Source organism: Micromonospora violae (assembly GCF_004217135.1).
Classification (GTDB): Bacteria; Actinomycetota; Actinomycetes; order Mycobacteriales; family Micromonosporaceae; genus Micromonospora; species Micromonospora violae.
In genome coordinates this window covers 2456119-2570943 of record NZ_SHKK01000001.1, presented here as the reverse complement: position 1 = coordinate 2570943, position 114825 = coordinate 2456119, and the positions used below count along the sequence as shown (strand labels likewise).

Below are 114825 nucleotides of genomic sequence, written 5' to 3'. Positions count from 1 at the left end.
GTGTCCTACCTGGTCTTCTACGGCATCGAGGCGAGCAGCGAGCTGGTCCTCTGGCTCTACGTCGCGGGGCTGGCGGTCGCCGCGTCGGCCATGATGATCGCGGTGGCCACGCTCACTCCGGAGGTACGCCGACGGATCGTCGTCATGCTCCTGCCCGTCGCGGCCCTCGCCCTGGTGATCGACAGCGCCCTCGCCGGTTGGGTCACCTCGACCATGCACATGGGGCACGCCATCCCCCTGGTGCCGGCGCAGTGGGCGATGCTGGTGCTCGTCGCGCCGGTGACCTTCCTGGCCGGGGCACTGCTCGTGCGACGTCGAGAGGAGACGCTGCGCATGGTCGCCCTCGGCCGAAACGCCGACCGCGAGCAGCCTCAGTAAGCGACCCTCACCTCACCCGCTCCCCGGTGGTCAGTCGTCGGCGACGGCGACCGGCTCCGAGCCGATGCAGCGCACCTTCAACTCGTACTCCCGGGACGCCCCCTGGAAGGTGACCTCGACGTCCTCGTCCGGGCCGCGGTCCACGTCGCGGACCCGGTAACCCTGCGCCGGCGCCCAGGAGACGAGGCGTACGCCGCCGGCACCGCACTCGGCCACGGCCGTACCCCCGTCGGTGGCGAACCCCCGACGGATCCCGGAGCTGGCGCTCGGAGCGACCGAGGCGGTGCTGGTCGGGCCCGGCGCGGCCGATGTGGTGCTGCCCGGCGCGGCCGTGTTGGTGCTGGGCGGTGCTGGTTCGGGTGCGGCCAGCGCCCGCTCGATCTCGGTCGCACTGCGCACCCCGCCCGGTGTGCCGGTGATGCTCTCGCCCACCAACCGGATGGCACCCAACCCGATCACTGTGGCCACCGCGGCGGTGGCCACCCACCCGGCGGCGATGAGGATCGAACGACGGCCCATCTCCTGACTATCCCCGATCCGTCCTTGTCGTTGGCACATCCGAACGCTAAGGCATGGTTAACGTGCGCCGCACCGCCAGCGGGAGCGGTTAGCCTGCCAGCTGTGGCCCGCCTGCTGCTCATCGAGGACGACCTCACCATCCGTACCCCGCTGATCCGCGCCCTGCGGGAACGCGGCCACGCGGTGGCCGCGGCCTCGACCGCGATGGCCGGGCTCCGCGACGCCCTGGACGACCGACCCGACCTCGTCGTGCTCGACCTCGGTCTGCCCGACCTGGACGGTCGCGAGCTGCTGCGGATGCTGCGCGCGGTCAGCTCCGTGCCGGTCATCGTGGCCACCGCCCGCGACGACGAGGCCGAGATCGTCCGGGTGCTCGACGCGGGCGCCGACGACTACGTGGTCAAGCCGTTCACCGCCGCGCAGCTCGACGCCCGCGCCCGGGCGGTGCTGCGCCGGGGCCCCTCCGGCACCGACGGGCAGGACCCGACGCTCGTCGTCGGCGGGCTCCGCGTCGACCCCCGGGCCCGGCAGGTCACCCTCGACGGGGTCGCGGTCGAGCTGACACCCCGCGAGTTCGACCTGCTGCACCACCTCGCCGGTCGACCCGGCCAGGTGGTCACCAAACGTGAGCTGCTCACCGAGGTGTGGCAGATCCCGTACGGCGGTGCCGACAAGACCGTCGACGTGCACCTGTCCTGGTTGCGTCGCAAGTTGGGGGAGAACGCGCAGCAGCCCCGCTACCTGCACACCGTGCGGGGTGTCGGGGTGCGTCTGGAAGCCCCGGCGGCGCAACCGTGAGGGCCCGCCTCGCGCTGCTGGTCGGCGCGGTCAGCGTCCTCACCCTCATCGCTTTCCTGGTGCCGCTGGCGCTGCTGGTGCGTACCGTAGCCGAGGACCGGGCCACGGTTCGCGCCACCGCCGACGCGCAGAGCCTGGTGCCGGTGGTCGGCACCGCCGACGCGGCGACCATCCGGCTCACCGTCGAGCAGCTCGCCGCCGAGTCCGGGCGACCGGTGAGCGTCTTCCTGCCCGACGGCACGGTGCTGGGCGCCCAGATACCGCGTACGCCCGCGGTGGCCCTCGCCGCCCGCGGACAGAGCCTCACCGGGGAGTCGGCGGCCGGCCGGGAGGTGGTCATCGCCGTGCAGGGCCGGGCGGACGGCACCGGCGTGATCCGGATCGCGGTGCCGCAGCACGAGCTGACCGCCGGAGTCACCCGGGCCTGGCTGGTGCTGGCGCTGCTCGGCGTGATCCTGGTGCTGATCGGGCTGTTGATCGCCGACCGGTTGGCCCGCACCCTGGTCCGGCCGATCAGCGACCTCTCGGCCGTCTCCCACCGGCTGGCCAACGCCGAGCTGGACGCCCGGGTCACACCGGCCGGCCCAGCCGAGCTGCGCGAGGTGGCCGGCGCGCTCAACCACCTCGCCGGCCGAATCCAGGTCCTCCTCATGCAGGAGCGCGAACAGGTCGCCGACCTGTCGCACCAGCTGCGTACGCCACTGACGGCGTTGCGGCTGGAGGCGGAGTCGTTGCGTGACCCGGACGACGCCGCCCGGATCACCGCCGCCGCCGACGGGCTGGAACGCGCGGTCACCGGGCTGATCCGGCAGGCCCGGTGGCGGCACGCACCCGCGCAGCCAGCGTCCTCGGACGCGGCGGCGATCGTCGCCGACCGGGTCGCGTTCTGGTCGGTGCTGGCCGAGGACACCGGCCGGGCCGTCACCCTCGACCTGACGCCCGGCCCGCTCCCCGTCGGGGTGGCCGCCGACCCCCTGACGGCGGCCGTGGACGCCCTGCTCGGCAACGTCTTCGCACACACCCCCGACGGCACGCCGTTCAGCGTCCGGCTCGCCCGCGAGGAGGGCAAGGTGGGCGAGGTTGTTCTCACGGTCGCCGACGACGGCCCCGGCATGCCCGCCGGGGCGATCCGGCGGGGTGCCAGCGCGGCCGGGTCCACCGGCCTCGGCCTGGACATCGCCCGGCGTGCCGCCCAGGCCGCCGGCGGCCGACTGGAGCTGCGGGCCGGCCCGGGAGGCGGCGCGCAGGTGCTGCTCCGGTTGGGGCCGGTCCGGCCGGGGTCGGCGGCACCGCTGCGCGACGCATAGGCGCTGCGACGCCGCTGCGCGACGCATAGGCGCTGCGGTGCCGGGTAGCTGCCAGTCATGGCGCGGTATACGAAACCCGAGCTCAGAGAGCAGATCAAGGAAGAGATCAAGGCTTCCGACAAGGGCGGCCGGCCGGGGCAGTGGTCGGCACGCAAGTCGCAGCTGGTCACTCAGGAGTACAAGAAACGCGGCGGTGGATTCCTGGGCGAAAAGGACGAGCGGCAGAAGTCTCTCCAACGCTGGGGCAACGAGAAATGGCAGACCAAGGAGGGCGACACCCGGGCGCGTAAGGGCGACACGACGAGTCGCTACCTGCCCAAGAAGGCCTGGGAGGAGATGTCGGAGAGCCAGAAACGCGCGACCGACACGAAGAAGCGCGAGGCGTCCCGATCCGGTAAGCAGTACGTCGCCAACACCGGCCCGGCCAAGCGGGCGCGTCGCAATGCCACCACCGCCGGACGGATGTCCGAGATGTCGGTCGCGGAGGCGGCCAAGCTGGTCCGTGGCCTCGACACCCGGCAGCTCAAGACCGCGCTGCGTAACGAACGTGCCACCAAGGACCGCAAGACGCTCGTCCAACGGCTGGAAGCCGAACTCACCCGGCGCGGCTGACCCGCCTCCACCGCCTTAACCCCGCCTTAGCGTCCGGACAGCGCGGTGCTATCCCGATCTGGCCGATCCTCGGAGTCGACAACCGAGGAAAGGTGGACACCACGATGAAGCGCACCAATCTGCTCCTGGCATCGGTCGGCGGGTCGGCGGTGCTGGCGGTGGCCGGGGTCGCGCTCGGCGTCAACGCCGCGGACGGCTCGCGGACCGGCGACCCGGCACTCGCCGCGGCGACCGTCGCGCCGACGGCCACCGACGCGCCGGACACCACAGGTTCGCCGTCGGCCGGCACCCCATCGGGTATGCCGTCGGCCGGGACGCCGTCCGGTACGCCGTCCGCCGGCGGCGCGCCGGCCGGCAGCGCGGTCGACGAGACGCGTGCCGGTGAGATTGCGCTCGCCAAGGCTGGTGGCGGGCAGATCGTCGAGGTCGAAGCCGAGCAGGAGAACGGCCGGCCGGTGTGGAGCGTCGAGATCGTCGCCGGCGACACCGAGCACGAGGTGGACGTCGACCGGGACAACGGTTCGGTGGTCAAAGCCGAGCAGGAGCCGGTCGACGACGATGACGCCGACGACAAGGACGACGACGACAACGACAACGACGATGACGATGACGACGACGACGGTTCCGACGACGACGGTTCCGACGACGACTGACCGTCCGATGCGGCCGCCGCCCGCCCTGGCGTGTGTTCCAGGGCGGGCGGCGCTGCCGTTTCCAACGCAGGCGCCCCGTCGAGCGACCCAGTGGGCGACGCAGCGTCAGATCGCGACGCGCTGCTCCTGAACCGGCTGCTGCTCCCGACCGGTCGGCTGCTCCTGACCGGTCGGCTGCTCCTGGTCGAACTGGGTGCGGTACAACTCCTGGTAGCGGCCGCCGACGGCGAGCAGGTCACTGTGCCGCCCGCGTTCGACGATCCGCCCGTCTTCGACGACGAGGATCTGGTCAGCGGCCCGGATGGTGGAGAGTCGGTGGGCGATGACCACGCTCGTCCGGCCGGTCAGGGCCTCGGCGAGGGCGTCCTGAACCGCCGCCTCCGAGGTGGAGTCGAGGTGTGCGGTGGCCTCGTCGAGGATGACCACGCGCGGCCGGGCCAACAGCAACCGTGCGATGGTGAGTCGTTGCCGTTCTCCGCCGGACAGCCGGTAACCGCGTTCGCCGACGATGGTGTCCAGCCCGTCGGGGAGTGAGCGGATCAGGGCGTCGAGCCTGGCCCGCCGCAGCACGTCCCACATCTCGTCCTCGGTCGCGTCCGGCCGGGCGAACGCCAAGTTGGCGCGGATGCTCTCGTGGAAGAGGTGCCCGTCCTGGGTCACCACACCCAACGCGCTACGGATCGACTCGGCCGACAGTTCGCGTACGTCGACGTCGGCGAGCTTCACCGCGCCGTCCTCGACGTCGTACAGGCGCGGCACGAGCTGCGCGATCGTCGACTTGCCCGCCCCGGAGGAGCCGACGAGAGCGACCATCTGCCCCGCTTCGGCGCGGAACGACACACCGTGCAGCACCTCCTCGCCGCCGCGACTGTCGAGCTTCGCCACGTCCTCCAGCGACGCCAGCGACACCTTGTCCGCTGAGGGGTAGCCGAACCGGACCCCGTCGAACTCGACAGCGACCGGTCCGTCCGGCAGGGGCCGGGCGTCGGACCTGTCGAGAATCAGCGGCTTGAGGTCGAGGATCTCGAAGACCCGCTCGAAGCTCACCAACGCGCTCATCACCTCGACCCGGGCACTGGCCAACGACGTCAACGGTGCGTAGAGCCGCGACAGAAGCAGCGCGAGCGCCACCACAGTTCCGGCGTCGAGGCTGCCCCGCAGGGCGTAGAAACCACCCAACCCGTACACCAGGGCCAGCGCCAACGAGCCGACGACGGTGAGCGCGGTGATGAAGACCCACTGAAGCATCGCCGCGCGGACGCCGATGTCGCGTACCCGTCGTGCGCGCGCCGCGAACTCGGCGGACTCCTCGGCCGGCCGCCCGTACAGCTTGACCAGGGTCGCGCCGGGGGCGGAGAAGCGTTCGGTCATCCGGGTGCTCATGGCCGCGTTGTGCTCGGCCGCCTCGCGCTGCAACTGGGCGAGCCGCGAACCCATCCGCCGGGCCGGGATGACGAAGACGGGCAGCAGGACGAGCGCCAGCAGGGTGATCTGCCAACTGAAGGTCAGCATCACCGCCAACGTCAGGGTCAGCGTGACGGCGTTGCCGACCACACTCGACAGCGTGCCGCTGAAGGCCCGCTGCGCACCGATCACGTCGTTGTTCAGGCGGCTGACCAGAGCACCGGTGCGGGTACGGGTGAAGAACGCCACCGGCATGCGCTGAACGTGGTCGAAGACCGCGGTTCGGAGTTGGAGGATCAACCCCTCACCGATGCTCGCGGAGAGGAACCGGGTCACCAGACCCAGACCGGCCTCGGCGAGTGCGATCAGGGCGATCAGTACCGCCAGCCGGATCACCACATTGCTGTCGGTGCCGTCGACGATCGCGTCGACCACCCGGCCGGCGAGAACAGGCGCCGCCACCGTGAGGGCCGCCGTCACCACGCTCAGCAACAGGAACCTGATGATCAACGTGCGGTGCGGCCGCGCGAACTGCGCGATCCGCTGCAAGGTGGCGCGGGACAGCGGTCGCTCGTCCCGCGCGTTCATCGCGTGGTGCAGGGACGTCCACGCGGTAACTTCCATGCTCATGCCTTACCTCCGATCCCGGAGGCTAGGACCTCACCCGAGCTTGAGGTCAAGTCGCCGCGCGGGGTGCGGGCGTTCAAGCACCAACGGAGCCGCCGGTGCGGTTCCGCCAGCGGTGCGGTTCAGCCAGCCGGCGGTGCCGTTCAGCCAGGTCGCCCCATCCGAGTCGCCATACTGTCGACCATGGTGCTGGGCGTGCGCGGCGACGACGGTTGCCGCCTGTGGGCCGAACAGGCCGGCGTCGGGCCGCCTCTGGTGCTCTGTCACGGCGGGCCGGGTCTGTGGGACTACCTCGCCCCGGTGACCCGACTACTCGAAGATCATGCCCGTACCATCCGCTGGGATCAGCGTGGCTGTGGGCGCTCGCAGCGGCGCGGCCCGTACCGCGTCGCCCGCTTCGTGGCCGATCTCGACGCGGTACGTGACCAGCTGGCCGGACCACGAACGGCCCTGCTGGGCCACTCGTGGGGCGCACACCTGGCGTTGCGGTACGCCATCGAACATCCCGAACGGGTCAGCCATCTGATCTACGTGTCCGGGACCGGCATCGATCCCGACCGCGGCTGGCACCCGCACTACAAGCGGAATCTGCGGCTGCGGCTCGGGCCCCACCTGGACCGGTGGGAGGTCCTCAGCGCGCGTGCCCGTACGCCCGCTGAGGACCGTGAATGGGCGGTGTTGCAATGGTCGGCCGACTTCGCCGACCCCGGCACGGCGCTGCGCCACGCCGATCGCATGGCCACGCCGTGGCGGGGCATCAACCACGACTGCGGTCAGGCCATCAACGCCGAGGTCAAAGAGGAGCTCCGCAGCTCCGACCTGGCCGGACAGTGCCGTGCGCTCGACCTGCCCGTGCTGATCATTGACGGCACCGAGGACATCCGGCCCCGCTGGGCCGTCGACTCGCTGTACCGCGCGTTGCCCAACAGCCAGCGGGTGAGCCTCGCCGGGGCCGCCCACCTTCCGTGGGTCGAGAGTCCGGACGACTTCCGTCGTGCGGTGACTACCTTCCTGAGGCAGTAGGGTCGCCAGATCTCCAGCCGGTTTTACCGCGATTTCCCGGATTCGCCATTGCGCCGCTGCGCGGCGTGGTGTCTCCGATGGACTGGCTTGTCGACCCGAAAGGGTTGGAGTTTCTCTGCTTGCTGCTCCTATGTTCGTCGGTGGTAGTGGTTGCGGCGGGGGATTTGTTCGGGGTCGAGCCAGGCGGGTGGGGTGAATTCGGGGGGACCGTCATCGCCGAGTTGGACGCTCCAGTCGCTGTGGTGGAGGTGTCGGTGGTGGTGGCCGCAGAGCAGGACGGTGTTGGTGAGGTTGGTGGTGCCGCCGTCGGCCCAGTGCCGGATGTGGTGGGCGTCGCACCAGCGGGGTGGTCGGTCGCAGCCGGGGAAGGCGCAGCCGCGGTCGCGCAGGACGAGGGCGCGTCGCAGTGGGCCGGTGATGAGTCGGCGTTGTCGGCCGACGTCGAGGATCTGGCCGGTGCTGCCGAGGACGGCGGGCAGGATGGTGGCGTCGCAGGCGAGCCGGCGCACCGTGTCGGGGGTGAGCTGTAGGCCGATGTCGAGCGTGCCGGTGAACAGTTGCCGGGTCAGCCCGTCGTAGTTGGTGGTGACGATGATCTGCGCCGGGTCGCCGCCGCTGTCGGGCAGTTCGCCGGCGCGGAGGGTGAGTCGGCACACCTCGGCGAGGGCGTCGTGGCGTCGTTGACCCGGGGAGCGGGAGTCGTCCGGTCCGGACGGGGCGGTCAGTGGGTCGATGGTGGCGCGGAGAAGGCCGGCGGTTTCGGCGTCGAGGGTGCCGGTGAGTCGGAGGCGGCCGTCGGTCTGCTCGGAGAGGGTGAGGTGCCGGTCGCGGGTGGCGCGTCGTGCTTCGGCTTCGAGGGCGGCGCGGGCGGCGGCGTCGGCGAGGTCGGGGGCGACGTGGTCGAGGATGCGGGTGCCAAGTTTGCGCAGGTGGTTGGGGTCGAACTGCCCGGCCCAATTGGTGAGCAGACTGACGGCCTTGTCGGCGGCCTCGGAACCGGCCGACCTGTTCACGGTGTCGACGGTGTCGGCGATGACCCGGGCCTGGTCCAGGCTGATGGCGCCGTCAGCAAGCGCTTGTCGGACGCCGGGGTTGCCGGTGTCGAGGGTGCTGGCGAGGTCGATCAGGCGGCGGGCGGCGGGGATGGTGAGTCGCAGGCGTTCGCGCAGCCAGACCGCGGTGCAGGAGGCGCCTTGCGCGCGGGGCGTGCCGCGGCCGTCGACCTCGCGGATCAGGGTGAGGGTGACGGCGGCGAGGCGTTGCTGAAGGCGATGCGCGGCGTCGAGCGCGGCGATCAGCTCGTGCTCTCGTAGGGCCCAGGCGGGGGCGTCGAGGCAGGCAGCGATCGCGTCGTCTGCCTGCGTCAACTCCTCGACCATGACCCGAGACTAGAACACGTGTACGACATCTTCAGTCGCCATGATCGATTCGATCGGCAGATCACGCAGGGCTCGTCGGCGTCGCTAAGGATTAGCCGACGGACGTTGAAGAGCCTTGGCCCAAGCCATGACGTGATCGATGGAGTTGCGGGTGAGGCCGATCGTCGGGTCGGCGGTGATCAACAAGGTGGGGCTGGTGCGTTCAGCGGCCCAGAGGTGGGCTTGTGGCGTGTGCAGGTCGTCGATCCATGCCGCAGGCCGTTGCCCGGTGTAACCGGCGGGTGGTTGAGGAGTCCCGTAGGGGCTGAGGACGCCATCGATGTCGAGCAGGAGCAGGGGCCGGTTCACCCGGAGGATTCTGCCGTGAACGAGCCGCCGGTGGTGACTGCGAGGCAGCTCGGCGGCCAAGGCCCGCCCGTCAAGACCGGCCGGGCGGGCACGGGCAGGCGTCAAGTGGCGGGGCAGGGGCAGTGCGGCGGAGTCGTCGGCGATCGGAGAATCCGTGCCGGCGACCCCGCCACCATCCAGCGAGCTAGCCGATCCGGAACTGGTCGCCGTAGACGGCGAACACCAGAGGGGTGTTGAGGTTGAAGTTGCCGTTGTTGAGGAACACCCGCTGGGCGGTGTCGACGCGGGAGGTGTCCGAGTGGGCTTCCTCCTTCTTCATCTCGATGACCCGCTCGTCGAGGAAGGTGTTGAGCCAGGTGCGCTCGTCGCCGCCCTGGGCTGGCGGCTTGGCCCGGTTCAGGGCGCGGTTGCGGATCTGGCGCATGCCCTCGTACCCGTGCATGACTGCCGCGTCGTAGTAGGCGAACTGACCGAGCGCCCGAACCTGGTCGTTCTTGCCGTCGCGTACCGATGGGTTGAAGTAGACCCGGTCCCGTTCGGCCTCCTGGGCGGCCTGGAACACTCCGTCGGTGGCCGCGGTCCGCCAGTCGCGGGGGAAGTTGGGGTCGAGGCCGGCGTGCGACGGGGTGCCGTTGACGGTGCGCAGCGCCGGGAGGTAGCCGGCGAGCACGTTGCCCGGCTTGGCGCGGGTGTACGCCTCGACGAGTTCGAGCATGTCGCCGGTGCCGGAGCAGAAGCCGATGATGCCGGCGGTGTAGCCGCGCCCGTCGCCGATGTCCTCGATGTAGGAGAACTGCGCGCGCCAGTCGAGCGAGGAGTTCTCCGCAGCTGAGACGAGCTGCATGGCGACGTCCTTCTTCGCCGGGTCGTCGAGGTTGGTGCCGGTCGGGGTGGTCGGCGGGGGAGTGGTGGGGGTGCCGCCGCCTGGCAGCGTCCACCGCTGGTTGGTGGTGCCGCCGCAGGTCCAGATCTGCAACCGGGCGCCGTTCGCGGTGCTCCAGTCGGTGACGTCGAGGCACTTGCCGGAGCCGGAGTTGATGAGCGCGCCGTTGCTGGCGGTCCATTTCTGCGCGCCGGTGTTGTTGCAGTCGTACAGCTGCACCTTGGCGCCGTTGGCGGTCGACGCGGCGGTGACGTCGAGGCACTTGCCGAGGGCCTGGATCGAGGTGTCGGTGTTGCCGACGGTCCACCGTTGGGCCGTGCTGCCGTTGCAGTCGTAGAGCTGGACGGGCGTGCCGTTGGCCGGGTTGGCGCCGGCGACGTCGATGCACTTACCGCCGAGGCCGGTGATCGGGCCGGCGGTCGCGGCGCTCGCCGACGGCAGGCCGTAGCCGACGGCGGCGACGCCGATCAGCAGGGCGCCCACGATGTAGGCGGCTGTTCTGTGCTGAACCATGGGGGTCCTCGGGGACGGGGCGGCGTGCCGCCAGCCGGTCGGTGGCCCGGCGTGGCGGTGGCCCCGGCGGGCACCGCGAGCATCAGAAAACTGTATTAACAGATACCAGTGCGTCGATGCCTCGTCAATCGACGTCGACGAGGCGTGACGACACCTGTTCACCCCGTCGTTGGCGGCGCGTACCGGCGAGTGGCTATCGTCGGGCCGTAACTGATCAACGGGCCGGTCCATCGGAACCAGCACCGTCCGACGGACAGAAGATGGTCATGGAGTCGAGTCTGCGTGCTCGGGTACGAGCCGGTGACCCCGGCGCGTTCGCCGAACTGTTCGACCAGTACGCGCGCTCGGTGTACAACCACGCGTTCCGGCTCACCGCCGACTGGGCCACGGCAGAGGACGTCATGGCCGCCACATACCTGCAAGCCTGGCGTTCCCGGGAGCGGGTCACCGAGGAGGGCGGGTCCCTGCGTCCCTGGCTGCTCGGCATCGCCACCAACGAGGCCCGTAACCACACCCGCAGCAACCGCCGCTACCGCCGGGTGGCCGCCGCGTTGGTCGCCTCCGACTTCACCCTGCCCGATCACGCCGACGAGGTCGCCGGCCGACTCGACGACAGCCGACGCGTCGCCGCCGCGATCGATGCGCTGGCCCGGCTGCGCCGGCCCGAGCGGGAGGTGCTGACCCTGTGCCTGTGGGAGGGTCTCGACTACGAGTCCGCGGCGGAGGCGCTGGGCGTGCCGGTCGGCACGGTGCGGTCCCGGCTGTCTCGGGCCCGCGCCCGGCTCCGTACCCTCGTCGACACCCCGCCGCGTGCCGCACGGCCGGCGGTCGTCGACACCTCGCTCGTCCGGGAGGGTAGCCAGTGAGCGCGCCGAACCCGGCCGAGTGGGCGGAGATCGCCCCCCACCCCGGTGATCACGACCTGCCGGCGGGCCGGCACGAACTGCACCGCACCCGCCTGCTGACGGCGATCGCGCAGCAACCACGTACCCGAAAAAGGGCTTTCGTGTCGTTGCGGCCCACGCTCGCGGCGGCCGCGTTGGTCCTGGTCGCCGCAGGAATCGGCGGCGGGCTGGCGGCCCGGTCCGGCGAGGAACCACCGGCGGCGCTGCCGTCGCCGGAGACGAGCAGCCCGGCCGCTCGGCAGGCGCCGCCGGGCACGGCCGCGAAGGACCGTGGGTACGGCACGGTACGTCAGCTCACCGACACGGCCGACCTGGTGGTCCGCGGCGAGGTGGCGTCGGTGGCGGACGGGTGGGCGGTCTACCGGGTCGAGGAGGTGCTCTACCGCGCCCCGGGCGCTCCGGTGCCCACCGAGATCACCGTGGCGGCGGACGTGCCCGGCCGACCGACCGTCCTGTACCTGGGCCTCGCCGACCCGGGTACACGCGCCTACCGCCCGCTCGGCGGCGACTTCGGGATCTTCGACCTCGCCGGGGAGACGGCCACCAGCCGGTCACCGGCGGCGTCGGTGACCGGTCTGCGCACCGACGACGCCACCGGGGCGGGGCACTCGTTCGTCACCACCCTGACCGAGCTTCGTCAGCTCGCGCGGGAGCGCCGCTGAGCCCGGAAAAAAATGGAACTCGGTGCCCGGGACGCACAGATAGAGGGTGTGAGTAGTGCCGCGTTCCGAGCGAAACGACCCGGGACGGCACCGAGACGAGGAGCGTTCCATGGCAGTCGACCTTCGCCGTACCCGGCCTCTGTGGGCCACGGCCGCCGCCGTGCTCGCCGCGGCGGCGTTGTCCGCCTGCGGCAGCGAGGCCACCCCGGCCGCCGCACCCGCCCCGACCAGCGCGGCCCCGAGCACCGCCGCCCCGACCAGCGCCACCCCGCAGATCTTGGGCAAGATGCGCGGGTACAGCACCGTGCGAGAGCTCAGCGAAACCGCGGATCTGGTCGTCCGCGGTGAGGTCGAGGCGACCGGATTCCGGGTCGACGAGGTACTGCGCGCGACGGCCGGATCGACCGTGCGGGCCGGGGCGCAGATCACGCTCGCCAGCCTGGACGGCGGTGTGGCGGACATGGCGCACATGTCGAAGCTTGAGGCGGGTCAGGTCGTGGTGCTCTACCTCGCCCAGGACCCGGCGGCCCCGACGTTCCGGACCCTCAGCGGCGACTTCGGTGTGTTCGACCTGAGCGGAACCGGCGCGGAGGCCGCCGCCACGACCCGGTCGCAGACCATGGCCGTCAGCGGCATGCTCGCCGAGGACCCGACGGCGTCCGGCCATGGCTTCCGCACCACTCTCGGCCAGCTGCGCAGCGTCGCCGCCCAGGTCAAGTAGGACGGGCGGGAACGCGGACGGCACCCGCCGAGTGCCGTCCGCGTGGTCACCGCTCTCGGTAGGTGGCCAGGTCGAAGTCGGCGTACGCGCCGCCAGCGCCCAGGTCCTGCACCCACAGGCCGAGGAAGGCCCCGGTGAAGCCCCACGCCGCCGGCTCACCGTCGACGATCAGCGCGGCGTGCTCGTCGGACAGGATGGTCGCATCCAACTCCACCGGTAGCCGCTGCCAACCGGCCCCAAGCTCGTAGTCGAAACGCACCGCCGGCCCGTCGAAGACGGCCCGCAGGCCGACCCGGGCCACGCCGCCCACATCGACGGTCAGATCGGGGTACGCGGTGCGCCGCCCGTTGTCGGAGCTGAGCAGCTCCAGCACCGTCCGCCCGTCGTCCGCCCGGGTCAGGTAGAGATGGTGCCAGTTGAGGGTGTTGTAGTAGGCGGTGATGCCGGCGAGCTGACGGTGGTCGGCCGGTGCGAACTCCACAACGGTCTCCAGCGAGCACTCCATGGCGCCGACGCGCCGCCCGACCAGGCTGGGCGCCTGCCGACCGACCGGCGACTGCCCGCCGTGGATCCGCAGGTACGACGGGCGGGTGCACAGGTCGACCCAGTCCGCGGTCGCCGGCCGACGCAGTGTCGACCAGCACCGGCCCAGCTCGGGGGCGTCGAAGTGGTCCGTCTCCGGCTCCGCCGGCCACGGGTGCGCGGGCAGGTCGGGTGCGACCACCTCATCCGCGGGCACCCCTCCGGCGACGCGCGGCCAGCCGCCCGCCGGCCACTCGACCCGCTGGATCGCGGTCTCCCGACCCAGGACGCAGTTGCCCAGCGGCGAGTACGGGCGGCCGACCAGGTGCGCCAGGTACCACTCGCCGTTCTGCGTGCGGACCAGGCTGCCGTGACCCGCCTTCTGCAACCGCAGGTCGGGCCGCCCGAATGAGGTGAGCAGCGGCCCGTCCGGGTCCACCTCGTACGGTCCGAACAACTCCCGGGACCGCGCCATGGTGACCTGGTGCTCCCAGCTGGTGCCGCCTTCGGCGGTGATCAGCCAGTACCAGCCCTCGTGGCGGTACAGGTGCGGACCCTCGGTGAGCCCGGCCGAGGAGCCGGTGAACAGGATGCGGGGGCTGCCGATCAGGCGGCGCGCGGCCCGGTCGTACTGCTGGATCTCGATGCCGCCGAAGCGGTCGCGACCCGGCCGCCAGTCCGCGCTCATGCCCAGCAGCCAGGTGGTGCCGTCGTCGTCGTGGAACAGCGCCGCGTCGAACCCGCGCCCGTGCAGTTTCACCGGGTCCGACCAGGGGCCGGTGATCTCCTCGGCGGTGACCAGGAAGTTCTGCGGGTCCCAGTAGCCGCTGGCGAAGCTGGCCACGTCGCTGTAGACGAGGTGGAACTGACCGTCGTGGTACGTCAGGTCGGGTGCCCACACCCCGTTCGAGTCGCCGCATCCGCGCAGGTCGAGCAGGCGCTGGTCGGTGATGACCCCACCCAGGCTGCGCCAGTTCACCAGGTCACGCGAGTGGTGCACGACGACGCCCGGATACCACTCGAAGGTCGAGGTGGCCAGGTAGTAGTCATCGCCGACGCGCAGGATCGACGGGTCCGGGTGGAACCCGGCGAGGACGGGATTGCGGATCAACCGGGTAGCGGTCGCCACGTCAGCGATGTCGGTCGACACGAGGGCTCCTCTGGACGGGCCGTTTGGAACTTCCGGAAAATCGGGTCCGGATCGGTGGAAGTCATGCCTACGCTAGCCGGTCTTTTCGCAATAGGACAGAGGTATTGACCGATGCGACAACAGCTCGTAGCGTGCCGGCCATCGATCGGTATTACCGGCGGAGCATTGAAAGTTTCGGAGATCCGTAGATCCCCACCCGTCGGCTCGGCCGGCGTCCGAGCACCCCCGTGAGTCCCCGAAGGGATGGCCCATGACTACCCACCTTTCCCGCCGAACGTTGCTCGGCCTCGCTGGTGCCGGCGCGGGCGCCTATCTGCTGAGCGCGTGCGGCGACGACAAGTCCAGCGACCCGAACGCCCCACAGACCATCAACTGGTGGCACATCCAGAACACCGAGCCGATGCTTCCGGTCTGGGCGGCGTTGGCCGACGAGTACAAGGCCGCACACTCGAACGTCACCCTCGACATCCAGCCCCTGGAGAACGAGGCCTTCAAGGCCAAACTCACCACCGCCACCCAGGCCGGTGACCCGCCCGACCTCTTCCAGTCCTGGGGTGGTGGCGTGCTCAAGCAGCAGGTGGACGCGGGCCTGGTCAAGGACATCACCGACGACGTGAAACCGTGGATCGGCGGTCTGCTGCCCGCCGCCATGGAGCCGTACACGATCGACGGCAAGATCTACGGCGTCCCGTTCGACATCGGCATGGTCGGTTTCTGGTACAACAAGGACCTCTTCACCCGCGCCGGCATCACCCCCACGCCCACCACCTGGGCGGGCGTGCTCGACGCGGTCCGCAAGCTCAAGACCGCCGGCATCACCCCGATCGCCCTGGCCGGCAAGGACAAGTGGCCCGCCCACTTCTACTGGTCGTACCTCGCGATGCGCATCGGCGGGGTGGGCGCGCTGCAGAAGGCCGTCGACGACAAGAACTTCGACTCCCCGGACCTCGTCGCCGCCGGCGAGCGGCTCAAGGAACTCGTCGACCTGCAACCCTTCCAGAAGGGTTTCCTCGGCGCGGCGTACGGCACACCCGACGGGCAGGCCGCCACCATGGGCAACGGCGGGGCGGCCATGGAGCTGATGGGGCAGTGGGCGCCGGCGGTGCAGGCTTCCAGCTCCACCAGCAAGAAGGGCCTCGGCGACAAGGTCGGCTTCTTCCCCTTCCCCACCGTCGACGGCGGAAAGGGCACCACCACGGAGGTGTTCGGCGGCGGCAACGGCTTCGCCATCGGCAAGGACGCCCCCGCGGCCACCGTCGACTTCCTGAAGTTCCTGCTCAGCGCGGACAACCAGCGTAAGTCCGCCCAGACCGGCGCGGTGCTCCCGACCGTCAAGGAGGCCGCGACGGCCATTCCCGACGCCAACGGCAAGCTCGTCGCCGAGACCCTGGCCAGCTACACCGGCTTTCAGCTCTACCTCGACCAGGCGTACGCGCCAGCGCTCGGTTCGCAGATCAACGACAGCGTCGCCGAGCTGGTCGCCGGCAACAAGTCACCCGCGCAGATCGTCAAGGACATCACGCAGGTGGCGAAGACCGTCTGACCGTGACCACCCACCCATCCGTAGCCGGCACACCCCCTGTGGAGTAGGCATGACCAGGCCATCGACCGTGTCGAAGACCAGACACGGCGACCCGGCGACGGACCCACCGGCACCGGGGCCGGGCACCGCGCGCCAGCGCGGCCGCCAGCCCCGGCCAGGCCGCGGCGGCGTCCTCGCCCTCTTCCTCACCCCAGCCCTGGTGCTGTTCCTGCTGCTGGTCATTGCCCCCATCCTGGTGGCCAGCTACGCCAGCCTCTACAAGTGGAACGGCTTCGGGCTGCCGGAGAACTTCATCGGGCTGGACAACTACACCCGGGCCTTCCAGGACCCGACCTTCCGCGGGGACCTGTGGCGCGGCTTCGTGCTGGTGCTGCTGTCCCTGGTCGTCCAGCTGCCGGCGGCGCTGGCCCTGGCCATGCTGCTCAACCAGCCCCTGCGGGGCCGCGCCGCGTACCGGCTGATCTTCTTCGCACCGTACGTGCTCTCCGAGGTCACCACGGCCGTCCTGTTCGACCTGGTGTTCTCACCCAACCGGGGCCTGGGCGACGCGATCGCGGCGTGGTTGAGCGCCGACGCCGGTACGGTCTTCGCCGACCCGGACACCGTCCTGTACGCCGTCTTCCTCGTGGTGTCCTGGAAGTACTTCGGCCTGTACATGATGCTGTTCCTGGCCGCCCGGCAGGGCATCCCCAAGGAGCTGTCCGAGGCTGCGGTCACCGATGGCGCCAGCGCCTGGCAGGCGTTCCGGCACGTCACCCTGCCCCTGCTCGGGCCGACGATCCGGATCAGCATCTTCCTGTCGGTGATCGGCACCATCCAGCTGTTCGACATGGTCTGGGTGCTCACCCGTGGCGGCCCGATCCACTCGTCGGAAACCATGGCCGTGACGATGTACGAGTTCGGCTTCCGCCGCTTCGAGGTCGGCTACGCCAGTGCGATCAGCATCATCATGTTCCTGCTGAGCCTTGTCTTCGCCCTCTTCTACCAGCGCATCGTCCTGCGTCGTGACACCGCGGGCGCGATCACCAACCAGGGAGGCGAGCGATGACCGCTACGGTTGATCGCGCCCGGCGAACCCGCAGCCTGGTGCTGCACCTCGTCTGCGTCGCCGTCGGGGCGCTCATCGTCGTACCGGTCTGGTTCGGCGTGCTCGGCGGCTTCAAGGACAACGGTCAGCTCTCCACCAACCCGCTGGGGTGGCCCGACCCCTGGCGGCCGTCGAACTACACCGACATCCTGACCTCCGGGGTGTTCTGGCGGCAGCTCGGCAACAGCCTTCTCATCGCCGTGAGCAGCACGGCGATCGTCGTCGCGGCGGCGGCGATGGCCGCGTTCGTCTTCGCGCGTTACGCGTTCCGTGGCCGCGAGTTCCTGGTGACCCTGTTCGCGATCGGCCTGATGTTCCCGTTCGCGGTGGCCATCCTGCCGCTGTTCGTCCTGCTGCGCGGCATGGGCCTGCTGGACAATCCGCTCGGCGTCATCCTGCCCCAGGCGGCCTTCGGGTTGCCGATCACCATCATCATCCTGCGCCAGTTCTTCCGTACGATCCCGGCCGAGGTCGAGGAGGCCGCCGTCCTCGACGGCTGCGGCTCCTTCGGGTTCTTCTGGCGGGTGCTGCTGCCGATGGCCCGTCCCGCCCTGGCCACAGTGTCGGTGCTGGCCGTCGTGACCAGCTGGAACAACTTCATGCTCCCGCTGGTCGTCTTCACCGACCAGAGCTGGTGGACCCTCCCCGTCGGGGTCCAGGCGTTCCAGGGTCAGTACACCGCCGAAACCGCACGGGTGCTCGCCTACGTCGTGCTGTCCATGGTGCCGGCGCTGGGCTTCTACGCCGTGGCGGAACGCCAACTCATCGGCGGACTGACCGGCAGCGTCAAGGGATGACATCGCAGCACCGCGAGCAGACCTGAAGTTTTCCAGCCGGACGCAGGGGGGACCGTGGGCACGGAGAACGGCCGAAACGTCACCATCGCCATGATCGCGCGGTTGGCCGGAGTCTCCGTGCCCACCGTCTCCCGGGTCATCAACGGCCGCTCCGACGTGGCCCCGGACACCCGGGAGCGGGTCGAGGCGCTCCTCAACCGGCACGGCTACCGCCGTCGATCACCGGCCCGACGCACCGACGCCGCGCTCATCGACCTGGTCTTCAACGACCTGGACAGCCCCTGGGCCGTGGAGATCATCCGAGGGGTGGAGGACGTCGGCCAGACCAGCGGCGTCGGGACCGTGGTGTCGGCCATCCACTGGCGCATCTCCTCGGCCAAGCAGTGGCTCGACAACATGCGTACGCGCTCCACCGAGGGCATCATCTTCGTGACCTCGATGGTGAACCCACCGTTGCAGGCCGAGCTGCGCCGCCTCCACCTGCCGGTCGTCATCATCGACCCGGCCGGGGTCGACCCGCAGGAGTCACCCACCATCGGCGCCACCAACTGGGCGGGCAGCCTCAGCGCCAACCAGTACCTGATCAGCCTCGGCCACCGCCGTATCGGTTTCATCGCCGGCCCGCCACATCTGATGTGCAGCAGGGCCCGGATGGACGGTTACCGGGCCGCTCTCGGCGCCGCCGGGATCCCCATCGACGACGCCCTGATCCGCCCCGGAAACTTCTACCACGAGGCCGGCTTCACCGCGGGTATGCAGCTGTTGGCCCTGGCCAACCCACCCACCGCCATCTTCGCCTCCAGCGACCAGATGGCGCTCGGCGTCTACGAGGCGGTCCGCAAACGGGGCCTGCGGGTGCCCGACGACGTCAGCGTGGTCGGCTTCGACGACCTGCCGGAGGTGCGGTGGTGCTCCCCGCCCCTGACCACCGTCCGGCAGCCCCTGGCCGAGATGGGCATGCTGGCCGCGCGTACCGTGCTGCGCCTCGCCAGCGGTGAGAAGACCGAGAGCCCCCGGGTCGAGCTGGCCACCGAGCTCATCGTTCGTGACAGCGCCGCACCACCACGGTCGTGACCGTCCTCAGCCGACGCGCAACGCGTCGTCGACGCCCGTCTCCCGGCGGCCGAGGTGCGCCGGGTCCCGCCGGGAGAGCAGATCCAGCGCAGCCTTCACGCAGGCACCGTTCTCCCGGGATGAACTGAACCACCACGTCTGGGCGTACCGCTTCGCGCTGTCGTCGCCCACACCGTTGGCGTCGATGCCGAGACGCCGGCACAACGCCACGGCGCGCGGAAGATGGAAGGACTGGGTCACCACCGTGGCTCGCCGCACCCCGAAGATCCGCTCAGCCCGCGCGCAGGAGTCGTACGTGTCGAAGCCGGCGTAGTCCGGCACCACCTTGTGTGCTGGTACACCCCGCTCCACCAGCCAGCTCCGCATCGCGGCAGGCTCGTTGTAATCATGGTTCATGTTGTCGCCCGACACGAGGATCGCCTGAACCTTGCCGGCGTCGAACAGTCGCCGCGCGATCTCCAGCCGGGCCGTGAGGACGGGTGAGGGTGTGCCGTCCGCGTCCACCTTGGTGCCCAGGACCAGGGCGACCGGCGCGTCCGGCACCTCGGCCTCGCTGTAGAGGTGGCCCTCCGCGGTGTCGCGGATCCACGTCACGCTGGCCACCGTGCCGCCGGTCAGCGCCACCGCCCCCACCGCGAACGCCAGGATCGTACGGCGGACCAACCGCCGGTGCTCCCCGTACCACCGCCTGGCCGTGCTAAATCGTCCCCGCATGCGGCAAAGGCTATTCCGTCCGGCGCTCACGACCGTGGTCGGCGTCCACGGGTGCCACCCGGACTGACAGACGAAGATCGTTGTCTATGGACAATTGCTTACTGTTAACGCTAACGTGACCGACAGTCGTTGATATTCGAACGACTTCTGGTCACTGCGACGGAGCTGTCGCCATTGGTCGACCCCAGCCCTGGCCGCCGGGTCGCGTCCCGTTGTTCGGAGTCCGGGCCCGAGCAACGGGACGCCACCCGACGCCAGGACTGCGGGTGTGCCGTTGGTGGTTTCGGCGGCGTTGGGCCCAGTTCCTGTACGCAGGGCCGGCGCTTCCGGCTCAGGCCCCGCCGCCAGTACGCGCACCGTCCGCTTCACCACCAGCAACGACTGGGGCAACAGCTACATCGGCGGTGTCGAGACCCTACTGGTCCCAGCGCACACCCCAGTAGGCCGTCACTTTGCGTAGGTCACCGCCATACCGGGTTGCGCCCTCACGCTGCCAGGCACAGTTGCTCAGCCGAATCACCGCTGCGCGCTGCCCCGGGTAGCCGAACACGAACGCGTGCTCGGTCGGTTGGCCGAGCAGGCAGACCGTGTCCTCCGGCGACGAAATCGGCAAACCGTTGAGATGGGCCGTCAGCTCGTCGACCCCGCTGGTGATGCGTCGGCTGGTGGCAAGATTCAGCGGCGGGGTCGCCTCATGCCGGTAGCTGCACAACAGCGCCTCCGTCGCCCCGACGGGGACCAGGGTGTCCGTGCCGGGCTGAGTCGGCACGGAGTCGGTCCACTTCTCGGGGCACCGGGCCGGACCCGGCTCCGTATTGCTGGCCGACGCGGCCGAGGGAGCCTGCACCGGCGCCTTCCTACCCAGCCTCAACGTGCCGACGGTCAGTGCGAGAGCGACAACGACCGAGGCGGCGATCAGCGGACCGACATACCGGCGCCGTCGGCTGCGGGACGTAGCGCCTGATGGCTTCTGACCGGTCATTGTCGCTCCTACCCGATGACGTAGCCGCGGTCGCGCAACGGCACCGTCTGCGCGACCGGCTGAACGAGCTGATGCCTGTGAGTCATCGTGATGACTCACAGGCATCATGCGCGTCGGGACGCCTCCGTGCCCGTCGGGATGTGGTGTCAGGCGACCACCGACCGCAGCGGCACTCCGGCGCTGCGCAGCGCGCGTACCAGATCGCGCACGAACGGGTGTTCGTCCGCCTGGAGTCCCTGCGGGTTGGGGATCACGACGTACGCCGAGCCGTTCTTCGCGGACGCCTGCGCGTCGGTGGTGAAGCGTTCGACGATCGCCTGGGTGCGCGGGAGGTCGCCGGCCGCCACCTGGATGGTGATCGGCCGCCACCCACCGCCCAGGTCCGCCGTCACCGGCGCGGCGGCGGCGCTGGCGCGCGCCGCGTCGACGCCGGCCGGACGCCGGGCGTCCGACGCGGCGGTCGTCGGGTAGAGCAGCGCGTTGGCGACCAGGTGCAGACCACTTTCGTTGTACGCGCGGAAGAGCGGATTGAACGCGAACAGCACCGCCCGACCAGCACCGGTCGGCTCGTCGACGACGGCCGCCGTGCCCTTCAGCGCCTCCGCCCCGACGGTGTAACCGTTGGCCCAGAAGGTGTCACCCGTCGGGTACGTGAGCACGTTCGTCCCGGTGGTGCTCGGGGTGAGGATCGGGTCGCTGTTGTTGAACTCGAAGTCCTCCGCCGGGCGACCCAGCGCCACCGGGCTGTTGTGGTCGACGTCGACGCGCAGGTGCGAGCCGATCACCAGGTAGTCCGCCGGCTTCGTCTTCTCGGTGGTCGAGGTGAGCCCGGCGGCGCGGGCCACCCGGGTGCCCTCGTTGCGCAGCCCGAGGTACGTGTGGCCCTGGCCGATCCAGTCGCGCAGGTTGGCCTGCCCGGCGGCGGTCAGGCCGCCGGTGGCGCTGCTGCCGTCCGGCACCAGCAGCACCGTACGCCCGGTGAACGCCTCGGTGTTGTCGTTGATGTCGGCCGTGGTGACCGGCGTGAGGTCGAGCCCCCACCGTTTGCCGAGCACGTAGCGGGCCTCGCCGTGCGAGCCGGAGGTGGTGGAGATGCCGGTGCCCTGGAACAGGCCCATGTCGGGCAGGTCGAGGCGGGTGCCGGCGGGCCGACCGCCCGGGGTGAGGGTGACCCCGAGTTTCCTGGCCAACTCGTCGTGAGAGCGGCTCAGCTTGGCCGCCGGGATGGCGACCCTGCTGGTCGCAAGGTCGCGGACCAGGGGGACACCACGGCCGAGCAGGGTGAAGGTGAACTCTGCGGCGGCGGCCGAGTCGAGCGGGTAGGTGTACGAGCCCCAGGGCCACGCCGCGCCGGCGCGACCGCCGGAGACCTTGCGGACCAGGTCGGCCCTCGGCCGGACGGCGTCCGCCGTGTAGAGGGTGTTGACGCCCATCAGCAGCGGGTTGCTCCACGAGGACACGTCGTAGAAGTACGGGAACGGCACGTACGGGTCCTCGCCCATGATGGCCTGGATCCAGTGCTTCTGCGGTTGGTCCATCGGGATCCAGTACGCGCCCTTCGGCACCGTCACGTTGGTGGCGCTGCGCCCGCCGAAGACCCGGGCGGTGGGCACCCGGGTCGGCTTCTGCACCTCGTACACCTCGACGTCCATCCGGCGTAGCCGCTCGACGAGTTGGCGGACGTCGGCGAGCTGCCGATCGGGCAGCAGGAAGTACGAGCGGATGGTGAGGGCCGGCACCGGAAACTGCACCTCGTTGGTGGGCTGCACCACCTCGTTCGGCTCCAGCGCGCCCGCCCGGCCCTGGGCGAGCGCGTCGGTCCAGATGTCGAAGTAGCCGTCCAGCACCTCGCGCTTGTTCGTGGCGGCCCAGCCGAGCGTCGACCACTGGGTGTGGAACTGCTGCTGGACGCGGTCGGCCACGGCCGACGCGCTGCCCTTCTCGTACGTCATGCCGGCCGCGCCGAAGCCGGTCGTCGGCACCGTGTCGCCGTAGCCCATGAAGAACATGTCGTACGTGTCGTAGTTGAAGTAGCACTCAGTGGTGACGGTCTCGTCGCAGGCGCCGTTGAACCCGAAGCCGGCCTTGTTGGCCTCGCCGATCCGGTTGATCCAGTCCACCGCCTCGCCGGCGATCTCGTGGTGGATCGGGTCGGCGTTGGGCGGGAAGAAGTACTGCCGGCCACCCATCTCGTGCGCATCGATGAAAACCTGCGGCGGGTAGCGGCGCAGCAGTTCGAGCTTGCCGTCGGTCTCCTGCTGGGTGCGGGCGAACCAGTCCCGGTTCAGGTCGAAGCCGAACTCGTTCTGCCGGCGGGTCGCGTCGCGGCCGTCCGGGTTCTGGGTGGGCACGATGATGGTGACCAGATTGTCGTTGCGCTTGGCGACCTCGCAGGACAGGCCCGCCGCCAACTCGTACAGCGTCTTGAGTGCCGCGTCGGCGCCGCTCTTCTCGCCGCCGTGCACGTTCGCGGTGACCCAGACGATGGCCGGGCTGTCCTTCGCCGTCCGGGCGGCCGTTCGCGCGCTGGTCCGGCGCGGGTCGCGCAGGTCTCGGACGTCATCGGCGATCTCGCGTAGCGCGGCGGGGCGCACGTGGCGCTCGTTGGACACCACCGCGTACGGCAACGGCTGGCCGAGCACACTGGTGGTCATCACGCCGGTGACGACCCGGTTGGAGGCGCGATCGACGGCACCCAGGTAGGTCCGGACCTCGTCGTTGGTGACGACCCGCTCCTGCCCCGCGCCGAGCGGGAAGCCGAGCACGTTCTCCGGAGTGGGCACCGTGCCCAACCGGGCGGCCGGGTCGTCGCTGCACCGGGAGGGCGGGGCGGCGCTCGCGGCCGGTGTGCCGCCGGGCAGGGGAAGCATGCCGAGCAGGAGTGTGATCGCGGCGGCACCAGCCAGCCGTCTGGCGGGGACCATTCGGAACGGACGCATCGATGGGGCCATGAATCGTGTTTCCCCTCTTGGGAACAACCTCGCAGTGGCCGGAGCCTATGAATCGTCGATACGGCGGTCAAGGGTGATCGATATCGTCGACCACGTGGCGTGCCGGTACCGACGCTGACTGGCAGGATGGTGGCCGGGGCCTGTCGTCGTCTGGGAGGAGGAGACATGCCGGAGATGATCACGCTTTCGGTTCATCCGGATCTTCCGTCCGCCGATGCGCGGCGCTCGCTGGCGTCCTGGCTGCGCGCTGAGGATCGGCTGCGCGAGGGAGTGACCACGACGTCCCCCGAGGGGATGTCGGTGGACCGCACTGACGTACTGCGGGTGGTGGTCAGCGACGCGGGCACCGCCATGGTGTTGGTGCAGGCGATCGCCGGCTGGCTGACCCACCGCCGCGAGGACGTGACGGTGCAGCTCACCCGTCCGGACGGCTGGTCGGCCGAGCTGGACGTGCACCGTGCTCGGGACATGGATCAGGTCACCGCGCTCATCGAGGCGGCGGTGCGGGCGGTGACACCCCAGCCGAGCTAGCCTGCCCGCCGCCGACCGAGGGATCGGCCGGCGGCGGACCGGGTGCGAACGTTGGGCTACCAGGTCGTCAGGCCGAGCCCGATCGTCTTGGTCAGCGTCGCGTTGTCGTCGTCGCCGTCGAGCGACCAGATCATCGCGCCGGCCAGGCCGGCCCGGCGGATGTAGAGCGTCTTCTGCAACACGACCGCCGGGTCGTCGTACGTCCACAACGTCGTACCGTCGAACAGCCAGGCGTGCCCGGCGCGCAGGTCGCGGTGTACGCGGAAGCCGTTACCCGCGAGCGTCTTGAGCTTCTTGTAGTCCTCGTACCCGGCTTCGAAGGTGGCCGGCGCGGGCCCGGTGGCCGGCTGGAACAGGCCGTTGCCGCCGCCGGTGATGCCGGTCCAGCCGCGACCGTAGTACGGGATGCCGAGCACGAGCTTGTTGCGCGGCGCCCCACGGGCGATCCACCCGTCGATGGCCACCTCGACGGAGAAGTCCGGGTTGTCCGGGGCACCCGACGGGACCCGAAGTGCCGACTGCTGGTTGGCCCGTGCGTCCCAACTGCCGTGGAAGTCGTACCCCTGCACGGTGGCGAAGTCCAGGTACTTGAAGATCTTGCGACCCTCGTAGCCGGCGTCCATGGTGGCCGGGCTGGCCGGCAGGAACGCGGTCAGCGGGTGGTGCGCGCGGGTCGTGCGCCCGTAGGCGTCGAGCTGCCGGCGGAACTCGGCGAGCAGTTTGGTGAAGTTCTCCCGGTCCTCCGGGCGGATGACGTTGCCGGGCTCACCGTCCCAGTTGGGCCACTCCCAGTCGAGGTCGATGCCGTCGAAGACACCGGCGGCGGCACCCGGGGTGCTGCCCGGGAGATTGCCCTTGAGGTAGAGGTCGATGCAGGAGGAGACGAACGCCTTGCGCGAGGCGTCGGTGCGGGCCGCGTTCGAGAAGTACGTCGACCAGCTCCAGCCGCCCAGCGAGATCAGCACCTTCAGCTTGGGGTGCTTGGCCTTGAGCTTGGCGAGCTGGCCGAAGTTGCCGTTGAGCGCTTGCCCCGGTACGTCCGCGACGCCGTCGACGCTCTCCTCGGCCGGGACGGGGCGCTGGTAGTCGGCCCAGGCGTCGCCCTCACCCGGCCCGCCGTCCACATAGCAGCGGCCGTCCTCGCTGACGTTGCCGAAGGCGTAGTTGAGGTGGGTGAGGCGGCTCGCCGCCCCGGAGGTGTCGAGCTTCTTGACCGGGAAGGCCCGGCCGTAGATGCCCCACTGGGTGAAGTAGCCGACCCGGTGGTAACCGGTGCGGTCGGGTTTGGCACCCGCGTTCGCGGCGGTCGGTGGGGCGGCGGTGACCAGCAGGGTCGCCAGGGCGACGACGGCGGTGAGACGGCGGTGGCGGAATGGTCGCATCGGCACACTCCCACGTGACATCAGACAGAATTAGTAAAGAGACTTATCTGATTGATGAAGTTAAGCCGATCACCGTCCGGGGTCAAGAGCGCCCAGCCGCATGGGGGATTGTGACGGCGTTACCGGGTGGTAACGATGTTGTGCCATGGACTCCGCCGTGACTCTGATCGGACTACCCGTCGCCCTCGGAATCATCATGCTCGGCCTGGGTCTCGGGCTGACCATGGCGGACTTCCGCCGGGTGGCCCACCATCCCCGAGCCGCCGTCATCGCCCTGGTGTGCCAGGTGCTGGTGCTGCCGGCGCTCTGCTTCTGCCTCGTCCTCGCCTTCGACCTCGCACCCGAACTGGCCGTCGGCATGATGCTGCTGGCCGCGTCACCGGGCGGCACCACCGCCAACCTCTACAGCCACCTGTTCGGCGGGCACGTGGCCCTGAACATCACCCTGACCGCCGTCAACTCGGTGCTCGCCGTGTTCACCCTGCCGATCCTGGTCAACCTGTCGGCGGCGTACTTCCTCCCCGACGGCAGGAGCATCGGCCTCCAGTTCGACAAGGTGCTCCAGGTCTTCGCCATCGTGCTCGTCCCGGTCGCGATCGGCATGCTCATCCGGGCGAGGGCACCGCACCTGGCCGAGCGGCTCAACCGCCCGGTGCGGATCCTCTCCGTCGTCGTGCTCGTCGCGGTGATCGCCGGCGCGGTGCTCGGCGAGCGGGAGAACATCGCCGACTACTTCGTCTCGGTCGGCCTCGCCGTGCTCGCGTTCAACCTGCTCAGCCTCGCCGTCGGCTACGGGGTGCCGCGCCTCACGGGGGTCGACCGCAGCGCCGCGACGGCCGCCGGGTTCGAGATCGGCATCCACAACAGCACGTTGGCCATCACCATCGCGCTCAGCCCGGCGCTGCTCGACAACGCCCAGATGGCGATCCCGGCCGCCGTCTACGGCATCGTCATGTTCTTCACCGCGGCGGCCTTCGGCGTGCTGGTGACCCGCGTCGGCGCCCGGTCCGCGGCCACCCTGACGTCCTGAGGCGACGCAGGGCTGGCCCGGTCGTCCGGACCAGCCCTGCGTCAGCTCACTCCTCGATGCTCCGGGCGAGCAGCTCGGTCAGGACCCTCTTGTCGACCAACGAGCCGTCCCAGGCGGTGGTCAGTCGGGTGATCCGGCCGGCGGCGTCCAGCTCCAGGGCCGTGCCGCCGTGCGTGGCCGGGTTGTGTCGGTTGACCCACTCGTAGCCACCACCGACGGCGCTGCCCACCACGTGTCGCACGAGGCTGCCCGGGCCGTACGGGAGCAGGTTGAGCGCGCGACCCAGGTACGCCTGGATGTGCTGGCGACCCACGACGGTCGCGTGTAGGGTCCGGTCCTCGAAGACCGCGTCGTACGCGAAGACACGCGCGGCGGCTTGGGCGTTCTTGGCCGCGAACGCGGTCTGCAACGCCTCGGCGGTCCGCCGCATGGCCGGTGCCGCCTGCTCGCCGACCGTCGGCTCCTTGAAGTCGTGCGGGAACTTGTCGGCCGGGGTGCGCTGCGCGACGATGTCGGCCATCGTGAAGTCGCGACCGTCCCAGTAGTCGATCCAGCGCACGATCTTGCCGCGCTCGAAGTTCACGAAACCGAGCGGACGGATCTCGTGGCCGAAGAGCTCGGGCGTGTCGGTGAAGATCACGACGGCGCTCCGGGCGTCTCCCAGGATCCGGGTGGGGTACGACTTGGCGGTGGCCGGCCAGGTCGGCATGTACTGGGCGAACAGCGCCTTGAGTTCGTCCCAGGTGTACCACGGCCAGCCCAGCGTGGCGTCGATGTAGGTGATCTTGGGGCGGGAGAAGTAGGACATCGTCGCGTCGACGTCGGCCCGGGTCTTGTCCTGGAAGTATCGAACGAACAGCTTCGCCACCTCCGGGGTGGCGTGGCTGGTGTCGAGGTCGGCGTTGGTCGCTGGCGCCGGGGCGCCGTGGTGGCCCCGGGCGCTGGCGGCGGCGGTACCCGCCGGAATGAGGGCCGACGCGGTGGCGGCCGCGCCGGCCAGTGCGACGTTGCGCAGCAGGCTCCGTCGGGCGGTCCCCGCGGTCGGCGCGGATCCGTCGCTCAGGGTCGCATCATCGTGGCTCACGTTGGTCCTACCTCACTTCTGACTCGCCAAAGCGGAACTTCTTCCTCCGTTTGAACGTAACACGCGTGGCGAGGGAAGTGGAGTAGTGTGTTCCGCTTAACTCGAGGTGGTGGGTCGGCCAGCGTTGGCCCGGCGACGCGTCCGGACCGCAGGTCGCTGCATCGCCCGGAGCAGGCGCTCCGACGAGGGCGGGGCCGGTAGCGGGCTCGGCCGGTCGGTTCGCAGGGCGTCGAGGGTGAGGGCGAGGAAGCGGCTCGAACTCTCCGGGATCTCGTCACCGACGGCGCGGACGATGGCGGAGTTGGCGACGAGGAGCAGGACCACGTCCTCCGGGACGAAGTCAGCGCGCAGACCGCCGTGTCGCTTCGCCGCGCGGATCAACCGGTTCTGCGTCGCGTACAGCCGCTCGCGCAGCTGCTGCAGCGTCGGTGAGGTCGGCAGGGTGAGGGTCAGTACGTCCGTCACCAGTCGATCCTCGCTCTGCATCGCACAGAGCCGTTCCAGGTAGCTCCGGAAGCCCTGCCACGCGTCCTCGTGCCGGAGAGACTCGTTCGCGGCATCGAGGTAGCGCTGCGCGCGTTCGAGGAACACGGCCTCAACCAACTCGGTGCGATCAGGGAAGCGCCGGTACAGCGTCCCCATGCCCACGCCCGCCCGCTTCGCGATCTCCTCCACCGGTGCGTGGGCACCCTGCTCCCCGAAGACCTCTCGGGCCGCGTCGATGATCCGCTGCCGGTTTCGTTCAGCGTCCTTGCGAAGGGGAGTGCCGGAGGAGCCCGAGGCGGGCGGGGCGGGAGGGGACGTGGCCATTGCCGGAGCCTACCGAAACGGAACCAGAAGCTCCGGTGCTTGGTTCGCCTCAGCCGACCTGGTTGTTGTCCTTGAGCGAGCCCCAGCCGTGCCAGCGGTCGATCTCGATCAGAGCGCTGACCCGGGCACGTTCCCGGCGGGGGTACGCGTTGCCCGTGTAGTGCTCCGACAACCGGTCGATGTCCGCGAGACCCTCGTCGGCGCGCAGCTCGACGACGTGCCCGATGATGCTGACGTGGGTGTACCAGCCGGCCTCGTCGAGCACGGTCAGGGACACCCGTGGGTCGTTGCGGACGTGCTCCAGCCGGCGGCGGCTCGCGTCCATGTTGACCAGGATCCGACCGTCCTGCCACAGGTACCAGGTGGCGGCCGAGACCGGCTGACCACCGTTGCGGAGGGTGGTCATGACGGCGGGGTTCGGCTTCTGGAGCATGGCGACCGCGGCCTCGGGAAGCGGTGGCTTGGACATGAGGTCTCCTCGTCGCGACATCGTTTACCCCTGCACGTTACGCACCCGCAGGCCCCGATCATGGTGGTACGCGCGGGTACGTCGCGCGCTCAGCCGAGCCAGCGGCCGTCCCGCATGAGGACGCGTCCCTTCAGCTCGTTCGCCTCCCGCCAGGCCTGGATGCGCTGCGGTCGGATCAGAAAGTACTGGTAGGGCTCATTGAGAGCCCTCGGGTCGAAGCCCGTCTTGGTCGCGAACGCGTCACCCGTCTCCGGGCCGAGCTCGGCGATGTCCACCGGCTCAGCGGTGCCCTCGACGATGACGACGTCGCGCGTCGGCCCGAGGCTGAGCCGTACCCGGCGATCCGCCACCAGGTTGCGGGCGGTGACCGAGTCGCGCGCCGTCGAGACGAGGAAGGCGGTCCCGTCCCAGAGGAACGAGAGGGGGATGAGATGGACGCCCTCGGAGGAGCCCGCCGTCGCGACCCAGAGGTCGACGTCGCTCTCCAGTCTGGTGCGAGTGTCCCGAAGTCTCTGCTCAAGCCCACGCGGCGCAACGTCAGTCATGCTTCCTCCCGTCACTTCGCGGTCGCCAGCGACGCGGCTTCCCAGGCGAACCCGTCCGGGTCGGTGAACTGCCCGGCGTCGCCGCCGATCGTGAGTCGGTGCGACCCGGTGCCGTCGGGGGTGACGCCGAGGTCCCTGGCGAGGGCACGACGTCGGTACAGCGCCAGCTTCACCGGGCTGGACCCAGCTGCGAACTCGACGTACATGCGGCTGAAGCTCTTCGCCACGGCAAGGCCGCGCTCCACGTAGAACCGCTTGCTCGCCGCCACGTCCGCGACTCCGAGCAGGAGCACGATCTCGTCGATCTGCCGGGTAGCCGGGCCGCTGTCCTTCTTCGCCGAGGTCGCGATCTTCCAGATCGTCCCGTCCGGGGCCTGCACGACACCACCGTAGCCCCAGAGTGACTTCGCAGCAGGTTTCAGCGACGTGGCACCGGCGTCCAGGGCGGTGCCGATGAGGCTGTCGACGGTGGCCGGCTGGGCGACCGTGAGCGCCAGCGTGAACCCACGGAAGCCGCTCGTCGGTGCGTCCGAGGCCCGCAGGCGAATCTGCTCGTCCAGACCGAAGGCGGCGGTGTAGAAGCGCTGGGCGGCCGCGAGGTCGGCCACGTCGAGGGTGACGGATGCGATGGATGTCATGACGATCACGCTATTCGCGGCCCGATGACCGGCGCTTCTTGATTCCTGACCGGTCTCGTCAGCTGTCCCGGACGGCGTGGAGGACCGGACGGCTCAGCGGAGCTCCTGGATGCGGACCAGGTTGCCGGCGGGATCGCGGAAGGCGCAGTCGCGGATGCCGTACGGCTGCTCGGTCGGCTCCTGGATGACCTCGGCGTCGCCGGCCTGCACCTTCTCGAAAGTGGTGTCGAGGTCCCGTGTGGCCAGCAGGATCCAGCCGTAGGTGCCCTTGGCCATCATCTCGGTGATGGCGCGGCGCTCGTCCTCGGTGGTCCCGGGGTCCGCGCCCGGCGGCGCCAGGAGGATGGACGTGCCGGGCTGATCGGCCGGACCGACCGTGATCCAACGCATCGTGCCCTGACCGACGTCGCTGCGGACCTCGAAGCCGAGGGCGTCGCGGTAGAACGCCAGGGAGGCGTCCGGGTCGGTGTGTGGCAGGGCGCAGGTGTGAATCGTGATGTCCATGTCGATCATGCTAGGGGCAACGGCGTACCCGCGTGTGGGGTCTCCGTCCGCACCCGGCAAAGATGTGGTCATGACCAACTCCGCACTGCCCAGACGTGTCGTCGTCACCGGTGCGACCGGCAAGCTCGGCCGCGCCGTCGTCGCCCATCTGCGCGCCGTGGGCGTCGACGTGCTGGCCGTCGACCGCGCCGGTGGCCGCGACCCGCGCGACGTGCACGGTGAGTTCCTCCTGGTCGACCTCACCGACTACGGGCAGGTGGTCGAGGCGTTCACCGGCGGCGCTGACGAGCACGCCGGCGGCATCGACGCGGTCGTGCACCTGGCGGCGGTCCCGGCCCCCGGGCTGATGTCGAACGCGACGACCTTCGCGAACAACTCCGCCGCCACGTACAACGTCTTCTCCGCCGCCCGGGCGGCCGGGATCAAACGGGTCGTCTGGGCCTCCAGCGAGACGGTGCTCGGGCTGCCGTTCGACACCCCGCCGCCGTATGCGCCGGTCGACGAGGAGTACGCGCCCCGTCCCGAGTCGACGTACTCCCTGAACAAGGCACTTGAGGAGGAGATGGCGCGGCACTTCTGCCGCTGGGACCCGGAGCTGGTCATGGTGGGCTTGCGCTTCTCCAACGTGATGGACGTCGAGGACTACGCCCCGTTCCCGTCGTTCGACGCGGACCCGCGGCTGCGCCGGTGGAACCTGTGGGGCTACATCGACGCCCGCGACGGCGCGCAGGCGGTCGAGCGTTCGCTCGCCCACGACCGGCCCGGTGCCGACGTCTTCATCATCGCCAACGCCGACACCGTGATGACGAGGTCCAGCGCCAGCCTGATGGCCGAGGTCTACCCGGGTGTCGAGGTCCGTAAGGAACTCGGCGAGCACGAGACCCTGCTCAGCATCGACAAGGCCCGCCGGGTGCTGGGCTACGAGCCGCAGCACTCCTGGCGGAACCACGTCGACCAGACGTAGGTCAGCGCGCCGCCTGGTAGGCGCGGCCCACGGCGGTGGGCGTGCTGCCGGTACGGAACAGCCCGGTCTGGTCCTTGTCCGTGGCGGGCAGGCCGAACCACGCGTACCGCTGGAGCCAGGACAGGCCGCCCAGCATCCGGGTCGCCGCGGTGAGGAACGCGGCCTGCTGCGCCTGGGTGGGGAAGCGCACGCCGTTGGAGAAGTCGATCAGGGCGAACTCGGTGAGCCAGATCGGCAGCCGGTACCTGTCGTGCACGGCCCGCAGGTACGACGTGAGCTGGTTGACCGCGTTGGCGGTGGTGAAGTCGCCGCCGTACCAGTGCAGGGCGATGAAGTCGACGCGGTAGCCGCGCTGCTTGGCCCCGGACATGAACCGGTCTAGCCATTCGCCCGGCCGGTCGCCGCCCCAGGCCACCGCCGGGCTGCCCAGCGGAAGGCCGGTGGCCTGCAACTGCGGCCACAGGTCCAACGCCTGCTCGACGGTCATCTCCGCCTGGCCCTGCAGGTCCGGCTCGTTGAACCCGAGCAGGTAGCGGCCGTTCTGCTTGGCCTGTTGCAGGTTGGTGGCGGTGACGCTCTTCGCCCCCCAGATCATCGGGACGAACTCGGTGCCCTGCGGGCTGGTGACGCCCTGGTGCTTCACGTCCCAGGTGTAGTACCAACTCGCCCCGGAGTTGGCCAGCGCCTGGCTGACGCCGTCGAAGGTCCACACCCCGACACCCTTGCGCTTCGAGGTCGCCACCGGGTTCGCCGGGGCGACCGGACGCCCGGTTGTCGGCCGCACCGCCGGCGTCGGGGTCGGGGTCGGGGTCGCCCCCGCCGGGCTCGCCGTGGCGGTGGGTGCGGTCGCGCTGGGTGCGCCGGGCTGCGAACTCGGGGGCGTGGGCGCGTCGAGGGCCTGGGTCGCCGCCGGGGCGGGCGTCGGCCCGGTCGGCTGCACCACGACGATCACCCCGGTCACCAGTACGGCGACCACGGCGGCCACCAGGAGCGGCCACAACAGCCGCCGCGCGCCGACCGGGAGACTGCCGAGCGCCCCGCATCGGGGTTCCGCGTGGAGGCCTCGTCTTCCCCTCGCGGCGTCCGCTTCACCCGGGCCGGTTGCGCGCATCGTCTCGACTCCCTCACCTGGTCGTACCGCTACCTGACGGGGGCGCTGACGGACGAACCGCCAGCTGCCTCCCCTCAGGAGACTGGCCGGCCGGACCGGGATAACGATTTCCGCGGCTGATGGTGGCCGGGAGGGCTGTCCCCGGGCGCGCTGCCGGCCGCTACCACCCGGCCTGTGCGGTCAGGGTCTGTCGCAGGTACGTCTTCGGCCGGGACCCCACGGTCGAGCCGACCACCTCGCCCTGACGGAACACCAGCAGCGTGGGCAGGGACATCACCCGGTAGCTACGGGTCGCTACCGGGTTCTCGTCGGAGTTGATCTTCGCCACGACCATCCGGTCACCGAACTCCTGGGCCAGTTCGACGAGGCTCTTCTCGATGGCCTTGCAGGGCGGGCACCAGTTCGCCCAGAAGTCGACGACCACGGGCCGGTCACTGGCCAGCACCAGTTCCGCGAACGTGTCGTCGGTCACGGTGACCAGCGAACCTACTTCCAACTTCTGAGACATGTCTTCTCCCGATGGGCGATCGCGTGGGTGAGTTGACCGTGCAGTTGGTGGCGCACCGCGCCGAGCCGGTCGATGACGGCGTCGACCTCGGCGATCTTGCGCCGCAGCACCACGACCGAGTCCGGGCAGACGTCGCCGGAGCTGTTGCCGGCCCGCAGGCAGGCGACGAACGGACGGACATCGTCGAGGCCGAAGCCGACATCGAGCAGCGCCCGGATCTCCCGTACGACCCGCAGCTCCGCCTCGTCGTAGATGCGGTAGCCGTTGGCGGAGCGCTGCGCCCGTACCAACCCGTGCGCCTCGTAGTAGCGCAGCGTGCGAGGGCTCGTGCCGGCCCGCTCAGCCAACTCGCCAATGAGCATCTGACCTCCTCCATCGGCCCGTCGCGACTACGCTAAACCTTGTCGTCGGCGTCAAGGCAAGCGCCGGGCGAGGCGCGGGTGGCGGCCAGAGATGCCCCTTTTGGGGTCGTGATTCCGGGACGAGGCGAGGCTCGTCACCGCCGCAGGGTCGTCGACGGCGTCTCGCCGAACCGGCTCCGATACTCGGTCGCGAACCGTCCGAGGTGCACGAAACCGTGTTGCAGCGCGACCGCCGTGACGGACACCCCCGGCGCGGCCGCGCGGAGCGTGCGGTGCGCCGCGTCGAGCCGGCACGCCCGCAGGTACGCCGTCGGGGTGGTCTGCATGTCACGACGGAAACAGTCCTGCAGCGTTCGTACGCTCACCCGCAACGCCTCGGCGACGTCACCGACGGTCAGCGCCTCGCCGTGGTGCTCGGAGATCAGGGCGCAGGCCCGACGGACGAGACGACCGGGGTGGACGTGCCGACCCGGTTCGGCCAGAAGGTGGGAGTGGCTGTGCCGGTGGGCCAGCAACAGCTTGCCGATGAGTGCCTGCTCAAAACGGGCGGCGACCTGCGGGTGGTCGAACAGGGACGCGTCCGCCGGCTGCGACAGCTCGTCGGCGAGGAACGCCACCCCGCGCGCCCACGCCTGCGCCGTCGGCGTGGTCATGAGCATGCCGACGTCGAGACGGACCGGGTCGTCCACCGGGCGGCCCAGCAGGCGGGCGAGTTCCCGGTCGACGGCGCGCCGGTCGGCGTAGAAGATCCGGTGCGGCGACCCCTCGGACCACCGCATGTCCGAGCTGTCGTACGGGGACAGAACCGAGGCGACCTCGGGTGTCGAGGTCACGGTCTGACCGGCGTGCCGGACCTGGGTGCTGCCCGCGTGCGGAATCTGGACGAGGTAGAAGGTCTCCAGCGCGGGCGGTTGAATGCGGACGGTCTGCCCGTAGTCGAGGTCGACGACGCCCACCCCACCGGCCCGGCGAGCCGACATCCGCAGTCGCACGCTGTGCACACCCGCCTGCGGGGTGAGCCGGTGCGGACAGAAGACCCGGCCCACCTCGGCGCGCGCCTGGTCGACGTCGTCCGTCCGGACCGTGACCGCATCCATCCGACACCTCCCGGGCGTCCCGTCGCGCTGACCGTAGACGGTGCGCGGGCCCGAGCAGACCCGAAAGCCGTCGACCCGACAGGAAAAGGGTCTGTCCGCGTACTGCGGATACCGCCCGCGCCGCGCGGATAGCGACCCCTTCGGTCTGGTGGCTAGCGTGCGAGCACCGCGCGCGGTCAGGGCCGGCGCGGTGCTCGGCAGGGGTTCGCGTCCTACGGAGGAGACCATGAGGATTGCCGTCGTTGGTGCCGGATTTGCCGGTGTGAGCGCAGCGAAGGTGCTGCGGCAGAGCGGATTCGACGTCACCGTGTTCGAACGGGCACCGGACGTCGGTGGGGTGTGGAGTCGGACCCGGCGTTACCCGGGCCTGCACACCCAGAACGACAAGGGCACCTACCACCTCTCCGACCTGCCGATGCCCGCCCACTACCCGCAGTGGCCGTCCGGCGAGCAGGTCCAGCAGTACCTGGAGAGCTATGTGGAGAAGTTCGGGCTGGCCAGCACGCTGCGCCTGGGCACGGAGGTCGCCTCCGCCGAACTCGTCAACGACGAGACCGGGTGGTTGGTCGCGTCCCGGCCGGCGGGCGCCCAGGACCCACTGACGGTGGAGCGGTACGACCACCTGGTCGTCGCCAACGGCATCTTCTCCGACCCCCTCGTCCCGTCCTTCGAGGGGCACGCGAGCTTCGCCGCCGCCGGCGGGCGGGTACTGGCGACGGGGGAGTTCCACGACATCGAGACGGCCCGAGGCAAGAACGTCCTCGTGGTCGGGTACGGCAAATCGTCCTGCGATGTGGCCGTCCCGGTGAGTGAGGTCGCCACCCAGACCCACGTGGTGGCGCGCGAACTGCTCTGGAAGATGCCCCGCAAGCTCGGTGGTGCGCTCAACTACAAGTACCTGCTGCTCACCCGGATGGGGGAGGCGCTCTTCCGCTACCTGCACCTGAAGGGCTTCGAGCGGTTCCTGCACGGCCCGGGCAACGGTCTGCGCCAACGCATGGTCGACAGCGTCGGCTCGGTCGCGACCCGCCAGTTCAAGTTGCGCGAACTGGGTCTCGTGCCCGCCGGCAGCTTCCAGGACATCGCCCGCAGCACGGTCAGCCTCGCCACCGAGGGGTTCTTCGAGCGGGCCACCGACGGCCGCATCACCGTGCACCGGGACCAGGTGATCACCGAGCTGCTGGTCGACGGTGGCCGGCCCGCCGCGCGCCTGGCCGACGGCACGGTGCTCGCCGCCGACCTGGTGATCTGTGGCACCGGCTTCCGCCAGCACGTGCCGTTCTTCGACGACGCGCTGCACGCCCGGCTCCAGGACGAGGCCGGCAACTTCATGCTCTACCGGCAGATCCTGCCGGTCGGCGTACCGCGGCTGACGTTCGCCGGCTACAACTCGTCGTTCTTCAGCCCGCTCAGCGCGGAGATGGCGGCGGTCTGGACGGCCGCGTACCTGCGCGGTGGGATCACCCTGCCGACCGAGGGTCGGATGCGTGACGAGGTACGCGCCCGGCTGGCCTGGATGACCGCGCGGACCAACGGGCGGCACGCGCGCGGCACGAACATCATCCCGTTCTCGATGCACAACATCGACGAGGTGCTCGACGAGCTCCGGCTCAACGTCGGCCCGCTGACCCGGGCTCGGCAGTGGCTGCTCCCCGTCGCCCCGGGCTCGTACCGCAGGGTGACGGCACAGATGATCAGGCGTACCGCCGACCCGGTATCCGCCATCAACGACGACGACCCGATGAAACTGGATAAAGTGCGCAGATAGGGGACTGGTCGGTGAGGGGGCTCGGGGGCGATGGCAGCGGAACAGGATCACCACGTCGCAGTGCCCGTGCCGGCGGCCCTGGCCGGCTGAGCAGTCTCGCCGTCCGTGCTGAGGCGCACCGAGTTCTTCCGTGGGCTCGGGGACAGCAAGAGCCCACCCTCGGCGACCGTCCTGGAACTGCTCTTCGACATCGTCTACGTCTTCGCGCTCGCCCGCCTCGCCGGGCGGGTCGCGGACGACCTGACCATCGTTCGGGAGACGCTGCTCTCCGAGGCGGGCCAGACCGTCCTGTTCTTCACCGCAATGTGGATGATCTGGTCGCTCAGCGCTCTGCTGGCCAGCACCTACGACCCTCGACGCCCCGATCTGCAGGCCATCCTGCTGGCGACGATGTTCGGCACGCTGGTGCTGGCTGTCAGCCTGCCGCAGGCCTTCGGTCAACGTGGCGTGATCTTCGCCTGCACCTACGTCGTCATCCAGGTTGGCCGACCGCTCTTCCTGTCGTTCGCCCTGCGCGGCCACCCGGTGCACGTGTTCGCACTCCGGGTGCTGACCTGGCACCTGGCGTCCGGCGTGCTCTGGATCAGTGGCGGCATCAGTGGTGGTCTCGGTCGAGGCATCTTCTGGACCATCGCTCTCGGCATCGAGATGATCGGCGCCGCCACCACCTACCCCCTGCCCCGACTGGGCCCGAGACAGATCGACAGACTGGGGGTCACCGTCTCGCAGGAGCACCTCGCCGAGCGGTTCAACCAGTTCTTCATGATCGCTCTCGCCGAGGTGGTGCTCGAGGCCGGTGCGGCGGTCAGCTTCCCGGGCTTCTCGACCGCGGGAACCATCACCCTCGTCGCCTCGTTCGTGGCGGTCGTCTCGTTCTGGCGGATCTACTTCTACCACGTCAGAACCGGCCGCGCCTCGTCCCCGAGTGGGGAGGGGATCATGTTGTCGCGGTGGGCGAGCTACAGCCTGCTGCTGATCGTCGGTGGCATCATCTGCACCGCCGTCGGCTTCGGGCAGGTCATCGAGGATCCGCACCCGCCGGTCGACTGGGCTCTGGTGGCCATCCTCTTCGGCGGGCCGGTGCTGTTCCTCATCGGGCGCAGCTCCCTGGAGAAGGCGAGCCGGACCGCGCCACGCTGCCGGGTGCTGTACCTCGGCGCGGTGGCGTTGATCGTGGCGGCCCCGGTGATGGTGCTACTCCCGCCGGTCGCCGTGGCGGCCGCCGTGGCCGTGATCCTGGCCGGCATCACGATGTTCGACCAGCGAGCCCACCGGCAAGCCCACCAGCGTGGATTGGAGGCCAACCCCACGCTGTGACCCATCATTGCCAGCCGGCGACCACCGCGCGTATGGTCGTCGGGCACGCCGTCGAGCTGGAGGGAGGTCAGAACAATGTCCGATGTTCTGCGCCCCCTCCGCGCTCCGGCGTCCGCGCGGATCTGACCCGGGGCGCTCGCTTCCCGGAGGACCAACCCATGACTGATCTGGTCATTCGTCCGCTCGTCGCGGGCGAGGAAAACCTGTTCGACTGCATGCCCGATCCGCTGCCCCAACTGCGTCAGGTCGCGTACGCCGACGGGGTCGCCGGCGGCGGCTACCGGCCCGAGAACACCTGGGTCGCGTTGCGCGCCGGCCGGTTGGTGGCCCGGGCCGCCTGGCTCCTCCCGCCGGGCGCTGTCGGTGCCCCCTGGCTGGACCGGTTCGATCTCGACGCCGAGCCGGAGGTGGGCGCCGAGTTGCTGCACGCCGCCCACGAGGCGCTGGGCGGTCCCGGTCTGTACTACGCCGCTCTGCCGGCGCACTGGCGTCGCCGGCCCGAGGTGTTGGCCGTGGTGCGGGCACCCATGGCGGCCGCCCGGCTGGCCGGGCTGGTCGAGCGGGGAGAGCGGCTCCGCTGCTCCTGGGCGGGCACCCCGCTGCCGGCGTCCGCCGGGCGGTACGACTTCCGTCCACCCGTCGACGCGGCGGAGATCAACGCCCTGGTCGCCCGGATCGCCGCCCCGGACGTGCTGACCGGCGTCGAGATCGCCCGGGTGGTCGGCGGCGTCGACCTCGCCACCGACCCGCTGGCCTGGTTGGGCGACGCCACCGAGGAGTGGCGCATCGCCCTGGCGGCCGGCGACCCGGTCGGGCTGGTCGGCACGGCCGGCGACGCCTGCTACCCGCTGCTCGCCTATCTCGGCCTGCTCGACGAGGCGGCCCGGCCCGAGCTGCTGGCCGAGGCGGTCCGGGTGCTGGCCGCCGGCGGAGCCCGCGAGGTCATCGCCGACGTGGAGTCCCACCGGGTGGCGGTGCTGGCGGAGTTGGAACGGACCGGCTTTCGACAGTTGCGTTCCAGGGTCACCTTCGCGCCACCGAACAGCCAGGAATAGCTGACCGGGTGCGCCCGGTCACCCGGGCGCACCCCGTACGCCAGCGCCGACCCCGGCCCCTGCCAGCATCTGACCATGCCGGAGATCATCGAGCTTGTCGTCGGCGGGTTGGCGCTGGTCGCGGCGGCGGTCGCCGGGCTCTATCTCTGGCCGGTGGGCCGCCGAGGGCTACCGGTCGCGGCGGCCCGACCGCTCGACTTCGACACCGCCACCCGCGCCGCCGAGGCCGTCATCGCCGCCGAGGCGGCCGACCCGCAGGTCCGGCCGGAGTCGCGCAGCCGCCTCCTGAGCCACGGCTCCCGGACCGGCAGGGCCGTGCTGCTGCTACACGGGTACACCCTCGCGCCCGAGCAGTACGCCGGGTTGGCCGAGGAGTTCTTCGACCGCGGGTACAACGTCTGGATTCCCCGGGCCCCCCAGCACGGGACCGCCGACCGGCGGGCCCACCACCGGGTCCAGGCCGGTGAGCTGACGACGTACGCCGCGCAGGGGTGGGCCGTCGCGGCGGCCCTGGGAGACGAGGTCGGCATCGTGGGCATCTCCGGCGGCGCCGTGCTGGCCGCCTGGCTGGCCCAGGTGCCCGGCACCGTCGTACGGCATCTGCTGTTGCTGTCGCCCTTCTTCGGCCCGAACCCGCGACAGGCGCCGGCCTACGCGATCAGGCCGCTCATCCTGCTGTACGGGCGGCGCATCCTCCGCGACCGTGTCACGTCGCGGGGGTACTCCCTCGCCGCCGTCGCCCAGTACCTGACGATCGCCCGTACCCTGCCGAGTCGGCCCCGGCGCAGCGGTCTGCGGACCGCGGCGGTCGCGGTCAGTCCGCTCGACGGTGTGGTGGACCTCAGGGCGGCGGTCCAGGTGCCACGCCGGATCGCCGACGCGAACGCGATACCGCTGCGGGTGTGCACCCTGCCGGAGGAGTTGGGCATCGAACACAACACCCTCAACCTCGCGGCCCTCGGCACCGATGGCGACCAGTGGCGCCGGCGGTACGTCGCCCTCTACGAGGGGGAGACGGTGTCGGCGAGCGACGCGCCGACACCGTCGTAGCCGCTACCTGCCGGGCTCGATGACGGCGTTGAACACCGGAGGCGCATAGCCCGCCGGCTTGTCGCCGATGCCGAGTCCGGGGCTCACCACCCAGGACTGGTACTGCGGGGTGAACATCGGATAGGGCAGCCCGAGCCGCGGTGCGCTGGCCTCGTCGAGCCGGCGTCGAGCGTCGGCCGGGATCTCGAAGTCGAGCGCGCTGATGTTGCTGGCGAGCTGTTCGGGGCTGCTCGCCCCGATGATCACCGAGGCGACGGCGGGCTGGGTGGCCACCCAGTTGATCGCGACCTGCGCCATGCTGTGCCCCAACTCGGTGGCGACGCTCTCCAGCGCCTCGATGACCGTCCAGTCGGTGGGGCTGATCTCCCGGCCCGCGGCCTCCGGGTTCGTCAACCGGCCGGTCCCGCTCATGCCGCCACCGGTCCGCCGGTACTTGCCGCTGAGCAGGCCGCCACCGATCGGGCTCCACGCGGTGAGTCCCATCCCCAGGGTCTGGGCCATCGTCACGTACTCCGCCTCGATGTCCCGGCTGACCAGGGAGTACGGCAGCTGTACGTTGATCATCGGGGCCAGCCCGTGCGTTTCGGCGTAGCTCTGCGCCCGGGCGGCGTACCAGGCCGGTACGTCGGAGAGCCCGGCGTACCGGATCTTGCCGGCGCGCACCAGGTCGTCGAAGGTGTGCACGACCTCTTCGACCGGGGTGATCCGGTCCCAGGTGTGCAGCAGGTACAGATCGATGTAGTCGGTGTCGAGCCGGCGCAGCGACGCCTCCACGGCCCGCATGATGTGCTTACGACCGTTGCCGCTGGCGTTCGGGTCGGACGGGTCGACGGTGTTGGTGGCCTTGCTGGTGAGCACGAGCCGCTCGCGTACGCCGGCCCGCTTGATCAGCCGGCCGAGGATCTTCTCGCTCTCGCCGGCGGTGTAGAAGTCCGCCGTGTCGATGAAGTTCCCACCCGCTTCCAGGTACTGCCGGAAGATCGGCTCGGCTTCCTCCTCAATCTTGCCGTACGCGGCGTGGAACCCGTCCACGCCGAAGTTCATGGTGCCCAGCGCCAGCCGGCTCACCCGCAGGCCGGAGCGCCCGAGCAGGTAGTAGTGGTTCATCGTGGTGTCCTCCCGATCGCGCGTCGGCCCGGGCGGACCGCGCGTTCCCGACCTTTGCTCGCCAAAAATGGACCCACAAGTCCAAAACCGTGGGTAGTGTTGGACCCGCAGGTCCAGCACAGGAGGTGCGATGACACGGGCGTTGACCCGCAAGGGCGCGGCGACCCGGGCGCGGATCGTCGCCGGCGCGGCCGCCGAGATCCGCGAACGCGGCGTCGACGAGGTACGCCTCGAGGACGTGATGGCCCACACCGGCACCAGCAAGGGGCAGCTCTTCCACTACTTCCCGGACGGGAAGGAGGGGCTGCTGCTCGCGGTCGCCCAACACGAGGCCGACCAGGTGCTCATCGACCAGGAACCGATGCTCAGCAACCTGACGTCCTGGCCGGTCTGGCTCGCCTGGCGCGACCGACTGATCGAGCGCTACCTCGCCCAGGGGGTTAAGTGCCCGCTCAACGGTCTGCTCGGCCAGACCGGCCGGCGGGCGCCCGGCGCGCAGGCGATCGTGACCGGGCTCATGTGGCGCTGGCAGAAGGCGATCACCGAGGGCATCCGGAGCATGCAGTCCACCGGCGACATCGCCCCGGACGTCGACGCCGACCGCGCCGCCGCGGCGCTACTCGCCGGCATCCAGGGCGGCGTGCTGCTGCTGCTCTCCACCGGAAAGATCGACCATCTGGAAGCCGTCCTCGACCTCACCATCGACTCGCTGCGGGCAGGTGCCCAAACCGCCTGATCGCGTCAGGACCCGCCCGCCCGGTCGGCCGACACGCCCGAGCCCTCCCGCCAGCGGTGATCAAGAGGTTTGCGTCATCCCGCTCGGCGGGTCGTGACGCAAACCTCTTGATCACGCGGGTGGGGGGTGGGGGGGTGGGGGCAGCTTGTTGAGGCGGGCGAGGTTGGCGGTGGCGTTGCGGGCCACGGCGGCAGCGAGCGCGACGGTCGCCGGCTGGACTCCGTTCTGCTGCTCCGAGGCGGCGATTCGGACCGACTGCGTCAGGTGCGCCCGCAGGTGCCCGGCGAGCAGACGGTGAAGCGGCGCACCGCTGGCCCCCCGCAGCGCCGCCAACTGCTCGGCGGTGACCATGCCCGGCATGTCGTGTCCCTCGTGCGGATTGGTTGTTGGCGCGCCAGCCTCGGCCAGTAGCCGGTGGGCCCGGTCCAGGTCCGCGCGCTGGGTGGCCGCGACCCGGGCGGCCGTTGCCCGCCAGGCCGGGTCGGTGGTGCGTGCCGGCACCAGATCGAGTACGGGCAGCAGACGTTCGGCCATGGCGGCCGTCAGTTGCAGCCAGGCGATGTCGGTCGGGTTGAACGACCCCGCCGTACCCGGCGGTGTCGGCGCGGCCGTCGCCGGTGGCGCGGTCGCCGGTGGTGTGGCGGTGCGGGCCGCGTCCCGTGATCCGGCGCCGCAGCCGGCGACCAGCAGCACGACGACGAGCAGGGTGCGGGCTGTGGCCTGACGCATCCGACTCCCTTCCGCCCGGGGCGGCGGGCCCGTGACCGGACCCGCCGCCTGTGCGTCTGTCGCTCAGATCGGCCGACCGTCGTGACCGCACTTGATGACGGGACGGATGCAGTCCTGGACCCGACGGGCCAGCTCGGCCACCGGCCAGGCGTTGAAGAAGTCGCCGTGCATTGTGTAGCCCGGCCCGGAGGCCAGCCGGAACCGTGACGGATCGCCGGTGACCGGGTACCGCAGCACCTGGCGCAACTTCGGCACGGGCACCGGGTGAGTGCTGGGGCAGGCCTGGTTCACCGGGTACGCCAGGTGACTCTTGTGATCCGGCGAGTCGAGGTCCCGACCGTTCCAACACTGCGGGAAGTCCAGGTACGACTCCAACATCGTGCCGGACGGGCAGTTGACGAAGTCCTTCGACGGTGGCACGTGCCCGGCGTGCAGGCACGACCAGCGGGCGATGCTGTCGTTCGGCCCGGTGGCCTTCGCGTTGCCGGCGACGAGTCGCAGCCCCTGCGGAAACGGTTGGGTGTTCGCGACGACGTCGGCGCGTACGCCCTCACCCAGGTAGTAGAACGTGGCGATCGCCGGTTCCACCGCGACGTTGTCCCGGTACAGGGTCGGCACCCAGTACGACGAGACGTCCACCTGGGGATTGCAGGTGGTGGGGGAGCTGACCAGGTCGGGGAGGGTGGTGTTGGCGTTCGTCACCGTGCTGCCGAAGAAGCTGTGCATGTGCGAGGCCCCGGGCAGCCCGGGGAAGATGATCGGGTCGTCCGGCAGCCGGTGGCTGTAGGTGCAGTCGGCGGGGAACTCGGCGACCCGGATGACGTTGACGCCGAAGTCGGCGGCGGCTTCTCCGGGGGTGGCGGTGGCTCCTCCGGGGGCGGCGTCGGCCCGGTCGGTGGCGGAGACCAGGTACGTGCCGAGTAGCACCAGCAGACCGCCGATCGCCGTGGCGAGGCGCAGTCGGCGGGGGATGCGGGAGAGGGGTGCGGCCCTGTCCATCGTGACTCCTGTCGGGGGACGGGTCAGGGACAGCTCCGGCGCCGCCGCCGAAGACAGCGGAGTCTGTCCTGGCCAGACTGGTGGTGGCCGGTTGGGGCCATCGCGAGAGAGCGCTCTCAGTAGGTCAAGCGTCACCCCGATGTCGAAACTTGTCAATACGTGCCGCAATTGGTGGACATGACGCCGACGAAGGGACCGGCCCTGTGGTGGGTGACGACGAAGGGGCCGGGCCCCGGTGGGTGGCGACGAGGGAACCGGGCCCCGGTGGTGGGTTGAGCCCCTTGGCCGGCCGGCGGGGGACGCTTCGCGGCCAGCGCCGCCGCGCCGGCAGATCGGTTACGTGCCCGCCTCGCGACCACCCCTTGCGACCACCCCTCGCGACCACCCCGCAGAACGCGGGCTCGACCCCCGGCACCTTTGTTCGGCCCTTTGGAGCTGATGTCGTGAACGAATCACCCGCGCGGCTCGTCGCTCGTCGGCCATGGCTGATTCGCCTACGACATCAGCTCCAAAGGGCCCGTGACTCGGTCCGTGGGGGTGGGTCCGTGGCTCGGTCAGCGCGGTGGTCCCGGGCGGCGGGGCGGCGGCCTGGCGGAGCGGCCTGGCGGGGCGGTTTGGTGTGGCGGCTGGCGGCTGGCGGTGGGCTGGTCAGCTCGACTTGGTTCGTGTGGGCCGCGTGGGCAGTGACCCGGTCATGCCGAAGGGCCGGGCCCCGGTGGTGGGGTCCGGCCCTTTCGGTTGGTGTGTGGTGGTGCGGTTGTCAGCTGGTGGCGTAGCCGCGGGTGGCGATCCAGTCGGCGAGGTGTTCGACGCTGATCTGGTAGGCGGCCTGGTTGGGGTCGGCGGAGTCGGCGATGGTGACGGTGTTGCCGTTGTCGTGGTAGCCGACGACGCTGATGTAGTGCCCGCCTTCGTAGGAGTGGTTGACGCCGTTGGTGTCGGTGCTGGTGCCGGCGATGTTCGCGACCACGGCCCGCCCGTCGTCCACGGTGCGGACGATGTCGGTGCGCAGTTGGTCGGTCTGCTTCGCGTCGGCGTCCGGGGAGCTGATCTCGACGGAGTGGTAGGCGTCCGCCTTGCCGGTTTCCTTGTTCAGTACGGGGGTGATGTCGTTGATGGAGTTGGTGCCGGCCTCGGTGGTGCCCATCTCCTTGGCCATGTCGTCAACGTTGATGTCCTTGCCCTGCACGGACAGGGCGTTACGGGTCGCGGCGGGGCCGCAGTAGTAGAAGTTCGGTTGGGCTTCGTAGCGCACGCCCAGCTGACGCTCACCGTGACCCTTGCGGTCGGTCTGGGTCTGGGTGGTCGGCTTGGCGTCCGACATGGCGTAGGCGGCGGTGACGGGGCCGGCGATGGCGCCGCCGGTGAACGCGAGACCAGCAGCGGTCAGGGCGGTCTTACGGATCAGATCGGTACGCATGATGGCGTGCTCCTCTGCATCGGGGGATGCCCACACGAGGTCGGGGGTGTTGTCGTGCGGGGGGAAGTTCACGGCAACGCCGGCGATCCGCAGGGACCTGCTCGGGCGTCGCAGGGGATGTAACCGGGGCGGCCGGCCGGGTGTTCCCGGCGGCTGCCGCACCGGGCCGGGGGCCACGGTGATCTGCCAGGTATAACGACCCCGCCCGGCCGGCGATTCCACGCTGAGGGTGGCCCCGACCACCGGACAGCACCGCCGAAACCGGACAGCAGGCCCAGCTGACCCCGTGGCGAACCGAACATTCGGCCATCGCTGGGCCTTCGGCCTGATCCGGGGTGCAACCGGCGATCGGGGACGGGTGTCAGCCTTCGCGGCCGGGGAGCATCGCCAGGGCCTTCGAGCGCTGCGCGACGAGATCGTCGTATGTGCCGTCACGCTCGGCCCAACGGTGCATGAGAACACCCTTCACCAGGATCTCGTGCGGGGTGGGATTCGCCGAGAGCAGGTGCATGACCTCGGTGGCGAAGTCGTCGAGTGGCAGCGCGTGCGGGTTCACCTTCTCCTGGCCCGCGGTGGCGACGGCCGGGGGAACGAGCTCGACGACGCCGACCCCGGTGCCGTCGAGCTGCGCGCGCAGCGCCTCGGTGTAGGCGTGCACCGCGGCCTTGGAGGCGGCGTAGCTCGGCATGGGCGGAAACGGCAGGAAGGCGATGCCGGAGGTGACGGTGATGAAGGTGCCGGCGCCCCGACGAACCAGGTGCGGGGTGAAGGCGTCGATGACCCGGATGGTGCCGAGCAGGTTGGTGTCGATCGTCGCCTGCGCCGCCCCGAAGTGCTCCGGGTCGCGCAGGTCCTCCAGGAGCATGACACCCGACATCGTCACCACCGTGTCCAGCTCGGGGTAACGGGCCAGCACGGCATCCCGAACAGAGGCGACAGAGGCACCATCGGTGACGTCGATGCTGAACGTGCCGAAACCTTCCCCGGCGAGCTCCGAGAGTGCCTCGGGGCTGCGGCCGCCAACGGCCACGGTGCTGCCCGCCGCGGCGAACCGCCGGGCCAGCTCCCGCCCGATACCCGAGGTTCCGCCGACGATGAGAACGGTGCGGTTGGAGAGATCCACGAGATCTTCCCTTCAATTCAGAGGGCGCCGACGGTTGAATTCGCGGCGCAAACAGTGCTGCTCGCTGTCCTTCGAACAGGGCAACCACAGTCTTGACGCAGCTGGCTGGATGTGGCAGGGCCCCCGTTTGACCAGGTCCTACCAGGGCCCCTCTGCGGCACGCGCACCGCATTACGGTGGTGAACATGAGGGATGAGGAACCGGGCGACGGCCACCGGCTGGGTAGCTACCTTCGTGCCCGGCGCGAGTTGGTCTCACCGGCGCAGGTGGGCCTCCCGACCGGCGGTAAGCGCCGCGTGCCCGGCCTGCGACGTGAGGAAGTCGCCCTGCTCGCCGGCATCAGCCCCGACTACTACCTGCGCCTGGAGCGGGGCCGGGACAAGAACCCCTCACCACAGGTCCTCGAATCACTCGCGCGCGTCCTGCAACTCGATGACATCGAGCGGACGTATCTGCTCGACCTCGCCGCGGCGCGCCCCAGGGCGCCGCGCCGCAAACGGTCCGAGCACGTACCGGCGCGGGTCTACGAACTGCTCGCCCACCTGCAGATCCCCGCGTTCGTCGAAGGACGCGCGTTCGACGTGCTGGCTTCCAACCCGATGGCCGTCGCGCTGTCCCCGCGCCTGCGGCCGGGTCAGAACCGGCTTCGTTCGCTCCTGCTTGATCCCGAGGAACAAGCCTTCCACCAGGACTGGACGAAGGCCACCGCCGACTTCATCGCCACCCTCCGCACCACCATCGGCGACGACATCGACAACCCTCGGTTCGTCGAGCTGGTCGGAGAACTCGCCCTGTCCAGTCAACGGTTTCGCACCCTGTGGGCGCGGCACGATGTCCGCAGTCTCGACGGCGGCACGACCACGGTCCACCATCCCGTCGTCGGTGAACTGCGCCTGCACCGGGACAAACTCCCCATCGGCGACGTCATCCTCGTCGTCTACTACCCGGACAAGGACAGCGACAGCGACGAGAAGCTGCGGCTCCTGGCGGCACTCGCACAAACCGAGACCGCCGCCGGCCACGCACCGGTGGGGCAGCCCGACGCGTCGTCGGACCGCCCCACCCGTTCGCAGCGCTGATCAGAAGCCGAGTACGGCCCGCCCGCCGACCACCGGCAGTCGCAGCTCGCTGTCGTTCGGCGCGACCCGCAGTTCGGTGCCGCCCAACGGCAGCAGGGTGTACTCCTGGTCGCTGGAGAAGACGACCACGCCGATCCGGTGCCCAGCCGGGAAGACGTAGTCCTTCGGCTCCATGGTCCACCGGTAGTCGTACAGCTTGCCCTGCTTGACCGGTTCGGTGCGCGCGGCGCTCTTACGGTTCTGCGGGTCCATCCAGCCTCGCGTCACCACGGTCGGGGCGGCGGTCGAGCCGGCCGGGCCGTAGTCGACGAGGTACGCGGTGAGGTTCGCGTCCGGCTTGTTGTCGATCGCCATCCGCAGCCGCATCTCGGGCCGCCCGGAGATGCGCACGCTCCGCGTCAGCTCGGGGGAACGGTAGGCGAGCCGGTTGGCGCTGGCGGTGTCCGGGTTGGACACCAGGGTGTCCGGGTGGATGGTCCGGCCCTCGTCGACGAAGCTCTGCTCCACCTTGCCCTTGGGGGGCTTGCCGGTGGTGAGCGCGCCCGGCGTGGTGGCGTCGGTGGCCGCGAAGCGCAGGCCGACCTCCCGGGCGGCCGGGTCGGGCCAGTTGGCGTACGTGGTGTAGGCGCGGTCCTCGCGCTGGAGCACCGCCGTCGGCTCGTCCATGATGCCGTTGCGCACGTTCCACAGCCAGAAGTCGAACCAGCGGTTCTCGGTCTGCTTGTACGTCCACGTCCGGCCGTCCGGCAGGGTCACCGATGCGGTGTTGCCGGGGCCGCCGTGCCCGCCCTGGTGCAGCCAGATCTTGCGCGGTACGTCGCGCTTGGCGAGCTGGTCCCACCAGCCGGCGAAGTGCTCGGTCTTCACGTTCCAGTCGTTGAGGCCGTGGACGACGAAGACGCTGGCCTTGACGTCGCGGGCGTCGAGGTAGTCACGGTCCTGCCAGAACGTCGAGTAGTCGCCGGTGACCCGGTCCTGCTTCGCGGTGATGTCCGCGAGCTCGTCGGCGCAGGGCCCCTCGGCGCGTGCCTGCCCGGCGGTGTACTGGGCCAGGATGTCGAGGTCCTCGCCCTGGAACGTCCCGGGCGCGACGACCAGGCCGTTGGCCCGGTAGTAGTCGTACCAGCTGCTGATCGCGGAGACCGGGACGATGGTCTTGAGCCCCTTGACGCCGGTGGTGGCCACCTGGTTGGGCAGCGTCCCGTTGTAGGAGACACCGGTCATGCCGACCGCGCCGGTGCTCCAGCCGGCGGCGACCGGGGCGCCGTTCGCGTCGTACCCCTTCGCCCGGCCGTTGAGCCAGTCGATGACCGCCTTGGTGCCGAGCGTTTCGGCCTGGTCGCCGCTGGTCGGGCAGCCGTCCGAGTCGCCGGTGCCGACGCTCTGGCCGAGCACCACCGCGTACCCACGGGGCACGTAGTAGTCGTCCAGCGAGCCGGGCAGGTTGGCCTTCGCCTGGGCCCGCTGTGCGCCGGCGTCGAGTGCGCGACGGCCGGAGCGGTCGGTCAGGCCGTTCTGCGGCAGGTCGTCGACGAGCACGCTCGGGTACGGCACGTCACCCCAGGTGCCCTTGCGGTACGGGCTGTGCTCGAAGATGACCGGCACCTTGAAGCCCTGCGTGGCGGTCTCCCGGGGGCGGGAGATGTCGATCGCCACCCGGTCGGGTCGACCGTCGTGGTCGGTGTCCACCGGGGTCTGGACGAACACCCGCTCCTCGATCGCGTCGGCGAGCGAGAACACCGGTTGGGTCATGCCGTCGCTGACCACGATGCCGGTGGGCGTGGTGGGCGAGGGCGGAGCCGCAGCCGCTGGTGGGGCTGCGCTGAGGACCAGGGCGCCGGCTACGCCGACGCTCAGGAGTGCCGGATGACGGGGTCGACGCATGCGCGTCTCCCTTCGGTTGGGCTGGTTGCCGGGGGTCGGCAGGGGTCGATCTCGAAGATCCATTCGTCGACATGCTAGGTCGACGGCGGCGTCCCGTCGATCCCTTCGGATGTCCATGGTGGCCGGTCAGGGAGTCGGTGGCGTCACCGCGATGATCAGGTGGGCGGGCTGGTCGCTGGCGTTGCGGTAAAGGTGTGCCAGGCGGGAGTCGAAGGTGACCGACTCGCCGGCGGTGAGGGTGTACGACTCGCCGCCGATTTCGGCGACGACCGCGCCGGTGATGACGATCGCGCATTCGGTCGACGGGTGCGCCCACGGCTCCGCCGAGCTGGCGTCGCCGGGCGCGAGGTGGGCTTGGAGCACCTCCAGGTCGCCACGGCCGGGGGTGAGTCGTTCGTAGGTGATCTGGCCGGGTGGTGCGGCCAGCCTGGTCCGCGCGCCGACGCGGCTGACGTGCACGGGTGGCGCCTCGGGCTCGGAGAACAGCTCCGCGATCGAGGTGTCGAAGACCTGGGCGAGTTTCCGCAGGGTGGACAGGCTGGGGTCGGTCGCGCCGTTCTCGATCTGGCTGAGCAGGGCGGGGGACACGTCGGCGGCTGTGGCGAGCTGACGCAGCGTGAGGGAGTGCTGCTGACGCAGGTCGCGGAGTCGGTCACCGAGCATGGGTCCTCGTTCCAGAACAGTGTGGCTGAATCTTGATTGACCAAACTATACGGCCCTGTTTAGGATCACTAAACATCAGGCGGCAATGTTCGAAGTAAGTGAACATGCCGTGGAAGGCGTAGGCCGGACGCCTCACCGTCCGGCCTACATCCAACCCCGATACGACTCCCCCGAGAAGCCCGCGACACCGTCATCGCATCGGCCCGGCCGCTGCGTGGCGTCGCCCGCCGGGCGTCGACACCCCGCGGATCCCGCCCGGCGGGCCGCGCGATACGAAGGTAGGAACAGCATGTCGGTGTCCCGCCGCCGGCTCCTCGCCGGAGCGTCCGCTCTGGCGACGCTGGCCGTCCTCTCCGTCAGCGCCTGTAGCGCGGGCGGCAGTGGTGGAAACGCGAACGGTGCGGCCAAGACCCTCACCGTGAACACCTCGTTCGTGCTCAAGACCCTCGACCCCGGCCGGGTCTACGAGGCAACCGGCCTGACCGCCGTGCACGCCCTCTACGACACCCTGCTCACCTTCAAGGGTTCGGACGTGAGCAAGCCGGTCCCCGCGCTGGCCGAGTCGTACCAGGCGTCGGCGGACGCCACCACGTTCACCTTCAAGCTCCGCCAGGGCGTCACGTTCGCCGACGGCAGCCCGCTCACGGCCGACGACGTCGTCTTCTCGCTCAACCGCCTGAAGAACATCAAGGCCAGCCCCGCGGTCACCGTCAGCGGCCTGACCGTGACCAAGACCGACGACAGCACCGTGGTGGTCACCTCGGCCGCCCCCGATCCGAACATCCCGGTGGTGCTGTCGATGCCGTCGACCGCGGTGCTCAACTCCAAGGTCGCCAAGGAGCACGGCGCCCGCGACGGCGCCGACGCCGCCCAGGGCGACACCGCCCAGCAGTACCTGGACACGAACTCCGTCGGCAGTGGGCCGTACGTGCTGAAGTCCTACGACCCCTCGTCGCAGGTGGTGCTGGAGGCGAACCCGACGTACTGGGGCCCGAAACCGCAGTTCTCCCGGGTGGTGCTGCGCAACATGGATGTGCAGACCCAGAAGCTGACCATGCAGCGGGCCGAGGCCGCCGAGATCTCCCTCGACATCTCCGGCAAGCTCCTCGACGGACTGTCCGGCAGCCTGCAAACCTCCGGCGTGCAGGACACCGTCTACTTCCTCTTCCTCAACGCCGACCCGGGCGTCTCGGCGGTCACCGCGAACCCGAAGTTCAACCAGGCCCTGCGTGCCGCCATCGACTACCAGGGGATCGCCGCCCTGTACGGCAAGGGCGCCGCCCCCGGCGCCGGGCTGGTCGCGCCCGCCTTCCCGGGCGCGCTGCCGGCCGGCGAGGAGTCCAAGCGGGACGTGGCCAGGGCCAAGGCGCTGCTCGCCGAGGGCGGCCTGACCAACCCGACGGTGAAGTTCACCTACCCGGCCATCACCTACAAGGGTGTCGACCTCGGCACGGTGGCCACCAAGGTGCAGGGCGACGCCGCCGAGGCCGGCATCAAGCTGGAGCTGAACCCGCAGCCGCTGACCACCTTCCTCGACGAGATGCGCGGCGGGAAGTCACCCCTCGGATTCACCCCGCAGAGCCTGAACTACCCGGTCGCCGACTCGCTGATCAACAACATGGCGCCGGGGCAGGCGACCGCGCTGCGCTCCGGTTGGACGGTCGAGCGGGCCGACCCGGCCGTCGTGGCCGCCGGCAAGAAGGTCACCGCGACGCTCGACCTGGCCGGGCGGGCCACCGCCATGCAGGAGTGGCAGCGCCTGATGAACGCGTCCTCGCCGTACCTCGTGCTGGCCAGCAACTCCTCCATCGTCGTGGCGACCGCCGACCTGACCGGGGCGGACTACACCGCCGCCGGTTGGCAGGTGGACGTCGCCGCGGTCGGCCGCAAGTAGTCGGCGACCACATGACGACAGTCCACGACGGTGAGCCGGGCGCGGTCGCCACGACCGCGTCCCGGCCCCGGGGTGCCCACCCGCTGCTGACCTTCCTGGCCAAGCGGGTGGCCGTCACCGCCGGCCTGCTGCTGGGCGTCACGGTGGTGACGTTCGGTCTGGTCAACGTGGTCCCCGGTGACCCGGTGACCGCCAACCTCTCCGACCAGGCGCTCAACGACCCCGCCGCGGTGGCCGCGTTCCGCGAGAAGTGGGGCCTGGACCAGCCGCTCTGGGCCCAGTACCTGCACTACCTGGGCAACCTGCTGCATGGCGACCTGGGCCACTCCCAGCAGACCAGCCGAGCCGTCCTGGACGACCTGCTGCACTACGTGCCGGCGACCCTGGAGCTGGCCCTTCCGAGCATGGTGCTGGCGTTGCTCATCGGCACCGGGATCGGCATGCTCGCGGCGGTCCGTAACGGCCGGCTCACCGACCAGCTCGTCCGGGTCGGTGCCCTGCTCGGGCTCTCCACCCCGCCGTTCTGGCTGTCCCTGGTGGTGCTCTACGTCTTCTTCTACCAGTTGGGGCTGGCGCCCAGCGGCGGGCGGCTCTCCACCGACTTCAGCCCGCCACCCACCGTCACCGGCATGTACACGGTCGACGGTGCGTTGGCCGGGCAGTGGGATCTCGCCTGGGACGCCGCCCAGCACCTGTCCCTTCCGGTGCTCGTGCTGACCTCGCTGACCGTGGCGATGCTGGTCCGGTTCGTCCGCTCGGCGATGCTCGAGGTGCTCCAGCAGGACTACATCCGGGCCGCGTACGCCAAGGGTCTGCCGACCCGGGTGGTGCTGCGCCGGCACCTGCTGCGCGCCGGCCTCGTCCCGGTGGTCACCGTCTCCGGCCTGGCGTTCGCCTCGCTGCTGTCCGGGACGGTGCTGGTCGAGAGCATCTTCGGCTGGCCCGGCGTCGGCCAGTACGCGTACCGCAGCGCCACGGCGCTGGACCTGCCCGCGATCCTCGGCGTCAGCCTGTTCGTGGCGCTGGTCTACACGCTGGTCAACCTGACCGTCGACCTGCTGTACGGGCTCATCGATCCGAGGATCCGGTTGTCATGACGGCACTTGCAGACCCGAAGGCGCAGCGGGCCCTGGGCCGACGCCGTTGGCTCGGCCGACTGCGCGGCGGCTCGGCCGGCAGACCGGTCTGGCGTCAACCGATCACCGTGGCGGCGTTGACCATCCTCGGTGGATGGTTGCTGCTGGCGTTGCTCGCCGACGTTCTCGCACCGTACGACCCGTTGGCGCAGAGCCCCGACGCGTACGCGTCGCCCTCCGGGGCGCACTGGTTCGGCACCGACTCCCTCGGTCGGGACATCCTCAGCCGGGTCGTGCACGGTGCCCGCCTGTCCATCCCGCTGGCCCTGGCCATCGTCGCGCTGGCCCTGCTGGTCGGCGGGCTGCTCGGGCTGGTCGCCGGATACGTCGGCCGGTTCGTCGACGAGGCGCTGATGCGCCTGACCGACCTGGTGTTCGCGTTCCCGCAGATCATCCTGGCCATGGCGGTGACGGCGGCGTTCGGCCCGAACACCCGCAACGCGGTGCTGGCCCTGGTCATCGTCTCCTGGCCGGTCTACGCCCGGGTGATCCGCAGCGCCGTGCTGAGCATGCGCGGCGACGACTACCTCAACGCCGCCCGCCTGCTCGGCGTCGGGCCGATCCGCGCGTTGCGCCGCGACGTGCTGCCCAACAGCATCGGCCCGGCGATCGTGCTGGCCACCCTGGAGTTGGGCAACGCGGTGCTGCTGCTCGCCGCGCTGTCGTTCCTCGGTCTGGGCCCCCGCCCGCCGGCCGCCGAGTGGGGCTCGATGGTGGCCCTCGGCGCGCAGGACCTGTCGATGTGGTGGGTCAGCGTGTTTCCCGGCCTGGCCATTCTGACCGTGGTGATGGCGTTCAACGTGCTCGGCGACGCGCTGCGTGACCGGCTCGACCCCCGCTACTCGAAGGGACGCTGAGGTGGCACCGCTGCTCGACGTCGACTCCCTGGCCGTCACCCTGCCCTCACCGCGTGGCCCGCTGCCGATCCTGCACGACGTGTCGTTGACCGTCGACGAGGGCGAACTGGTCGGTATCGCGGGGGAGAGCGGCTGCGGCAAGAGCCTCACCGCGCAGACCCTGCTCGGGCTGCTGCCCCCGGGTGCGACGGTCACCGGTTCGGCCCGGTACGCCGGCACCGAGCTGCTGAGCCTGGACTCCCGGGGCTGGCAGCGGGTGCGCGGCGCCGGCATCGCGATGGTGTTCCAGGACCCGAGCGCCGCGCTGCACCCGATGCTCACCGTCGGCCGGCAGCTCACCGAACACATGCGGGTGCACCTGCGGATGGACCGCCGAGCCGCCGACCGGCGCGCGGTGGAGCTGCTCGATCAGGTCCGCATTCCGGACCCGGAGCGGGCGCTGCGCGCGTACCCGCACCAGTTCTCCGGCGGGATGCGGCAACGGGTGGCCATCGCCATCGCCCTGGCCGCCCGGCCCCGACTGCTGATCGCCGACGAACCGACGACCGCCCTCGACGTCACCGTGCAGGCCGGCATCCTCGCCCTGCTGGAACGACTGCGCGCCGAGACCGGGTTGGCCGTCGCGTTCATCACCCACGACCTCGGCGTGCTCAGCGCCCTCACCACCCGTGGGTACATCTTCTACGCCGGGCGGGTCGTCGAGACCGGGCCGACGGGAGCGCTGCTCACCGCACCCACACACCCGTACACGGCCGCGTTGCTCGGCGCCCGACCGCACGGCACCCAGACCGGTGGCACGTTGCGGCCCATCCCGGGCGCTCCGCCGGCACCCGGCGAGGCACCGCCGGGCTGCCCGTTCCAACCCCGGTGCGGGTACGCCGAACCGTCCTGCGGCACCGCCCCACCCCCGCTCACCCCCGCCGGTACGGACCGGTCGGTGGCCTGTGTGGTCCGTCCGCACCTGGAGGTGGCCGCATGACCGCGAGCGCGCCGGCACGGCTCTCCTTCACCGACGTCGAGGTCGAGTACCGCTCCCGCGGACGCGGTCGGGTACGGGCGGTCGCCGGGGTCAGCCTGGAGGTGTCGCCCGGTCAGATCGTCGGGTTGGTCGGCGAGTCCGGGTGCGGCAAGTCCTCGTTGGCCCGCGTCGCGGTCGGTCTCAGCGCACCGAGCGCCGGCACCGTCCGGTACGCCGACCGGCCGGTCACCCCGCTGGGTTGGCGGCCCCGCTCCGGCGCCGAGGTCGCCCTCCAGATGGTCTTCCAGAATCCGTACGCCTCGCTGAACCCCCGGCGCACCATCGGCTCCCAACTCCTCGACGGCGTGCCGGCGGCGGTCACCGGGGCGGCCCGCCGGGCCCGGGTGCACGAGCTGCTCGACCGGGTGGCCATGCCGGCCAGCGCCGCCCAGCGGTACCCGCACCAGTTCTCCGGCGGTCAGCGTCAGCGCCTGGCGATCGCCCGCGCGCTCGCCCCGGAACCCCGGATGATCATCGCGGACGAACCGGTCACCGCGTTGGACGCCTCGTCCCAGGCCCAGGTGGTCAACCTGCTCGTCGGGCTGGTGCGCGACCTCGACATGGGCATGCTCTTCATCTCCCACGACCTGGCGCTGGTGCACGAGATCGCCGACGTGACCGCCGTGATGTACCTGGGTCGGATCGTCGAGGCGGCACCCACCCGTGAGCTGTGGCGCGAGCCCCGGCACCCGTACACCCGGGCGCTGATCGACGCGGTGCCGCAGATCGGGCCCACCCCACGCCTGCCCGCCATCCTCGCCGGGGAGGTGCCCGACCCGGCCAACGCGCCCACCGGGTGCCGTTTCCGGCCGCGCTGCCCGCACGCGTTCGCGCGCTGCGGGGACCAGCCGCCCACCGTCGACCTGGGCGGCCGCAGCGTCGCCTGCTGGCTCACCGACTCCGCCACGGCCCCGACCGTGGCGCGCTCACGCTGAGGACGCCCCAATGCGCATGCCCACCGAACAGGTCCTGGTCAACCTCGCCCTCTACGACGGTGTCCAGGACACCCTCCAACCGGATCGCGGCATCTGGATCGACGCCGACGGGATGATCCGTGCCGTCGGCCAGGTCGACGACGTCCTCGCCGAGGCCGGCGACGCCCGGGTGGTCGACCTGGGCGGCGAGCACGTCATGCCGGGTCTGACCAACATGCACGTCCACCTCTCGCTGGGGCTGCCCGGCCACCTCGCCGACACGGTCCACGGCGCGAACCTGGCCGAGCTGGTGCTGTTGATGGCCGACTCGGCGCGGCGCACCCTGCACTCCGGTGTCACCACCGCCCGACTCGTCGGGGAGAGCCGGTACGCGGACTTCGCCCTGCGCAAGGGAATCGAGGCCGGCGCGGTCGACGGCCCGCGCATCTTCACGGCGGGGCACGCGCTCTGCTGCACCGGCGGGCACGGTTGGGAGGCCGACGCGCTGGAGGCCGACGGGGCGGACGGGTTCCGCCGGGTCACCCGCGAACAGCTGCGCGCCGGCGCCGACCTGATCAAGGTCTGCATCTCCGGGGGGATCGCCGGCCAGCACGAGGCGATCGACACCCCGCAACTGCTCGACGACGAGATGGCCGCCGTCATCCGGGTCGCCCACGACTGGGGACGCAAGGTCACCGCCCACGCCGGCCCGGCCGACTCGGTCCGTCGTGCCGTGGAGCTGGGTCTCGACTGCGTCGAGCACGGGTACGAGCTGACCGACGACGTGACGCGGCTGATGGCCGAGCGGGGCGTCTGGTACGTGCCGACGATCGTGGTGAGCCGGTGCGAGCAGTTCTTCCGTGACTCGGGGGTGCCCGGTTGGCTGATGGATCGGGCCCTCGCGGCCGGGCCCCGGCACTGGGAGAGCCTTCAGCACGCCATCCGTAACGGGGTGCCGATCGCCCTGGGCAGCGACATGCCCCCGCACGCCGGCTACGACGAGACCACCGCGACCATCCGCGAACTGGAGTTCATGGTGGACGCGGGCATGCCCGTCGCGGACGCGCTCAAGGCCGCCACCACCCGCCCCGCCCAGTGGCTGGGTCGTGCCGACACCCTCGGCACCGTCGAGGCCGGCAAGCACGCCGACCTGCTGGTGCTCCGCGACGACCCGACCCGCTCGGTGTCCGCCTTGCGCACCCTGCACGCCGTACTCAAGGGCGGGGTGGCGTACCGCGACGACCGCGGCCGGTTCGGCGTACCGCGATGACCAGCATCACCGAGGTCGCCGACGGGTACCTCGACGCGTTGGCGGAGCTGGACCCGCAGGCGGCCGAAGCGGTGGGGCGTACACCTGGATCGCACGTCCCGGACCTCTCACCCGACGGGTTCGACGCCCGGGCGGAGCTGGCCCGACGCACCGCGACGGCCGCCGCCGTGGCGACCACAAACGACCCCGGCGAGCGGTCCCTCGCCGGCGCTCTGCGCGACCGGCTGGCCAGCGAGGTCGACCTGTACGACGCGGGGTTCACCACCCGACTGCTCGCCCCGCTGGCCACGCCGGTGCACCTGCTCCGGCAGATCTTCGACAACCTGCCCCGCAACACCGAGGGGGACTGGGCGGTGGTCGCCGACCACCTGCGCCAGGTGCCCGACGCCCTCGACCGGTACGCCGCGACGCTGCGCCGCTCGGCGCAGCGGGGACAGCTGGTGGCCCGCCGCCAGGTGCTGGTGGTCGCCGACCAGTGCACGGCCTGGACCACCGCCGACTTCTACGGGCGGTTGGTGGACGCCTATCCCGGTGGCCCGCTCGCCGCGCGGCTGCACCGGGGCGCGCAGCTGGCGACCGCCGCCACCGCCGGTTTCGCCGCGTTCCTCCGGGCCGACCTGGCACCCGTCGCGTCCGACGTCGACGGTGTCGGCGCGGACCTGTACCGGGTCACCGCCCGCAGCTTCCTCGGTGCCACCGTCGACCTCGACGAGGTGTACGCGTACGGCTGGGCGGAGTTGGACCGCACCGCCACCGAGCTGCGGACCGTCGCGGCCGAGCTGGGCCACCCGCGGGTGGAGTCCGCGCGGGCGGCCCTGGACGCCGACCCGACCGGCCGGGTGTCCGCCGGCCCGGCCCTGGAGGAGTGGCTGCGCCAGCGCACCGAGCAGCTGACCGACGCGCTCGACGGCACCCACTTCGACATCCCGGCCGTCCTGCGGCGGGTGGTGTGCCGGATCAGCCCCGCCACCTCCGGAGTCATGTACTACACGCCGCCCGACCCGGCGTTGACGCGCCCCGGCGCGATCTGGTGGTCGGTGCCCTCGGGTGAGTCGACGGTGCCGGTGTGGCGGCACGTGGGCACGCTGTGCCACGAAGGGCTGCCCGGCCACCACCTCCAGCACGCCGTCACCCTCACCACCGGCGCCCTGCACCCGTGGCAGCGCAACCTCTGCCAGGTGCACGGGTACGCCGAGGGGTGGGCGCACTACGCCGAGCGTCTCGCCGACGAGGTCGGCCTGTACACCGACCCCGCCGAGCGGCTCGGCATGCTCGACGGTCAGATGTGGCGGGCCGCCCGGGTGGTCATCGACCTGGGTCTGCACCTCGGGTTGCCGATCCCGGCCGGCAACGGTTTCACCGCGGCACGGCGGTGGACGCCCGCCCTCGCGGTGGACGTCCTCACCCGCGTCGCCGGTCTGGACGCCGAGACCGCGCACTTCGAGGTCGACCGCTATCTGGGCTGGCCGGCGCAGGCCCTGGCCTTCAAGGTCGGCGCGCGGCTGTGGCAGCAGGCCCGTCGGGACGCCGAGCGACGCGAGGGCGCGGCGTTCGACCGGAAACGTTTCCACCACACCGCGTTGGCGCTCGGACCCATGGGACTGGATCCGCTGCGCGCCCGCCTGGCAGATCTGCCCTGACCGCCCGTACCGCCGCACCCCGATCGGAAGTGACCGCCGATGAGCGATGAGCTCGCCACCACCATCACCGACCTGTACCGGTCCCTCGGCGACCGGCCCGCCTTCGACGCGCACCTGCACCCCGACCTGACTTTCTGGGAGTCCGACGCCGATGGCCTGCTGTCCGGCCTGGGGGCGTTGGACGACCTGCGGGACCGGCGGGCGACCCGGGCGACGGGGTCGGCGCCGATCTCGGTGGCGCCGGAACACCTGCACACCGACGCCTGGGGCGACACCGGTCTGGTCCGCTACGTGCTGCGGGCCCGCTTCGCCGACGCCCGGCCGGACGAGTGTTTCCGGGTGACCGACGTGCTGCGCCGCGAGGATGGCTCCTGGCGGATCGTGCACCACCACGCCGAGGCGGTGCGATGAGCGCCGAGGAACCCACCACCGACCTCTACGACCTGCGTGTCGTGGTGGAGCGGATCGAGGGCCGTTCGGTGTGCGGCCTGGAGCCGGGCGACCACTTCGACGTGACCGGTTCCAACCGGCTCAGCATCCCCGCCGGCAAGCACTTCTGCCTGTACGCCCTGGCGGCGTGCCTGCCGCTGCTTCCGGCCAAACAGCGGGCGTTGGCCGAGGGCGACTGGATGGCCCAGGACAGCCATGTGGCCTGCCCGGACCCGGAGGAGCGGCTCATCATGCGCATCGAACGGGCCGGCCTCCAGCGCATTCCCACCGAGGAGTTGACATGAGCGCTGGGCTGGTCGGCATCGGCCTGCAGTCCGACAAGTCCGCCGACGAGTACGCGGAGCTGGCCGAGCTGACCGAGCGGCACGGCTTCGACGTGCTGTCGGTCTTCGGGGACCTGATGTACCAACCGCCGGTCTTCCCGCTGCTGGTGGCGGCCCGGCACACCCGGCGGATCCGGCTGGGCGCGGCGTGTCTCAACCCGTTCACCATGCACCCGGTGGAGGTCGCCGGTCAGGTGGCCGCGCTGGATCTGGCCTCGGGGGGTCGGGCCTACCTGGGTCTGGCCCGGGGCACCTGGCTCGACGAGATCGGTGTGCCGCAGGTCCGTCCCATCCGGCGCATCGTCGAGACGGTCGCCGTCGTTCGGTTGCTGCTGGCCGGCGACGACAGCGGTTTCCAGGGCGGGGAGTTCACCGTGGCGCCGGGCACGTCGCTGCGGTACACCCCGGCGCGCGCCGACGTGCCGGTCCTGGTCGGCACCTGGGGACGGCAGACCGCGCGGGCGGCGGCGGGGTTCGCCGGCGAGGTCAAGGTCGGCGGGTCGGCCAACCCGGCGATGGCCCGGATGATGCTCGCCTGGCTGGACGACGCGGCGGTGGCGCACCCCGACCGCACGGGTGTCGTGCTCGGCGCGGTCACCGTCGTCGACGAGGACGGTGTGCTGGCCCGCCGGGTGGCGCGCCGGGAGGTGGCCATGTATCTGGCGGTGGTCGCCGCCCTCGATCCGACGATCGAGGTGGACCCGGAGCTGCTGGCCCGGATCCAGCAGCACGTCGCCCGCCGGGAGGACGACCTCGCCGGCGCGCTCATCGGCGATGACCTGCTCGACCTGTTCGCCTTCTCCGGTACGCCCGAGCAGGTCGCGGGGCAGGCCGCGGCCGTGTTCGACGCGGGGGCGAGTCGGGTGGAGTTCGGCACCCCGCACGGGTTGACGCCGTACGGCGGGATCGATCTGCTCGGCCGGCGGGTGCTCCCGTTGTTACGGGCGTGAACCCCGGGTGCCGGTCACTGGCCCTCCCAGACCGCCTTCGCCCCGGAGTCGCCGGTGCGGAATACGTAGTAGACGGCGACGCCGGCGGCCACCACCGACAACACCTGCAACGCCAGGGTCAGCGGACGACCGGGCCGCCGAGCCGTGCTGGTCCCGGCGGACCCCGGTGCCACGAACCAGACCAGTGCCAGCGCGACGACCGCCAACCCGATCGTCGCGTAGAGCGTGATGTCGCCGAAGTCCTGATGCGCCTGGAGCTTCGGGAGGAACTCGGGGGTGACCCGGTTGGCCGCCTGCATGCGTTCGAGGAAGGCGTCGCCGGAGAGCTTCGTCAGCAGGGCGGCGACCGGCGCGCCCACCGCGAGCAAACCCAGCACCCAGCGGGTGTGCGGGCGGATCGGCGCGACGAGCGCGTAACCGACCGTCAGCAGGGCCAGCAGCGGCACGAACACGACCGCGGCGTGCAGCAGCAGAGGGTGGGCGGGGATGCCCATGAACTCCTCGAACATCCGCGTCTCCTCCGGTGAGATCAGCTGGACGTTGATCGTCCACAGAGGGACGTTATCGGTACCGGGCGAGCGTGTCATCCCCGCCGATGTGTCTGAACGCGCCGCCCTGGCGTGGGCGGCGCGCCGGCCGAATCAGGCTCAGGTCGTCGCCGCCCGGACACCGAGGCCGACCAGGATCACGCCGGTCAGCCGATCGAGCATTCGCCGCACCGCCGCGGTGCGCAGCAGCCGGGCGGCGGCACCGGAGACCGCGGTCCAGCCAGCGAGCCAGCAGGTGTGCAGCGCGGCGTGCGCCGTGGCGAGGAGCAGCATCGGCACCAGCACCGGTCGACCCGGTTCGAGGAACTGCGGCGCCAGGGTGAGGTAGATGGCCGCGGCCTTGGGGTTCAGGACGTTGCCGAGCAGCCCCTGCAGGTACGGGTGGTCCACCCGCCAGGGCAGCCTCCGGGGGCGGACCGTCGGTCGCTGCCCGGCCCCCGTCCGACGGCGGGACGCGGACCAGAGCAGCCAGAGCCCCAGCCCGACCAGGTAGGCGGCACCGACGAGCTTGACCACCCAGAACGCCTGCGACGAGCGGAGCACCAGTGCGGCCAGCCCGACAGCGGCCAGGGTGGCGTGCACGTAGAGCCCGGTCACCGTACCCAGGATCACCCACCAGCCCTGCCGTCGTCCGCCGGTGGCGACCCGCGAGACGACCAGGGTCAGGCTCGCGCCCGGCGTGGCGGTGATCGGCGCGACGGCGATCAGGAAGCCGAGCACCGCGACTCCGTGCATGCTCAGACCACCACCCGGTAGTGGGTGGTGAGCAGTCCGGCGTCGTCGTACACGTGGAACGCGACGCCGGGCGGCTGGGTCTGGGTGGTCAACGCGCCCTCACCCTCCCAGGGCATCCGCAGGGTGGAGACCACCCCCGGCGCGATCCGCAGTGGACGGCCCGCGAAGGTGCTCGCGGCGGCGGTGTGGAAATGCCCGGTCAGCACGGCGACGACCGGTGGGTGGGCGGCGACGAGCGCGGCCAGCGGGTCGGCCGGCAGAAGGCGCATCGGGTCGATGACCGGGTGGTGCAAAATCACCGGCGGGTGATGCAGGGCGATGAACGTCGGCGTCCCGGCCGGCACCGAAGCCAACTCGTCCGCGAGCCAGGCCATGGTCTCCTCGTCCAGGTGGCCCTCGTCCGCACCGGGCACGGAGGAGTCGGCGAGGAGGAAGACCGCCCCCGCCACGTCGTGGCGGGTGTTGATCGGGCCGGTGCCGCCGTGGTCGGCACCGAGCAGACCCTTGCGGTACGCGTCGCGCACATCGTGGTTGCCGGGGCAGACCATGACCGGCAGCGGGGAGTCGAAGAGCTTCGCGGCGATCTCGTACTCGGCCACCTCGCCGTGGTCGGCGATGTCCCCGGTGATCAGGATCGCGTCGACCGGTCGGGGCAGGCTGTGCAGGTAGTCCATGACCCGGGCGGTCCGCTCGGCCGATCGGGGGTGGCTGTCGAGGTGGGTGTCACTGAGATGCGCGATGACCAACATGGGCGCCCACTAATGGTTGTAAAGGAACGAGGCATTAGGGAAGCTACTCTTGGCAGCATCGGCCGCACAACTCGGCGCAGGAGGGGACCGATGTCAACGCAGCTCGCGCTCGCCCTGGTCAGCACCGTTCGGCACGACGGCAACGGCGGCGTCGCCGACGACCTCGACGACCTGGCCGGCCTGACCACCTGGCTCCACGAGCAGGCGGAGCCACTGCGGGAGTACGTCGGCGACCTCGACCTGGTCGCCAGCGCCGCCGACGAGCGGACCCGGCTCGACGTGGTGGCGGTGCGCCGCGCCGCGCGGAGCCTCTTCGCCGTGGCGGTCCGCCCAGGCCCGCCGAGCCGGGCCGACTCGGCCTCGCTGCTCTCCTGCCAGGAGGCGGTCGCCCAGCTCAACCAGGCCGCCGGGGCGTTGCCGGTCCGGCCGGTGCTGAACTGGGCGCAGGGGACCACGCCCTCGCTCGCCTGGCGTGGCGAGGCGGCGGCCGACGCGCGGCTCGCGATCACCGCCGGGTTGGCGCGGGCGGTCATCGAACTCCTCGCCAGCCCGACCCGCGACCTGTTGCGCGCCTGCCCCGCACCCCGCTGTGTGCGCTACTTCGTCAAGGACCACCCGCGGCAGGAATGGTGCAAGCCATCCTGCGGCAACCGGGCCCGGGTCGCCCGCCACTACCAACGCCACACCACAGCGCGGTAGCCGCCACCCTCAGCCGCGGGAACGCGGCAGGCAGTCCTTCTTGTACTTCAGGCCCGACCCACACCAGCAGGGGTCGTTGCGCTCCGGAGGCCAGGCGATCCGTGCGCTGGGCCGCGCCGACACCTCGGCCGCGTAGCCCGCCCGGACCGCTGTGTCGGCCGGATCGCCGCCCCGTCGACCGGCGAACGCGGTCAACCCGGCGACTGTCGCGCCGAACACACCCAACCCGGCCTGACCGGCGCTGCGCAGCCGAACCAGCTCGGTCTCCAGCCGGCCCCGGTGCGCGTCCCAGTCCGGCCCGTACACCTCGGTGAGAGCGGGATGCTCGGCGAGCAGGCGATCGAACTCGGCCCGCGGCCAGAAGAGCAGATCCGACTCGGCGTCTCTGCGCTCCCCGGCCCGACGCACGAGCTGGGTCTCCAGCCGGTCCGCCAGGTCGTCCTGCCGGTCGTGCGGCAGGTTGAGGTTGCGGCGTACCCGATGCCGTTGCTGCAGCAGGAAGAAGGCGACGCCGGGCGCGTCCGGCGGGCCGAGATCGACGACCGGGTCGATGGTGGTGCTGGCCGCCCCGGACGCTCCGGTCGCACGCTCGCTGAGCAGGGTGTCGACCGCCTCGCTCAGCCACGTCTCGGCGAGCGCCGAACGCCCACCGACGTCCAGCGCGGCACTGACGTAGGCGGGGGCGTCGGGCTGGACGGACAGCAGGGGCCGTAGCGCGGTCAGCTCCGCCATCGCCTCGTCGTCGCGACCGCCGGCCCGGAACAGGGCCCGGGCCCGCAGCGCGCGGGCGAACCCGGCGCGCGGATCATCTGCGGACGGGTACGCCGCCAGCGCCTGCTCCGCGTACCGCAGCGCGGCCTCGGGCCGGGCCCGGATCTCGGCGATCTCGGCGGCGAGGGTCAACGCGTCGCCGGCGTCGTCCGGATCCTCCAGTCGGCCCTGCTCGGCCGCCTCGGCAAGATCGGCGGCGACGCCGAGCGGATTGGCGGTCCCGAGCGCCGAGCGGCGAAGTTCGGCGAGGTCAGACTTGGTGAGTACGTCTTTCGTCGGCACGATCTCACGGTACGTCGCGGGGCTCCCGGCCTGCCGGCAGATCGCCTTTACGCAGCTCTCCTGCCCCCGTGCGCAACCCTCCCGGCCCGCCGGAGCCGCGACAGCGCCGTCGCCGCGCATTTATCCGCAGTGACTGACGTCTATTCTAAATAGTCTGACGACATGTGCCTATTCGGGGTTCTGGGCAGGCAGTGGCGGTGGGCTTTGGCGCTTCCGGGCAATCGGGGGCTGTTACGTCAGGTGATGGCGTGTATTGCTCGCGTCGGCGCTGCGCCCAGGGCGGGCCGTTGCATCGACGCATTGAACTGCTAATACATAGATGGTTGCCTACAGCAACGAGCAGGGGTGGGTCGCACTGGTCACTGTCAGTGATCACTCGAATGCCGGTCGCCTCGTGGTGGGAATCGACATCCGGTCGCCCGAACGACTGGATAAACGGTCGTTCAGGAAACAAGCCTGTTACACAACTGACCCACGAAGAAATCAATTTTCCGACTAGCGTTCCTGCCCTGGAGCCGCCATCCGGACACCCGTCCGGGTGGCGGTGTCATGTGTCAGCACGATGAGGAGGTCGTCGCGCGTGGAGCCGATGGTCACGGAGCCCCAGGCACTCCGCGCCGGAGAGCCGGACGACGGACGGGTGCAGAGCGTGGCGTCGCCCGCCGCCCCGGTCCGGACGGTCAGCAAGTCGCCGACCCGGATCGCCCTGGCCCGGCTACGCCGCGACCGGATCGCGATGATCTGCGCCGCGATCTGCGTCGCCTACATCCTGATCGCGATCTTCGCGCCGCTGCTCGCCGGGTTGGAGGGGCAGAACGCCACCGACCTGCACCAGGACCTGATCGACGAGTTCGGCTTCCCGATGATCGGCCCGACCGGCGAGCACTGGTTCGGGGTGGAGCCCCGCCTGGGCCGCGACCTCTTCGCCCGCTGGGTGTACGGCGCCCGCCCGTCGCTGATCGTCGCGGTCGCGGTCACCACCATCACCACGATCATCGGTGTGGTGGTGGGCCTCGTCGCCGGTTTCACCGGAGGCTGGGTCGACCGGGTGCTCTCCTGGCTGATCGACCTGGTGCTCAGCCTGCCGTACCTGCTGTTCGCGATCGCGAGCTCCGCCGTCCTGGTCGCGATCTTCGGTGGTGCCGACGGTGCCGGGGCCGAGGACGTCGCCCAGATCCGCTTCATCTCGCTGATCTGCGTGCTGTCGTTCTTCGGCTGGGCGAGCCTCGCCCGGCTGGTGCGGGGGCAGGTGCTCTCGCTGCGCGAGCGTGAGTTCGTCGCCGCCGCCAAGGTGCTCGGCATCCCCACCCGGCAGGTGCTCTTCAAGGAGCTGCTGCCCAACCTGGTCGCGCCGATCGTCGTCTCCGTGTCACTGGCCCTGCCCGGCTACGTGGTGGCCGAGGCCGGTCTCACCGTGCTCGGCGCCGGGTTGATCGAGCCCACGCCGTCCTGGGGTCTGACGATCTCCGCGGCGACCACGTACTACCGGGCCGATCCGCTCTACCTGTGGCTGCCCGTACTCGGCATCACGATCCTGGTGCTCGCCCTGAGCCTGCTCGGCGACGCCGTGCGCGACGCCTTCGACCCCCGGACCCGTCGATGAGGACGCCCCGGGCCGGAGGAGAACCGCGGACCCCGCACCTCGGGGGTCCGCTGACTGAAAGAAAAGACAGGAGTACGTCTGTGAGGCAACTGAAGGTTGGTCTCGCCGCCGCACTGGCCGCCACCATGGCGGTCGCCGGCTGCGGCAGCCCGTCGTCGAACAACGGCAGCAACGGCGGGGGTGACGCCAAGGGCATCGAGACCCAGCAGAGCGCGCTCGACCCGACCGCCAAGGGCCCGGCGGCCGAGGTGCCCGGCGCCAAGAAGGGCGGCGTGATCACGGTCTACTCCCAGCTGACCCCGAACACGTTCGACCCGACCGACACCTACTACGCCGACGCGCTGGCGATCGAGAAGCTGATCTTCCGCAGCCCGACCCAGTTCGCGATCCGCAACGGCAAGCCGGTGCTCGTGCCGGACCTGACCGACCTCGGCACCGTCTCGGCGGACAAGCTGACCTGGACGTTCAAGATGCAGTCGGGCATCAAGTACGCCGACGGCAGCGAGGTCAAGGTCGAGGACCTGGCGTACGCGATCAAGCGTTCGTTCGCCCACGACGTGTACGCCAACGGCCCGACGTACCAGCTGGCCAACTTCAAGGACGGCGACAAGTACAAGGGCCCCTACACCAGCGGCGACGACTTCGCTGGCGTGGAGACCCCGGACGCGACCACCCTGGTCATCCACCTGGCCCGGCCCTTCGCGGACCTGCCGCTCTACATGACCTTCCCGGTGTTCACGCCGATCCCCAAGGCCAAGGACACCAAGGAGAACTACAAGAACAACCCCCTGGCGACCGGGCCGTACCAGTTCGACACCTACACCCCGGGCACCGAGCTGAAGCTGAAGAAGAACCCGAACTGGGACCCGAACACCGACGCGGTGCGCCACCAGTACCCGGACGGCTTCACCTTCAAGTGGGGCGGTGAGGACCCGAAGACCCAGCAGCAGGTGCTCAACAGCGCCGGCGAGGACGCCAACGCCCTCAACTACGGCCCCGTCGACGCCTCGCTGATCCCGCAGCTGACCGGCGACAAGAAGGCCCAGCTGGTCCAGGGTGAGCAGCCCTGCACCTACTCCGTGCAGATGGACACCCGCAAGATCCCGCTGGAGATCCGCAAGGCGATCGCCAAGGCGTACCCGTACGACCAGGTCAACAAGGCCGCCGGTCTGAACAGCTTCAACTCCCAGCCGGCCAGCACCATCCTGCCGCCGAGCGTGCCGGGTTACACCAAGTACGACGTGCTGCCGGGCCTGAGCGGTGTCGGCCAGGGCGACCCGGCCGCGGCCAAGGCCGACCTGGAGGCCGCCGGCAAGGTGGGCTTCGAGCTCAGCTGGTACTACGACAACACCAAGCCGATCCCGCAGCAGACCAACCAGATCCGGGTCGACGCGTTCAAGGCGGCCGGCTTCACCGTCAAGCCGATCGGTGTCACCACCGCCGAGCTGCGCTCCAAGATCGCCGACTACGACGCTCCGGTCAACATGGGCCAGGCGCCGCAGGGTTGGTGCTCGGACTGGCCGAGCGGTGGCAGCTGGTTCCCGGTGCTCTTCCAGTCGCACAGCATCACCGACGGCACCAGCTGGGGCCAGCTCACCGACAAGGCGCTGGACGCCAAGATCGACGAGATCGGCAACCTCCCGGCCGACCAGGCCGTCGCCAAGTGGGGCGAGCTGGACAAGGAGATCCTGGGCCAGTACGTGGCGCTGCCGCGCTACTACGGCAAGCTCGCCTTCGCCATCGGCACGAACATCGGTGGCGCCGAGGGCGACGCCTCTGCGGGTGAGCCGTTCTACCTGAACATGTTCCTGAAGAACTGACCCTCGCACCCATTCGTGGACGCCGGCCGGCCTCCGGCACCGTGCCGGCCGGCGTCCGCCCCCTTCCCCGTTCCGGCTTGGGCTTCCCAGCCCTGGCCCGCTGCCACCAGGAGCCTCGGCGGTGCTCATCTACATCCTGCGACGGATCGCCAGCGCGGTCTCCGTCGTCATCGTGACGCTGGTCGCCAGCTTCGGCCTGTTCTTCGTCGCCCCCACCGACCCGGCCGGGACGATCTGCGGCCAGCGCTGCACCCCGGAGCGCTACGCCGACATCAGCGCCAGCCTCAACCTCGACCAGCCCGTGGCGCAGCAGGTCGGCGAGTATCTCAAGGGGCTCGCGGTCGGGCGGACGTACCACTCCGGCGGGCTCACCATCGAGTGTGCCGCGCCCTGCCTCGGCTACTCGTACACCCTCGGTCAGCCGGTGACCAAGCTGATCGGGCAGGCGTTGCCGGTCACCGTCTCGATCGTCCTCGGCGGCGCGGTGGTCTACCTGATCGCCGGCATCCTCGGTGGCATCATCGCGGCCCGAAGACGAGGCACCTACCTGGACCGGCTCATGGTCGGCACCTCGCTCGGCATCAACGCCGTGCCGTACTTCGTGGTGGCGCTGCTCGTCTCGCTGTACGCGACGTTCCTGCCGCACGCCGGCTACCACCCGCTGCTGGAGAACCCGTTCACCTGGGCGGCCGGGCTCCTGGCCGCGTGGCTGACGCTGGGCCTGGCCAACGCCGCCTCGTACACCCGCTACGCCCGCGCGTCCATGATCGAAACGCTGGGCGAGGACTACATCCGTACCGCCCGCGCGAAGGGCATCAGCGAGCGCCGGGTCGTCTACCGCCACGGCCTGCGCGCCGCGATCACCCCGATCGCCACCATCTTCGGCCTCGACCTGGCGTTCCAGCTGACCGGTGCGATCTTCACCGAGGCGATGTTCGGGTTGCCCGGCCTCGGCGTGCTCACCCTGCGCGCGTTCAACCAGTACGACCTGCCGGTGCTGATGGGCGGGGTGCTGATCGGCTCGGTGGTGCTGGTCGCGATGAACCTGCTCGTCGACATCCTCTACACGATTCTCGACCCGCGAGTGAGGCTGGGATGACCGAACCGCAGCTGCTGCCGACGCCGGACCGCCGGCCCGAGACGGTTTCCCGCGCTCGCCGGGTGGCCGCCGACCGGACCGCCGGGGAGTCCTACCTGGAGGTCACCGACCTCACCGTCACCTTCCCCACCGCCGACGGGCTCGTGCGGGCGGTCCAGGGGCTCAGCTACTCCCTGCCGCTGGGCCGCACCCTCGCGGTGGTCGGCGAATCCGGCTCCGGCAAGAGCGTGTCCAGCATGGCCATCATGGGCCTGCACGACCCGCGCAGCACCCGGATGACCGGCTCGATCACGGTCGGCGGCGAGGAGATCGTCGGTATGTCACCCGCCGAACTGCGCAAGCGGCGGGGCGCCAACGCCGCGATGATCTTCCAGGACCCGCAGTCGTCGCTGCACCCGTACTTCACCGTCGGCGACCAGATCATCGAGGCGTACCGCGCGCACCACCGGGTGTCCAAGCGGGTGGCCCGGGACCGGGCGGTCGACATGCTCGGCCGGGTCGGCATCCCCAACCCGCGCCGCCGCCTGGACGACTACCCGCACCAGTTCTCCGGCGGCATGCGGCAACGCGCCATGATCGCGATGGCGCTGGTCAACGACCCCAAGCTGCTGATCGCCGACGAACCCACCACCGCGCTGGACGTCACCGTGCAGGCGCAGATCCTCGATCTGATCATGGACTTGCAGCAGGACTTCGGCTCCGCGGTCCTCTTCATCACCCACGACCTCGGTGTCGTCGCCGAAATCGCCGACGACGTGCTGGTCATGTACGGCGGACGCGGCGTCGAGTACGGCCGGGCCGATTCGATCCTCGGCCAGCCACTGCACCCGTACACCTGGGGTCTGCTGGAGAGCATCCCGGCGGTCTCCGGCGAACCGGCCCGCCTGCACCCCATCCCCGGCACCCCGCCCAGCCTGCTCGCGCTGCCCACCGGGTGCTCGTTCCACCCCCGCTGCGAGTTCGCCGGCCGGGTGCCCGGCGCCGCGTGCTCGGTCGACCTGCCCGACCTGGCCTCCCGCACCGAGGACACCACCCGGACCTCCCGCTGCCACCTGACTGACCCGGCCGGGATCTTCGCCACCGACATCCTGCCCCGGCTGCCCTGAAGGAGCACGAGATGAGCACCACCACCGACAGCGCGACCCGCCCCGCCCCGGCCGACCAGCCGGGCGGGGACGGTACGCCGCTGCTGGAGCTGCGCGACCTGCAGATGCACTTCACCGCTCGGGGCGAGGGATGGCTCGGCCGCAACGCCCACCAGATTCGGGCCGTCGACGGGGTGTCACTGCAACTGCGCGCGGGCGAGACACTCGGACTGGTCGGCGAATCCGGCTGCGGCAAGACCACCACCGGGCGTCTCATCACCCGGTTGCTGGAACCGACCGGTGGGCAGGTCCTCTACCAGGGCACGGACATCACCCACCTGAAGGAGAAGGACCTGCGGCCGTACCGGCGGGAGCTGCAGCTGATCTTCCAGGACCCGTACTCGTCGCTCAACCCGCGGCACACGGTGGGCACCATCATCGGCGCGCCCCTGCGGGTGCACAACATCGTGCGCAAGGGCAAGGAACTGGACCGGGTCCGGGAGTTGCTGGAGGTGGTGGGGCTCAACCCCGAGCACTACAACCGCTACCCGCACGAGTTCTCCGGCGGCCAACGGCAGCGCATCGGCATCGCCCGTGCGCTGGCCGTACAGCCCAAGGTGATCGTCGCCGACGAACCGGTCAGCGCCCTCGACGTGTCGATCCAGGCGCAGGTGATGAACCTCCTCGAAGACCTGCGCAAGGAGTTCACCATCGCGTTCGTCTTCATCGCCCACGACCTGGGCGTGGTGCGGCACTTCTGCGACCGGGTGGCGGTGATGTACCTCGGTCGGGTCGTCGAGATCGGCGACCGCGACTCGCTCTACGGCACGCCCGCGCACCCGTACACCCAGGCGCTGCTCTCCGCCGTACCTGACCTGGGAGTGGTGCGCGGCGCGACACCGAAGCCGCGGATCCGGCTGGCCGGCGACGTGCCCGGTCCGATGGACCCGCCGACCGGCTGCCGGTTCCGCAGCCGCTGCTGGAAGGCCGAGGAGATCTGCGCGACGACCACCCCGCCGTTGCTCCAGGTGGGTGACAGCCACGCGGCCGGCTGCCACTTCGCCGGGTCGTCGCAGGAGCCGGCGGCCGCCGGACAGGCCGCCTGAGGCCCGCCCGGCGACGCGGCCGGCGGACTACTCGGCCAGGAGCTCCCGAACCCGGGGGATCACCTTCGTGGCGTACAGCTCGATGCTGCTCATCAGGTGCTCGTGCGCGAGGGTGCCGGTGGCGTACTTGAGGTCGATACGGTGCAGACCGAGCGTCCGCACCGTATCGGCGACCTTGCGGGCCACCGTCTCCGGTGAACCGACGTGCCAGGCCCTCTCGGCGATGTCGGCTTCGAACCGGGCCCGGGTGGCCGGCGGCCACCCGCGCTCCCGGCCGATCCGGTTCAACATGTTCCGGGCGTGCGGCCAGAGCCGATCGGCCGCCTCCTTGTCGGTGTCGGCCACGAAGCCGGGCACGTGCGCGCTGACCGGAAGGCGTTCCTGACCGAACTGGTCCAGGGCACGGTGGTACAGCTCGACGTAGGGCGCGAACCGGGCCGGGTCACCCCCGATCACGATGCGTCCGTCGCACCCGTTTTTCCGCTGCTTCCGGCAGTTCAACGGCGATGTCGTCGGCTCGAATTCCCAGTCCTGGGGGTGGTAAGCGACACCCGATGGGCTCCGACGACGGGCCGGGCGCCTACAGGTACGCGAGCATCGCCGTGCGGCTCTGCGGCAGGCCGTACTCCCCGAGCAGCATGCAGACGTTGCCGAACTCCTGCCCGTCGATCAGCCACGGCTCGGTCGACCGTCCCAGCACCTCGGCGAGCCGCCGCTGCCGGGGCGCCAACGCCGCGAGCGGCGTCCCCCTCGGTGCGGGACCGTCCGGGAAGGCGACGCGCAGCGCCGTGCCCAACACCGTCAACGACCGGTCGCCGCTGACGGTGGGCAGCCGGTCGAGCAGCGCGTCGAACGCGCGCTCGGTGTGCTGCGGGCCGAGCTGCCGCAGGGCCAGGCCCGCGTAACCGCCGAGGTCGCCGTCGAGGAACGGCACCCACCCGTCGGGGGCGGGTGCCATCACCGCGTCCCCGCCCGGCTCGGCGACGCCGCCGGCGGGCGGGAACACCGCGTCATCGGACGGGTTCGCCGCCCAGCTCAGCAGCTCCTCCACGGTCGCCTCGTCGGCCCCCGAACCGAGGACGCGGGCCCGACCGATCGCGGCGGCCCACCGAACAACCGGGCGCGGATCAGCCAGCCACCGTTCGTCCGGCGCGGCACCGAGCAGCCCGGACGCCACCAGCATCGTCGCCACCTCACCGGACGCCGCCCCGACGCCGGCCTCCCGAGCGGCGTCGATCGCACCGGCCAACGCCGGCACACTGCCGTCAGCCTCCTCCGGAAACCAGGCCAGGGTGTACGCCGCCCCCGTCCGCACACCCGGATCGGAGTGTGTCAGCAAGGTGCGGAACACCGGCACGCCGGCGCGCACCGCGTCGTAGACCGACAGCTCGGTGTACGCCCACAGCCGCCCCTGATCCGCCGCCGACAGCGACTCGACGTAGGCGTACTCGACGTACTCCTTCTCCGACTCGTCGTCGCCGCTCCACGGTGCCGGCTTCGCGGCGAGCAGCTCCCGCCCGCCCTCGGCGGACCGGCGGTGTTCGGCCACCGGGAAGCCCTCCGGCAGGACACCCTCGTCATACCCGATGGCCAGGGCGCTCAGCAGCCCGAGCACCGCAGCCGGGTCCGGGGTGGCCGGGTCGCCGAGCAGCTCCAGCAGGAACGGCACCGCGTACGCGCTCGCCTCGAACCGGCTGCCCTGGTGGAACACGTTGGTGTACAGGTCGCCCAGGGCCTCGTCCCGGGTGGCCGGGTCGGGGGAGCGCAGCGCGCGGAGCTGGCCGGGCACGTCGTCGGCTGCCCCGTAGGCGTGGCCCAGCCGCGCCCAGTCGATGTCGTTGAGTCCGTCGAGCATGGCCCATGCTCTCCTGACCCCCTGACAGTCCGGGGAAGGGGTCGCTCAGAACTCCTCGTACACCGCCGGGTCCTGATCCGAGAGACGCCCGTCCGGGCGGCCCAGCGCGGTGATGGCCTCCACCTCGGCGTCGGTGAGCGTGATGTCGAAGACGTCCAGGTTCTCGACCTGCCGCTGCGGGGAAGCGGCCTTGGGCAGCGGAATCGCCTGACGTGCCACATGCCAGGCGAGGATCGTCTGCGCCGGGCTGACACCGTGCGCCGCCGCGATCTCGGTGATGACCGAGTGCCGTTGCAGGTCGTTGCCGTGCCCGAGCGGGCTCCACCCCTGCACCAGGATCCCGTGCTCACGGTGGTAGTCGAGCGCCTCCTGCTGCGGGAAGTACGGATGCACCTCGATCTGGTTGACCACCGGGGCGACCCCGGTCTCGGCCACCAGCCGCTCGATGTGCTCCGGCAGGAAGTTGGAGAGCCCGATGTGCCGGACCAGGCCCCGCTCGCGGGCCTCGATCAGCGCCCGCCACGCCTGCACGTACAGGTCTTCCTTCGGGTTCGGCCAGTGGATCAGATACAGGTCGACGCGGTCGAGGCCGGTGCGGAACACGCTCTCCTCGATGGTGGTCAGCGCCTCGTCGTAGCGGTGGTGCCGCCCCGGCAGCTTCGACGTGACGATCAGCTCGTCCCGTACGTCGCCGGCCGCCCGGGCCGCCCGGCCCACCGCGCCCTCGTTCTCGTAGTTCACCGCCGAGTCGAGCAACCGATAGCCCGCCCGGATCGCCTGACCGATCGCGTCGACACCCGCCGAACCGTTGAGTTGGTACGTGCCGAGCCCGATCGCCGGCAGGGCAGTGCCGTCGGCAGCCGTCAGGTGCGGAATCGTCATGATGGGGACCCTACCCGGGCGTGGGGGCGTCTCGGATGGCGAGCGCGGCTTGGATGAGCGCGGCATGGGTCAGCGTCTGCGGGTAGTTGCCGAGGTGGGCACCCGTCGCGGGATTCAACTCCTCGGCGTACAGGCCGAGCGGGCTGGCAAGGTCGACCATGGATTGGAACAGCTCGACGGCCTCGCCGCGACGCCCGGTACGGGCGAGGGCCTGAACGAGCCAGAACGAGCACGGCAGGAACGCACCCTCGGTGCCGGGCAGGCCGTCCTGCCCGGGCGGGTAGCGGTAGAGCAGGGGACCACCGGCGGAGAGCCTGTCCCGGATGGCGTCGACGGTGCCCCGTACCCGTGGTGAATCGGCCCGGTCCATGTCGAGCAGCGGCAGGACGAGCAGGGCCGCGTCGAGATCCTGCGAGCCGTAGCCGCGCATGTAACTCGCCGCCGCCTCGTCGAAGCCGCGCGTCCGAACCTCCGCGGCGAGGGCATCCCGCGATTCCTGCCAGCGTCGACGTTGACGCTCCGACAGGGGGTGGGTGTCGGCGATGGCCAGGGCACGGTCCAGCGCGAGCCAGCCCATGAGCTTGGAATGGACGTGTTGGCCGGGCTTCCGCACCTCCCAGATACCGGCGTCGGGCTCCTGCCAACAACGGGCGACCACGTCGGCGAACCCGCGCACCGCCCGCCACGTCTCGGCGGGAAGGCGGTGCCCGGCCTGAGCGAACGCCCAGGCGGCGTCGACCACCCAGCCGTAGCCGTCGAGCTGATGTTGACCGGCGGCGTCGTTGCCCACCCGTACCGGGCGGCTGTCCAGGTAGCCGGGCCAGCCGGGCAGCTCCCGTTCCGCTGGTACCCGCCGACCGTGCAGGGTGAGCAGCGCCGGCAGGCGTGGCCGTTGCAACCGGCTGGCGTGCAACAACCACGCGAGGAAACCCCGGGCCTCGGCGGCCTTGCCGACGCTGAGGAACGCGCTGACGCCGATGCTGGCGTCGCGGGGCCAGACGTAGCGGTAGTCCCAGTTCCGTTCCCCGCCAGGATCCTCAGGCAGTGACGTGGTGGGCGCGGCCACCGGCGCACCCGAGGGGGAGTAGGTCAGCAACCGCAATGTGAGCAGGCTTCGGGCGACGTGTTCCCGAAACGGCAGCCGCTCGTCGATCTCCGCGGTCCAGGCCCGCCACCGGGCCTCGTCCTGCATGAGCACGTCCCAGGCGGCCGTCGGCTCAACGTGGATCACCGGTTCGTGGTGCGCCACGGCCAGCACGACGGTGACCGGACGGCCCGGCTGAACCCTGATCGACGTGGGTCGACCCGGTTCAATTCTGAACGCGGGAGTGCTGTCCAACGCGACCGCGACCGCACCCCACTCACACACGAGGGCCTGCCGCCGGTGGTGGACCCGGGGCCGGCGGTGCCGTACGCCAAGGCGCGGATCGAACTCCACCACCGCGTCGACCGCCGCCTGCTCCGCCGACAGCCGCCGCACGATCAGCGTCGTCGGCAGCAGGCGACCACTCACCTCGGCCACCATCGCCTCCGTGAGGCGCAGCCGACCGCCGCCCACCGCCCACGTGGTCTCCAAGGTGGCGGTGTGCCGCCGGTAACGGCGCTCGACCACCGTGGCCGGCCGGGCCGGACCGACCCGGAACGTGCCAGCGTCCCGGCCCCCGACCAGCCGGCCGAACAGAGGATCGCCGTCGAAGCGTGGCACGCAGAGCCAGTCCATCGCGCCGTCACTCCCGACCAAGGCTGCGGTGCGGGTGTCGCCCAGCAGACCGTAGTCGCTGATGGGCCGCCCATCAGTCATTCAGATCGCTCCTCGGCCGCAGGCGGGGGCGGGTCACCGAGGTTGGAGGAGCAGCCCGAGAAGCGCCCCGTAGACGACGTGGACGACAACCGTGACCACGGGAGTCTGGATGCCGTAGTTCACGGCGAACAACCCGGGCGGCTCCAACACCGCCGTGCTGGCCGGCCCCGCCCGCTGCGACGCCATCCGCGGGTGCACACCCGGAAGCAACGGCAGAATCACCGTCAGCGCGAGCCCGACGTGCACGATCCCGAGCACCGCCCCGATCCACCAGGTGGCCCGGTGCAACAACGCGAACGTGGCCGCGTAACCGAGCGCGAACCCCTGACCGATGCAGAGGTGCAGCAAGAACCCGAAGACCCGGGCCCGGTCGGGATCCTCGGCGACGAACGCCCCGAGCACCAGCGGAAAATCGAGCCGAGTGAGACCGGCCAGTTGAGCGGTGATCATCGCCGCGGTGAGCGCCGCGGTGGCGACCAACCCGAACAACGCCCATCCGGCCCAGTCCATCTCAGCAGTCGGCGACGTCGCGGGCGTACTCGGTCATCGATCCACCCTCCGGCTGAACAGCGTGAATCCCACGGCCCGGACCGGACACCCGCTCACCGGGCGCCCGGTTTATCACCATAAGCCACCGGACCTGTCGCGCTGACCCGCTCGCCCAGACGTCCCTTGACGAGTTGACACCGGGACCGCTGACTCAGCCCTCGACGATCGCCGCCCCGCCCTCCCGGGGTCAGTTTGCTATGGCTTCCCTTGTCGGGGACTCGCCGCTCAGCAGCGGGTCGGTACGCCGCTCGCTTTCGGGCAGGTCCATCGCTGCGGCCAGGAGATTGCCGAGCCGGTAGGCGTCGTCCAGCCCTTTCCCCTTGCCTGCCCAGTCATCGAAGGTGAGCCTGATGTTCTCGTCCGTGGTGATGACGTCCAGGACCGGGCCGCGCTTGTCGCGCTCACGGAACCGTACGTAGCGAATCTCCGATAGCGGGAACTCGCGCTCGATCGTGCCCTGCTTGCGCACCGCGTTCTGCGTCGAGATGAAGAAGCGTTCGGGTGTCACTCCGAGGTAGGCGTCGTCGCCGACGAGGCGGTCGAGGTTGACATCGGCGATGGCCAGCAAGGGTTCCTCGCCGGGCACGACCCAACGGAGGATCCGCAGCAGCTCGTCCGGCACGGCGTCACTGAACACCGTGATCGGCGGATCCAGCGGTGCGGGTTGCGTGTGAGCGCGGTTGCGCAGCGCCGCCACCCGCTCGGCCAACGCCTCGGCCATGCGGACACTGTCTCGGATGCTCTGACGCTTGGCGGTGAACGGCAGACTGAGTTCGGCCGGCAGTTCGCCGATCAGGCGGCACTGACGTTCGAGGTCGGCGAGAAGATTCGCCACTTCGTCCATGGCCATTGTGTGCTCGCGCTGAGTCTCGGCGACCAACTCGGCCAGCAGTCGTTCGTTTTCGACAGCGTTCGCCTCGTCGCGGCTGATGTGACCGGCGCGCAGCACCTGCGAGCGATACCAGGACCACTCCGCCATGAGCATGCCGTGCGTGTCGGCGAGAATCTGCTCGATGTTCTTCTGGATGTGGGTGCGACGGCTCTGTGCGTCAGTATCGAGTGCCTTGATGTGGCCACGGACGAAGGACCGGAAGAGAAGTCGCTGTTTGCGTAGGTCCGCGTCCCTGGTGGCGATGGAGGCGAAGATGTGATCGTTGACCGTGCCCGCCGCCCGGGACTCACGTACCGCGCGCATCGTCGTCTCGTGCAGGCCGACCAGCGTCGCCCACTGATCCTCGTGTAGCGCCTGAAGAACGTCACGGGTGAGTTGGACGTTCTCGTCGATACGACGCGAGATCGACGCCAACTGCACCTGCAGGGCTAGGAGCGCGGCGGCCGGCCCGAGAGCGGACAGTATGGACGCGGTCTGCGCACCCGTCACGGGTGCCCAGCGCACCGAGGCGGCGATCTTCCCGTTGCCCGTGACCAGCGACCCCAGGTTCCAGCCGCCCGACGTCATCGGTTGCGCGGTCTTGAGCGCCTGCAGAGTCTGGGGCGCCAGACGCACCAGCCCTTGCACGTTGGTCGCAGCTTGGGCGCCCTGTGCCGCCAGATTGGCGATGCCGGAGGCCACCGCGAGCTTGTCGGTCAAGCCTTGGCTGACCTGCGTGCTCAACATCTCGAACGGAATCAGATCCAAGCCGACGGGCAGCTCGTCCGCGAAGAGTACGGCCACTCCCGGCTCGACCTCGACCAGGCTGACCGCCGGGTCAGCGTCCGACGGCGCAGCGGTGCCGGGGGCGTCAGCGGGTACGGGAAGTTCGTTCTCAAATCCGTCAGCCTTGGGCGCCATCCCACATCCTTCATGATCGGCAACGGGAGCAAACAATACGTGTCAATGCGGGCGCTCCGACTCAACCGGAGCGGCACCTCCTCGCGCGTAATGTCCAGCCGCGCGTGGCTGAACAGGTCTAGCGCGTTCAGAGTCGACGGCCGCGGTCGGGTCCAGGCCGATAGGAGAAGAGCGATCCCTCGGACCAGTCGCCGGTGCTGGCGCTCGGCTGGAGGTGCGCGAGCAGGGTGCTCACTTCGGTGTGCAGGCGTCGCAGCTCCGCCGCCGTGGGGGCCAGCTCGTAGCAGTGGTGGTGCGTGGCGGTGGAGAGCGTCGCCCAGGCGAACGCCACCCGGCGGGCGGTTTCGGTGCCGGGGCCGAGCCGGCCACGCAGCATCAGCTGCTTCGCGCGGCCCTGCCGGCACGCCGCCACGGTCGGCTTTACCCGCCGCCAGTAGGCGTCGATGCCTCCTTCGAGGGCGAGTCGGATCAGGCAGGCGCAGGCCCGCGGCCACCAGCCCGCAGTGACCGCCGCGGCACCGAGCAGGCCAGCCCCGCGCAGCAGTTGATCGGCCGCCGCCAGGCAGCACTGTGGCGTCGGCGCGGTCACGACAGCGCCGCCGCGAGGAGGCGGGCGTCCGCGACCAGTCCGGGCAGGTCCGCCAGGTACGCGCCGTGCACACCTTCCCGGCACGCCTGGTACGCGTTGACAGCCCGTCGTCCGTGCCGGCGGCCCAGCCAGCCGAGCACGTCGCCACCCTTCTCGGCGTCGTCGAACACCGCGAGGGCGACGATGGTGGCGACCCGACGCGACGCGTCCTCGATGGCCGCCTCGATGTCGCTGTGCGGGACGCCCCGTGCCACCCGGGCCCGCCACACCGCACGGTGGCAGGACGCCTCGATCGCCGAGCGGCACAGCTCTGTGACCACCGGCCCGCGTACCTCGGCGGGGATCTCGTCGTTGCGTGCCAACGCGTGCGCGTCGTCGAGGTAGCGGGTCACCGGGTCGGAGCCGGGCCGCAGCGTCACCACCGACTTCTCCGCCCGGGTCACCTCGACGATGCGGGCGTCACCGAGGCCAAGCCGGGTGACCGCATCGGGCAGCCGGGTGTCGTGGGTGAAGACGACCACCTGCCGCTGCTCGGCAGGTTCGGCGAGGACCCGGGCGAGCCCGTCCACCTTCGACGGGTCCATGCTCTGCACCGGGTCGTCGACCACGATGAACCGGAACGGGCTCTCCGCAGCGCAGCTGCGGGGCAGGAACGTCGCCAGCCCGAGCGCCTGCATCTCACCCTGACTCATCACGCCCAGCGCCGTGCCGTTGTCGGCGCCGTCCACGCTGACCGGGAAGACCACCCGCCGCCGGGTGTTCGTGCCCTCCAACGTCATCGACCCCAGCTCGACGTTGCTCTCCTGCCGTAGCTGCGCCCAGATCCGCTGCGAGTGCTCAGCGAACGGCGCGACCCGCTCGTTGCGGATCTGCGCACCGGCGTCCTTCAACCAGGCTCGCGCGGCCTTCAACCGGGCCAGGGTCGCCTCCCGCGCCGGCAGCCCGCCGGCGGTGGCCACCCACGCGCGCACGTCGGCCGCCGCCGCCCGCCAACCGGTGTCGCGCTGCCGCAGGAACCCCTCGGCGTACGCGCGGGCCGCGTCCGCCGCGGCCACCACCGCCGGGTACCGCGCCGCCAGGTGGTCGGCCAGCTCGGCCGGTTCTCCGGGTACGCGCCGCAGCGCCGCAACGGCGTCACTCAGCGCCTCGACCGTCGGCTCCGACCCGGGGCCCTCGGGCACGCTGAGGTCGTCGATCAGGTGGTGCGTCTGCCGCAGCAGAGCGGTGAGCCGGTTCGTCGCAGCCTGGGCGGCGACGCTGCGCTGCCGCAGGTCAGTGAGCGACTGTGCGGCGGCGGCGCGCCAGCCACCGTCGAGGGTGCCGGTGGCGCAGACCGGGCACGACCCGTCGCCCTCGTCCTCGTGGTGTTCGAGGGCGAGACGGAGCAGCTCGGCGCTGCGCAGCGCGGCGCGGGACCGACCACCGTCGTAGCGCACCGCCTCAATCGCCGCGTCCCGCAGCTGACCGGCCAGCCGGGTCACCTCGTCGACCGGCGGCGGGGCGAGGGCGACGAGTTCCCGGCAGAGCAGCACCTCCCGGTCGGTCGTCGCGTCGTCCGGCTCGTCGAGGATCGCCGTCACCGCGCCGAGGTCGACCGCGCCCCGGCCGCGCAGCAGCGCGGCGGTCCGCCGGGCCCGGTCGTCGGCGATTCCGCCCAGCGTGGCGACCAGGGTGGTGCGCTGTGCGCGTACCTCCTTGATGGTGGTGTCGTGCGGCCGGGCGGCGCGCAGCAGACGCTGGTCGGCGTCGCTGAGCGCGTCCAGGCCGAGGATCGCAAAGAGTGCGTCGAAGAGCTGACTCTGCGTCCCGGCGGCGAGCTTGCCCAGCTCGGCGGCGGTGAGGAACGGCCGGTACAGCTCCAACGGGCGGGCCAGACCCAGGTCGGACAGGCCGCTGTGCCGACCCCCGGCGCTGGTGACGGTCACCTCGGCGTCAGCCAGTTCAGCCCCGGCCGGCCAGGCGCGGTGCACCCGGGTCGGCGCGGCCACCCCGTCGACGCGCAGCTCCACGTCGACCCAGCACGGGTCCGGGTTGTGCAGGTTGCGCCACCCCGTACGCCAGACGCTGGTCTTGTCCGCCCACCGGGCGCTGTCCCCGGTGAGGGCGAGTTCGGCGGCCTCGGCGAAGCTGGACTTGCCGGAGCCGTTGCGGCCGATGACCAGTGTGAAACCCGGCCCGGGGCCGATCTGGATGGTCCGCTCCGGGCCGACGCCGCGGAACCCGGCCACGGTCACCGACTTCAACCAGATCTGCTCCGCCGGACCGTCGTCGGTGGGGGAGCTGGGGTCGAGCCGGGTCGGAGCGCCGGCGAGCGCGGCAGTCAGGTCCTCCTCGCTGGTCAGTGCGGCGAGGACCAACTCGGCAGTTGCGGTCGGGACGTCGTCAGTTGCCAGCCGATCGAAGATCAGCTCGATCAGCGGAGCGGTGGTCTGCGCGGGCTGGGTCATGATGGTCGTCTCCAGGCGTGTGGTGTCCGCGGGCCGACGGCTCGTCGGCCCGCCCGGGGTGAGCGGTGGATGTCGGTGCTTCGGTTCAGCGCGCGGGGCGCCACTCGCCGCAGTTCTGAGAGCTGAAGGCGTAGTCGGAGGAGCGGATGGTCACCTGCACCCGGCGGGCGCTGTTGGTGAAGTAGTTGTCGATGGTGTCGCCGGAGCTGTTCTGCCGCTCCCAATAGCAGCCGTCCACGTCCGTGGTGACGTACGTGCCGGGCTTGATTTCCTTACCAACACGGAACGTGCCCTCGCCGAAGATTCGACCCTGGGCGGCCAGGTCCACGTCGACCTGCCCGCGCTTTACCGTCTCGCGCCACTTCTTCGCGTACGGGTAGCTGGGGCAGAGGAGGAGAGCTGCGTTGATTTCCGGGATCTGCTCGCTGCTGGCGGCGAAGTCGGCCTCCAGGTAGGTGTCTTCGGGGTCGACGGCGGCGCACATCTCGTACAGGGTTGTGATGTCGCCGTCCTCATACTTCGACGTTTTCAGCGCGGCCTTCTCGGTGTCGCTCACGGGATAGATTTCCGCCTGGGCGTCGCAGGCCGTCGGTTTCGCCGCCCACACCTCACTGAAGTCCGGCCGGCCGTCCTTGCCCGGCCGCACCGTGAGCAGTGCATCCCAGTCGTTGCCCGTGTCGCACTCAAGGCTGACCGGCGGCTGTTGCGGGGTGTTTTTGGGGTCGTCGGGGTAGGTGTCGCTGGAGTCGGGGAGGCCGTCGCCGTCCCGGTCCGGCGTCGGGGTCGCAGACGGCGACGCGCTGGCAGACGCGGACATGCTTGGAGATGCCGTCGTCGGCGCGGCGGTGGGGCTCTGCTCGTCACCGCAGCCGGTGAGCGTCATCGTCAGTAGGGCGGTGGTGAGCAGGGCGCCGGTGGTGCGGACGGCTCGACGCGGGTGGACGCTCCCAGCCGAGCAACGGAGGGTGGCGTGCGGGTGGGGGAGGGCCATGGTCGTCTCCAGGGCGTGGGAGGGACAGCGGTGCGGCCGAGTGCGAACCGCGACAAGGAGCAACGAGTTAGTCCGAGAGGGTGATGATCATTTGGAGGCCGTCATCCGGGTGGTAGATCCACGAGGCGCCCATGTCCTCCCACTCACCGGACTGTCGTCCGTCCAGCGCGCGCGTGCCTTCGATCTCCGCAATGACCGCGTCGGGCACTTTCAGTTCGGTCAAGTAGCACTGCAACTGCTCCAGCTTCAGGCCGGTTCGCTCCTTACCGACGCTGCGCAGGGTGAGGGAGTTGCCGTCGTCGCCCAACATCGCCCAGTCGTCCCTGCCGGCACCGCAGGTTTGCCGGGCCTCCTCCAACGGCGAATCGCGCTGCGTCAGGAAGACGACGCTCGTGGCCGCGGCTAGCAGAATCGCCACTGCCGACGCCACGATCAGGTAGCGACGTCTGCCGGTCGGCGCTGTGCTCGCCCTGGGGGCGTCGCCCTCAGGGCTGCCGGCCGAGGCGCCAGCGGTCGACTTGGGATCCTCGGGGCTCTCGTTCGGATCTGGATCGGTCAGGTCAGTCATCGCCGGGCTCCTTCTGTGAACGGATGGGCTGTGAACGGCCGGGGCGGATCGTCCAGACCCGCCCCGGTCAGTGGGGGAGAGGTCAGCCGAGGGCGACGTCGACGCCGCCGGAGAACATCGAGTCGTGCAGCTCGAGCTTGGTGAGCTTCACGTTCTTCGGGATGTCGAAGACGACGACGCCGTTGACCTGGTTGCCGGGGTTGATGTCGTTGAGGAACGTCTCGGCGTTCTTGTTTGCGTAGATCGCGGCGCCGGAGTCGGCGGAGTACTCGGTGCCGTCGGCCGCATACGCCTTCTGGCTGCTGCCGTCGAACATCTGCGCTTCCTTGCCGATGTTCTTCACGTTGAGCGTGACCAGGCAGAACTGGCCCTGCGCCTTCTGGCCGAGCAGGTCGCTGCCGATCTTGGCCACGCCGCACTTGGACGACTTGACGGTGAACTCGAACTTCCCGTCCCGGGCCGGCTGCCCGATCTTGGCGGTCTTCGCCGGCTTCTCCTCGGCCTTGGCGTCGCCCTTGTCGTTGGCAGAGCTGCTCGCCTTGTTGTCGCTGCCGGAGTCGCTCGCCTTGTCGGCAGCACCGGAGCCGCAGCCCAGGGCGATGAGGCCGGTGGCGAGCAGAGCGAGAGTCGTGGTCTTGCGCATCGTTGTCCTCCTGAGTTGACCGTTGCGGGGTCAATAAGAGCATCGTCTGACAACACTGTCAACAGACAATCTCGTGCTTGACAGACGTGCGAGACTTTCGGCGTGCAGGAGAACCCGACCATCACGGCAGCGGAGATCGCCCGGCTCGCCGGTGTCGGTCGCGCTGCGGTCAGCAACTGGCGTAAACGGCATCCCGACTTCCCCGCCCCGGTGGGCGGGACGACGGCGAGCCCCGAGTTCGACCTGGTCCAGGTCGAGCAGTGGCTCCGCACCCAGGGCAAGCTCCCCGAGCTCGCCACCGCCGACCGGCTCTGGCGACACCTCGCCGCGGCCAGCGACTCCCCGGCCGCCGGCCTCGCCGCCGTCGGCGCACTGCTACTGGCCCGTCAACGCGGCTCCCGCAGCGGCAGCACCGACGCCCAACTCACGCCGCTGCTGCCCGACGTCGACGCCCTCACCGACGAGCTGGGCCCGCAGGGCGCGTTCGACGAGCTGTGGCAGCGGTTCTCCGCACCAGGCCCCGGCCGGCCCTTCGCCACCCCCGACGACCTCGCCGACCTGATGATCGGGCTCGCCAACGTAGGCGGCGGTTCCGTGCTCGACCCCGCCGCCGGCTCCGGCGCCATCCTGCGCGCCGCCGCGCGCGCAGGCAGCACCTCGATGTACGGGCAGGAACTTGACGACGAGTTGGCCCGGCTCGCCGGCCTGTGGCTGGCCCTGCACGACGTAACCGGCGAAGTCAGCGGCGGTGACTCGCTACGCGCCGACGCCTTCGCCGGCCGCGCCGTCGACGCCGTCGTCTGCCACCCACCCTTCGGTGCCACCAACTGGGGCGACGACGAACTCGGGCACGACCCCCGCTGGATCGTCGGCACCACACCCCGCACCGAACCGGAGCTGGCCTGGGTGCAGCACGCCCTGGCCCACCTGCGGGTCGGCGGGCACGCCGTCCTGCTGATGCCACCCACCGTCGCCAGCCGCCGCGCCGGCAAACGCATCCGCGGCGAACTGCTGCGCCGCGGTCACCTGCGCGCCGTCATCGCACTTCCGCCGGGGGTGGCGGCGCCGCACGGCGTACCCCTGCACATGTGGGTGCTGCGACGTGCCGCGACCGACGCGCCGCCACCGGCGCGGACGCTGCTGATCGACGCCGCGAACGGCGACCTGGCCGACACCGCACCGCGCGTGCTGGCTGCGTGGCGGGCCTTCGCCGCCGCCCCGGACGGCGACGTCGAGGAGGCCGGGTTCGCCCGCGCGGTCCCGGTCATCGAGCTGCTCGACGAGGACGTCGACCTCACCCCCGCGCGCCGGCAACCCGCCGTCGTGGGCGAGGCTTCCGGAGAGCATCTGGTACGCACCAGAGAGCGGCTGGCCGCCATCGTCGGCGAGTTGCCGGCGTTGCTGCCCCAGGTCACTCCCGCGCCCGACGGGCCGGACGGCCTCTTCCTCACCGTCGGGGAGCTGGCGAAGACCGGAGCGCTGCAACTGATCGGGCCGGTCCGTGCCGGCACGTCCACACCCGCACCCGACGGGCCGCCGGTGCTCACCGTCCAGGACGTGCTCACCGGGGTGGAGGCGTCCGGGCGGATCGACGATCGATTCGGGCAGGAGATCCCCCTCGCAGTGGGTGACGTGGTGGTGCCGGTGATCGCGCGGCAGCTCATCCCACGAGTGGTCACCACCGCTGGTGCGGTGTTGGGGCGCAACCTCTATCTGCTGCGGCCCAACCCGGCGGCACTCGATCCGTGGCACCTGGCCGGTCAGCTGCGAACGTCAGCGAACGAGAAGCAGGCGTCGAGCCTGTCGAGCACGATGCGATTCGACATCCGACGGGCGCAGGTGCGGCGACTGTCGATCGACGCGCAGCGAGTGCATGGCGACGCGTTCCGGCGTCTCGTCGCCTTCGAGTCGGCGATCCGGCAGGCCGCCTCGCTGGGCGCCGAGCTGGCGCAACTGACCGCGGACGGGTTGGCGCGGGGGGTTCTGCGGCCAGACGCCGACATCCGATGAAAGGCGCGGCGGGGATGTTCCGCGAATTCGGGCCGGTCCGCTTTGCCGATCCGCAGGAGAGCATCTTCGACAGCGTCGCCGATTAGGAACTGCCCGACCTCACCCAGGTTCTCAGCTATTTGGTCAGGTCAGACCTCGATGATGGGCCAGTCGTCGCCGAGCACCTTTCGCAGCTGGTCGGCCCGAGAGGTGATCACACCGGCAGCGTTGCTGATCGCGAGGAAGGCCGCGCTGCCGGCACCGAGACGGCCGGTCTGCCGGGCCATGCCCCCGATCATTGGACAGTCGTCGGCCCGATCGACGTGCAGGGCCGGTGTGATGATCCGTACGGCCGGGTTGCGGCGCAGCATGGACAGGTATTCGTGCTCGGTGTGGTCGAGCAGGCTGTATGCCTCGAGCAGGCAGACGAGCGGGACGGCGACAGTCGCATCGGCGTCGGCCGCATCCACCATCGCTTCACCGATGGCGTCGACACCCTGGGCGTAGGCCATCAGGGCACCGGTGTCGAGCACGTAGACCGGTGCGCTCACGCCGCACTCGGCCGGTCGAAGCCGGCGTGGACGTCGTCGACCGGACGCTCCAGCAGCTCTGCCACTCGGGCAATAGCCGCCTCGCGCATCTCCGGTGTCACCTGCCGGGAGGCGAGGCGCCGCACCGCACCCTCAGGGTCGTACGGATACTCGCCATGCCCAGCGGCCCGCAGGGCCGCGCGCATGTCGTCGGATTTCCGACGGCGGCGCAGCGTTTCGGTGACATACGCGGAAACCTGACGAGCCGGGAGCGCATCCAGCTGCTCGGCTACGTCATCGGGAACGGAGATCGTCACACGCCGACTCATACAGCAGACCCTAACAAAGTATGAATTCAAGGCCCAGGAGGAACCGCCGTTCGGACGCTTCCTGGTTGAACGTGCAAAGTTGTACGGTCATGCGTCCGCCGAGGCGTCCAGCCGACAGCGCGGACGAGCAGTTCAGGTGGGTGTCATCGTGAGGGGGACGAATGACGCTGGGCAGAATCGGCGGCTATGACCTGGTCCGGCCGCTGGGCTCAGGTGGCATGGGCGACGTGTTCTTCGCGGTGTCGCCGACCGCCGAGCGGGTCGCCGTCAAGGTGATCAAACAGCACCTGATTGAGGCGCCGACCGTGCGTGAGCGCTTCGCCGCCGAGGTCGACAGCCTCAAGCTGGTCTTCGGCTCCCGGGTGGCCCGTCTGGAGGGCGCCGACCCGTACGCGAACCCGGCCTGGCTGGCGGTGGAGTACGTTCCCGGGGCCACGTTGCGCCAGCACGTCGACGCCCGGGGGCCGCTTCCGCTGCCATTGGCGGCGATGGCCGGCGCGATGCTCGCCGAAGGCCTCGCCAAGGTGCACGAGGTCAAGCTGCTGCACCGTGACCTCAAGCCGCAGAACATCATCCTCGGCCCGGATGGGCCCAAGCTGATCGATTTCGGGCTGGCGGTGTTGATTGAGCGGGATGACTACCTGACCGAGCCGGGCGCACTGGTCGGCACGCCCGCCTACATGTCACCCGAGCAGGTCAAGGGTGAGCGGGACCTGACGCCGGCGGTCGACGTCTATGCGCTCGCGGCGACCCTGGTCTTCGCGCTGACGGGGCGTGGGCTCTATCCGTCGACGAACTCATGGAATCTGCTGCTGCGCATCAGCGAGCCGAGCGACCTGCCCGATCTGTCTGAGGTGCCGGCCGAGCTGGTGCAGTTGCTCGGCGCGATGCTCGCCTTCGACCCCACCGCCCGACCGGGCCTCACCGACATTCGCGCCCGGCTGCTCGCGGTCGCCACCGCCACCAGCGGCAAGAGCGTCCACGCCCTGCGCCAGGAAGTCGCCGAACTCACCTACGACGGTGGCACGGAGCTGCTGGTCCCGCCGGACCTGGACGATCCACGACAGGACCCGGAAGACAGCGCGGTCGTCGAGGACGAGACCCCTCCGAAGCCGACACCAAACCCCGACAAGCGCGACCCCGAGCGGCCCACCAGAGAGCCAGCCGATGTGACGTGGCTCGTCGACAAGATGCGCCGCCAGTACGCCCGCCGCTCCACCCTGTAGGAAGGCACCACCGATGACCACCACCCAGGCCGCTACCTTCGCCCCGGGCTCCCGCATCGTCGTCCGCGACGAGGAGTGGCTGATTCGCAGCGTCAAGACCGGCACCGCGGACGGCACGATGGTGAAGGCGGTCGGCGTCTCCGAGTTCGTGCAGGACGTCGAGGCGACCTTCTTCACCGAGCTGGAGGCCATCACGCCGCTGGTGCCCGAGGAGACGGAGCTCGTCCAGGACACCTCGTCGCGGTTCCGGCAGAGTCGCCTCTTCCTGGAGGCGGTGCTGCGGCGTACTCCGCTGCCCCGCACCGAGCGCGGGTTGGCCCTCGCTGACCGGTTCCTGCTCGACCCGTTGACCTACCAGCAGCGGCCGGTGGAGCTGGCCCTGTCCGGTCTGCGGCCGCGGATCCTGCTCGCGGATGTGGTCGGTCTGGGCAAGACCCTGGAGATCGGGTTGATCCTCGCCGAGCTGATCCGCCGGGGTCGCGGTGAGCGCATCCTGGTGGTCTCGCCGCAGCAGGTGCTTGAGCAGTTCCAGCGTGAGCTGTGGACGCGGTTCGCCATCCCGCTCGTGCGGCTCGACTCGACCGGCATCCAGCGCATCCAGCAGGAGATCCCCGCCGGCCGCAACCCGTTCACGTACTTCAAACGGGCCATCATCTCGGTCGACACCCTCAAGGACGCCGGCCAGTTCGGCCACCACCTCGACGCCACGACCTGGGACGCGGTCGTCATCGACGAGTCGCACAACCTCATCAACAAGGGCACCCAGCGCAACGAGCTGGCCCGCCGCCTGGCTGCGAAGACCGACGCGCTGCTGTTGGCCAGCGCCACCCCGCACAACGGTGACAAGGAGTCGTTCGCCCAGTTGATCTCGCTGCTCGACCCGGCGGCGATCGCCAACGAGAAGGACTACCAGGCCAGCGACATCGCGCACCTCTACCTGCGCCGCACGAAGATCAGCCCAGAGGTACGCGACCAGATCGGCGACCGCTGGGCCGACCGCGGCCCGTCGCAGGCGCTGCACTGTGCGGCGACACCGATCGAGGAGCAGATCTTCGACGAGCTGACCGACGTGTGGCTGGCCGGCAAGTGGACCGACGAGGCGATCACCGGTCAGCACCGGCTCTTCCCGTACACCTTGTTGAAGTCGTTTCTCTCCTCGCACCGGGCGTTGCACGAGACGGTGACCAACCGGCGTAAGAAGGCCGCCGGCACCGAGCGGGCGGCGCTGGACCGGCTCGCGGAGCTGACGTCCGCGATGACCGACCAGGATTCCAGCAAGCTCACGGGGCTGGTCGACGAGCTGCGGAAGATCGGCGTCGGTAAGGGCAGCGACACCCGGGCGGTGGTCTTCTCCGAGCGGGTGCCGACCATCAAGTGGCTCGCCGAGGTGGTCCCCGGGCTGCTCGGCCTCAAGCCCAACGCGATCCGGGTGCTGCACGGCGGCGTGGCCGACAAGGACGAGCAGACGATCCTGCAGGAGTTCGAGCTGGCGGGCAGCGACGTCCGGTTGCTCTTCACCGGCGACGTCGCCTCCGAGGGTGTGAACCTGCACCAGCAGTGCCACCACCTGATCCACTACGACATTCCGTGGAGCCTGATCCGGATCGAGCAGCGCAACGGCCGCATCGACCGGTACGGGCAGAAGCATCAACCGCAGTTCCGCGCGTTGATCCTCACCTCTGACCGTGACGACGCGAAGGACGACCGGACGGTCGCCGAGAAGCTGCTCAACCGTGAGGAGACCGCGCACCGCAGCCTCGGCAGCGTCGAGGCCCTGACCGGTCAGTTCGACGCCAAGGCCGAGGAGGACCGGCTGGTCCGCGACCTGCTCGCCGGCAAGTCGGTGGACGAGTCCTACGAGGCCGCCCACGCTGAGGTCGACGTGATGGCCGACCTCTTCGGTGAGGTCGGCACCGCGCCCGTGACGGCGGACGTGTTGCAGGCCCGGGTCCCCAAGCTCTTCGACTCCACCCGGGATTTCGTCGACACGGCCCTCTACGAGGTCTACGAGGACCGCCCCGAGGACCACATCGACCTGCGCCGCGAGGACGAGTTGCTGACTTTCCTCGCGCCCGACGACCTGGTGCACCGGCTCACCGACCTGCCCCGCTCCTACCTGCGGGCGCACCGGGAGGGCGAGGACCTGCGGCTCAAGGTCACCTTCGACCGTCCGCTCGCCCAGCGCAAACTCGACCAGGCCCGGCAGAGCAAGACCCCGATGTGGCCGGACATCGCCTTCCTCAGCGACGTGCACCCGATGGTCGACTGGTTGGTCGACAAGGTGCTGATCCGGCTCGGCCGCCAGCAAGCTCCGGTGCTCACCGCCGACGTGGCCGCGCCCACGTTCCTGATCCAGGGCGTCTACGCCAACCGCCTCGGCCAACCCACCGTCGTGCAGTGGATGGCCGTCTCCGACCTCCCAGCCGCGCCAACCATCCGAGCCATGGACGAGGTGCTGCGGGAGGCGAACGTCGGCCCCACGATGGTCAACCGCGCGGAGACCATCGCCATCGCCCCGCTGAAGGCGCTGCTGCCGGAGGCCGTCCAGGTGGCCCGGCAGCATCTGGAGGGCAAGCGCGACGAGTGGGCCGAGGCGAACGCCGAGCCGTTGCGTAAGCACCGCGAGCAGTTGAGGACCTTCCAGCAGGCCAGCATCCGCGATGAGCTGCCCGGTGCGCATCGGGAGAAGCGACGCCAGCGCGTCGACACCACCGTCCAGGAGCAGCACGACCTGCTCGACCGCTTGGAAACCACCGGCGACCCGCTGCTGCGGGTGCTCGCCGTCCTCGTACCGTCGCAGGAGAACGCCGCATGAGCTTCGAGTCGCTGACCAACCGTGGCGAGTACCTCTCCGCGCACTACCTGGCCGAGATCCTGCCCACCACCCTCAAGGGTGGCCTGCTCAAGCAGTGGGCCGAGGACGAGAAGTCCGGCCGGGTCACGCCGCGCGCCGGGCTGCGCGGCATGCGCCGGACCTACTTCGACGCGAAGACCGAGCTGACCGACGTCGACTTCTTCGACCCGGAGCGGCTGCGCAAGCAGCACCAGGACGTGCTGCGGGCGCTCGGCTTCGACCCGCAGCCGCAAACCATCACCGTCGAGCGCAACGCCCAGGAGTACGAGGTCCACGTCGCCCACGCCGAGCTGACCAGCGCGCACGGCATCGTGGCACTGGACTGCGGCTGGGCGGTCGACACCGAGGCCGCCCAGGACCCGGACGACGCCGGCCGGCTGCTCGACCCGCTCACCCTGTCGAGCACCGAGACCATCGAGACGGGCGCCAAACTCGCCTCCCTGCTCTTCGCCGCCGACAGCCCGAAGCCCCGCTACGTGCTGATCCTCAGCGGTGGCGTGGTCACCCTCGCCGACCGCACGGTCTGGGGTGAGGGCCGCTACCTGGCCGTCAGCCTCGACACCGCGTACGCCCGCAACGACGACAAGGAACTAGACGTCGTCGCGGCGCTCTTCGGCGCCGACTCGCTGCGCCCGCCCGCCGAGGGTGGCAGCGAACCCCTCGCCGACCTGGTCGCCAGCTCCCGCCAGCACGCCGTCGGTGTCTCCAGCGAACTCCGCGAGGGCCTGAAGGTCTCCGTCGAACTCATCGCCAACGAGGTCCTCGACCAGATCCGGCGGGCCGGCTACCAACCGCAGCAGGTGATGGCCCTCGACGAGCTGGCCAAGGAGCTGGGCCGGGAGTCGCTGCGCTACCTGTACCGGATCCTGTTCCTGCTCTACGCCGAGGCCCGCCCCGAGCTGGGCGTGCTGCCCGTCAACGACCCCCAGTACGTCGAGGGCTACAGCCTCGCCCGCCTCGGTGACCTCGTCTCCCGCCGGATGGCACCGTCCGCCGAGGACGGCACCCACCTGTACGAGTCGCTCGACCTGCTCTTCCGCATGGTCAACGACGGGCACCGGGAGCGCGGCGGCGCGGAGATCGCCGACAAGGCCAGCGAGGGCGAAGGGCTGCGCTTCGAGCCCATGAAGTCGGACCTGTTCCTGCCGGAGAAGACCAAGCTCATCGGCCGGCTGATCCCCGTGCCCGGCAGCGACCCCGACGACGACGACGCCCCGAAGATCGACACCCGGCTGCGCAACAAGGTCCTCTACGAGGTGCTGCGCCGGCTGATGCTCACCAAGGGCGGCAAGAAGCGCCGCGGCGGTTTCATCTCCTACGCCCAGCTCGGCATCAACCAACTCGGCGCGGTCTACGAGGGCCTGATGTCGTACACCGGTTTCGTCGCCACCGAGCAGCTCTACGAGGTCGCCAAGAACGGCGACCCGAAGGACGGCTCGTGGATGATCCCAGCCTCCAAGACCGACGAGTACGACGACAACGTCTTCGTCTACAAGGAGAACGCGTACACCGGCGTCCGTAGCCGGGTCTGCTACGAGGCGGGACAGTTCGTCTACCGGCTCGCCGGCCGGGACCGGCAGACCAGTGCCTCCTACTACACACCGCAGTCGCTGACCGAGGTCACCGTCCAGCTCGCCCTGAAGTACCGCCTCGACCAGGACAACACCATCACGCCGGCCCGCGAACTGCTGGACTGGACGATCTGCGAGCCGGCCCTCGGCTCCGGCGCGTTCCTCAACGAGGCGATCAACCAGGTCGCCGCCGAATACCTGCGCCGCCGGCAGAAGGAACTGGACGTCACCCTCGACCCGGAGGACTACCACCTCGAACTCCAGCGGGTGAAGGCGTACATCGCCCTGCACAACAGCTACGGCGTCGACCTCAACCGCACCGCCGTCGAGCTGGCCGAGGTGTCGCTCTGGCTCAACGTCATGCACGCCGGCCTCCAGGCCCCCTGGTTCGGCCTGCACCTGCAACGCGGCAACTCCCTCATTGGCGGTGGGCGCAAGACCTACACGCCGAAGCAGCTCGCCGACAAGTCGTGGCTCACCACCGCGCCGAAGGAACAGCCGTTCCGGGACGGGCCGATCGACGAGGGCACCATCCACCACTTCCTGCTCCCGGCTGATGGCTGGGGTGCGGTCGCGGGGGAGAAGGAAGCCCGCGAGCTGGCGCCGGCCGAGACCGCGAGATTAAAGGCATGGCGTACGGCGATGAAGCGCACGCCGTCCGCCAAGGGGAAGAACTCTCAGGTGCAGCGCTTGCAGGCGCTGGCTCGGCGGGTCGAGTTCCTGTGGGGGCTGGTGCAGCAGCGGCTCGACATCTCCGAACGGGAGATCCGCCGCGACATTGCCGTCTGGGGTGCCGAGGACCTGCCTCCCGTTACCGAGGCGGTGCCACGGGAGGAGATCCTCGCCGACCTGACCGCGCCGGGCACGCCGTACTGGCGGCTCAAGACGCTGATGGACGTCTGGTGCGCGCTGTGGTTCTGGCCGCTGGACAAGGTCGGGCTGCTCGACGGCTCCGACCCGGTGTACCCGGCCGCGCCCGTCCAGGTCTCCCACATCAAGGACGAGCCGGCGTACGACGAACCGGCCGTCTACGAGACTGCGGACATCTTCGGCAACGTGCAGCCGCAGCAGATGAAGATGCTGACGAAGGCCACGGGAACCCGGCGGATGACGGTGGCGGAACAGCTCCGCCAGCAGGTGCCGCTGTCTAGCCTGGACGACTGGCTGACGTTCGCAGAGGCGCTCGTCGGGCGGCGTGACCTGGACGAGGACACCGCGCGGTTCTACGACCAAAGGTTCACGAGCCTGAGCGAGATGAGTGATTTCGAGCGGAAGCTCGAAGGCGTCATCGGCGTCGACTCACCGTGGATGCTGTCAGATCGGTTCCCCTGGCTGCTCGCCGCCGACCAAGTTGCCGAACAGCAGGGCTTCTTCCACTGGGAACTAACCTTTGTCCAGGCGTTCGCCAAGGGCGGTTTCGACCTCCAAGTTGGCAATCCGCCGTGGGTGCGTCCAGAGTGGAAGGAAAAGTTGGTTCTCGCCGAGCACGATCCCTGGTTCGAGCTGGTCGTTAGCGAATCGCCTCGGCTTCGGCAGGAGCGCCGCAGGGTGCTGCTGGAGGATGGGCGAGTGCGCGCCTCCGTGCTCAGTGAGTTGCTTTCCAATGAAGGTCTGGTGGCTACTCTCGGCAGCGCTACGGAATACACCGTCTTGAGTGGCACGCAGCCAGACCTGTATCGAGCGTTTATGTGCCGTGTTTGGCGGCACCTCGGAAAACGCGGGATCGCGGGTGTCATTCATCCGGATGGTCATTTTAGTGGAGCGCGTGAAGGATTTTTGCGGGCGGCTACTTACAGTCACCTGCGATTGCATGCCCATTTCCAGAATCGGCGTCTGCTGTTCCCGGAGATTGGCTGGACGCGCCAGTACTCGGTGAACGTATACGGGCGACGGCAGGAGGTGTCGTTCGCCCATTTGAGCTGGATGTTTGATCCGATGGTTATTGTTGAATCGCTCGCTCACGACGGTTCTGGCGACGCGCCATCGATCAAGCATAATGGTGCCTGGGATCTGCGCCCTCATGCTACGCGGGTGGTGCATGTCGACCGTGAGCGTCTTGCTGCCTGGCGGCAGCTTCGGCCAGAGGCTGAAGGAACTGTGGAGCAGACCCAACTGCTATTCCCAGTCACAACACTCGAGGGACGGGCAATTGCGGCCCTTACTGCCTACCGGGACCGGCTTGGCGGTCTGGAACCGCGGATTAGCTCTGGCTACCACGAGGCCAATGCCCCTAGGGAGGGGCTAATTCGTAGGGCGCTTGATCGGCCCGCTGTCTGGGAGGAAGTAATTCTTCGCGGCCCTCAGTTGACTATCGCAACGCCCTTCGCTAAGCAGCCGCCGCAGACTGGAACGTACGATCCGCTCACTGACTTGTCGGCGTTGAATGCGGATGCAGTTCCCTCTACTGACTACGTTCGAAGCTGCGAGTTAGAGCGGTTTCGAGCGGCTCAAGAGAGCTGGAACGGACGCCGGTGTACGGAGTTTTACCGCCTTGCGTGGCGTCGGAGGATACCGTACGACACCGAGCGATCGCTTTTCGCTGCTCTCCTTCCTCCAGGTGTTTCACACGTTGACGCTATCCATTCTCTTGCGGCATCGAATGATCTCGAAACCGTTCTCGCTGCTGCGTTCTGGACCGCACTACCGCTTGACTATTTCTTGCGCATCACAGGGCGTGCTGACCTCCGGCAGGCGGAAGCTCGTGCGATGCCAGCGGGAACACGCTGTCATCCTTTGGCGCTGCCGGCGGTGCTCCGAACGCTACGGTTGAACTGCATAACGAGTGCTTACGCCGAGCTATGGTCATCTCTCTACAGCGACGCGTGGTTGGGTGAGTCGTGGGCTGTCGATTGGCCGGACATGGAACCCCTCGGGCAGGGCGGGGGCGCACCATTGACAGCCCACTGGAATGCGGATACCCCAATTCGAAACGAGCGCGCTCGCCGTAGTGCCCTGGTCGAGCTCGACGCTTTAGTGTCGGTTTGGCTCGGCATCAGCGCAGACGAGCTCGTTGCAATCTATCTTAGTCGATTCCCGCAATTGACGAGGTATGAAGAGACGACATGGTTTGATGCGCGTGGACGGAAGCTCGCGGAACATCGAAGCGCTTTCGGTTTCGGGCAAGCGAAGGCCGATTACGAAAAGTTTGTCGCTCACATGGGCGATCCCGACCAGAATCCGCATCTGGACGGGTTCACTGCCCCGTTTTACAAGGCGGATCGAGTGAACGAGTATCGGCAGGCGCATGCCGCGTTCAGTAATCGGCTTCGAGACGCCATTGACGCGGGCTGGCAACGGTCGTAGCTCTCGCTTGACGACAACGGTATGCACCGAGCGTTGATCGTCGGCTGTTCGGCCGATTTAAACAGGAGCCAGATTCGTCTAGGGTGGCTAGCGGATGGCTCGTATGGAGACATGAAGTTGGCTTGCGCTGCTGGATCGTGTAAGTGAACGTATAGTTCTCTTGCTCGGCAGTACTCAGGGGCAGGATTCTAATGCCACGTCCGCAACGACATTGGCCCATGATTACGGCCTCGCGAGCCGAGGCCGCTCTCGCAGTGCGACTTTATAACGATCCCGCAGAAGAACGTTCCTTTGAGGGCTTTGTGGTGCACATGCACCTTGCCTGGCTGTACTTACTACACGCAGAGTTCACTCGAGATGGTGTAGATTTCCGCTATCGGCAGCGAGGTAACCCGCGGCTCTTGGAGCGTATCGACGGCGAGCCAAAACGCTGGGAGCTGGCAAGATGCGTGGCCGAGCGGTGGCTCTTCGATGACCCAATCCGCAAAAATATCGAGTTCTTCATTGGTCTCCGCAATAAAATCGAGCATCGTTACGCTGGCAAGGCCGATCTATCTCTTGCGATCGCGCTGAGCGGATATGCGCAAGCGCTACTTCTGAATTATGAGGAGGAACTGGCGGGGCAGTTTGGCGAGACGGTGAGCCTTGCCGCCATGCTTCGATTCCCTCTTTTCGTGGGTAGCTTTACCGATGCTGGTGAGACTGTTCTGCGCCGCCTACGAAAGGCTCTACCGGCACCCCTTCGAAAATTCGTGGTCGATTATGAATCAGGCTTGAAGAGCGATCTTGTTAACGACCCACGGTACGAATTCCGGTTGCGCGTAACCAATGAGTTGGCTCCGAAGGATCCAGACTCTCTGGCGATTCAGTATACGCGCTATGACGACATGACGGACGAGCAAAAGGCGGTTGTCGAGGAACTGGGTCGGAAGGGTTTTGTCGTCGTGCGTGAGCAGAAGCGGAGTGTAGTAAATCACGAACTCTTCAAGCCTCGTCAGGTAGTCCTTGCGGTAGCTGAGCAAGTACCCTTCGTCTTTCACATGGGACACTTCGTCAGGGCGTGGCAGGAGTTGAAAGTTCGGCCGGTTGGGCGCTCAGACCACCCAGAACGGACTGACGAGAAGTACTGTTTTTATGACGCCCTGCACGGCGATTATGGATACACCAAAGCGTACGTTAAAAAGCTCGTGCGAGAGCTGAGTTCCGTTGATAGATGGCGCAACTTCTTCGGCGAAGATCCCCAGGACAAGGCGTCCGGGGAGTGGGTCACTGATTCGGATAAGCATCTGCCACGGCAGAGAAATGGTGCAGAGACTGATGCCGAGGTTCCATCTGCCCAGGATCGGGAAGGTCAGTATGGCGCAGAATAATTCGACGCCTGCCACTCCTTGAAGCTGGCTACCGTCCAGTCTGACGGCCTACGTAAATTTGCCTTTCTTCCTTTCAATATGAGCGTCAGTGGTGTTCGCCTGCGCAACCCGAACCTCCGAAATACCGTGATCTGCGCGGCGAACGTGGGGGCCATGGCGGACCCGGTGGTCGTTGTTTGAGGACGTGGCCCTGCCCGTAGTTGGGGACGCTGCCTCCTGATCGAATGCGCAACGGGAGCGTGTCCGGCTCGCCCGCCGGCTGCGCTCCCGTCTGAGGTGCAGCTCAGTGCTTTGACTCGGTGGCCCGGACGAAGCTGGTCCAGGCGGCGGGGGAGAAGGTGAGGGTTGGTCCCGCCGGGTCCTTGCTGTCGCGTACCGCGACGAGGCCGGGCAGGTTGTCGGCGACCTCCACGCAGTCGCCGCCGTTGCTGCCGCTGCGGGTGCTCTTGCGCCACTGGGCGTCAGTCAAATCAGCCATGGTGGACCTCTCCGATGATCTTATTGATGAGCTGCCTTGATTGTGCCTCATCGAGCGTCAAGTCATCGAGGCTCGCCCACACCTGCTCGTAGGCTGCGTACTCCTCGGGTCGGTCCAGGTACAGGGCTCCGGTCCACGACTCGCAATAGACGACCGGCGGTTCGGGGATGGTCCGGTTGCCGGGTGGGAAGTCGAGGATGACGAAGGTCCCCGCCTCCGCGCCTCGGTGGATCCCAGCGGTCAGCGGGAGAACTCGGACCGAGACGTTGGGCATCTGCCCGACCTCCCGTAGACGACGGAGTTGGTCGGCCATGGTTGCTGTGTCGCCAACCCTGCGCAGCAGCGCTGCCTCGGCGAGGATCACTTCGAGTTTGGGTGCCCGAGGCAGTCGCCGATGGAGCAGGGTCTGCCGTTGCAGTCGTGCTTCAACCAAACGTAGGCGTTCCTCTTCCGTCACCTCGTGGCGGTGCTGGTAAATCGCCGTGGCGTAGGCGCGCGTCTGGAGTAATCCGGGGATGAGTGCTTCGTCGAAGCGGCGGATGAAGGAAGCGGCGGACTCCAGGCCGACGTAGAGCTCGAACCAGTCGGGGACGGCATCGCCGTACGAGTGCCACCAGCCCTTGGCCTTGGTCTCGTTGGCCAGGGCGGTGAGGGCGCCGGTCAGGTCAGGCGTCGCCCCGTACAGCTCGCACATGGCCTTGGCGTCCACGGAGCGGACCGGGCCGAGGCCGGTCTCGATGCGCCACAGCTTTTGTCGGCTGAACTGCATCGCCTCGGACGCGCCGTCCAGCGTCATCCGCGCCTCGGTGCGTAGGTCGCGCAGCGCTCGCCCGAGCTGCCGTCGCGGCACTGTCGATCCCATGTCGTCGGCCATCGGCTCCCGCCCTCTCCGTGTTGCATTTTGTTACATCCGGACGCCATCGGTGAAACGCGCGACGGTTGCGCCCGGGAATCAATTCCATTGGGTGCTGTCACGCCGAGCCACTACGCCTCTGACCATACAAGACACCCCCGACAGCAGCCATGAACGCGCAATTCCCACGCGTGCTTAATCGGCGTACTGTCGGGGGTGGAATGGTGTGGTGTGCGGTTTAGAATTCCTGGCGGATCCGGGCCAGGCCGCAGGCAACCAGCATGCTGAGAATGACCAGCCCGACCCTCGTCCAGGGCACGTCCCTGCTCGGCCGGACTCCGATGGAGACCGCCACCGCCAGTTGCGCGGTGAGGATGAGGCAGATGACGACACTGAGCACCCGGTAGCCGACCCCGAAGAAAGACCACCAGGTCACGGTGCCGAACACCGCAGGCACCACCATCAGCAGGCTCAGGCCGATCAGTGGCGTTGCGAGCTTCCACCGCAGCAGAGAAGCCCTCGCCGGGGGCGATGTCTGTCGTGTCACCCGCCGATTATCCAGAGGAGGCTCCTCAACCGCTGCCCTCGATGACCCGGACGACCAGGACCGTCCCATCTCGGCCGAACGAGTACACGTTGCCGTCGTCCGGCAGCTCAGCTCGCCGACGAAAGAAGCTCGGTGCACCCCTCAGGTAGGTGCCGACCTGGCCCTCGGCCAGCTCACGGTAGAGGCGACTTTCGACGCCTCGGAACACCTCCAACACCCTGCCCCGGCCCAGGGGTGCGCGGTGCAGGGTGCCCTCTGCGGAGAGCCCGTTGGGAAGGGGGAACGTCGCGGCGCTGCTCGTCGCCCATGCCGGGTCGAGGCTGAACAGCGCGGGCTGGAAAGCGGGATCCTCCACTCCGCGCTGACGCGGCGTGGCATAGCTACTGGCGGCGGCGTTGTCGCCGGCGAAGAGGAGGGCGGTGGCCGCCACGGCGCGGGTCAGGATCTGGGTGAACCAGCCACGTTGCTGCTCGGGTATGTCGAAAACCTGGGGCGCTCCCGGCGGCAGCTCGTCGGGCAGGTCCGGCTCGGCGACAGACTCATCGGCGGGGGAGAGCGCGCCGGTAGGCGTCTGTCTCGCCTCGGGCTCTTGCGGAATGGCTGTCCGCGGGCGCCAGAACTGGTCCTCGGCGGGGGTGCTCAACAGGCCGTCCAGTTCCTCGTCGTCACCGGACCACAACTCGTCATCCCCGGGCGGATCGAGCACATGAGCGGTGATCCCGGTCTGGGCGAGGTGCGAGGCGACCATCAGCGACGGAGGATGGCTTCCGCCCACCGACAACGCCTCCACCTGTACGGCGGCTCGGGCGAGCTGCCCGTGGACGAAGTTCGGCGGCCCGTGCGTGCCCTTGCACTCCGTCCTACAGGCCGCGATCCTTACCTTCACGCCACGCGATCACGTCGAGGATGCGCAACGCGCTGACCTCAGTCGGCAGCTCGGCCGCGTCGCGTAGGCGCAGTAGCCGTCGATGCAACGCGCAATCGTTTGCCCGCAGTGCCGTGCGCAAGGGTTCCCACTGTGCCGGCACCGTGTCGGTCACGGCAGCGACCACCGTGTCCCAGATGGGCCGCAGGCGTGGCCGCTTCCGCGCCAGTAGCTTCGACGCGGTGGTCGTGCCGACGCCCGGGATGGAACGCAGCTCATCCATGAGCCGCCAGCCAGGCCAGGTATCGCCGAGGAGTTTGTTCTCGTTTGCCAGCTCACGGTCAGGGCCGAGGTCTACAAGCAGCTTCGAGAACTCACCCGAGCGGTCACGTAGCAGCGCCCGTACCGCTGTCTTCGGTGCCTCGACGGAGAGGAACTTGATCGCAATCAGGTCATCGGCCGTGAAGCGCATGGGGTCGCTATCGGTTGCCCAGGTGTCGAAGTACGCACCGTCGGCACAGCCGGGACCGAGATACGGAGCACCGTAGTAACGCTTCAGCAAGGCGACGGCGGCAGCGTCATCGGATGTCTGGAGCGCATCAGGTAGCCGGAACGTCATGATCGGACCCTGCCAGCGTGGACCAGGAGTGTCTATGGACCGAACGGGGCACCGCCCCGCACCCCATCGGCCATCCAGGCCGAGAGGCACGCGGCGTAGGGCTCTCACCCAATGCTGGTCGATATCGACGTCGCGACGTCTTCGCGAAGCGCGGCAGCACGTGCGTCGTCGAACCTGGCCAGCAGTGAGTGTGCCTCCCGCCAGTGCTGTCCGGCCTCCTCGCGGCGGCCCGCATCTTCAAGCGCGGCAGCCAGATGGGCCAGCGTCAGGGCGAGTTGCCAGTCGTCCCCGAGTTGCCGGTGCACCACCGCCGCGCGCAGGTGGAAGGCAATCGCCTCGTCCGACTGCCCCAGTTCCCGGTAGGCCTCACCGGCGCCGTCGAGCGCCATCGCCTCGCGGCTACGGTCACCGAGCCGACGTTGAATCGTCGCCGCCCGGTGCACGGCCTCCAGCGCCTCAGCGGGCCGGCCGGAGGCGCGCAGCACCCGTGCGTACTCCACCAGCCAGTGCCCCAGCCACACCTGGCTCATCCCCTCGGCGATGGCAGTGGCCGATTCGATCGCGGCACGAGCCTCGTCGGTGCGGCCAAGTTCCCGCAGGGTCATGCTCAGGAAGAAGAGCGAGTTGCCCTCCTGCCCGCGGTCGTCGATCTCCCGCTGCACCACGAGTGCCCGATCCAGCAGCTCAGCGGCATCGGTCAGCTCACCCAGCTCGTAGCGGGTCTCGGCGAGGTTGCTGAGCAGTAGTGCCCGCCACCGCTGGTTGCCGAGCCGCTCAAAGATCGCCAGGCTCTCGCCGAAGTGGCTGAGCGCCTCGGTGAGGTGACGGTGGCGCAGGCCCAGCAGCCCGAGCGCGTTGATCGACACGGCTGTGCCGTACTCGTCGCCGATCTCCTGTCGAATGACCAAAGCGGCCCGGTGCTGCACGGCGGCCTCGCTGAGCTGGCGAGCCTGGAAGTGGGCCTTGCCGAGGCTTTCCAGCGCCTCCGCCTCGCCATGCCGGTCGCCCAGCGTGCGGGCTGCGGCCAGCCCGATCCGGGCGGTGGTGAACCAGTCTTCGAAGGCGTTCTGATGCATGAAGACGCTGCGCAGCAGCGCTGCCAGTTGCCAGGCGACCCGCGGTAGGCCCGCCTCGCCGGCTGCGCGGGTTGCCGCTACCAAATTGTCCCGTTCGGCGCCGAACCAGGCGTCCGCCTCGGCGTTCGTCGCGAAGGTGAGCGGCGTGACGTCGGCCGGCGGATCCAATGGCACGGTCCGGTTGAACGGCAGCGTGCGGGTCAGCGCGGCGTCGGCGGTGTGCAGGTACCAGTCCAACTCCCGGCGCAGCGCGGCTTGCCGATCCTCCGCGCTCTCCAGGTGCCGGACCTGGTCGACCGCGTAGGCGCGCAGGAGGTCGTGGAGTTGGTAGCGTCCCGGAGAGCTCTGTTCCAACAGGTGCGCGCTGACCAGAGCGTCGAGCGGTTGCCGTACCTGGGACAGTCGCACACCGGTCAGCGCGGCGGCGGCCGGGGCGCTGAGATCCGGGCCGGGGTGTAACCCGAGCAGCCGGAACAGGCGCGCGGACGTCGGGTTCAGGGCGCGGTAGGACCAGGCGAAGACCGCACGTACCGCGTCGGATTCCTCGTCCTCCTCGGCGGTGAGTGCGTCCCACAGGGCCGACTCGTCTCGTAGATTGTCGATCAGTTCGCCGAGGGGCATGAATGGGCGGCTCGCCGCCCGCTCGGCAGCGATACGCAGCGCCAGCGGCAACCGGGCGCAGAGTCGCGCCAACTCGGTCAGCTCGGCGGGGTCGTCGCCGCTGCGATAGGGCGAGGTGACGTCGCGTAGCAGGGTGACGGCGTCGTCCTCGGCCAGGATTCGCAGCGTCAGCCGTCGGCCTCCGTCGCGGGTGGTCAGCCCGGAGAGCATGTTCCGACTCGTGACCACGGCAAGGCAACGGCCCGTGCCCGGCAGCAGTGGGCGCACCTGCCGGGCCGATGCGGCGTTGTCCAACAGCACCAGTACGCGCCGGCCGGCCAGGCGCGAGCGGTACAGCGCAGCCCGGTCATCCAGATCCGCTGGCACCGCCGAGGGCGGAACACCGAGAGCCCGTAGGAAGCGGTCGAGGATCTGATCCGGCTGCGCCGGCTCGCCCGGATCGTAACCGCGCAGGTTGGCGTAGAGCTGCCCGTCAGGGAACCTGCTCAGGACGCTGTGCGCCCAGCGCAGGGCGACCGAGGTCTTACCGACGCCGGCCGTCCCGGTGATCACCGACAAGCTGACATCGACGCTCTGATCCCCCTGGGTCAACAGCCGGTTGAGTGTCCGCAGCTCCTCCACCCGATTGACGAAACCGCGCACGTCACCGGGGAGTTGCTGCGGTCGCTCCTGGGCAGCTGCCTCACCGTGGAAGTGCACACCGCCGTACACGTCGCGGGCCTGGACCAGCTCCGCCGGCCCGGACAGCTCGGAACGGTTCACCTGAGCCGGCCGCTGCCCGGGCTCGTCCGAACCGACGACGTCCACCTCGTCACCCCGCGTGGGGAGGCCCCATCGGTGCCACCGCACGGCCGAAGTACTCGTCCAAGGGTTCACCGCGGTGGTAGAGGGACTCGATGAAGGACTGGCAGCTTGCCACCAACTCGGGGTCGCGCCAGCGGCGGGCAGCCGCCAACACTCCGTCGGCGTTGTAGACAGCCTCGTACATCACCTCGGCGCCGAGGGTGTAGATCTCCGGCAGCTGCCCGCTCGTCTCGTCCGCTGCGACTGCGTCCGTGCCGACCACCTGGGTCAGACCGCCATATTCGTGCCGCAGCCGCAGAACGTGCAGCTCCCACTGGAGGTACGGAGTGAGGGGTTCTTCGATGATCCGCACCCGACGGGTGGCGAACCCGTTCTCCGCGATCCGCCGGTAGTAGCTCCGGAAATCGGGGCGGCGCGCGTCGAGGATTCGCAGCGAATCCTCCCATCGCCCGTCGGCGAACGCCTGCCATCCCTCGTCGCTGGGCTCCTTGAAGGTCTGCTGACGTTCCAGCTTCCAGAAGCCCGGACCACTGGTCCGCCAGAACCGATCGTCGAAGTCCGCCCAGTAGTCCTCCAGGCGGAGCAGCTCACCGGGATCCCCGCCGAACAGGTCATGCATCAGGTATGTCCACCTTCGCCGCGATCATTGTCGATCGGGGAATGATGATAAGTCGCTCGCCCGGATCCACCGAGACGTCGGCGGGAAGTCGTCCATGGTAGGCCTCGGTGAGGTCCTGCCCGATCACCGCGATGTCGCCGTTGCTCAACTCCCAGACGTCCGGGCAGCTGCCGTCGCCGGAGGTGTTGCCCAGCTCGTGCGAGGACTTGCCCCAGCGGCGGGTGAGCTCGGCGGTAGGGTCCGCTTCCCAGCGCTGTCCGCTCATGGTGGCCTCCGGAGTCGGGTGTCCGCGCGAGCACCCAAGGTAACATCGAGGCTGCTTGATTACTTGTGCCCCATGTTCGTATCCACGAGCCGGGGTGATGGTGGGAGGCGGAGTTGTGACCGACCCGATCATGGTGACCGCGGCGATGACGCTCGTTGCGTGGGCGACCACCGAACTGGCCCAGAGTGGCCGGGCTGCGGTATTCTCCCTGATCGACTTTCTGCGCAGCCGGTTTCAGCACGAGCCGGCGTCCCGTGCCGTCGTCGAGGGCGCTCTGCAACAGCCTTCGCCAGAGGCGGTGGGCCGCCTCGCCGAGCTGCTCGAACGGGAGTCGCGCCGCGACGTGGCCTTCGGCGCCGAGCTGCGATCTCGGTGGTCGCAGGTCGAGGTCACCGTCGCCGAAGGTGCCGGCGGCGTCGCCAACTCGGTCTCCGGTGACGTGGACGGTCCGGTGGTGCAGGCACGTGACGTCCACGGCGGTATCCATTTCGGCGACCGCCCCGACCGGCACTGACGCTGCGTACTGAGCTGATATCTTCCCGTGTTGTGGTGAGCGAACGTGAGCTGTCTTCGATGGACGATCTGCTGACCGAGACGCGTCGGGCGTTGGAGGCCGTACGGTCCTGCCACCCGGACACCCTCGCCGATTCCGATGAGGTCCCTGCCGCCCAGGGCAGTGCCGCCGACGGGCTGGTCACCGCCACCATCACCGACGGCAGACTCGACTCGTTCGTGATCGACCCGAGACTGATGCGCTTGCCCTCTTGGGAGCTGGCCCAGCATGTGATGACCGCTGTCAACGAGGCACTCGACGTTCTGCGAGGAGGCCAGCCCGCCATCGGGCAGCCCGTCGACGTGGACGCCTTGGCGGGCGGCCTTCACGAGGTGCAGGACCGGTCGATTCGACAGATGGCCCAGATGGGCCAGGCGTTGCAGGACGTTGTGGCGTTGCTACGTGAGCCGCGCCGATGAGACCGCTGGACGTCGACCCGGCTCAGCTGCGGGAGGCCGGTGAGGCGGTGCGGAAGGCGGCAGATCAGCTTGGCGAGCGGTGGCAGCAACTTCGCGCAACGGCCGACGGGATGGGAGACATCTTCGGTACGGACGATGTCGGTGGCTTGATCGGCGTGTCCTATCAGGCCGCCCACCAGGTCGCAGAGCGGTCGATCACCTCCGTTCTCAACGCCCTGAGCGGCTTCGCTGACGGCCTGGTCGGGATGGGCCACGCCTATGATCAGGTCGAGGAAGACAACACCGACCTGTTCCGTGCGCTGGGCTGACCCACGATGGGCATCCAGATTCCGGGTGAGCTGTCCGGCCTGCTGAACGAACTCGGCTACATCTGGCCGGAGAGCGACGAGGAACGGCTCTTCGAACTGGGCCAGGCGTGGATCGCCTTCGGGGCAGAGGTGGACACCGTTTCGGCCGCCGCAGGTCAGGCCACCGTGAGGCTCAGCGACAACCATGGGGAGGCGTTGGAGGCTTTCCGTGTCCAGTGGGCTCACACCGACTCGGCCCCGGAGGTACTGCACGGGATTTGCACGGGAGCACGGGCAGTCGGAGCCGCGCTGTTGGTGTGTGCCATGGCGGTGCTCGCGCTGAAGATCAATGTGATCGTCCAGCTGACTCTGCTGGCCATCGCGATCGTTCAGGCTATCGCCACGGCCGGACCGACCCTGGGTGCCTCGTTGCTGGAGATTCCCGTGTTCAAGAAGTTGATCGACATCGCGATCGACTTTTTGATCGGGCAGGCGCTGGAGATCGTCCTTGGGTAAGCGCGGCCGCAAGGCGGGCGGTGAGGCCGCCTCCGGCATCATCGCCAAGGCGGCGTCCGCATCGATGCGGGAAGCCAAAGAGGTCGGGCCCAAGGTCGCCGGTGACGCCACTGATGCTGCCCGAAAGGCCATCCCTGGCCCCGCCGGAAAAATTCCCCTCAAGCCGCCGAATTCTCGGCACAATCTCGACAGCATCCGGCCGAAAAGCCCCTCCAAGGAGGTGAACACGGTCGTCCTTCCTGGTACGGACGTCGCGAAGGACCTGGACGACATCGCTGCGGGCCGGGCCACCTGGGATCCGGATCGGCAGCGCTACCTGGTCAACGGTCGTACCTATGCGGTCGAGCCGAGCGGCACGGTCTTTCCTGAGGCGGGTCCTGGCCTGGAGCAGTTGAACCGCGCCGAGTACGGCGCGCTGAAGGAGTACATTGCCGCTGGCGGCGACATCGAGAAGGCGAGGGCCGCGATGGCCCGCAACCCGTTCCTGACTGAGGCCGCGCAGGAGCGGGCGCTGGAGGTCTTCCGCCACCACAAGAGCTACCGGGGGTAAGTGTTGCGCTATCAAATCCACTTCGAGAAGGAACTGCCCGCCGAAGCTCTGCGCCGATTCCTGAGTGAGGACTACGGCATCTCGCCGCACGCGGTCTACATCGGGCGGATCGAGGACCGGGCGATCGATGACCCTCGGCCGGTCGCCATGCTCAATCCTCCGGACGAGGACGAGGAATTCGGCTGGATCCTGACCGGTGACACCGAGCTCGCCGACGCCACCGGTCAGGGGGAGCGAGAGTTGGCGGCCACGCTGGCGCGAACCTTCGGGGTGCGAGCGCTGGTCGATGACGGAGGCATCTATCCCGACCGGTGGGTGCTGGTCAGCACCGACGGCAGCAGTGGCCGGGTCCTCACCGACGAGGACGCCGCGGCCGACGGGCACCTGCGGGTCGTGCATGCTCTCGAACCGATCACCGGCGAGCCGCAGCTCGCCGTCGTACCGCCGCCGGACTGGGCCCGCGACTGGTGACCGGCTAACTGCTTGCCGCCCGCCGCTGGAATCGCTCGAGGATCGACGCCCGGGGGTATCCCGGCAACTCGATCCGCACCACCTGGCCGAACTCCTTGCCCGTGGTCGACCCGATTCAGCCGAGGTCGTGCTCCTCCAGGCTGGTGTTGAGGACCCAGGCGAGCGGCATGGTCGCGCGGGCAACGTAGCGTTCGCCGTCCAAGCGATGCATGGTTACGGTCTGCGCCGCATCCTGGTCAACCACCCAGTACTGGGGGATGCCTGCGGCGGCGTACTCACTGCGCTTGGTCACCGTGTCGACACCCTCGGAGCCGGGCGACACGATCTCCACCACCAGAAGCACGTCTGCTACCGGCAGCCAGACCCCGTCGGACTGAGCCTTGCTCCACACGACCAGGTCGGGGATGCGTCCGCCGACGCCGCCGTCACGACCGGGTATGCGTAGCCCGACCGCCTGGGCGATGCGATCCGCCGGGACGCCACCCTGGGCGAGCCACACCATGAGCCGGGTCGCGATGATCGCGTGCGCGTATCCCGGCGGCGGCATGATCGAGACGACTCCCTCGGGGCTGATTTCATACCGGTGGTTCTCGTCCTCGGCCATCATTGCCGTGAGGTCATCGAGCGTCACGACAGGGGGCATGTACCTGCCAACCGCCTCCGAGCTCATGGGCGCATCGTACCGGTTCGCCACGTGGTTCCCGTGGTGGTGGCACCCGGTGGTGCGCCCGTTCCTGAGCATGTCTGTCGCGAATCCGACTCACCCCGTTGGCTGGGCTGTCGCGCAGGTCAACCCCGGTAAGGGGTGCAGTAGCATGCGGCGGTGATCCGCTCATGAGGCCGACCATCGCCGCCGACACCCTGCGTCGGACCCTCACCCAGTACCTGACCACGACCTTCGGTCTGACCGAGGACGGCGTACGCCACGGTCTGGAGGGTTTTCTCTCTCACCCGGAGCAGGGCATCTTCCGTGGCCCGTACCTGCGGATCCGCACTCCCTTCCGCCCGGCGGAGGGTGACTGGCGGGCGCACCTCGACTGGGCGCCCGCCGATTTCACCCCTTACCTGCACCAGGCGAACGCGTTCGCCCGGTTGTCGACGAAGGGCAAGCCCGCCGAGCCGACGCTGATCACCACCGGCACCGGCTCGGGTAAGACGGAGTCGTTCCTGATCCCGGTGCTCGACCACTGCCGGCGGCAGAAGCAGCAGGGCAGGGCTGGCGTCAAGGCGATCCTCCTCTACCCGATGAACGCCCTCGCGACGGACCAGACGTCTCGCATCAACGAGTTGCTCTCCGACCCGGCGCTCAGCCAGGTCACCGCCGGTCTCTACATCGGCGACGTGGCGGCCATCGAGTACGCGCACGTCTTCACCAAGCGGTCGGAAATGCGGCGCACGCCGCCGGACATCCTGATCACCAACTACAAGATGCTGGACCTGCTGCTCCAGCGCGCCGACGACCTGCCGCTGTGGGAGGACGCCGAACCGGCGTACGTGGTGTTGGACGAGTTCCACACCTACGACGGCGCGCAGGGCACCGATGTGGCGATGTTGTTGCGCCGGCTCGCCGCGGCGCTCGACCTCGACGAGCCGGAGCGGCCGTTGGGGCCGATCTGCCCGGTGGCGACCTCCGCGACGCTCGGCGAGGGCGGCGGTCGGGACGGTCGTACCGCGATCCGTGAGGTCGCCGAGCAGGTCTTCGGCGTCGCCTTCGACGCCGGGTCGCTGGTGGGGGAGGACCGGTACGAGGCCGGCGAGTTCGTCGCCCGCCAGGACTTCAGCCTGCCGCTGCCCAGCCCGGAGCAGCTCGCGGCCGTCGACGACCGCGACCCCGAGGCGATGATGGCCGAGGTCGCCGAGCTGGTGGTCGGCGAGCGTTGTCTCGACGCCCCGACGCGGCTCGGTGAGCTGCTGCGCCAGCACCCGTTGACGAAGGCGGTGCTCGACTCGCTTCAGACGCGGCCGTGCACCCTCGACGAGATCATCGACGTGTTGCCTCGCAAGAACGCGACCGGCTGGGGCAGCGTGATGAAGACCCCGGCCGGGATCACGGCGAAGGCACTCGCCCGGTTCGTCGGCCTGCTCTCCGTCGCGCAGAACCCGGACGTCCCCGGCCGTCCGCTCCTGAACATCGAAACCCACCTGTGGGTACGTGCCGTCTCCCGCCTGCTGCGCGGCACCTCCCACCAGGCCGCCTTCGGCTGGTACGGCGAAGCGCCGCGCGAGCTGGACCCGTACGCCACCGACGCCGACGTGGTCGTGGCCGACAACCGCTACCCACGGTTACCGGCCATTTACTGCCGGCACTGCGGTCGTTCGGGCTGGATGGCGTTGTCGCCGGAGAAGGACCCGCAGGAGCTGGAGACCGACCCGGACAAGATCTACCGGGCCAGCGTCGGCCGGGACAAGCGTCGGGTCCGCGCGCTGATCGCCGCGACCGACGACGAGGTACGCCAGCGCTCCCGCGGCCTGCTGGTCCTGGAGTACGGGCGTCGGGTGCGCCCCTTCGACGAACACCGCGACCGCCAGCCCACCGACGACGCGATCGTCGTGCTCGGTGACGTCCTCGACATCGACGGTGCAGAGAAGGACCGCTGCCCATCCTGCGAGCTGGACCACGGCATCCGCTTCCTCGGCGCCGGCCTGGCCACCCTCGCCTCGGTGGCGATCACGCAGCTCTTCACCGGTGGGGAGCTCGACGAGGCTGAGAAGACGCTGCTCTTCAACGACTCGGTCCAGGACGCCGCGCACCGCGCCGGTTTCGTCGCCAACCGGTCCTACTCGTTCTCCCTGCGCTCCCTGCTCGCCGGTCGGTTGACGGCTGGGGAGTCGATCGGGCTCGACGACCTCTTCGTCAGGATGATCGAAGAGGCGGCCAAGCCGGAGATCCTCTCCACCGTCGTGCCGCCGGACCTGCACGACCAGCCAGGTGTCGACAGCCTGCTCGCCGGTGAGCACAGCGGCAGCCGGGACACCTGGGAGCTGATCAGCGAGCGACTCGTCTTCGCCACCGTGATGGAGACCGGGCTGCGCTCCCGCCAGGGTCGCACCCTGGAGTTGACCCGCAGCGTCGCCGTCGAGGTGGCCCTCGACGATCCGACGCGAGCCGCTGCGATCTGCCGGGATGTCCACCTCACCGGCCCCGGCCACCTCGCCGTGGCGCCGCCGGACGACGCCCGCTACCTCGCCTTCGTCCGCGGCCTCTTGGAACGGCTGCGTGTCCGCGGCGCCGTGTTCCACGAGTGGCTGGTGCCGTACCTGAAGCGCGGTGGCACCCGGTGGCAGATCTGGGGTGGCCGGCCGGCCGGGATGCCCGCGTTCCCGAAGGGACTGTCCGCGCCCGCGTTCCTGCTCGCCACGCCGAAGTCCCGCTCGGAGTTCGACGTGATCACCGCACGGGGCAACTGGTACCAGGACTGGACCTCCCGCTGCCTCGGTCTTGATTCCGGTGACGCTGCCGGCTTCCTCAGCCGGCTGTTGCCGGCCCTCGCCGCAGATGGCGTGGTCGCAGTTGGCGACACCGAGGACGGCAACACGGTGTACGGGCTGATGCCCGGCCATCTGCGGGTGACCCGACTCGACGACGCGTCCGCCGCGATGGCCGGGGTCGGCTGCGACACCTGCCACTGGCAGCAGACCGAGCACCCTGACCGGGTGGCCGACTGGATCGGCCAGCCGTGCCGGCAGTACCGCTGCCGGGGTCAACTCCAGGCCGCCCGCGACGACACCGCCGCCGACGACTACTACCGCCGGCTCTACCTGGACAGCCCGGTGTTCCGGGTCGTCACCGGCGAACACACCGGCATGCTGACCCGCGCCCAGCGGGAGACGGTGGAGAAGCAGTTCCGCGACGGCGAGCGCTACACCGACCCGAACGTGCTGTCCTGCACACCCACTCTGGAGATGGGCATCGACATCGGCGCACTCTCTGCGGTGGTGCTCGCGTCACTCCCGCACGGCCCGGCCAACTACGTCCAACGGGCGGGCCGCGCCGGCCGCAAGAGCGGTAACGCACTGGTGCTGACCCTGGTCGGGAGGACCGAACGGGATCGTTACTACCTGGCCGATCCGCGTGACATGATCGCCGGCCAGATCGTGCCACCCGGTTGTTTCCTCTCCGCCGTGGAGATCCTGCGCCGCCAGTACCTCGCCCACCTGATCGACCTGGCCGCCCGTGGCCGTCTCGCCGGGGTACTGCCGATGCCGCGGCGGGCGCACGTGCTGTTCGGTCCGACCGGTTGGCTGACCGGCCTCGCCGAGGCCGCGCGTCGCGACGGCGGTCGGCTGGTGGAGGAGTTCCTCACCCTCTTCGGCGACAAGGTTCTGCGAATTGCCGCCGACCAACTGCGCGAGTTCGCTGCCGATGGCATCGTCCACCGGGTCAGGGAAGCCGACGAGATCTGGGATTCCCGATTGGCCGACCTGCGTCGCCGGATGCAGGAACTCGCCACCGCCCGAGGCACGCTCGTGCCCAGCGACCCGGACCACGCCCGCGAGATCAAGATGCTGAAGGCGGAGGAGGGGGCGGTCCGTCGCCGGCTGCGCGAGGTCAGCTCGGCTGCCGCCCACGGCACGATGGTCGAGTTCGGGCTGCTGCCGAACTACGCGCTCATCGACAGCCGCACCGACCTCGAAGCCACCCTGACCTGGGAGGACAAGGCCGACGGCGACCGCCGTTTCCACAGCGAACTGCGCGAGTACGCCCGCCCCGCCCGGCAGGCGCTGGTCGAGATCGCTCCCGGCAACAGTTACTACGTACGGGGCTACAAGCACGAGATCTCAGGGCTCGACGTCGGTCCGGCGGACCGGCCGGCGTACGAGCAGTGGCGGATCTGCGCCCAGTGCGGCTATGTCCGCACCCACCTCGCCAAGGAGGACACCAGCGCCTGCCCGCGCTGCGCGGACCCGGGCATCGCCGACCACGGGCGACTGTTCCAGGTCCTCCAACCGACCCGGGTGCTCAGCCGTGACAAGCGTAACGACGCCCGCATCCGCGACGACAGCGACGACCGGGACCGGCGTTTCTACGCCACCACCGTCGCCGTCGACGTCGACCCGGCCAAGGTCGATTCGTCCTGGCGGCACGCCCATGACACGTTCGGCGTCGACTACAGCCGGCACGCGATGATCCGGCACTTCAACCTGGGCGCGCAGCGCTACGACCGGGCGGCCGAACTGTTCGCGGGCGAGGAGGTGCGGATCAACCGCTTCCACACCTGCACCTCCTGCGGCGGGACCACGGTCGACGGTGCTCCCGCAGTGAGCCAACAACTCGCCGCGGAGGCCTCCGGGTCGACCGTCGTGAAGGGCGCCGAGCATCACCGGCCCTGGTGCCCCTACCGTCGCTCGCCCGCCGCCCCGGACGCCCACGTCGACCTGATCCTCGCCCACGAGTTGGAGACCGAGGCGCTGCGCATCCTGATCCCGGCCGCTACCGCCGTGGTTCAGGAACGCATCGCGTCGTTCGCTGCCGCGATCCGCCTCGGCATCGCCGCGCAGTACGGCGGGGACCCGGCGCACCTTCAGGCTGCGTCGGCCACCATGCCGGACGGGCAGAGCGACGGGACGCGCAACTTCGTGGTCGTCTACGACACTCAGCCGCAAGGCACCGGCTACCTGCACCGCCTCGCCAAACCTGAGGAGTTTCGCGCGGTCCTGGAACTCGCGCGGCAGCGGATCGCCGACTGCGCCTGTCGACACGAAGGCAGGGCGGTCTGTCACCGTTGCCTCCTGCGCCACGCGCGCAACGAGCACTTCGCCCTGATGAGCCGCGACGAGGCGTTGGGGATGCTGGACAAGCTCCTCGACAACTGGGATGTCCAGGAGGGCACCCGGACGGACGAGATCTCGCTGATCCACCAGGTGGAGAGCGAGTTGGAGATGCGTTTCCTCACCAAGCTGCTGGCGCTTGGCGAGACACCCAACTCGGGCGTGCGGATCGATCGGCGGACCGACCACGACGGTGCCCGCATCGCCGACCTGCGGTTCGTCCGCGACAACGGTCAGAGTGTCACCCACTGGCAGATGAAGCTGCAGAACACCGTTCGCGGCACCCGCCCCGACGTCCACTTCAAACGCCTCGACGCGCCGTCGCCCGAGGTGGCCGTCTACCTCGACGGTTTCAAGTACCACGCTTCGTCGCAGTACAACCGGCTCGCGGACGACGCGGAGAAACGGGCCCGGCTGCGCGCGCACGGCTACCTGGTCTTCGCCGCCACCTGGGACGACGTCAAGACCTGGGGCAGCACCGACGGGCAGGGGCGGTGGGCCCCGTACGGTGGGGTCAGCAAGCAGACGGCCCGGGAGCGATACCGACAGTTCCTCCCCGGCGCCGACCCCGATGAGCTTGAGGAAACCATCTGGGTCAACCCGATCGAGCAGCTGATGCGCTTCCTCGCCGACCCCGACCTCACCCGGTGGCAGCGTCGGGCGGAAGCCACCCTGGCCGGCATGATCAAACAGGCCCGGGACAACACCGCCACCGACTCTGGTGGCGTCGCGGAGCGGCTCCTGGCGGCACTGCGTGGCGAGCCCCTACCCGGTCCGACAGCAGGCAAAATCATGATCGCCCGTGCCCGGGACAATGCTGACTGCCCGGTGACCCTCGTGGTCGACGGGCGCAGCAAACCGCTGCCGACCTGGTCCGCGCTGGCTGTCCTCGATGACCTGCCAGCCGCCGTGACCGGGACGGGTCACAAGGACCGTTGGGCCGCGTGGCTCGCCTGGGGCAACGTCATCCAGTTCCTCGGCAATGGTGGCGGCGATGCCGGTCAGCTCGCCGTGTCCACCCTGGACACCTTCGAGCCAGCTTCGATGGCCGTCACCGAGGGCACCGGGCTCGTGCTGGCCCACCGCGCGCTGCCGCTCGACGAGGAGACAGCCACCTGGCTCGGTGTCGTCGCGCAGCCGGTGGCCGCCGAGCCCGGAAGCCTCGACACCGAGTCACCGTGGCGGGAAGTCCTGCGCTACCTCGACCCGGACGAGAAGACCCTCGACCAACTCGTCCAGCAACTCGCCCAACAGGACCTGCCCGCCCCGATCGTCGGCTACGAGCTGGGCGACCAGGGCTGGCCGGCCGAACTGGCCTGGCCCGACCGGCGGATCGCCATCGTGCTGACCGGCCCGTCCGACGACCCGGAGACGGAAGACCGCGACCGGGCGTACGCGGACGCGGGCTGGCACGCCCGTACCGCGCGGGAATGGTCGGTTGACGAGTTGGCGGCAGAGATCAAGGCGACGACCGGGGGAGAACGCCGATGAGTACCGGAGCAACGACTCTGCGGATGCTGGACCGCGCCGACAAGGAGGTCATGAAGCTCACCCGCGCCGACATCGGAGCGGTCTACGAGTTCATGCACAAGTTCCGGCACAACCCGGAAAACCCCGGCCTCAACCTCAAGGCGCTCAACAGCGAATCCCGGCTGATGTCCGCCCGCGTCAACAAGGACTACCGGGCGCTGCTGCTGCACATCGCCGCGCGCGACTACCTGCTCGTCGCGGTCAAGCACCGCGGTGAGGTGTACGACGACCTCAGCCGCTACGCGTACCGCATCAACCGGATCACCGGCGGCATCGAGGTCGTCGACCTGGCCCCCGTCGGCGACAGCATCATCGGCCGGGTCGTGCCGCCCGAGATTGAGCCCGAGCCCGCGCAGAAGCCGCTCTTCGACACCTACACCGATGCCCAACTGCTGAATCTCGGCGTCTCCGAGCCGTTGCTGCCGCAGATCCGCGAGCTGACCACCGAGGCGCACCTTCTGGAGCTGCTCGATCGGGCACCGCAGCTCACCACCGACGTGCTGTTCGCGCTCTTCGACGGCACCCCCTACGACGAGGTACTTCAGCAGGTCACCGACCCGGTCCGGGCCGACGAACCGGTCGACCCCGAGGATTTCGAAGCCGCCGTCGAACGTCCCGCCACTCAGGTGACCTCCGACGACGAGGCGTTGCAGGCGATGCTGGGCGAGGCCTTCGAGCGGTGGCAGATCTTCCTGCACCCCACCCAGCGGAAGCTGGTCGAGCGCACCTACAGCGGCCCGGCACGGGTCGGGGGTGGTCCCGGCACCGGAAAGACGATCGTCGCCCTGCACCGGGTGGCGCACCTGGCGCGGCAGTTGCCGCCCGGAGTGGACAAGCCGATCCTGCTCACCACCTTCAACCGGAACCTCGCCGCCGACCTGCGGACCCGCCTGATGGCCCTGGGCGGGCAGGAGTTGGTGTCGCGCGTCGACATCGTCAACATCGACCGGTTGGCCAGCCGGGTCGTGGCCGAAGCCAAGGCGGGTGGCAGCCGCCGCGTGGTGGACGACAATCGCGTCCTCGAACTGTGGGACGAGTTCCTCCTGGAAACCGGAGAGACCGGCTGGGAGGCGGAGTTCCTCGCCGCCGAGTGGAATCAGGTGATCCTCGGCCAGGTGCTCAACTCGCGGACCGACTACTTCAAGGCCCGCCGTCCCAACCGGGGTCGTAGTCTCACCCGGGCCGAGCGGGACCAGATCTGGCAGCTGACCGAACGCTTCGCCACCTGGCTGGAGAACCGCGGCATCTGGACCTGGCGACAGGTGGCGCAACGGGCCGCCCGCCTTGAGATGGACCGCACCGCCCACACCGGTGGCGTGGCCGGTGAATCGTCCGGTGGGTTCTACCGGCCGCGCTACCGCCACGTAGTGGTCGACGAGGCACAGGACCTCAGCGCCGCGCACTGGAAGATGCTGCGCGCCATGGTCGCGCCCGGGCCGGACGACATGTTCCTCACCGGCGACACCCACCAGCGCATCTACGACAACCACGTCACGTTGGGCAGCCTCGGCGTCAACATCCGCGGCCGGTCGTCCCGACTCACGCTGAGCTACCGCACCACCCGACAGATCCTCGCCGACGCCCTACAGATCATGACGGGGGAGGTGTACGACGACCTTGACGGCGGTGAGGAGAACCTGGCCGGCTACCGGTCGTTGCTGCGCGGCGGCCGACCGGTTTTCCGAGGTGCAGCGACCTGGGCGCAGGAGCGGGACCTGATCGTCGAGCAGCTGCGCGACTGGGGCAACGCGACGGATGGCTCGATCGCCATCTGCGTACCGACCAAGGACCTCGCTGCGGACGTCATCAGTCGGCTGGAGGCGGACGGCTTGGCGGTGGTGGAGATTGGCCCGGATGGCCCGAAGCGCCCCGACGGTGTGCACGTCGGCACGATGCACCGGTTCAAGGGCCTCGAGTACCAACGCATGATCATCGCCGGGGTCAGTGACGGCCTGGTGCCTCGGCAGATGATCAGCAGGTACCGGGACACTGACCCGAAGCGCTACCAGCGCGAGCGCCAACGTGACCGGTCGCTGCTCTTCGTTGCCGCCACCCGTGCTCGGGACGAGCTCGCGGTGTTCTGGCACGGCACGCCCAGCCCATTCCTGACCGGGCGGCTCGTACAGCGACAGCTAGCCTGATTGCCGGCTCCTGCTCAGGCGGGGTCGGCGTGCGATGCGGGGAGGCTGTAGGTGCAGGCGGGGGATCGTATCGGTGACCGGTACGAG

The 114825-nt window shown here is 69.8% G+C and carries 105 protein-coding genes (2 of these 105 cut by a window edge); 52 read left to right on the top strand and 53 right to left on the bottom strand.

Annotated features, from left to right (window positions below):
- Positions 1 to 378, top strand: partial view of a hypothetical protein gene (locus tag EV382_RS11620; protein WP_130401580.1) — the 3' end only. It extends 693 nt beyond the left edge of the window; only the last 378 of its 1071 coding nucleotides appear in the window; its start codon lies off the left edge, out of view; its stop codon occupies positions 376 to 378.
- A gap of 30 nt (positions 379 to 408) precedes the next feature.
- On the opposite strand, the gene EV382_RS11615 is transcribed toward EV382_RS11620, so the two are convergent.
- A complete protein-coding gene (locus EV382_RS11615) occupies positions 409 to 897 on the bottom strand; it encodes a septum formation initiator (protein WP_130401579.1) in 489 nt (162 codons plus the stop codon).
- 102 nt (positions 898 to 999) lie between these two features.
- Here EV382_RS11615 and EV382_RS11610 point away from each other — a divergent pair, with 102 nt between their 5' ends.
- The 4 genes from EV382_RS11610 to EV382_RS11595 all read left to right on the top strand — a co-directional run bounded on the left by EV382_RS11610 (position 1000) and on the right by EV382_RS11595 (position 4267).
- The gene (locus EV382_RS11610) at positions 1000 to 1695 is read left to right on the top strand and encodes a response regulator transcription factor (protein WP_130401578.1); all 696 of its coding nucleotides are present in this window, start codon (positions 1000 to 1002) and stop codon (positions 1693 to 1695) included.
- Positions 1692 to 3002, top strand: a complete 1311-nt coding sequence (locus tag EV382_RS11605; RefSeq protein WP_130401577.1) for a sensor histidine kinase — start codon at positions 1692 to 1694, stop codon at positions 3000 to 3002. Before EV382_RS11610 ends, EV382_RS11605 begins: the two co-directional genes overlap by 4 nt.
- Before the next feature lie 57 nt (positions 3003 to 3059).
- Positions 3060 to 3614 (top strand): DUF5872 domain-containing protein, encoded by a 555-nt coding sequence (locus EV382_RS11600; RefSeq protein ID WP_130401576.1) that lies wholly within the window; start codon positions 3060 to 3062, stop codon positions 3612 to 3614.
- Between the two features lie 104 nt (positions 3615 to 3718).
- Positions 3719 to 4267 (top strand): PepSY domain-containing protein, encoded by a 549-nt coding sequence (locus tag EV382_RS11595; protein ID WP_130401575.1) that lies wholly within the window; start codon positions 3719 to 3721, stop codon positions 4265 to 4267.
- A 105-nt stretch (positions 4268 to 4372) separates the two neighbouring features.
- Here the strand turns inward: EV382_RS11595 and EV382_RS11590 are convergent, their stop codons facing one another.
- Positions 4373 to 6301, bottom strand: coding sequence for an ABC transporter ATP-binding protein (locus EV382_RS11590; protein ID WP_130401574.1), 1929 nt, complete (start codon positions 6299 to 6301; stop codon positions 4373 to 4375).
- A 180-nt stretch (positions 6302 to 6481) separates the two neighbouring features.
- On the opposite strand from EV382_RS11590, the gene EV382_RS11585 reads away from it, so the two are divergent.
- Positions 6482 to 7321: an alpha/beta fold hydrolase gene (locus EV382_RS11585; protein WP_130401573.1), complete on the top strand. Its 840-nt coding sequence runs from the start codon at positions 6482 to 6484 to the stop codon at positions 7319 to 7321.
- A 128-nt stretch (positions 7322 to 7449) separates the two neighbouring features.
- Here EV382_RS11585 and EV382_RS11580 read toward each other — a convergent pair whose 3' ends face one another.
- The 3 genes from EV382_RS11580 to EV382_RS11570 form a co-directional block, all read right to left on the bottom strand.
- On the bottom strand, positions 7450 to 8700 hold the full coding sequence (locus EV382_RS11580) for an HNH endonuclease signature motif containing protein (RefSeq protein ID WP_130401572.1): 1251 nt from the start codon (positions 8698 to 8700) through the stop codon (positions 7450 to 7452).
- Positions 8701 to 8784: 84 nt separating this feature from the next.
- On the bottom strand, positions 8785 to 9048 hold the full coding sequence (locus EV382_RS11575) for a hypothetical protein (RefSeq protein WP_130401571.1): 264 nt from the start codon (positions 9046 to 9048) through the stop codon (positions 8785 to 8787).
- A 184-nt stretch (positions 9049 to 9232) separates the two neighbouring features.
- On the bottom strand, positions 9233 to 10444 hold the full coding sequence (locus EV382_RS11570) for a chitosanase (protein WP_130401570.1): 1212 nt from the start codon (positions 10442 to 10444) through the stop codon (positions 9233 to 9235).
- A 266-nt stretch (positions 10445 to 10710) separates the two neighbouring features.
- On the opposite strand from EV382_RS11570, the gene EV382_RS11565 reads away from it, so the two are divergent.
- The 3 genes from EV382_RS11565 (at position 10711) to EV382_RS11555 (ending at position 12732) form a co-directional block, all read left to right on the top strand.
- Complete coding sequence (locus tag EV382_RS11565; RefSeq protein ID WP_130401569.1) at positions 10711 to 11310, top strand: RNA polymerase sigma factor; 600 nt, start codon at positions 10711 to 10713, stop codon at positions 11308 to 11310.
- Positions 11307 to 12011, top strand: a complete 705-nt coding sequence (locus EV382_RS11560; protein WP_130401568.1) for a hypothetical protein — start codon at positions 11307 to 11309, stop codon at positions 12009 to 12011. The genes EV382_RS11565 and EV382_RS11560 overlap by 4 nt, the downstream gene beginning before the upstream one ends.
- A 109-nt stretch (positions 12012 to 12120) precedes the next feature.
- Positions 12121 to 12732 (top strand): hypothetical protein, encoded by a 612-nt coding sequence (locus tag EV382_RS11555; protein WP_130401567.1) that lies wholly within the window; start codon positions 12121 to 12123, stop codon positions 12730 to 12732.
- 46 nt (positions 12733 to 12778) lie between these two features.
- Here EV382_RS11555 and EV382_RS11550 read toward each other — a convergent pair whose 3' ends face one another.
- On the bottom strand, positions 12779 to 14404 hold the full coding sequence (locus EV382_RS11550; RefSeq protein WP_208758374.1) for a glycoside hydrolase family 43 protein: 1626 nt from the start codon (positions 14402 to 14404) through the stop codon (positions 12779 to 12781).
- 250 nt (positions 14405 to 14654) lie between these two features.
- On the opposite strand from EV382_RS11550, the gene EV382_RS11545 reads away from it, so the two are divergent.
- From EV382_RS11545 to EV382_RS11530, 4 genes are all read left to right on the top strand, one after another.
- A complete protein-coding gene (locus EV382_RS11545; protein WP_130401566.1) occupies positions 14655 to 15947 on the top strand; it encodes an extracellular solute-binding protein in 1293 nt (430 codons plus the stop codon).
- Positions 15948 to 15996: 49 nt separating this feature from the next.
- Positions 15997 to 16995 (top strand): carbohydrate ABC transporter permease, encoded by a 999-nt coding sequence (locus tag EV382_RS11540; protein WP_130401565.1) that lies wholly within the window; start codon positions 15997 to 15999, stop codon positions 16993 to 16995.
- On the top strand, positions 16992 to 17831 hold the full coding sequence (locus tag EV382_RS11535; protein WP_130401564.1) for a carbohydrate ABC transporter permease: 840 nt from the start codon (positions 16992 to 16994) through the stop codon (positions 17829 to 17831). Before EV382_RS11540 ends, EV382_RS11535 begins: the two co-directional genes overlap by 4 nt.
- Positions 17832 to 17921: 90 nt before the next feature.
- The gene (locus EV382_RS11530) at positions 17922 to 18905 is read left to right on the top strand and encodes a LacI family DNA-binding transcriptional regulator (protein ID WP_425271983.1); all 984 of its coding nucleotides are present in this window, start codon (positions 17922 to 17924) and stop codon (positions 18903 to 18905) included.
- A 6-nt stretch (positions 18906 to 18911) separates the two neighbouring features.
- Here the strand turns inward: EV382_RS11530 and EV382_RS11525 are convergent, their stop codons facing one another.
- The 3 genes from EV382_RS11525 to EV382_RS11515 form a co-directional block, all read right to left on the bottom strand.
- Positions 18912 to 19619 (bottom strand): SanA/YdcF family protein, encoded by a 708-nt coding sequence (locus EV382_RS11525; protein WP_130401562.1) that lies wholly within the window; start codon positions 19617 to 19619, stop codon positions 18912 to 18914.
- 415 nt (positions 19620 to 20034) lie between these two features.
- Complete coding sequence (locus tag EV382_RS11520; RefSeq protein ID WP_244236634.1) at positions 20035 to 20388, bottom strand: hypothetical protein; 354 nt, start codon at positions 20386 to 20388, stop codon at positions 20035 to 20037.
- A gap of 359 nt (positions 20389 to 20747) precedes the next feature.
- Positions 20748 to 23540, bottom strand: coding sequence for a M14 family zinc carboxypeptidase (locus EV382_RS11515; RefSeq protein ID WP_244236633.1), 2793 nt, complete (start codon positions 23538 to 23540; stop codon positions 20748 to 20750).
- A 177-nt stretch (positions 23541 to 23717) separates the two neighbouring features.
- Between EV382_RS11515 and EV382_RS11510 the strand changes: the two genes are divergently transcribed.
- On the top strand, positions 23718 to 24083 hold the full coding sequence (locus EV382_RS11510) for an effector-associated constant component EACC1 (protein ID WP_130401560.1): 366 nt from the start codon (positions 23718 to 23720) through the stop codon (positions 24081 to 24083).
- A gap of 56 nt (positions 24084 to 24139) precedes the next feature.
- Here EV382_RS11510 and EV382_RS11505 read toward each other — a convergent pair whose 3' ends face one another.
- Positions 24140 to 25465: a glycoside hydrolase family 18 protein gene (locus EV382_RS11505; RefSeq protein WP_130401559.1), complete on the bottom strand. Its 1326-nt coding sequence runs from the start codon at positions 25463 to 25465 to the stop codon at positions 24140 to 24142.
- Between the two features lie 145 nt (positions 25466 to 25610).
- Between EV382_RS11505 and EV382_RS11500 the strand changes: the two genes are divergently transcribed.
- Entirely contained in the window at positions 25611 to 26495 is an 885-nt protein-coding gene (locus EV382_RS11500) for a bile acid:sodium symporter family protein (protein WP_130401558.1), read from the top strand.
- Positions 26496 to 26541: 46 nt separating this feature from the next.
- Here EV382_RS11500 and EV382_RS11495 read toward each other — a convergent pair whose 3' ends face one another.
- From EV382_RS11495 to EV382_RS11470, 6 genes are all read right to left on the bottom strand, one after another.
- Complete coding sequence (locus EV382_RS11495) at positions 26542 to 27579, bottom strand: hypothetical protein (RefSeq protein WP_130401557.1); 1038 nt, start codon at positions 27577 to 27579, stop codon at positions 26542 to 26544.
- Positions 27580 to 27675: 96 nt separating this feature from the next.
- A complete protein-coding gene (locus EV382_RS11490; protein WP_130401556.1) occupies positions 27676 to 28389 on the bottom strand; it encodes a TetR/AcrR family transcriptional regulator in 714 nt (237 codons plus the stop codon).
- A 49-nt stretch (positions 28390 to 28438) separates the two neighbouring features.
- A complete protein-coding gene (locus tag EV382_RS11485; RefSeq protein ID WP_130401555.1) occupies positions 28439 to 28858 on the bottom strand; it encodes a PPOX class F420-dependent oxidoreductase in 420 nt (139 codons plus the stop codon).
- Between the two features lie 89 nt (positions 28859 to 28947).
- A complete protein-coding gene (locus tag EV382_RS11480; RefSeq protein WP_130401554.1) occupies positions 28948 to 29403 on the bottom strand; it encodes a pyridoxamine 5'-phosphate oxidase family protein in 456 nt (151 codons plus the stop codon).
- An 11-nt stretch (positions 29404 to 29414) separates the two neighbouring features.
- Entirely contained in the window at positions 29415 to 30041 is a 627-nt protein-coding gene (locus EV382_RS11475; RefSeq protein ID WP_130401553.1) for a VOC family protein, read from the bottom strand.
- Positions 30042 to 30134: 93 nt separating this feature from the next.
- The gene (locus tag EV382_RS11470) at positions 30135 to 30545 is read right to left on the bottom strand and encodes a VOC family protein (RefSeq protein ID WP_130401552.1); all 411 of its coding nucleotides are present in this window, start codon (positions 30543 to 30545) and stop codon (positions 30135 to 30137) included.
- A gap of 70 nt (positions 30546 to 30615) precedes the next feature.
- On the opposite strand from EV382_RS11470, the gene EV382_RS11465 reads away from it, so the two are divergent.
- The gene (locus tag EV382_RS11465) at positions 30616 to 31509 is read left to right on the top strand and encodes an NAD-dependent epimerase/dehydratase family protein (protein ID WP_130401551.1); all 894 of its coding nucleotides are present in this window, start codon (positions 30616 to 30618) and stop codon (positions 31507 to 31509) included.
- Between the two features lies 1 nt (position 31510).
- On the opposite strand, the gene EV382_RS11460 is transcribed toward EV382_RS11465, so the two are convergent.
- The 4 genes from EV382_RS11460 to EV382_RS11445 all read right to left on the bottom strand — a co-directional run bounded on the left by EV382_RS11460 (position 31511) and on the right by EV382_RS11445 (position 34587).
- Positions 31511 to 32485: a glycoside hydrolase family protein gene (locus EV382_RS11460; RefSeq protein WP_244236632.1), complete on the bottom strand. Its 975-nt coding sequence runs from the start codon at positions 32483 to 32485 to the stop codon at positions 31511 to 31513.
- Positions 32486 to 32780: 295 nt separating this feature from the next.
- The gene (gene trxA, locus EV382_RS11455) at positions 32781 to 33128 is read right to left on the bottom strand and encodes a thioredoxin (RefSeq protein ID WP_130401549.1); all 348 of its coding nucleotides are present in this window, start codon (positions 33126 to 33128) and stop codon (positions 32781 to 32783) included.
- Positions 33107 to 33490, bottom strand: a complete 384-nt coding sequence (locus EV382_RS11450; protein WP_130401548.1) for a MerR family transcriptional regulator — start codon at positions 33488 to 33490, stop codon at positions 33107 to 33109. The genes trxA and EV382_RS11450 overlap by 22 nt, the downstream gene beginning before the upstream one ends.
- A gap of 134 nt (positions 33491 to 33624) precedes the next feature.
- Positions 33625 to 34587, bottom strand: coding sequence for an AraC family transcriptional regulator (locus EV382_RS11445; protein WP_165435765.1), 963 nt, complete (start codon positions 34585 to 34587; stop codon positions 33625 to 33627).
- A 226-nt stretch (positions 34588 to 34813) separates the two neighbouring features.
- Here EV382_RS11445 and EV382_RS11440 point away from each other — a divergent pair, with 226 nt between their 5' ends.
- The 4 genes from EV382_RS11440 (at position 34814) to EV382_RS11425 (ending at position 39777) form a co-directional block, all read left to right on the top strand.
- Positions 34814 to 36355: a flavin-containing monooxygenase gene (locus tag EV382_RS11440; protein WP_130401546.1), complete on the top strand. Its 1542-nt coding sequence runs from the start codon at positions 34814 to 34816 to the stop codon at positions 36353 to 36355.
- A 105-nt stretch (positions 36356 to 36460) separates the two neighbouring features.
- A complete protein-coding gene (locus tag EV382_RS11435) occupies positions 36461 to 37672 on the top strand; it encodes a low temperature requirement protein A (protein ID WP_130401545.1) in 1212 nt (403 codons plus the stop codon).
- Positions 37673 to 37830: 158 nt separating this feature from the next.
- Complete coding sequence (locus tag EV382_RS11430) at positions 37831 to 38727, top strand: acetyltransferase (protein WP_130401544.1); 897 nt, start codon at positions 37831 to 37833, stop codon at positions 38725 to 38727.
- Between the two features lie 75 nt (positions 38728 to 38802).
- Complete coding sequence (locus EV382_RS11425; protein WP_130401543.1) at positions 38803 to 39777, top strand: alpha/beta hydrolase; 975 nt, start codon at positions 38803 to 38805, stop codon at positions 39775 to 39777.
- Between the two features lie 3 nt (positions 39778 to 39780).
- Here the strand turns inward: EV382_RS11425 and EV382_RS11420 are convergent, their stop codons facing one another.
- Positions 39781 to 40884 (bottom strand): aldo/keto reductase, encoded by a 1104-nt coding sequence (locus EV382_RS11420; protein ID WP_130401542.1) that lies wholly within the window; start codon positions 40882 to 40884, stop codon positions 39781 to 39783.
- A 130-nt stretch (positions 40885 to 41014) separates the two neighbouring features.
- Between EV382_RS11420 and EV382_RS11415 the strand changes: the two genes are divergently transcribed.
- Positions 41015 to 41620 (top strand): TetR/AcrR family transcriptional regulator, encoded by a 606-nt coding sequence (locus EV382_RS11415; RefSeq protein WP_130401541.1) that lies wholly within the window; start codon positions 41015 to 41017, stop codon positions 41618 to 41620.
- Between the two features lie 111 nt (positions 41621 to 41731).
- On the opposite strand, the gene EV382_RS11410 is transcribed toward EV382_RS11415, so the two are convergent.
- The 4 genes from EV382_RS11410 to EV382_RS11395 form a co-directional block, all read right to left on the bottom strand.
- Complete coding sequence (locus tag EV382_RS11410; protein ID WP_130401540.1) at positions 41732 to 42349, bottom strand: DUF305 domain-containing protein; 618 nt, start codon at positions 42347 to 42349, stop codon at positions 41732 to 41734.
- 63 nt (positions 42350 to 42412) lie between these two features.
- Entirely contained in the window at positions 42413 to 43348 is a 936-nt protein-coding gene (locus tag EV382_RS11405) for a DUF1996 domain-containing protein (protein WP_130401539.1), read from the bottom strand.
- 760 nt (positions 43349 to 44108) lie between these two features.
- The gene (locus EV382_RS11400) at positions 44109 to 44768 is read right to left on the bottom strand and encodes a C39 family peptidase (protein ID WP_130401538.1); all 660 of its coding nucleotides are present in this window, start codon (positions 44766 to 44768) and stop codon (positions 44109 to 44111) included.
- Between the two features lie 361 nt (positions 44769 to 45129).
- Positions 45130 to 45891 carry an SDR family oxidoreductase gene (locus tag EV382_RS11395; protein ID WP_130401537.1) on the bottom strand — a complete coding sequence of 254 codons (762 nt, stop codon included), beginning with the start codon at positions 45889 to 45891 and terminating at the stop codon, positions 45130 to 45132.
- Between the two features lie 185 nt (positions 45892 to 46076).
- Between EV382_RS11395 and EV382_RS11390 the strand changes: the two genes are divergently transcribed.
- On the top strand, positions 46077 to 46970 hold the full coding sequence (locus tag EV382_RS11390; RefSeq protein WP_130401536.1) for a helix-turn-helix transcriptional regulator: 894 nt from the start codon (positions 46077 to 46079) through the stop codon (positions 46968 to 46970).
- Here the strand turns inward: EV382_RS11390 and EV382_RS11385 are convergent, their stop codons facing one another.
- Both EV382_RS11385 and EV382_RS11380 read right to left on the bottom strand, forming a co-directional pair.
- A complete protein-coding gene (locus EV382_RS11385; RefSeq protein WP_130401535.1) occupies positions 46971 to 48854 on the bottom strand; it encodes a Xaa-Pro dipeptidyl-peptidase in 1884 nt (627 codons plus the stop codon).
- A gap of 126 nt (positions 48855 to 48980) precedes the next feature.
- Positions 48981 to 49517, bottom strand: coding sequence for a helix-turn-helix domain-containing protein (locus tag EV382_RS11380; RefSeq protein ID WP_130401534.1), 537 nt, complete (start codon positions 49515 to 49517; stop codon positions 48981 to 48983).
- A gap of 289 nt (positions 49518 to 49806) precedes the next feature.
- On the opposite strand from EV382_RS11380, the gene EV382_RS11375 reads away from it, so the two are divergent.
- The 10 genes from EV382_RS11375 to EV382_RS11330 are packed head-to-tail and all read left to right on the top strand — an operon-like array spanning position 49807 to position 59969.
- Positions 49807 to 51411 (top strand): ABC transporter substrate-binding protein, encoded by a 1605-nt coding sequence (locus tag EV382_RS11375; RefSeq protein WP_130401533.1) that lies wholly within the window; start codon positions 49807 to 49809, stop codon positions 51409 to 51411.
- 11 nt (positions 51412 to 51422) lie between these two features.
- Positions 51423 to 52508, top strand: coding sequence for an ABC transporter permease (locus tag EV382_RS11370; protein ID WP_208758373.1), 1086 nt, complete (start codon positions 51423 to 51425; stop codon positions 52506 to 52508).
- On the top strand, positions 52505 to 53404 hold the full coding sequence (locus EV382_RS11365; protein ID WP_130401532.1) for an ABC transporter permease: 900 nt from the start codon (positions 52505 to 52507) through the stop codon (positions 53402 to 53404). The genes EV382_RS11370 and EV382_RS11365 overlap by 4 nt, the downstream gene beginning before the upstream one ends.
- A gap of 1 nt (position 53405) precedes the next feature.
- Entirely contained in the window at positions 53406 to 54383 is a 978-nt protein-coding gene (locus tag EV382_RS11360; protein ID WP_130401531.1) for an ABC transporter ATP-binding protein, read from the top strand.
- Positions 54380 to 55357, top strand: coding sequence for an ABC transporter ATP-binding protein (locus EV382_RS11355; RefSeq protein WP_130401530.1), 978 nt, complete (start codon positions 54380 to 54382; stop codon positions 55355 to 55357). The genes EV382_RS11360 and EV382_RS11355 overlap by 4 nt, the downstream gene beginning before the upstream one ends.
- A 10-nt stretch (positions 55358 to 55367) precedes the next feature.
- Positions 55368 to 56606 (top strand): amidohydrolase family protein, encoded by a 1239-nt coding sequence (locus EV382_RS11350; protein ID WP_130401529.1) that lies wholly within the window; start codon positions 55368 to 55370, stop codon positions 56604 to 56606.
- Complete coding sequence (locus EV382_RS11345; protein ID WP_130401528.1) at positions 56603 to 58246, top strand: DUF885 domain-containing protein; 1644 nt, start codon at positions 56603 to 56605, stop codon at positions 58244 to 58246. Before EV382_RS11350 ends, EV382_RS11345 begins: the two co-directional genes overlap by 4 nt.
- A 39-nt stretch (positions 58247 to 58285) precedes the next feature.
- Positions 58286 to 58657 (top strand): nuclear transport factor 2 family protein, encoded by a 372-nt coding sequence (locus EV382_RS11340; RefSeq protein ID WP_130401527.1) that lies wholly within the window; start codon positions 58286 to 58288, stop codon positions 58655 to 58657.
- A complete protein-coding gene (locus EV382_RS11335) occupies positions 58654 to 58980 on the top strand; it encodes a TIGR04076 family protein (protein WP_130401526.1) in 327 nt (108 codons plus the stop codon). The genes EV382_RS11340 and EV382_RS11335 overlap by 4 nt, the downstream gene beginning before the upstream one ends.
- Positions 58977 to 59969 carry an LLM class flavin-dependent oxidoreductase gene (locus EV382_RS11330; RefSeq protein WP_130401525.1) on the top strand — a complete coding sequence of 331 codons (993 nt, stop codon included), beginning with the start codon at positions 58977 to 58979 and terminating at the stop codon, positions 59967 to 59969. Before EV382_RS11335 ends, EV382_RS11330 begins: the two co-directional genes overlap by 4 nt.
- A 14-nt stretch (positions 59970 to 59983) precedes the next feature.
- On the opposite strand, the gene EV382_RS11325 is transcribed toward EV382_RS11330, so the two are convergent.
- The 3 genes from EV382_RS11325 to EV382_RS11315 all read right to left on the bottom strand — a co-directional run bounded on the left by EV382_RS11325 (position 59984) and on the right by EV382_RS11315 (position 62001).
- Entirely contained in the window at positions 59984 to 60478 is a 495-nt protein-coding gene (locus tag EV382_RS11325) for a DUF2231 domain-containing protein (RefSeq protein ID WP_130401524.1), read from the bottom strand.
- A 138-nt stretch (positions 60479 to 60616) separates the two neighbouring features.
- Complete coding sequence (locus EV382_RS11320) at positions 60617 to 61252, bottom strand: LysE family translocator (protein WP_130401523.1); 636 nt, start codon at positions 61250 to 61252, stop codon at positions 60617 to 60619.
- Between the two features lie 2 nt (positions 61253 to 61254).
- On the bottom strand, positions 61255 to 62001 hold the full coding sequence (locus EV382_RS11315) for a metallophosphoesterase (RefSeq protein WP_130401522.1): 747 nt from the start codon (positions 61999 to 62001) through the stop codon (positions 61255 to 61257).
- Between the two features lie 90 nt (positions 62002 to 62091).
- On the opposite strand from EV382_RS11315, the gene EV382_RS11310 reads away from it, so the two are divergent.
- On the top strand, positions 62092 to 62700 hold the full coding sequence (locus EV382_RS11310) for a CGNR zinc finger domain-containing protein (protein ID WP_130401521.1): 609 nt from the start codon (positions 62092 to 62094) through the stop codon (positions 62698 to 62700).
- A gap of 9 nt (positions 62701 to 62709) precedes the next feature.
- Here EV382_RS11310 and EV382_RS11305 read toward each other — a convergent pair whose 3' ends face one another.
- Complete coding sequence (locus tag EV382_RS11305; RefSeq protein WP_244236631.1) at positions 62710 to 63753, bottom strand: SEC-C domain-containing protein; 1044 nt, start codon at positions 63751 to 63753, stop codon at positions 62710 to 62712.
- A gap of 589 nt (positions 63754 to 64342) precedes the next feature.
- On the opposite strand from EV382_RS11305, the gene EV382_RS11300 reads away from it, so the two are divergent.
- From EV382_RS11300 to EV382_RS11280, 5 genes are all read left to right on the top strand, one after another.
- Positions 64343 to 65356: an ABC transporter permease gene (locus EV382_RS11300; protein WP_130401519.1), complete on the top strand. Its 1014-nt coding sequence runs from the start codon at positions 64343 to 64345 to the stop codon at positions 65354 to 65356.
- Positions 65357 to 65436: 80 nt separating this feature from the next.
- Positions 65437 to 67176 carry an ABC transporter substrate-binding protein gene (locus EV382_RS11295; RefSeq protein ID WP_208758372.1) on the top strand — a complete coding sequence of 580 codons (1740 nt, stop codon included), beginning with the start codon at positions 65437 to 65439 and terminating at the stop codon, positions 67174 to 67176.
- A gap of 121 nt (positions 67177 to 67297) precedes the next feature.
- Positions 67298 to 68275: an ABC transporter permease gene (locus EV382_RS11290; protein WP_130401518.1), complete on the top strand. Its 978-nt coding sequence runs from the start codon at positions 67298 to 67300 to the stop codon at positions 68273 to 68275.
- Positions 68272 to 69381, top strand: coding sequence for an ABC transporter ATP-binding protein (locus EV382_RS11285; RefSeq protein ID WP_130401517.1), 1110 nt, complete (start codon positions 68272 to 68274; stop codon positions 69379 to 69381). The genes EV382_RS11290 and EV382_RS11285 overlap by 4 nt, the downstream gene beginning before the upstream one ends.
- 11 nt (positions 69382 to 69392) lie before the next feature.
- Positions 69393 to 70466 (top strand): ABC transporter ATP-binding protein, encoded by a 1074-nt coding sequence (locus EV382_RS11280; RefSeq protein WP_130401516.1) that lies wholly within the window; start codon positions 69393 to 69395, stop codon positions 70464 to 70466.
- A 27-nt stretch (positions 70467 to 70493) separates the two neighbouring features.
- Here EV382_RS11280 and EV382_RS11275 read toward each other — a convergent pair whose 3' ends face one another.
- The 11 genes from EV382_RS11275 to EV382_RS11225 all read right to left on the bottom strand — a co-directional run bounded on the left by EV382_RS11275 (position 70494) and on the right by EV382_RS11225 (position 82583).
- Positions 70494 to 70922, bottom strand: coding sequence for an LLM class flavin-dependent oxidoreductase (locus tag EV382_RS11275; RefSeq protein WP_244236630.1), 429 nt, complete (start codon positions 70920 to 70922; stop codon positions 70494 to 70496).
- A 124-nt stretch (positions 70923 to 71046) separates the two neighbouring features.
- Positions 71047 to 72321 (bottom strand): hypothetical protein, encoded by a 1275-nt coding sequence (locus tag EV382_RS11270; RefSeq protein ID WP_130401514.1) that lies wholly within the window; start codon positions 72319 to 72321, stop codon positions 71047 to 71049.
- 45 nt (positions 72322 to 72366) lie between these two features.
- Positions 72367 to 73203: an aldo/keto reductase gene (locus tag EV382_RS11265; protein WP_130401513.1), complete on the bottom strand. Its 837-nt coding sequence runs from the start codon at positions 73201 to 73203 to the stop codon at positions 72367 to 72369.
- Positions 73204 to 73213: 10 nt separating this feature from the next.
- Positions 73214 to 75004, bottom strand: coding sequence for a glycoside hydrolase family 15 protein (locus EV382_RS11260; protein WP_130401512.1), 1791 nt, complete (start codon positions 75002 to 75004; stop codon positions 73214 to 73216).
- Positions 75005 to 75037: 33 nt separating this feature from the next.
- Complete coding sequence (locus EV382_RS11255) at positions 75038 to 75514, bottom strand: hypothetical protein (protein ID WP_130401511.1); 477 nt, start codon at positions 75512 to 75514, stop codon at positions 75038 to 75040.
- Between the two features lie 226 nt (positions 75515 to 75740).
- Entirely contained in the window at positions 75741 to 77345 is a 1605-nt protein-coding gene (locus EV382_RS11250) for a hypothetical protein (protein WP_130401510.1), read from the bottom strand.
- A 127-nt stretch (positions 77346 to 77472) separates the two neighbouring features.
- Positions 77473 to 77934, bottom strand: coding sequence for a hypothetical protein (locus tag EV382_RS11245; RefSeq protein ID WP_130401509.1), 462 nt, complete (start codon positions 77932 to 77934; stop codon positions 77473 to 77475).
- On the bottom strand, positions 77931 to 80381 hold the full coding sequence (locus EV382_RS11240) for an AAA family ATPase (RefSeq protein ID WP_130401508.1): 2451 nt from the start codon (positions 80379 to 80381) through the stop codon (positions 77931 to 77933). The genes EV382_RS11245 and EV382_RS11240 overlap by 4 nt, the downstream gene beginning before the upstream one ends.
- A gap of 85 nt (positions 80382 to 80466) precedes the next feature.
- Positions 80467 to 81264: an Rv1352/Rv1906c domain-containing protein gene (locus EV382_RS11235; protein WP_130401507.1), complete on the bottom strand. Its 798-nt coding sequence runs from the start codon at positions 81262 to 81264 to the stop codon at positions 80467 to 80469.
- Positions 81265 to 81439: 175 nt separating this feature from the next.
- Positions 81440 to 81940: a hypothetical protein gene (locus EV382_RS11230; RefSeq protein ID WP_130401506.1), complete on the bottom strand. Its 501-nt coding sequence runs from the start codon at positions 81938 to 81940 to the stop codon at positions 81440 to 81442.
- An 82-nt stretch (positions 81941 to 82022) separates the two neighbouring features.
- Positions 82023 to 82583, bottom strand: coding sequence for a DUF4352 domain-containing protein (locus EV382_RS11225; RefSeq protein WP_130401505.1), 561 nt, complete (start codon positions 82581 to 82583; stop codon positions 82023 to 82025).
- Between the two features lie 102 nt (positions 82584 to 82685).
- Between EV382_RS11225 and EV382_RS11220 the strand changes: the two genes are divergently transcribed.
- Positions 82686 to 84593 carry an N-6 DNA methylase gene (locus tag EV382_RS11220; RefSeq protein ID WP_130401504.1) on the top strand — a complete coding sequence of 636 codons (1908 nt, stop codon included), beginning with the start codon at positions 82686 to 82688 and terminating at the stop codon, positions 84591 to 84593.
- 128 nt (positions 84594 to 84721) lie between these two features.
- Here EV382_RS11220 and EV382_RS11215 read toward each other — a convergent pair whose 3' ends face one another.
- On the bottom strand, positions 84722 to 85123 hold the full coding sequence (locus EV382_RS11215) for a hypothetical protein (protein WP_130401503.1): 402 nt from the start codon (positions 85121 to 85123) through the stop codon (positions 84722 to 84724).
- The gene (locus tag EV382_RS11210) at positions 85120 to 85419 is read right to left on the bottom strand and encodes a hypothetical protein (protein WP_130401502.1); all 300 of its coding nucleotides are present in this window, start codon (positions 85417 to 85419) and stop codon (positions 85120 to 85122) included. Before EV382_RS11210 ends, EV382_RS11215 begins: the two co-directional genes overlap by 4 nt.
- 173 nt (positions 85420 to 85592) lie before the next feature.
- Between EV382_RS11210 and EV382_RS11205 the strand changes: the two genes are divergently transcribed.
- The 4 genes from EV382_RS11205 (at position 85593) to EV382_RS11190 (ending at position 95755) form a co-directional block, all read left to right on the top strand.
- On the top strand, positions 85593 to 86657 hold the full coding sequence (locus EV382_RS11205; RefSeq protein WP_130401501.1) for a serine/threonine-protein kinase: 1065 nt from the start codon (positions 85593 to 85595) through the stop codon (positions 86655 to 86657).
- A 13-nt stretch (positions 86658 to 86670) separates the two neighbouring features.
- Complete coding sequence (locus tag EV382_RS11200) at positions 86671 to 89472, top strand: SNF2-related protein (protein ID WP_130401500.1); 2802 nt, start codon at positions 86671 to 86673, stop codon at positions 89470 to 89472.
- Positions 89469 to 94385, top strand: coding sequence for a DNA methyltransferase family protein (locus EV382_RS11195; RefSeq protein WP_130401499.1), 4917 nt, complete (start codon positions 89469 to 89471; stop codon positions 94383 to 94385). Before EV382_RS11200 ends, EV382_RS11195 begins: the two co-directional genes overlap by 4 nt.
- Positions 94386 to 94576: 191 nt before the next feature.
- Positions 94577 to 95755, top strand: a complete 1179-nt coding sequence (locus tag EV382_RS11190; protein ID WP_341870154.1) for a DUF3644 domain-containing protein — start codon at positions 94577 to 94579, stop codon at positions 95753 to 95755.
- Between the two features lie 283 nt (positions 95756 to 96038).
- Here the strand turns inward: EV382_RS11190 and EV382_RS11185 are convergent, their stop codons facing one another.
- The 8 genes from EV382_RS11185 to EV382_RS11150 form a co-directional block, all read right to left on the bottom strand.
- Complete coding sequence (locus EV382_RS11185; RefSeq protein WP_130401497.1) at positions 96039 to 96233, bottom strand: DUF397 domain-containing protein; 195 nt, start codon at positions 96231 to 96233, stop codon at positions 96039 to 96041.
- Positions 96226 to 97107, bottom strand: coding sequence for a helix-turn-helix domain-containing protein (locus tag EV382_RS11180; protein ID WP_130401496.1), 882 nt, complete (start codon positions 97105 to 97107; stop codon positions 96226 to 96228). Before EV382_RS11180 ends, EV382_RS11185 begins: the two co-directional genes overlap by 8 nt.
- A gap of 217 nt (positions 97108 to 97324) precedes the next feature.
- Positions 97325 to 97633 (bottom strand): hypothetical protein, encoded by a 309-nt coding sequence (locus EV382_RS11175; RefSeq protein WP_244236629.1) that lies wholly within the window; start codon positions 97631 to 97633, stop codon positions 97325 to 97327.
- Positions 97634 to 97658: 25 nt separating this feature from the next.
- Positions 97659 to 98519 carry a hypothetical protein gene (locus EV382_RS11170; protein ID WP_130401495.1) on the bottom strand — a complete coding sequence of 287 codons (861 nt, stop codon included), beginning with the start codon at positions 98517 to 98519 and terminating at the stop codon, positions 97659 to 97661.
- A complete protein-coding gene (locus tag EV382_RS11165) occupies positions 98494 to 99117 on the bottom strand; it encodes a DUF6308 family protein (RefSeq protein WP_130401494.1) in 624 nt (207 codons plus the stop codon). The genes EV382_RS11170 and EV382_RS11165 overlap by 26 nt, the downstream gene beginning before the upstream one ends.
- A gap of 104 nt (positions 99118 to 99221) precedes the next feature.
- Positions 99222 to 101621: an ATP-binding protein gene (locus EV382_RS11160; protein ID WP_208758371.1), complete on the bottom strand. Its 2400-nt coding sequence runs from the start codon at positions 101619 to 101621 to the stop codon at positions 99222 to 99224.
- A gap of 4 nt (positions 101622 to 101625) precedes the next feature.
- The gene (locus EV382_RS11155) at positions 101626 to 102237 is read right to left on the bottom strand and encodes a DUF6879 family protein (protein ID WP_130401493.1); all 612 of its coding nucleotides are present in this window, start codon (positions 102235 to 102237) and stop codon (positions 101626 to 101628) included.
- A complete protein-coding gene (locus EV382_RS11150) occupies positions 102230 to 102502 on the bottom strand; it encodes a hypothetical protein (protein WP_130401492.1) in 273 nt (90 codons plus the stop codon). The genes EV382_RS11155 and EV382_RS11150 overlap by 8 nt, the downstream gene beginning before the upstream one ends.
- 115 nt (positions 102503 to 102617) lie before the next feature.
- On the opposite strand from EV382_RS11150, the gene EV382_RS11145 reads away from it, so the two are divergent.
- From EV382_RS11145 to EV382_RS11120, 6 genes are read left to right on the top strand one after another with little or no spacing between them, the layout of a single operon-like run.
- A complete protein-coding gene (locus tag EV382_RS11145) occupies positions 102618 to 103016 on the top strand; it encodes a hypothetical protein (RefSeq protein WP_130401491.1) in 399 nt (132 codons plus the stop codon).
- A 59-nt stretch (positions 103017 to 103075) separates the two neighbouring features.
- Complete coding sequence (locus tag EV382_RS11140; protein WP_130401490.1) at positions 103076 to 103474, top strand: YbaB/EbfC family nucleoid-associated protein; 399 nt, start codon at positions 103076 to 103078, stop codon at positions 103472 to 103474.
- Positions 103471 to 103782, top strand: a complete 312-nt coding sequence (locus EV382_RS11135; RefSeq protein WP_130401489.1) for a WXG100 family type VII secretion target — start codon at positions 103471 to 103473, stop codon at positions 103780 to 103782. Before EV382_RS11140 ends, EV382_RS11135 begins: the two co-directional genes overlap by 4 nt.
- 6 nt (positions 103783 to 103788) lie before the next feature.
- Positions 103789 to 104277, top strand: a complete 489-nt coding sequence (locus tag EV382_RS11130; RefSeq protein WP_130401488.1) for a WXG100-like domain-containing protein — start codon at positions 103789 to 103791, stop codon at positions 104275 to 104277.
- A complete protein-coding gene (locus tag EV382_RS11125; protein ID WP_130401487.1) occupies positions 104270 to 104827 on the top strand; it encodes a hypothetical protein in 558 nt (185 codons plus the stop codon). Before EV382_RS11130 ends, EV382_RS11125 begins: the two co-directional genes overlap by 8 nt.
- A complete protein-coding gene (locus EV382_RS11120) occupies positions 104828 to 105298 on the top strand; it encodes a hypothetical protein (RefSeq protein WP_244236628.1) in 471 nt (156 codons plus the stop codon).
- 115 nt (positions 105299 to 105413) lie between these two features.
- Here the strand turns inward: EV382_RS11120 and EV382_RS11115 are convergent, their stop codons facing one another.
- Positions 105414 to 105968, bottom strand: coding sequence for a Uma2 family endonuclease (locus EV382_RS11115; protein ID WP_244236627.1), 555 nt, complete (start codon positions 105966 to 105968; stop codon positions 105414 to 105416).
- A 164-nt stretch (positions 105969 to 106132) separates the two neighbouring features.
- Between EV382_RS11115 and EV382_RS11110 the strand changes: the two genes are divergently transcribed.
- The 3 genes in view from EV382_RS11110 to EV382_RS11100 are tightly spaced (at most 51 nt apart) and all read left to right on the top strand, a layout consistent with a single transcriptional unit that may run on beyond the window.
- Positions 106133 to 112558 carry a DEAD/DEAH box helicase gene (locus EV382_RS11110; protein ID WP_130401486.1) on the top strand — a complete coding sequence of 2142 codons (6426 nt, stop codon included), beginning with the start codon at positions 106133 to 106135 and terminating at the stop codon, positions 112556 to 112558.
- Complete coding sequence (locus EV382_RS11105; protein WP_130401485.1) at positions 112555 to 114738, top strand: UvrD-helicase domain-containing protein; 2184 nt, start codon at positions 112555 to 112557, stop codon at positions 114736 to 114738. The genes EV382_RS11110 and EV382_RS11105 overlap by 4 nt, the downstream gene beginning before the upstream one ends.
- A 51-nt stretch (positions 114739 to 114789) precedes the next feature.
- On the top strand, positions 114790 to 114825 hold the beginning of the coding sequence (locus EV382_RS11100; protein WP_130401484.1) for a serine/threonine-protein kinase. It continues 1215 nt past the right edge of the window; only the first 36 of its 1251 coding nucleotides appear in the window; it begins with the start codon at positions 114790 to 114792; its stop codon lies off the right edge, out of view.

Coding starts and splice junctions, on each gene's coding strand:
- EV382_RS11440 (WP_130401546.1), top strand. CDS start 34,814: ATGAGGATTGCCGTCGTTGGTGCCGGATTTGCCGGTGTGAGCGCAGCG.
- trxA (WP_130401549.1), bottom strand. CDS start 33,128: ATGTCTCAGAAGTTGGAAGTAGGTTCGCTGGTCACCGTGACCGACGAC.
- EV382_RS11400 (WP_130401538.1), bottom strand. CDS start 44,768: ATGCGTACCGATCTGATCCGTAAGACCGCCCTGACCGCTGCTGGTCTC.
- EV382_RS11420 (WP_130401542.1), bottom strand. CDS start 40,884: ATGAACCACTACTACCTGCTCGGGCGCTCCGGCCTGCGGGTGAGCCGG.
- EV382_RS11325 (WP_130401524.1), bottom strand. CDS start 60,478: ATGTTCGAGGAGTTCATGGGCATCCCCGCCCACCCTCTGCTGCTGCAC.
- EV382_RS11225 (WP_130401505.1), bottom strand. CDS start 82,583: ATGCGCAAGACCACGACTCTCGCTCTGCTCGCCACCGGCCTCATCGCC.
- EV382_RS11370 (WP_208758373.1), top strand. CDS start 51,423: ATGACGACAGTCCACGACGGTGAGCCGGGCGCGGTCGCCACGACCGCG.
- EV382_RS11195 (WP_130401499.1), top strand. CDS start 89,469: ATGAGCTTCGAGTCGCTGACCAACCGTGGCGAGTACCTCTCCGCGCAC.
- EV382_RS11255 (WP_130401511.1), bottom strand. CDS start 75,514: ATGGACTGGGCCGGATGGGCGTTGTTCGGGTTGGTCGCCACCGCGGCG.
- EV382_RS11115 (WP_244236627.1), bottom strand. CDS start 105,968: ATGAGCTCGGAGGCGGTTGGCAGGTACATGCCCCCTGTCGTGACGCTC.
- EV382_RS11545 (WP_130401566.1), top strand. CDS start 14,655: ATGACTACCCACCTTTCCCGCCGAACGTTGCTCGGCCTCGCTGGTGCC.
- EV382_RS11540 (WP_130401565.1), top strand. CDS start 15,997: ATGACCAGGCCATCGACCGTGTCGAAGACCAGACACGGCGACCCGGCG.
- EV382_RS11390 (WP_130401536.1), top strand. CDS start 46,077: ATGAGGGATGAGGAACCGGGCGACGGCCACCGGCTGGGTAGCTACCTT.
- EV382_RS11490 (WP_130401556.1), bottom strand. CDS start 28,389: ATGGCCACGTCCCCTCCCGCCCCGCCCGCCTCGGGCTCCTCCGGCACT.
- EV382_RS11465 (WP_130401551.1), top strand. CDS start 30,616: ATGACCAACTCCGCACTGCCCAGACGTGTCGTCGTCACCGGTGCGACC.
- EV382_RS11535 (WP_130401564.1), top strand. CDS start 16,992: ATGACCGCTACGGTTGATCGCGCCCGGCGAACCCGCAGCCTGGTGCTG.
- EV382_RS11590 (WP_130401574.1), bottom strand. CDS start 6,301: ATGAGCATGGAAGTTACCGCGTGGACGTCCCTGCACCACGCGATGAAC.
- EV382_RS11330 (WP_130401525.1), top strand. CDS start 58,977: ATGAGCGCTGGGCTGGTCGGCATCGGCCTGCAGTCCGACAAGTCCGCC.
- EV382_RS11480 (WP_130401554.1), bottom strand. CDS start 29,403: ATGACTGACGTTGCGCCGCGTGGGCTTGAGCAGAGACTTCGGGACACT.
- EV382_RS11140 (WP_130401490.1), top strand. CDS start 103,076: ATGGACGATCTGCTGACCGAGACGCGTCGGGCGTTGGAGGCCGTACGG.
- EV382_RS11595 (WP_130401575.1), top strand. CDS start 3,719: ATGAAGCGCACCAATCTGCTCCTGGCATCGGTCGGCGGGTCGGCGGTG.
- EV382_RS11130 (WP_130401488.1), top strand. CDS start 103,789: ATGGGCATCCAGATTCCGGGTGAGCTGTCCGGCCTGCTGAACGAACTC.
- EV382_RS11180 (WP_130401496.1), bottom strand. CDS start 97,107: ATGGCCGACGACATGGGATCGACAGTGCCGCGACGGCAGCTCGGGCGA.
- EV382_RS11315 (WP_130401522.1), bottom strand. CDS start 62,001: ATGTTGGTCATCGCGCATCTCAGTGACACCCACCTCGACAGCCACCCC.
- EV382_RS11445 (WP_165435765.1), bottom strand. CDS start 34,587: ATGGATGCGGTCACGGTCCGGACGGACGACGTCGACCAGGCGCGCGCC.
- EV382_RS11525 (WP_130401562.1), bottom strand. CDS start 19,619: ATGCGGGGACGATTTAGCACGGCCAGGCGGTGGTACGGGGAGCACCGG.
- EV382_RS11205 (WP_130401501.1), top strand. CDS start 85,593: ATGACGCTGGGCAGAATCGGCGGCTATGACCTGGTCCGGCCGCTGGGC.
- EV382_RS11585 (WP_130401573.1), top strand. CDS start 6,482: ATGGTGCTGGGCGTGCGCGGCGACGACGGTTGCCGCCTGTGGGCCGAA.
- EV382_RS11320 (WP_130401523.1), bottom strand. CDS start 61,252: ATGCACGGAGTCGCGGTGCTCGGCTTCCTGATCGCCGTCGCGCCGATC.
- EV382_RS11470 (WP_130401552.1), bottom strand. CDS start 30,545: ATGGACATCACGATTCACACCTGCGCCCTGCCACACACCGACCCGGAC.
- EV382_RS11235 (WP_130401507.1), bottom strand. CDS start 81,264: ATGACGCTCACCGGCTGCGGTGACGAGCAGAGCCCCACCGCCGCGCCG.
- EV382_RS11555 (WP_130401567.1), top strand. CDS start 12,121: ATGGCAGTCGACCTTCGCCGTACCCGGCCTCTGTGGGCCACGGCCGCC.
- EV382_RS11405 (WP_130401539.1), bottom strand. CDS start 43,348: ATGGACAGGGCCGCACCCCTCTCCCGCATCCCCCGCCGACTGCGCCTC.
- EV382_RS11600 (WP_130401576.1), top strand. CDS start 3,060: ATGGCGCGGTATACGAAACCCGAGCTCAGAGAGCAGATCAAGGAAGAG.
- EV382_RS11105 (WP_130401485.1), top strand. CDS start 112,555: ATGAGTACCGGAGCAACGACTCTGCGGATGCTGGACCGCGCCGACAAG.
- EV382_RS11335 (WP_130401526.1), top strand. CDS start 58,654: ATGAGCGCCGAGGAACCCACCACCGACCTCTACGACCTGCGTGTCGTG.
- EV382_RS11345 (WP_130401528.1), top strand. CDS start 56,603: ATGACCAGCATCACCGAGGTCGCCGACGGGTACCTCGACGCGTTGGCG.
- EV382_RS11615 (WP_130401579.1), bottom strand. CDS start 897: ATGGGCCGTCGTTCGATCCTCATCGCCGCCGGGTGGGTGGCCACCGCC.
- EV382_RS11510 (WP_130401560.1), top strand. CDS start 23,718: ATGCCGGAGATGATCACGCTTTCGGTTCATCCGGATCTTCCGTCCGCC.
- EV382_RS11450 (WP_130401548.1), bottom strand. CDS start 33,490: ATGCTCATTGGCGAGTTGGCTGAGCGGGCCGGCACGAGCCCTCGCACG.
- EV382_RS11165 (WP_130401494.1), bottom strand. CDS start 99,117: ATGACGTTCCGGCTACCTGATGCGCTCCAGACATCCGATGACGCTGCC.
- EV382_RS11530 (WP_425271983.1), top strand. CDS start 17,922: ATGATCGCGCGGTTGGCCGGAGTCTCCGTGCCCACCGTCTCCCGGGTC.
- EV382_RS11155 (WP_130401493.1), bottom strand. CDS start 102,237: ATGCATGACCTGTTCGGCGGGGATCCCGGTGAGCTGCTCCGCCTGGAG.
- EV382_RS11565 (WP_130401569.1), top strand. CDS start 10,711: ATGGAGTCGAGTCTGCGTGCTCGGGTACGAGCCGGTGACCCCGGCGCG.
- EV382_RS11515 (WP_244236633.1), bottom strand. CDS start 23,540: ATGCGTCCGTTCCGAATGGTCCCCGCCAGACGGCTGGCTGGTGCCGCC.
- EV382_RS11340 (WP_130401527.1), top strand. CDS start 58,286: ATGAGCGATGAGCTCGCCACCACCATCACCGACCTGTACCGGTCCCTC.
- EV382_RS11190 (WP_341870154.1), top strand. CDS start 94,577: ATGCCACGTCCGCAACGACATTGGCCCATGATTACGGCCTCGCGAGCC.
- EV382_RS11270 (WP_130401514.1), bottom strand. CDS start 72,321: ATGCTCGACGGACTCAACGACATCGACTGGGCGCGGCTGGGCCACGCC.
- EV382_RS11415 (WP_130401541.1), top strand. CDS start 41,015: ATGACACGGGCGTTGACCCGCAAGGGCGCGGCGACCCGGGCGCGGATC.
- EV382_RS11425 (WP_130401543.1), top strand. CDS start 38,803: ATGCCGGAGATCATCGAGCTTGTCGTCGGCGGGTTGGCGCTGGTCGCG.
- EV382_RS11385 (WP_130401535.1), bottom strand. CDS start 48,854: ATGCGTCGACCCCGTCATCCGGCACTCCTGAGCGTCGGCGTAGCCGGC.
- EV382_RS11375 (WP_130401533.1), top strand. CDS start 49,807: ATGTCGGTGTCCCGCCGCCGGCTCCTCGCCGGAGCGTCCGCTCTGGCG.
- EV382_RS11430 (WP_130401544.1), top strand. CDS start 37,831: ATGACTGATCTGGTCATTCGTCCGCTCGTCGCGGGCGAGGAAAACCTG.
- EV382_RS11135 (WP_130401489.1), top strand. CDS start 103,471: ATGAGACCGCTGGACGTCGACCCGGCTCAGCTGCGGGAGGCCGGTGAG.
- EV382_RS11365 (WP_130401532.1), top strand. CDS start 52,505: ATGACGGCACTTGCAGACCCGAAGGCGCAGCGGGCCCTGGGCCGACGC.
- EV382_RS11240 (WP_130401508.1), bottom strand. CDS start 80,381: ATGACCCAGCCCGCGCAGACCACCGCTCCGCTGATCGAGCTGATCTTC.
- EV382_RS11485 (WP_130401555.1), bottom strand. CDS start 28,858: ATGTCCAAGCCACCGCTTCCCGAGGCCGCGGTCGCCATGCTCCAGAAG.
- EV382_RS11280 (WP_130401516.1), top strand. CDS start 69,393: ATGAGCACCACCACCGACAGCGCGACCCGCCCCGCCCCGGCCGACCAG.
- EV382_RS11310 (WP_130401521.1), top strand. CDS start 62,092: ATGTCAACGCAGCTCGCGCTCGCCCTGGTCAGCACCGTTCGGCACGAC.
- EV382_RS11350 (WP_130401529.1), top strand. CDS start 55,368: ATGCGCATGCCCACCGAACAGGTCCTGGTCAACCTCGCCCTCTACGAC.
- EV382_RS11110 (WP_130401486.1), top strand. CDS start 106,133: ATGAGGCCGACCATCGCCGCCGACACCCTGCGTCGGACCCTCACCCAG.
- EV382_RS11475 (WP_130401553.1), bottom strand. CDS start 30,041: ATGACATCCATCGCATCCGTCACCCTCGACGTGGCCGACCTCGCGGCC.
- EV382_RS11185 (WP_130401497.1), bottom strand. CDS start 96,233: ATGGCTGATTTGACTGACGCCCAGTGGCGCAAGAGCACCCGCAGCGGC.
- EV382_RS11410 (WP_130401540.1), bottom strand. CDS start 42,349: ATGCGTCAGGCCACAGCCCGCACCCTGCTCGTCGTCGTGCTGCTGGTC.
- EV382_RS11200 (WP_130401500.1), top strand. CDS start 86,671: ATGACCACCACCCAGGCCGCTACCTTCGCCCCGGGCTCCCGCATCGTC.
- EV382_RS11580 (WP_130401572.1), bottom strand. CDS start 8,700: ATGGTCGAGGAGTTGACGCAGGCAGACGACGCGATCGCTGCCTGCCTC.
- EV382_RS11260 (WP_130401512.1), bottom strand. CDS start 75,004: ATGACTGATGGGCGGCCCATCAGCGACTACGGTCTGCTGGGCGACACC.
- EV382_RS11355 (WP_130401530.1), top strand. CDS start 54,380: ATGACCGCGAGCGCGCCGGCACGGCTCTCCTTCACCGACGTCGAGGTC.
- EV382_RS11250 (WP_130401510.1), bottom strand. CDS start 77,345: ATGGCGCCCAAGGCTGACGGATTTGAGAACGAACTTCCCGTACCCGCT.
- EV382_RS11265 (WP_130401513.1), bottom strand. CDS start 73,203: ATGACGATTCCGCACCTGACGGCTGCCGACGGCACTGCCCTGCCGGCG.
- EV382_RS11230 (WP_130401506.1), bottom strand. CDS start 81,940: ATGACTGACCTGACCGATCCAGATCCGAACGAGAGCCCCGAGGATCCC.
- EV382_RS11150 (WP_130401492.1), bottom strand. CDS start 102,502: ATGAGCGGACAGCGCTGGGAAGCGGACCCTACCGCCGAGCTCACCCGC.
- EV382_RS11570 (WP_130401570.1), bottom strand. CDS start 10,444: ATGGTTCAGCACAGAACAGCCGCCTACATCGTGGGCGCCCTGCTGATC.
- EV382_RS11380 (WP_130401534.1), bottom strand. CDS start 49,517: ATGCTCGGTGACCGACTCCGCGACCTGCGTCAGCAGCACTCCCTCACG.
- EV382_RS11505 (WP_130401559.1), bottom strand. CDS start 25,465: ATGCGACCATTCCGCCACCGCCGTCTCACCGCCGTCGTCGCCCTGGCG.
- EV382_RS11500 (WP_130401558.1), top strand. CDS start 25,611: ATGGACTCCGCCGTGACTCTGATCGGACTACCCGTCGCCCTCGGAATC.
- EV382_RS11300 (WP_130401519.1), top strand. CDS start 64,343: ATGGTCACGGAGCCCCAGGCACTCCGCGCCGGAGAGCCGGACGACGGA.
- EV382_RS11285 (WP_130401517.1), top strand. CDS start 68,272: ATGACCGAACCGCAGCTGCTGCCGACGCCGGACCGCCGGCCCGAGACG.